Annotated in this window: 110 protein-coding genes and 1 pseudogene (2 of these 111 cut by a window edge); 53 read left to right on the forward strand and 58 right to left on the reverse strand. The window is 54.2% G+C overall.

All coding sequences use genetic code 11. The annotated features are described in order from the left end of the window. From SGBXF1_RS06510 to pbpG, 3 genes are all read left to right on the forward strand, one after another. Window positions 1–763: the 3' portion of a GlxA family transcriptional regulator gene (locus SGBXF1_RS06510; RefSeq protein ID WP_186428472.1), read on the forward strand. It extends 182 nt beyond the left edge of the window; the window shows 763 of its 945 coding nt (coding positions 183–945); the start codon falls outside the window, past its left edge; the stop codon is at window positions 761–763. 47 nt (window positions 764–810) lie between these two features. Next, on the forward strand, window positions 811–1914 hold the full coding sequence (locus SGBXF1_RS06515; RefSeq protein ID WP_037421503.1) for an adenosylhomocysteinase: 1104 nt from the start codon (window positions 811–813) through the stop codon (window positions 1912–1914). A gap of 162 nt (window positions 1915–2076) precedes the next feature. Then, window positions 2077–3006 (forward strand): D-alanyl-D-alanine endopeptidase, encoded by a 930-nt coding sequence (pbpG, locus tag SGBXF1_RS06520; RefSeq protein ID WP_037421505.1) that lies wholly within the window; start codon window positions 2077–2079, stop codon window positions 3004–3006. 36 nt (window positions 3007–3042) lie between these two features. Here pbpG and SGBXF1_RS06525 read toward each other — a convergent pair whose 3' ends face one another. After that, window positions 3043–3498, reverse strand: coding sequence for a GNAT family N-acetyltransferase (locus SGBXF1_RS06525; protein ID WP_186428007.1), 456 nt, complete (start codon window positions 3496–3498; stop codon window positions 3043–3045). A gap of 82 nt (window positions 3499–3580) precedes the next feature. Here SGBXF1_RS06525 and SGBXF1_RS06530 point away from each other — a divergent pair, with 82 nt between their 5' ends. Next, window positions 3581–3988, forward strand: a complete 408-nt coding sequence (locus SGBXF1_RS06530) for a VOC family protein (protein ID WP_061806940.1) — start codon at window positions 3581–3583, stop codon at window positions 3986–3988. A gap of 136 nt (window positions 3989–4124) precedes the next feature. Then, complete coding sequence (locus SGBXF1_RS06535; protein WP_037421515.1) at window positions 4125–5045, forward strand: DUF808 domain-containing protein; 921 nt, start codon at window positions 4125–4127, stop codon at window positions 5043–5045. Between the two features lie 31 nt (window positions 5046–5076). Here the strand turns inward: SGBXF1_RS06535 and SGBXF1_RS24060 are convergent, their stop codons facing one another. The 3 genes from SGBXF1_RS24060 to SGBXF1_RS06545 all read right to left on the reverse strand — a co-directional run bounded on the left by SGBXF1_RS24060 (window position 5077) and on the right by SGBXF1_RS06545 (window position 6834). Then, a complete protein-coding gene (locus tag SGBXF1_RS24060; protein ID WP_020825765.1) occupies window positions 5077–5160 on the reverse strand; it encodes a small membrane protein YohP in 84 nt (27 codons plus the stop codon). A gap of 102 nt (window positions 5161–5262) precedes the next feature. Then, window positions 5263–5802 carry a GNAT family N-acetyltransferase gene (locus SGBXF1_RS06540; protein WP_037421518.1) on the reverse strand — a complete coding sequence of 180 codons (540 nt, stop codon included), beginning with the start codon at window positions 5800–5802 and terminating at the stop codon, window positions 5263–5265. A 108-nt stretch (window positions 5803–5910) separates the two neighbouring features. Then, window positions 5911–6834: a DMT family transporter gene (locus SGBXF1_RS06545; RefSeq protein ID WP_238321008.1), complete on the reverse strand. Its 924-nt coding sequence runs from the start codon at window positions 6832–6834 to the stop codon at window positions 5911–5913. A 98-nt stretch (window positions 6835–6932) separates the two neighbouring features. Here SGBXF1_RS06545 and SGBXF1_RS06550 point away from each other — a divergent pair, with 98 nt between their 5' ends. After that, a complete protein-coding gene (locus tag SGBXF1_RS06550) occupies window positions 6933–7811 on the forward strand; it encodes a LysR family transcriptional regulator (protein WP_186428008.1) in 879 nt (292 codons plus the stop codon). 7 nt (window positions 7812–7818) lie between these two features. On the opposite strand, the gene SGBXF1_RS06555 is transcribed toward SGBXF1_RS06550, so the two are convergent. From SGBXF1_RS06555 to SGBXF1_RS06575, 5 genes are all read right to left on the reverse strand, one after another. Further along, window positions 7819–8844 carry a MerR family transcriptional regulator gene (locus SGBXF1_RS06555; RefSeq protein ID WP_186428009.1) on the reverse strand — a complete coding sequence of 342 codons (1026 nt, stop codon included), beginning with the start codon at window positions 8842–8844 and terminating at the stop codon, window positions 7819–7821. A 139-nt stretch (window positions 8845–8983) separates the two neighbouring features. Beyond that, window positions 8984–9796 (reverse strand): MetQ/NlpA family lipoprotein, encoded by an 813-nt coding sequence (locus SGBXF1_RS06560; RefSeq protein WP_037421527.1) that lies wholly within the window; start codon window positions 9794–9796, stop codon window positions 8984–8986. Between the two features lie 133 nt (window positions 9797–9929). Then, the gene (locus tag SGBXF1_RS06565; protein WP_061806945.1) at window positions 9930–10766 is read right to left on the reverse strand and encodes a DUF1460 domain-containing protein; all 837 of its coding nucleotides are present in this window, start codon (window positions 10764–10766) and stop codon (window positions 9930–9932) included. Between the two features lie 104 nt (window positions 10767–10870). Continuing rightward, window positions 10871–11413 carry a GNAT family N-acetyltransferase gene (locus SGBXF1_RS06570; RefSeq protein WP_186428010.1) on the reverse strand — a complete coding sequence of 181 codons (543 nt, stop codon included), beginning with the start codon at window positions 11411–11413 and terminating at the stop codon, window positions 10871–10873. Continuing rightward, complete coding sequence (locus tag SGBXF1_RS06575; protein ID WP_037421536.1) at window positions 11410–11880, reverse strand: acyltransferase; 471 nt, start codon at window positions 11878–11880, stop codon at window positions 11410–11412. Before SGBXF1_RS06575 ends, SGBXF1_RS06570 begins: the two co-directional genes overlap by 4 nt. Window positions 11881–12085: 205 nt before the next feature. Here SGBXF1_RS06575 and SGBXF1_RS06580 point away from each other — a divergent pair, with 205 nt between their 5' ends. Then, entirely contained in the window at window positions 12086–12676 is a 591-nt protein-coding gene (locus SGBXF1_RS06580) for a Yip1 family protein (RefSeq protein WP_061806948.1), read from the forward strand. 54 nt (window positions 12677–12730) lie between these two features. On the opposite strand, the gene SGBXF1_RS06585 is transcribed toward SGBXF1_RS06580, so the two are convergent. The 4 genes from SGBXF1_RS06585 to SGBXF1_RS06600 form a co-directional block, all read right to left on the reverse strand. Then, window positions 12731–13582 (reverse strand): DMT family transporter, encoded by an 852-nt coding sequence (locus SGBXF1_RS06585; RefSeq protein ID WP_037421542.1) that lies wholly within the window; start codon window positions 13580–13582, stop codon window positions 12731–12733. A 386-nt stretch (window positions 13583–13968) separates the two neighbouring features. Beyond that, window positions 13969–15687, reverse strand: a complete 1719-nt coding sequence (gene dld / locus SGBXF1_RS06590; RefSeq protein WP_130379657.1) for a D-lactate dehydrogenase — start codon at window positions 15685–15687, stop codon at window positions 13969–13971. A 118-nt stretch (window positions 15688–15805) separates the two neighbouring features. Then, complete coding sequence (gene map, locus SGBXF1_RS06595; RefSeq protein ID WP_037421545.1) at window positions 15806–16600, reverse strand: type I methionyl aminopeptidase; 795 nt, start codon at window positions 16598–16600, stop codon at window positions 15806–15808. Then, the gene (locus tag SGBXF1_RS06600) at window positions 16597–16800 is read right to left on the reverse strand and encodes a ParD-like family protein (protein WP_037421548.1); all 204 of its coding nucleotides are present in this window, start codon (window positions 16798–16800) and stop codon (window positions 16597–16599) included. The genes map and SGBXF1_RS06600 overlap by 4 nt, the downstream gene beginning before the upstream one ends. 169 nt (window positions 16801–16969) lie before the next feature. On the opposite strand from SGBXF1_RS06600, the gene ddlA reads away from it, so the two are divergent. Then, a complete protein-coding gene (gene ddlA / locus SGBXF1_RS06605) occupies window positions 16970–18073 on the forward strand; it encodes a D-alanine--D-alanine ligase (RefSeq protein WP_037421552.1) in 1104 nt (367 codons plus the stop codon). 167 nt (window positions 18074–18240) lie between these two features. Here the strand turns inward: ddlA and SGBXF1_RS06610 are convergent, their stop codons facing one another. Together SGBXF1_RS06610 and SGBXF1_RS06615 are read right to left on the reverse strand one after the other, a co-directional pair. Next, window positions 18241–19020: an ABC transporter substrate-binding protein gene (locus SGBXF1_RS06610; protein ID WP_037421555.1), complete on the reverse strand. Its 780-nt coding sequence runs from the start codon at window positions 19018–19020 to the stop codon at window positions 18241–18243. 42 nt (window positions 19021–19062) lie between these two features. Next, window positions 19063–20217, reverse strand: a complete 1155-nt coding sequence (locus tag SGBXF1_RS06615) for a pyridoxal phosphate-dependent aminotransferase (protein WP_037421558.1) — start codon at window positions 20215–20217, stop codon at window positions 19063–19065. A 222-nt stretch (window positions 20218–20439) separates the two neighbouring features. Between SGBXF1_RS06615 and SGBXF1_RS06620 the strand changes: the two genes are divergently transcribed. The 6 genes from SGBXF1_RS06620 to SGBXF1_RS06645 all read left to right on the forward strand — a co-directional run bounded on the left by SGBXF1_RS06620 (window position 20440) and on the right by SGBXF1_RS06645 (window position 27521). After that, window positions 20440–21369: a LysR substrate-binding domain-containing protein gene (locus SGBXF1_RS06620; protein ID WP_186428011.1), complete on the forward strand. Its 930-nt coding sequence runs from the start codon at window positions 20440–20442 to the stop codon at window positions 21367–21369. A 114-nt stretch (window positions 21370–21483) separates the two neighbouring features. Continuing rightward, complete coding sequence (gene bglX, locus SGBXF1_RS06625) at window positions 21484–23781, forward strand: beta-glucosidase BglX (RefSeq protein WP_186428012.1); 2298 nt, start codon at window positions 21484–21486, stop codon at window positions 23779–23781. A gap of 199 nt (window positions 23782–23980) precedes the next feature. After that, window positions 23981–25030: an ABC transporter substrate-binding protein gene (locus tag SGBXF1_RS06630; RefSeq protein ID WP_186428013.1), complete on the forward strand. Its 1050-nt coding sequence runs from the start codon at window positions 23981–23983 to the stop codon at window positions 25028–25030. Then, window positions 25027–26025, forward strand: a complete 999-nt coding sequence (locus tag SGBXF1_RS06635) for a FecCD family ABC transporter permease (protein ID WP_186428014.1) — start codon at window positions 25027–25029, stop codon at window positions 26023–26025. Before SGBXF1_RS06630 ends, SGBXF1_RS06635 begins: the two co-directional genes overlap by 4 nt. Further along, window positions 26018–26797, forward strand: coding sequence for an ABC transporter ATP-binding protein (locus SGBXF1_RS06640; protein WP_186428015.1), 780 nt, complete (start codon window positions 26018–26020; stop codon window positions 26795–26797). Before SGBXF1_RS06635 ends, SGBXF1_RS06640 begins: the two co-directional genes overlap by 8 nt. After that, complete coding sequence (locus SGBXF1_RS06645) at window positions 26790–27521, forward strand: substrate-binding domain-containing protein (RefSeq protein ID WP_186428016.1); 732 nt, start codon at window positions 26790–26792, stop codon at window positions 27519–27521. Before SGBXF1_RS06640 ends, SGBXF1_RS06645 begins: the two co-directional genes overlap by 8 nt. Window positions 27522–27552: 31 nt before the next feature. On the opposite strand, the gene SGBXF1_RS06650 is transcribed toward SGBXF1_RS06645, so the two are convergent. The 6 genes from SGBXF1_RS06650 to lsrK form a co-directional block, all read right to left on the reverse strand. Then, window positions 27553–27849 carry a hypothetical protein gene (locus SGBXF1_RS06650; RefSeq protein WP_037425109.1) on the reverse strand — a complete coding sequence of 99 codons (297 nt, stop codon included), beginning with the start codon at window positions 27847–27849 and terminating at the stop codon, window positions 27553–27555. After that, on the reverse strand, window positions 27846–28481 hold the full coding sequence (locus SGBXF1_RS06655; protein WP_037425112.1) for a division plane positioning ATPase MipZ: 636 nt from the start codon (window positions 28479–28481) through the stop codon (window positions 27846–27848). The genes SGBXF1_RS06650 and SGBXF1_RS06655 overlap by 4 nt, the downstream gene beginning before the upstream one ends. A 276-nt stretch (window positions 28482–28757) precedes the next feature. After that, a complete protein-coding gene (gene yajD, locus SGBXF1_RS06660; RefSeq protein WP_037425115.1) occupies window positions 28758–29099 on the reverse strand; it encodes an HNH nuclease YajD in 342 nt (113 codons plus the stop codon). A gap of 164 nt (window positions 29100–29263) precedes the next feature. After that, window positions 29264–30157, reverse strand: a complete 894-nt coding sequence (locus SGBXF1_RS06665) for a LysR family transcriptional regulator (protein WP_186428017.1) — start codon at window positions 30155–30157, stop codon at window positions 29264–29266. A gap of 60 nt (window positions 30158–30217) precedes the next feature. Next, window positions 30218–31402 (reverse strand): MFS transporter, encoded by a 1185-nt coding sequence (locus SGBXF1_RS06670; RefSeq protein WP_174353096.1) that lies wholly within the window; start codon window positions 31400–31402, stop codon window positions 30218–30220. A 235-nt stretch (window positions 31403–31637) separates the two neighbouring features. Next, window positions 31638–33203 (reverse strand): autoinducer-2 kinase, encoded by a 1566-nt coding sequence (gene lsrK / locus SGBXF1_RS06675; RefSeq protein WP_186428018.1) that lies wholly within the window; start codon window positions 33201–33203, stop codon window positions 31638–31640. Between the two features lie 187 nt (window positions 33204–33390). On the opposite strand from lsrK, the gene lsrG reads away from it, so the two are divergent. Both lsrG and SGBXF1_RS06685 read left to right on the forward strand, forming a co-directional pair. Beyond that, a complete protein-coding gene (gene lsrG / locus SGBXF1_RS06680) occupies window positions 33391–33684 on the forward strand; it encodes a (4S)-4-hydroxy-5-phosphonooxypentane-2,3-dione isomerase (protein ID WP_061806960.1) in 294 nt (97 codons plus the stop codon). 87 nt (window positions 33685–33771) lie between these two features. Next, window positions 33772–34365, forward strand: coding sequence for a LysE family translocator (locus tag SGBXF1_RS06685; RefSeq protein WP_130379675.1), 594 nt, complete (start codon window positions 33772–33774; stop codon window positions 34363–34365). On the opposite strand, the gene SGBXF1_RS06690 is transcribed toward SGBXF1_RS06685, so the two are convergent. Continuing rightward, window positions 34362–35174, reverse strand: a complete 813-nt coding sequence (locus SGBXF1_RS06690) for an AraC family transcriptional regulator (protein WP_186428019.1) — start codon at window positions 35172–35174, stop codon at window positions 34362–34364. The genes SGBXF1_RS06685 and SGBXF1_RS06690 overlap by 4 nt on opposite strands. 66 nt (window positions 35175–35240) lie before the next feature. Here SGBXF1_RS06690 and SGBXF1_RS06695 point away from each other — a divergent pair, with 66 nt between their 5' ends. Further along, entirely contained in the window at window positions 35241–35459 is a 219-nt protein-coding gene (locus SGBXF1_RS06695; RefSeq protein ID WP_037425135.1) for a DUF7661 family protein, read from the forward strand. A gap of 33 nt (window positions 35460–35492) precedes the next feature. Here the strand turns inward: SGBXF1_RS06695 and SGBXF1_RS06700 are convergent, their stop codons facing one another. The 5 genes from SGBXF1_RS06700 to SGBXF1_RS06720 all read right to left on the reverse strand — a co-directional run bounded on the left by SGBXF1_RS06700 (window position 35493) and on the right by SGBXF1_RS06720 (window position 39787). Beyond that, window positions 35493–36341, reverse strand: coding sequence for a PA4780 family RIO1-like protein kinase (locus tag SGBXF1_RS06700; RefSeq protein WP_037425137.1), 849 nt, complete (start codon window positions 36339–36341; stop codon window positions 35493–35495). Between the two features lie 123 nt (window positions 36342–36464). Further along, window positions 36465–37955 carry an alpha-amylase gene (amyA, locus tag SGBXF1_RS06705; protein WP_061806964.1) on the reverse strand — a complete coding sequence of 497 codons (1491 nt, stop codon included), beginning with the start codon at window positions 37953–37955 and terminating at the stop codon, window positions 36465–36467. A 129-nt stretch (window positions 37956–38084) separates the two neighbouring features. Then, a complete protein-coding gene (locus tag SGBXF1_RS06710) occupies window positions 38085–38744 on the reverse strand; it encodes a DUF799 domain-containing protein (protein WP_130379681.1) in 660 nt (219 codons plus the stop codon). Beyond that, window positions 38741–39097, reverse strand: a complete 357-nt coding sequence (locus SGBXF1_RS06715; protein ID WP_037425143.1) for a DUF4810 domain-containing protein — start codon at window positions 39095–39097, stop codon at window positions 38741–38743. Before SGBXF1_RS06715 ends, SGBXF1_RS06710 begins: the two co-directional genes overlap by 4 nt. Window positions 39098–39115: 18 nt before the next feature. Further along, complete coding sequence (locus SGBXF1_RS06720; protein WP_061806966.1) at window positions 39116–39787, reverse strand: CsgG/HfaB family protein; 672 nt, start codon at window positions 39785–39787, stop codon at window positions 39116–39118. A gap of 466 nt (window positions 39788–40253) precedes the next feature. Here SGBXF1_RS06720 and SGBXF1_RS06725 point away from each other — a divergent pair, with 466 nt between their 5' ends. Further along, on the forward strand, window positions 40254–41177 hold the full coding sequence (locus SGBXF1_RS06725; protein ID WP_037425149.1) for a bifunctional helix-turn-helix transcriptional regulator/GNAT family N-acetyltransferase: 924 nt from the start codon (window positions 40254–40256) through the stop codon (window positions 41175–41177). Between the two features lie 70 nt (window positions 41178–41247). On the opposite strand, the gene bhsA (SGBXF1_RS06730) is transcribed toward SGBXF1_RS06725, so the two are convergent. Both bhsA (SGBXF1_RS06730) and bhsA (SGBXF1_RS06735) read right to left on the reverse strand, forming a co-directional pair. Beyond that, window positions 41248–41505 carry a multiple stress resistance protein BhsA gene (bhsA, locus tag SGBXF1_RS06730; protein WP_037425152.1) on the reverse strand — a complete coding sequence of 86 codons (258 nt, stop codon included), beginning with the start codon at window positions 41503–41505 and terminating at the stop codon, window positions 41248–41250. Between the two features lie 204 nt (window positions 41506–41709). Further along, a complete protein-coding gene (bhsA, locus tag SGBXF1_RS06735) occupies window positions 41710–41967 on the reverse strand; it encodes a multiple stress resistance protein BhsA (protein WP_037425155.1) in 258 nt (85 codons plus the stop codon). 175 nt (window positions 41968–42142) lie between these two features. On the opposite strand from bhsA (SGBXF1_RS06735), the gene SGBXF1_RS06740 reads away from it, so the two are divergent. Then, complete coding sequence (locus SGBXF1_RS06740) at window positions 42143–42787, forward strand: TetR/AcrR family transcriptional regulator (RefSeq protein WP_037425157.1); 645 nt, start codon at window positions 42143–42145, stop codon at window positions 42785–42787. A 58-nt stretch (window positions 42788–42845) separates the two neighbouring features. On the opposite strand, the gene SGBXF1_RS06745 is transcribed toward SGBXF1_RS06740, so the two are convergent. From SGBXF1_RS06745 to SGBXF1_RS06765, 5 genes are all read right to left on the reverse strand, one after another. Beyond that, window positions 42846–43667 carry a MetQ/NlpA family ABC transporter substrate-binding protein gene (locus tag SGBXF1_RS06745; protein ID WP_390899942.1) on the reverse strand — a complete coding sequence of 274 codons (822 nt, stop codon included), beginning with the start codon at window positions 43665–43667 and terminating at the stop codon, window positions 42846–42848. A gap of 17 nt (window positions 43668–43684) precedes the next feature. After that, on the reverse strand, window positions 43685–44353 hold the full coding sequence (locus SGBXF1_RS06750; RefSeq protein ID WP_037425159.1) for a methionine ABC transporter permease: 669 nt from the start codon (window positions 44351–44353) through the stop codon (window positions 43685–43687). Beyond that, the gene (locus SGBXF1_RS06755) at window positions 44346–45371 is read right to left on the reverse strand and encodes a methionine ABC transporter ATP-binding protein (protein WP_186428020.1); all 1026 of its coding nucleotides are present in this window, start codon (window positions 45369–45371) and stop codon (window positions 44346–44348) included. The genes SGBXF1_RS06750 and SGBXF1_RS06755 overlap by 8 nt, the downstream gene beginning before the upstream one ends. A 251-nt stretch (window positions 45372–45622) precedes the next feature. Next, complete coding sequence (locus SGBXF1_RS06760) at window positions 45623–46066, reverse strand: acetyltransferase (RefSeq protein ID WP_037425165.1); 444 nt, start codon at window positions 46064–46066, stop codon at window positions 45623–45625. A gap of 29 nt (window positions 46067–46095) precedes the next feature. Next, the gene (locus SGBXF1_RS06765; RefSeq protein WP_061806971.1) at window positions 46096–46986 is read right to left on the reverse strand and encodes a LysR family transcriptional regulator; all 891 of its coding nucleotides are present in this window, start codon (window positions 46984–46986) and stop codon (window positions 46096–46098) included. 120 nt (window positions 46987–47106) lie between these two features. Between SGBXF1_RS06765 and SGBXF1_RS06770 the strand changes: the two genes are divergently transcribed. The 4 genes from SGBXF1_RS06770 (at window position 47107) to SGBXF1_RS06785 (ending at window position 50840) form a co-directional block, all read left to right on the forward strand. Continuing rightward, entirely contained in the window at window positions 47107–48087 is a 981-nt protein-coding gene (locus SGBXF1_RS06770) for a quinone oxidoreductase family protein (RefSeq protein WP_037425169.1), read from the forward strand. Window positions 48088–48144: 57 nt separating this feature from the next. Next, the gene (locus SGBXF1_RS06775) at window positions 48145–49017 is read left to right on the forward strand and encodes an oxygenase MpaB family protein (RefSeq protein WP_186428021.1); all 873 of its coding nucleotides are present in this window, start codon (window positions 48145–48147) and stop codon (window positions 49015–49017) included. A 164-nt stretch (window positions 49018–49181) separates the two neighbouring features. Further along, the gene (locus tag SGBXF1_RS06780; protein WP_037425173.1) at window positions 49182–50285 is read left to right on the forward strand and encodes a suppressor of fused domain protein; all 1104 of its coding nucleotides are present in this window, start codon (window positions 49182–49184) and stop codon (window positions 50283–50285) included. A gap of 27 nt (window positions 50286–50312) precedes the next feature. After that, complete coding sequence (locus SGBXF1_RS06785; protein WP_037425175.1) at window positions 50313–50840, forward strand: cysteine hydrolase family protein; 528 nt, start codon at window positions 50313–50315, stop codon at window positions 50838–50840. 47 nt (window positions 50841–50887) lie between these two features. On the opposite strand, the gene SGBXF1_RS06790 is transcribed toward SGBXF1_RS06785, so the two are convergent. After that, the gene (locus tag SGBXF1_RS06790) at window positions 50888–51763 is read right to left on the reverse strand and encodes an NAD(P)-dependent oxidoreductase (RefSeq protein ID WP_037425176.1); all 876 of its coding nucleotides are present in this window, start codon (window positions 51761–51763) and stop codon (window positions 50888–50890) included. An 80-nt stretch (window positions 51764–51843) separates the two neighbouring features. Then, complete coding sequence (locus SGBXF1_RS06795; protein ID WP_186428022.1) at window positions 51844–52590, reverse strand: SDR family NAD(P)-dependent oxidoreductase; 747 nt, start codon at window positions 52588–52590, stop codon at window positions 51844–51846. A gap of 127 nt (window positions 52591–52717) precedes the next feature. Here SGBXF1_RS06795 and SGBXF1_RS06800 point away from each other — a divergent pair, with 127 nt between their 5' ends. The 7 genes from SGBXF1_RS06800 (at window position 52718) to SGBXF1_RS06830 (ending at window position 59308) form a co-directional block, all read left to right on the forward strand. Then, on the forward strand, window positions 52718–53653 hold the full coding sequence (locus tag SGBXF1_RS06800) for a LysR family transcriptional regulator (RefSeq protein WP_186428023.1): 936 nt from the start codon (window positions 52718–52720) through the stop codon (window positions 53651–53653). A 157-nt stretch (window positions 53654–53810) separates the two neighbouring features. Further along, entirely contained in the window at window positions 53811–54818 is a 1008-nt protein-coding gene (trpS, locus tag SGBXF1_RS06805) for a tryptophan--tRNA ligase (RefSeq protein ID WP_037425185.1), read from the forward strand. Between the two features lie 148 nt (window positions 54819–54966). Then, entirely contained in the window at window positions 54967–55800 is an 834-nt protein-coding gene (gene phnC / locus SGBXF1_RS06810; protein ID WP_037425186.1) for a phosphonate ABC transporter ATP-binding protein, read from the forward strand. A 41-nt stretch (window positions 55801–55841) separates the two neighbouring features. Beyond that, a complete protein-coding gene (phnD, locus tag SGBXF1_RS06815; protein WP_037425188.1) occupies window positions 55842–56774 on the forward strand; it encodes a phosphonate ABC transporter substrate-binding protein in 933 nt (310 codons plus the stop codon). Window positions 56775–56850: 76 nt separating this feature from the next. Continuing rightward, window positions 56851–57714, forward strand: coding sequence for a phosphonate ABC transporter, permease protein PhnE (gene phnE / locus SGBXF1_RS06820; protein WP_186428024.1), 864 nt, complete (start codon window positions 56851–56853; stop codon window positions 57712–57714). After that, entirely contained in the window at window positions 57711–58610 is a 900-nt protein-coding gene (gene phnE / locus SGBXF1_RS06825; RefSeq protein WP_186428025.1) for a phosphonate ABC transporter, permease protein PhnE, read from the forward strand. Before phnE (SGBXF1_RS06820) ends, phnE (SGBXF1_RS06825) begins: the two co-directional genes overlap by 4 nt. A gap of 230 nt (window positions 58611–58840) precedes the next feature. Next, a complete protein-coding gene (locus SGBXF1_RS06830) occupies window positions 58841–59308 on the forward strand; it encodes a YehS family protein (RefSeq protein ID WP_061806979.1) in 468 nt (155 codons plus the stop codon). A 48-nt stretch (window positions 59309–59356) separates the two neighbouring features. On the opposite strand, the gene SGBXF1_RS06835 is transcribed toward SGBXF1_RS06830, so the two are convergent. Genes SGBXF1_RS06835 through ssuD form a run of 3 tightly spaced genes read right to left on the reverse strand, consistent with a single transcriptional unit; the run spans window position 59357 to window position 63009 of the window. Then, window positions 59357–60748: an FAD/NAD(P)-binding protein gene (locus SGBXF1_RS06835; RefSeq protein WP_186428026.1), complete on the reverse strand. Its 1392-nt coding sequence runs from the start codon at window positions 60746–60748 to the stop codon at window positions 59357–59359. Next, a complete protein-coding gene (sfnG, locus tag SGBXF1_RS06840) occupies window positions 60741–61832 on the reverse strand; it encodes a dimethylsulfone monooxygenase SfnG (protein WP_186428027.1) in 1092 nt (363 codons plus the stop codon). Before sfnG ends, SGBXF1_RS06835 begins: the two co-directional genes overlap by 8 nt. Before the next feature lie 16 nt (window positions 61833–61848). After that, window positions 61849–63009 carry an FMNH2-dependent alkanesulfonate monooxygenase gene (gene ssuD, locus SGBXF1_RS06845; protein ID WP_186428028.1) on the reverse strand — a complete coding sequence of 387 codons (1161 nt, stop codon included), beginning with the start codon at window positions 63007–63009 and terminating at the stop codon, window positions 61849–61851. 274 nt (window positions 63010–63283) lie between these two features. Here ssuD and SGBXF1_RS06850 point away from each other — a divergent pair, with 274 nt between their 5' ends. Beyond that, window positions 63284–65170 (forward strand): sigma-54-dependent Fis family transcriptional regulator, encoded by a 1887-nt coding sequence (locus SGBXF1_RS06850; protein ID WP_186428029.1) that lies wholly within the window; start codon window positions 63284–63286, stop codon window positions 65168–65170. A gap of 240 nt (window positions 65171–65410) precedes the next feature. After that, window positions 65411–67978: a putative mucin/carbohydrate-binding domain-containing protein gene (locus tag SGBXF1_RS06855; RefSeq protein WP_186428030.1), complete on the forward strand. Its 2568-nt coding sequence runs from the start codon at window positions 65411–65413 to the stop codon at window positions 67976–67978. A gap of 64 nt (window positions 67979–68042) precedes the next feature. Here the strand turns inward: SGBXF1_RS06855 and SGBXF1_RS06860 are convergent, their stop codons facing one another. From SGBXF1_RS06860 to SGBXF1_RS06870, 3 genes are read right to left on the reverse strand one after another with little or no spacing between them, the layout of a single operon-like run. Beyond that, window positions 68043–69542, reverse strand: coding sequence for a SulP family inorganic anion transporter (locus tag SGBXF1_RS06860; protein ID WP_186428031.1), 1500 nt, complete (start codon window positions 69540–69542; stop codon window positions 68043–68045). Next, window positions 69539–70159 (reverse strand): carbonic anhydrase, encoded by a 621-nt coding sequence (locus SGBXF1_RS06865; protein ID WP_186428032.1) that lies wholly within the window; start codon window positions 70157–70159, stop codon window positions 69539–69541. The genes SGBXF1_RS06860 and SGBXF1_RS06865 overlap by 4 nt, the downstream gene beginning before the upstream one ends. Window positions 70160–70184: 25 nt before the next feature. After that, window positions 70185–70460 carry a YdgH/BhsA/McbA family protein gene (locus SGBXF1_RS06870; RefSeq protein WP_051922599.1) on the reverse strand — a complete coding sequence of 92 codons (276 nt, stop codon included), beginning with the start codon at window positions 70458–70460 and terminating at the stop codon, window positions 70185–70187. 554 nt (window positions 70461–71014) lie between these two features. Between SGBXF1_RS06870 and atzF the strand changes: the two genes are divergently transcribed. The 10 genes from atzF (at window position 71015) to acpA (ending at window position 85667) form a co-directional block, all read left to right on the forward strand. After that, complete coding sequence (gene atzF, locus SGBXF1_RS06875; RefSeq protein ID WP_130379709.1) at window positions 71015–72844, forward strand: allophanate hydrolase; 1830 nt, start codon at window positions 71015–71017, stop codon at window positions 72842–72844. Window positions 72845–72846: 2 nt separating this feature from the next. Further along, a complete protein-coding gene (uca, locus tag SGBXF1_RS06880) occupies window positions 72847–76470 on the forward strand; it encodes an urea carboxylase (protein WP_186428033.1) in 3624 nt (1207 codons plus the stop codon). Window positions 76471–76558: 88 nt separating this feature from the next. Continuing rightward, window positions 76559–77254: a GntR family transcriptional regulator gene (locus SGBXF1_RS06885; RefSeq protein ID WP_037422722.1), complete on the forward strand. Its 696-nt coding sequence runs from the start codon at window positions 76559–76561 to the stop codon at window positions 77252–77254. Between the two features lie 178 nt (window positions 77255–77432). Further along, the gene (urtA, locus tag SGBXF1_RS06890) at window positions 77433–78701 is read left to right on the forward strand and encodes an urea ABC transporter substrate-binding protein (protein ID WP_037422719.1); all 1269 of its coding nucleotides are present in this window, start codon (window positions 77433–77435) and stop codon (window positions 78699–78701) included. 63 nt (window positions 78702–78764) lie between these two features. Next, the gene (urtB, locus tag SGBXF1_RS06895; protein WP_186428034.1) at window positions 78765–80345 is read left to right on the forward strand and encodes an urea ABC transporter permease subunit UrtB; all 1581 of its coding nucleotides are present in this window, start codon (window positions 78765–78767) and stop codon (window positions 80343–80345) included. Beyond that, window positions 80345–81421 (forward strand): urea ABC transporter permease subunit UrtC, encoded by a 1077-nt coding sequence (gene urtC / locus SGBXF1_RS06900; protein ID WP_186428035.1) that lies wholly within the window; start codon window positions 80345–80347, stop codon window positions 81419–81421. Before urtB ends, urtC begins: the two co-directional genes overlap by 1 nt. Then, window positions 81418–82224: an urea ABC transporter ATP-binding protein UrtD gene (gene urtD / locus SGBXF1_RS06905; RefSeq protein ID WP_037422712.1), complete on the forward strand. Its 807-nt coding sequence runs from the start codon at window positions 81418–81420 to the stop codon at window positions 82222–82224. Before urtC ends, urtD begins: the two co-directional genes overlap by 4 nt. A gap of 8 nt (window positions 82225–82232) precedes the next feature. After that, entirely contained in the window at window positions 82233–82931 is a 699-nt protein-coding gene (gene urtE, locus SGBXF1_RS06910; protein ID WP_037422709.1) for an urea ABC transporter ATP-binding subunit UrtE, read from the forward strand. A gap of 345 nt (window positions 82932–83276) precedes the next feature. Next, window positions 83277–83807 carry a DUF2165 family protein gene (locus SGBXF1_RS06915; RefSeq protein ID WP_186428036.1) on the forward strand — a complete coding sequence of 177 codons (531 nt, stop codon included), beginning with the start codon at window positions 83277–83279 and terminating at the stop codon, window positions 83805–83807. Between the two features lie 144 nt (window positions 83808–83951). Beyond that, window positions 83952–85667, forward strand: a complete 1716-nt coding sequence (acpA, locus tag SGBXF1_RS06920; RefSeq protein ID WP_186428037.1) for an acid phosphatase — start codon at window positions 83952–83954, stop codon at window positions 85665–85667. Window positions 85668–85670: 3 nt separating this feature from the next. Here acpA and SGBXF1_RS06925 read toward each other — a convergent pair whose 3' ends face one another. From SGBXF1_RS06925 to SGBXF1_RS24020, 3 genes and pseudogenes are all read right to left on the reverse strand, one after another. After that, window positions 85671–86183, reverse strand: a complete 513-nt coding sequence (locus SGBXF1_RS06925; RefSeq protein WP_130379719.1) for a GNAT family N-acetyltransferase — start codon at window positions 86181–86183, stop codon at window positions 85671–85673. 215 nt (window positions 86184–86398) lie between these two features. After that, the gene (locus SGBXF1_RS06930) at window positions 86399–87616 is read right to left on the reverse strand and encodes an FAD-dependent oxidoreductase (protein WP_186428038.1); all 1218 of its coding nucleotides are present in this window, start codon (window positions 87614–87616) and stop codon (window positions 86399–86401) included. Between the two features lie 120 nt (window positions 87617–87736). Continuing rightward, window positions 87737–87823: pseudogene (locus SGBXF1_RS24020) on the reverse strand (DUF4865 family protein); the annotation flags it as partial. Window positions 87824–87928: 105 nt separating this feature from the next. On the opposite strand from SGBXF1_RS24020, the gene SGBXF1_RS06940 reads away from it, so the two are divergent. After that, window positions 87929–88798: a LysR substrate-binding domain-containing protein gene (locus SGBXF1_RS06940; protein ID WP_061806993.1), complete on the forward strand. Its 870-nt coding sequence runs from the start codon at window positions 87929–87931 to the stop codon at window positions 88796–88798. On the opposite strand, the gene sseA is transcribed toward SGBXF1_RS06940, so the two are convergent. The 4 genes from sseA to SGBXF1_RS06960 form a co-directional block, all read right to left on the reverse strand. Further along, complete coding sequence (sseA, locus tag SGBXF1_RS06945; protein ID WP_061806994.1) at window positions 88795–89640, reverse strand: 3-mercaptopyruvate sulfurtransferase; 846 nt, start codon at window positions 89638–89640, stop codon at window positions 88795–88797. The two genes, SGBXF1_RS06940 and sseA, sit on opposite strands and share 4 nt — an antisense overlap. 204 nt (window positions 89641–89844) lie before the next feature. Next, window positions 89845–92067, reverse strand: a complete 2223-nt coding sequence (locus tag SGBXF1_RS06950; protein WP_186428039.1) for a virulence factor SrfC family protein — start codon at window positions 92065–92067, stop codon at window positions 89845–89847. Next, the gene (locus SGBXF1_RS06955) at window positions 92064–95009 is read right to left on the reverse strand and encodes a virulence factor SrfB (RefSeq protein ID WP_186428474.1); all 2946 of its coding nucleotides are present in this window, start codon (window positions 95007–95009) and stop codon (window positions 92064–92066) included. The genes SGBXF1_RS06950 and SGBXF1_RS06955 overlap by 4 nt, the downstream gene beginning before the upstream one ends. Further along, window positions 95009–96229 (reverse strand): SrfA family protein, encoded by a 1221-nt coding sequence (locus SGBXF1_RS06960; RefSeq protein ID WP_186428040.1) that lies wholly within the window; start codon window positions 96227–96229, stop codon window positions 95009–95011. The genes SGBXF1_RS06955 and SGBXF1_RS06960 overlap by 1 nt, the downstream gene beginning before the upstream one ends. 268 nt (window positions 96230–96497) lie before the next feature. Here SGBXF1_RS06960 and SGBXF1_RS06965 point away from each other — a divergent pair, with 268 nt between their 5' ends. Continuing rightward, entirely contained in the window at window positions 96498–96926 is a 429-nt protein-coding gene (locus tag SGBXF1_RS06965) for an NUDIX hydrolase (RefSeq protein ID WP_130379727.1), read from the forward strand. Here the strand turns inward: SGBXF1_RS06965 and SGBXF1_RS06970 are convergent. The 5 genes from SGBXF1_RS06970 to SGBXF1_RS06990 all read right to left on the reverse strand — a co-directional run bounded on the left by SGBXF1_RS06970 (window position 96923) and on the right by SGBXF1_RS06990 (window position 101624). Further along, the gene (locus SGBXF1_RS06970) at window positions 96923–97423 is read right to left on the reverse strand and encodes a 2-thiouracil desulfurase family protein (protein ID WP_061806999.1); all 501 of its coding nucleotides are present in this window, start codon (window positions 97421–97423) and stop codon (window positions 96923–96925) included. The genes SGBXF1_RS06965 and SGBXF1_RS06970 overlap by 4 nt on opposite strands. A 75-nt stretch (window positions 97424–97498) precedes the next feature. Further along, on the reverse strand, window positions 97499–98170 hold the full coding sequence (locus tag SGBXF1_RS06975; RefSeq protein WP_186428041.1) for a Rossmann-fold NAD(P)-binding domain-containing protein: 672 nt from the start codon (window positions 98168–98170) through the stop codon (window positions 97499–97501). Continuing rightward, window positions 98167–99192 carry an AraC family transcriptional regulator gene (locus SGBXF1_RS06980; RefSeq protein ID WP_186428042.1) on the reverse strand — a complete coding sequence of 342 codons (1026 nt, stop codon included), beginning with the start codon at window positions 99190–99192 and terminating at the stop codon, window positions 98167–98169. Before SGBXF1_RS06980 ends, SGBXF1_RS06975 begins: the two co-directional genes overlap by 4 nt. Before the next feature lie 9 nt (window positions 99193–99201). Beyond that, complete coding sequence (locus SGBXF1_RS06985) at window positions 99202–100086, reverse strand: oxidoreductase (protein ID WP_186428043.1); 885 nt, start codon at window positions 100084–100086, stop codon at window positions 99202–99204. 83 nt (window positions 100087–100169) lie between these two features. Further along, window positions 100170–101624, reverse strand: a complete 1455-nt coding sequence (locus SGBXF1_RS06990) for an aminotransferase-like domain-containing protein (protein ID WP_037422664.1) — start codon at window positions 101622–101624, stop codon at window positions 100170–100172. 198 nt (window positions 101625–101822) lie between these two features. Between SGBXF1_RS06990 and SGBXF1_RS06995 the strand changes: the two genes are divergently transcribed. From SGBXF1_RS06995 to SGBXF1_RS07005, 3 genes are all read left to right on the forward strand, one after another. Further along, window positions 101823–101987, forward strand: coding sequence for a DUF1127 domain-containing protein (locus tag SGBXF1_RS06995; protein ID WP_227021849.1), 165 nt, complete (start codon window positions 101823–101825; stop codon window positions 101985–101987). After that, window positions 101988–102611 (forward strand): glutathione S-transferase family protein, encoded by a 624-nt coding sequence (locus SGBXF1_RS07000; protein WP_037422658.1) that lies wholly within the window; start codon window positions 101988–101990, stop codon window positions 102609–102611. A gap of 224 nt (window positions 102612–102835) precedes the next feature. After that, window positions 102836–103966 (forward strand): Gfo/Idh/MocA family protein, encoded by a 1131-nt coding sequence (locus SGBXF1_RS07005; protein WP_186428044.1) that lies wholly within the window; start codon window positions 102836–102838, stop codon window positions 103964–103966. 104 nt (window positions 103967–104070) lie between these two features. Here SGBXF1_RS07005 and SGBXF1_RS07010 read toward each other — a convergent pair whose 3' ends face one another. The 3 genes from SGBXF1_RS07010 to SGBXF1_RS07020 are packed head-to-tail and all read right to left on the reverse strand — an operon-like array spanning window position 104071 to window position 107199. After that, window positions 104071–105942 (reverse strand): amidohydrolase, encoded by a 1872-nt coding sequence (locus SGBXF1_RS07010; protein WP_037422655.1) that lies wholly within the window; start codon window positions 105940–105942, stop codon window positions 104071–104073. A gap of 21 nt (window positions 105943–105963) precedes the next feature. After that, a complete protein-coding gene (locus SGBXF1_RS07015) occupies window positions 105964–106509 on the reverse strand; it encodes an antibiotic biosynthesis monooxygenase (protein WP_186428045.1) in 546 nt (181 codons plus the stop codon). 45 nt (window positions 106510–106554) lie between these two features. Beyond that, window positions 106555–107199: a hydrolase gene (locus SGBXF1_RS07020; protein ID WP_186428046.1), complete on the reverse strand. Its 645-nt coding sequence runs from the start codon at window positions 107197–107199 to the stop codon at window positions 106555–106557. A gap of 141 nt (window positions 107200–107340) precedes the next feature. On the opposite strand from SGBXF1_RS07020, the gene SGBXF1_RS07025 reads away from it, so the two are divergent. Next, window positions 107341–108249 carry a LysR family transcriptional regulator gene (locus SGBXF1_RS07025; RefSeq protein ID WP_037422646.1) on the forward strand — a complete coding sequence of 303 codons (909 nt, stop codon included), beginning with the start codon at window positions 107341–107343 and terminating at the stop codon, window positions 108247–108249. A gap of 38 nt (window positions 108250–108287) precedes the next feature. Beyond that, the gene (locus tag SGBXF1_RS07030) at window positions 108288–108668 is read left to right on the forward strand and encodes a cell envelope integrity TolA C-terminal domain-containing protein (protein ID WP_037422643.1); all 381 of its coding nucleotides are present in this window, start codon (window positions 108288–108290) and stop codon (window positions 108666–108668) included. Window positions 108669–108701: 33 nt separating this feature from the next. On the opposite strand, the gene nudI is transcribed toward SGBXF1_RS07030, so the two are convergent. Next, window positions 108702–109127 carry a nucleoside triphosphatase NudI gene (nudI, locus tag SGBXF1_RS07035; RefSeq protein WP_186428047.1) on the reverse strand — a complete coding sequence of 142 codons (426 nt, stop codon included), beginning with the start codon at window positions 109125–109127 and terminating at the stop codon, window positions 108702–108704. Window positions 109128–109337: 210 nt separating this feature from the next. On the opposite strand from nudI, the gene SGBXF1_RS07040 reads away from it, so the two are divergent. The 4 genes in view from SGBXF1_RS07040 to SGBXF1_RS07055 are tightly spaced (at most 47 nt apart) and all read left to right on the forward strand, a layout consistent with a single transcriptional unit that may run on beyond the window. After that, window positions 109338–110405, forward strand: a complete 1068-nt coding sequence (locus tag SGBXF1_RS07040; RefSeq protein ID WP_037422637.1) for a fatty acid desaturase — start codon at window positions 109338–109340, stop codon at window positions 110403–110405. 29 nt (window positions 110406–110434) lie between these two features. Further along, complete coding sequence (gene osmF / locus SGBXF1_RS07045) at window positions 110435–111367, forward strand: glycine betaine ABC transporter substrate-binding protein OsmF (protein ID WP_186428048.1); 933 nt, start codon at window positions 110435–110437, stop codon at window positions 111365–111367. Between the two features lie 47 nt (window positions 111368–111414). Beyond that, window positions 111415–112575 (forward strand): ABC transporter permease, encoded by a 1161-nt coding sequence (locus tag SGBXF1_RS07050; protein ID WP_037422632.1) that lies wholly within the window; start codon window positions 111415–111417, stop codon window positions 112573–112575. Beyond that, window positions 112572–112915 carry the beginning of an ABC transporter ATP-binding protein gene (locus tag SGBXF1_RS07055; protein ID WP_037422629.1) on the forward strand. 592 nt of this gene lie beyond the right edge of the window, so only the first 344 of its 936 coding nucleotides appear in the window; its start codon is at window positions 112572–112574; the stop codon falls past the right edge of the window. Before SGBXF1_RS07050 ends, SGBXF1_RS07055 begins: the two co-directional genes overlap by 4 nt.

Raw genomic sequence — 112915 nt, forward strand, 5'->3', positions numbered from 1 at the left:
CGATGAGGGGCACTTTGATACCTTGTTGATTGCGGGGGGCAGCGGTAATGTCGTCGCAACACAGTCTGCGACGTTGTTGGCGTTTTTGCATCGGCAAAGCCAACAGGTACGGCGGATGGCCAGTGTGTGCACGGGGGCATTTATTCTGGCCGCGGCAGGGTTGCTGGACGGTAAGCGAGCGACGACCCATTGGTACCATGCAGCACGTTTGCAGCAGAGTTATCCGCGCATTCGCGTTGACAGTAATCGCATTTATATCCGCGACGGGACGATATGGACTTCAGCAGGGATCACTGCTGGCATCGATCTGGCGTTGGCAATGGTTGAGGAAGATCTCGGCAGCGAACTGGCGGCCAACGTGGCGCGACAACTGGTGGTATACCACCGCCGTCCGGGAGGTCAGTCGCAGTATTCGCTGTTGCTGGAGTTGAACCCGTCTTCAGACCGTATTCGCAGCGCGCTTTCTTATGCTCGCGAGCATCTGCATCAACCCCTGACAGTGGCGGGGTTGGCTGATGCTGCCTGCCTGAGTGAGCGTCAATTTGGACGCCTGTTCCGTGCAGAAACCGGGCAGACGCCGGCCAAAGTGATTGAGCAATTACGGGTTGAGGCGGCCAGAATGCGGATTGAAGCGGGCAGTGAAGCGCTGGAGTCTATTGCCCGCTCTGTTGGTTTTAGCGATCCCGAGCGTATGCGGCGGGCCTTTATTCGCGTCTTTGGCCTATCGCCACAGGCGATTAAGCGCCTGAGCCGTTCCGGTTAAATCATCCTGCCACGCCCTGGTGGCGTGGCGCAGTAGAGGAGTGAAAGATGTATCAGAATTTTGAGAGCGAACTGGACTGGGCGATGCGCCATATGCCACGCACCCGGGCGGCGGTAGCTGCGCTGCCGGATTTAAGCGGCGTGCGGCTGGCGTGCAACATGCATCTGGATCTGAAAATGGCACCGCTGGTGGCGGGCCTGCTGGACAAAGGGGCGGCAATCTATTTGACCACCTGCAACCCGACCACGGTACAGGACGACGTGGTTGCCTGGCTGGAGCGTCGCGGTGCCGAGGCCCACGCCTGGCGGGACATGAGCGATGCCGACTGGTCCGAATCTTTCGACCGCGCATTGGCCTGGACGCCGACTCACCTGTGTGAAATGGGGGCGGATCTGACCACCCGCCTGCACCAGTCAACCGACGGACCGCAGATTATCGCGGGGCTGGAAGCGACGGGCTCTGGCATTAGCCGGTTGAACGGCATGGCACCGCGTTATCCCATTTTCAACTGGGATGACCTGCCAGTGAAAGAAGGGCTGCATAATCGCCATATGGTCGGTTTGACCGCGTGGCACACGTTCTTCCAGACGACTCATCTGACGCTGCATGAAAAATGCGTATTGGTGATTGGTTATGGTCTGGTTGGGCAGGGCGTAGCAGCGTCGGCGAAAGCCTATGGCGGGCAGGTCATTGTGGCGGAAATCGACCCGGCACGCGCACTGCAAGCACGTTACGATGGTTGGGCCGTGGTCGATTTGGCTAGCGCAGTCAGTCAAGCTGATGTCATTGCCACTGCCACAGGGGCTAAAAACGTCTTGTCGGCGCAACATCTGCGGCAGGTGAAGGATGGCGTATTTATTCTTAACGTCGGCCATGTGACCGCGGAAATTGACGTCGACTTCTTGCAGAACCTGCCACACAGTGAGCCTATGCCGTTTGTGAATGCCTACCAACTGGATGATAAAACAGTTTATTTGCTGGCTAATGGTTCGATGTTCAATCTGACGGCGGGCTACGGTGACAGCCTGAATGCCTTTGATGTGACGTTGGCGGTGATGGCCGCGGGCATTGGTCATATCGTTGGCGAAGGTGCTCGTCAGGCGCCCGGTTTGTACCTGTTACCACAGTCGGCTTGGCAATCGGCACTGTAACTTTTTCATCGCGGGCGCTCATCCCAGAGCGCTCGCGGTTTGCGCAATTTTCTGTCCGACAGAATTTGTCACAAATCGGCTCGCATAATCCCAGTGCCAACTTAAGATCCCTCACATATAATTCGGCAAAATAAGACCTTCATCTTCTTCAGTGACAGAGTAATGCATGTGAAAATACGTGTTTTGGTACTAACCCTGCTCGCTTTGCAGGCAGGAGCAGGCATCGCGCCGCGTGCGCTGGCCAGCGAAAATAATGCCGTCACCCGTGCTGCCGAACCTGAATTGGCTTCCGGTAGTGCGATGGTCGTGGATATGCAGACCCACAAGGTGATGTATGCGCGCAATCCTGATGAAGTGGTGCCGATCGCCTCCATCACGAAGCTGATGACCGCAATGGTGACCCTGGATGCTCATTTACCGATGGATGAAATGCTGTCGGTGGATATTCACCAGACACCGGAGATGAAAGGGGTTTATTCGCGCGTCCGCCTGAACAGTGAAATCAGCCGTAAAGATATGCTGTTGCTGGCGCTGATGTCGTCGGAGAACCGTGCGGCGGCCAGCCTGGCGCACCATTATCCTGGCGGTTATGGCGCTTTCATCAAAGCGATGAATGCCAAGGCTAAATCACTGGGCATGACCAATACACGCTATGTGGAGCCGACCGGATTGTCGATTCATAACGTGTCGACGGCACGTGACTTGACCAAGCTGTTAATTGCGACCAAGCAATATCCGCTGATTGGCCAGCTCAGTACCACCACTGAACGTATGGCGACGTTCAAGGACCCAAACTATACGCTGCCATTCCGAAACACCAACCATCTGGTGTATAACCCGAAATGGAACATTCAGCTGACCAAAACAGGATTCACGAATGAAGCAGGGCATTGCCTGGCGATGCGCACTGTGATTGGCAGCCGTTCGGTGTCGCTGGTGGTGTTAGACGCTTTCGGCAAATATACCCACTTTGCTGATGCTAACCGTCTGCGCAGTTGGATTGAAACCGGTAAAGTGACGCCGATCCCGGCCGCTGCCCGTGACTATCGCCGTCAGAAAGACGCCCGTCTGGCGAAAAACGAAACCGAGTAATCTGTTCTCCGGCCTGTGGAGCCCTTCTGCAGGCCATTATCGTCCCTCTGGGCGTCTGATCACAAAGCCACGCTCACGATCGCCATCAAACCCGGCACGCAGATACAGCTGATGTGCTCCAGTACGTTGCTGACCAGAGAGCAACATCACCTTGTAGCATCTTTTCCGCCAGGCCAATTGCAGCGTGTATTCGAGCATCGTTAATGCAATACCTTGCCCGCGATGCGATTGGGCCGTGACCACGTGCTCAATGATGCCGAAGGGTTGCGCTTGATGTACCAACCCCGGCACCATGGCTAGCATGCAGGTTGCTATGGGTTGTTCATCAACGGCACTCACGACCAGACGAATTGCCGGATTGTCCAGCAGACGTTGCAATGCACGTTGCGCATTGTCTGGGCGCAACGGTTGATCTTGTGGGCGCAATTCCTGATACAGTGCCAGCAGGCTGGCAAGATCGTTCAACTGGGCCAGACGGTGGGTGATGGTCATTTTTCCTCCTTTCAACCGTCGCGGCGGCTTATCCATCCGCTATCATCAATTAATACCATATCGCACGCAAAGGGAGCATCTAATGAGCAACGTTTCCACCTTTGTTATGTTTCAGGGTGACGCCCAACAGGCTATTGATCTTTATAGCGAACTGTTCCCCGGTTTCCGGGTTCAGCAGGTGCAGCATTATGATGAACACGATTCGGGGCCACGACGGGTCAAGTATGCGGCTATCGATTTTGAACGGCATAATCTGGTTTTTACCGACAGCCCTGTCAGCCACGATTTCAGCTTTACCCCTGCGGTGTCGTTGCACGTTAATCTTGCTACCGACGCGGAACTGGAGCGGATTTTTGCCCGTTTGGCAGAGGGTGGTGAGGTCCTGATGCCGATCGATGATTATGGTTTTAGTGCCCGTTTTGGCTGGCTGAATGACCGCTTTGGCTTGTCCTGGCAGTTGAATGTGCCGGCAGGTGATTTGGGCCGATAACCTTCAAGGTTAACCTGCTTTTGAACAAGCCACGCGTTAACAGGGGGTTTTCAGCCATCACCCCATACCCATTGATGGGCGTTTAACACTATGCTAAACGGATAATGACCAATGACGTTGAAAAGGATGGATCACTTTGGCCGGAAGTAGCTTACTGACTTTAATTGATGATATCGCCTCATTGTTGGACGATGTCTCGTTGATGACCAAAATGGCGGCGAAAAAAACTGCCGGGGTGCTGGGGGACGATCTGGCGTTGAATGCTCAACAGGTGTCTGGGGTAAAAGCCGACCGCGAGCTGCCGGTAGTGTGGAGTGTTGCCAAAGGGTCGTTTATCAATAAAGCGATCTTGGTGCCGCTGGCGTTATTGATCAGTGCATTCGCACCTTGGGCGATCACACCGCTGTTGATGGTGGGTGGTGCCTACTTATGCTACGAAGGTTTTGAGAAGGTGTTTCATAGCCTGACCCACAGCAAACAAGCGGGTGAAGAGAAAAAAGAAGCGCTGGACGCCAACGAGGACGTGGTGACCTATGAGAAACGGAAGGTAAAAGGCGCGATCCGCACCGATTTTGTGCTCTCTGCAGAGATTATCGCCATTACATTGGGCACCGTGGCTGGCGCGACTTTCAGCCAGCAGGTGATCGTACTCTGTGGTATTGCGATTGTAATGACGGTGGGGGTTTACGGCATCGTGGCGGGCATCGTTAAACTCGATGATCTGGGGCTATATCTGAGCCGAAAAAGCAGCGAACTGGTGCGTGCGATAGGCAATGGGATTGTCAGTGCTGCGCCTTATTTGATGAAGACCCTGTCCGTTGTCGGTACCATCGCCATGTTTATGGTCGGGGGCGGTATTTTGACCCACGGCTTGCCGCCTGTGCATCATTTGTTTGAAGACTGGGCATCTTACGCCACCGTGGTACCAACCTTCGGTCAGATCCTAAAGGGCGTTATTCCTGCCTTACTCAATGTGGTGTTTGGCCTGGTTGCTGGCGGTGTAGTGCTGTTGGTGGTTTCTGCGCTGGGTGCGATTCGGGGTCGTTTAAAGGCCTAAATAAATCCCGCGCCTCTGGGCGCGGGGGAATTTAAAAGATCAGTTTGAAAACGCCGGTGATGGTGAGTAGGCCAACGATAAAGATAATGGCGACAATCCACAGAATGATTTTCATTCGTCTCTCCCAATTGATTTGAATGATGGCGCAGGTTTCCGCTAACCTGATGAAATCATTATTTACTGTAGTTGATAATCCACAAATTGCCTGCCGCGTTGCCTATTTGGGGGGATTAGCGTCACCTGCACCCAACGTACGCTGCATGATATGGGTGTCGCGCCACTCGCCCAACTTAAAACCTACCGCCTTTAATGTGCCCACGCTGGTAAAGCCCAGTTTCTGATGCAAGGCCAGCGAGCCATGATTATCCTTGGCATTACCAACGGTCGCTAGCATTTGACGCCAGGGGCCAAGCTCGCAGCGGGCGATCAGTGCGGTTAACAATGCTTTGCCGATACCCTTCCCCTGCTGACCCTCGGCGATATAGACAGAGTTCTCCACAGTAAACCGGTAGGCTGGGCGTGGTCGATAAGGCGTGGCATAGCAATAACCGACCACGAGGTTTGCCTGCCTGGCGATCAGCCAGGGTAAGCCCGCTTCCTGCACCTTGCTGAGACGCAGCTTCATTTCTTCCAATGTCGGGGGGATTTCTTCAAATGACGCTGCGCCGTACAACACATGATGCGTGTAAATCTGTAACACTGCAGCCATGTCGTCTGGCGTAGCGTCGACGAGCGTCAGTGGAGGAACTGGCGGCATAGAGATACCTGTTTACCTTGAAAAATAAGAAGATAAACACATTATGCACTGTGCTCGCCGACAAGGTAAATTGGGCTTTCTTATATTGAAGATAAGAAAAACCTATGGCTAACCTATGGCCGAACGGCGTGGTATAAAACGCATGAATACGCCCGAAGCCAGTAGCACCCCGAGGATCACCCAGGCTGCACCGGTTAACTGCCAAACATTAGGGGCAGTACCTGTGATTGTTGCCACCAGCATGGTGAAAACAGGCGACAGATTAAAGAAAATCGCGGTGCGTACCGAACCTATTTTTTCCAGCCCATTGAACCAGAGCAAGTAGGCCAGCAGTGACCCACACAGTGCCAGATAAACCACGGCGGCATGTACGCTAAGGCTGGCTGAGGCCAGGTTTTGCAGTGGATTCTCGAAGATAAGTCCCAGTGGCAGCAGGACCAATGTGCCGAACAGCATTGAATAACTGGTGGTTTCGATGGCAGTGGCATTACGTACCATACGACGGGTACCAACCATATTCAGTGCCCAGGCCAGGCTACCGAGTAAAATAATGCCATCGCCGGGGCTAACCTCTAGCCGCAGCAGTGTTTGAATATGGCCTTTGGTGATAACCAACACCACACCGATAAAACCAGCCAGCAGACCGGCGATGCGTGATCCGTTCAGTTTTTCATTTTCCCAAATTACGCCAAAGACCAATGTCCACAACGGTGTCGTGGCGAGGATCAGTGCGCCATTGACCGGTGTGGTGGACTGCAGACCGAAAAAGGTGCACAGATTGAAGATCGTGAAGCCCAGTACGCCCAGTCCTAAATAAGCCAGCCAGTTGCTTTTCAGCGTACTGAGGCGCAGTTGCCCGCGCAGGCCGAAGAATACGAACAACGCGAGCGTTGCCAAACTGAAACGCTCGATAGAGGCGGTAATCGGTAACTGATGGGCGATGATATAGGCACCCGCATTAAAGTTGGTGCCCCAGAAAAAGGTGGCGACAATGACACCCAGATAGGCCAGCGGCAGTGAGGTTTTCATCATGGTTTCCTGTGGTGATAAAATAAACAGAAAACAGTTTGCGCTCTAACCCTTTGCGTTAATATTCCCTATATGTTCACTTTTGATGTGAGAAAATGCCCATGTTCAATTGGGAAGATTTGCACTATTTCATGGTGTTCGCGCAGGAAAAATCGCTGTCGGGTGCTGCTCGCAGTTTGAAAGTAGATCACGCCACCGTCGCCCGACGTATTGCCAGCCTGGAAACCTCGTTGGCGTTAAAATTGGTGGATCGTCGCCCGCGCAGCTACTTGCTGACTGTCGACGGGCAACGCATCGCCGCGCAGGGTGACAGCATGACCCTCAACGCTTTTGCGGTCAGCCGTGCCGCACTCAGTGGGCGACAGGGCATTGCGGGGGTTGTGACGCTAAGCGTACCACCCGTAATGGGACTGAAGCTGATCGCGCCGCGTATTGCTCAGTTACAGCAGCGTTATCCAGATTTACAGCTGATCTTGCTGGCGGACACGGCCAACGTCTCGCTGTTGCGTGGGGAAGCGGACATTGCCATTCGCCTCAGTCGCGCCAGTGAAAGTGATCTGGTTACCAGAAAGATTGGCACCGTTGAGTTTGGTCTGTATGCCAATGCGGGATATTTGCAGGCAACGCCGGAGGTGCAATGGGGGTTTATCGGTTATCACGACTCGCGGGCGGCGTCGGTCCAACAAAAATGGTTGCTGGAACAGGCTGGCGGGCGATCGCTGGTAATACGCAGTAACGACTTGATGATTCAGGCCGCAGCTGCGCAGGCGGGGGCGGGTATTGCACTGTTACCGCATTTTGTCGGACAGGAACTGGGGCTGGAACGTCTGGCGGGAACGCGTTCGCTTCAGCGCGAGATTTGGCAAACGGTGCATGACGATATCCGCCACGCACCGGGCATTGCCGCCGTGACGGCATTTTTATTGGACTGCTATGCGGACGTTACGGGTATTACTCGGCTGGTGGACACTGTCGGTTGAATGGTGACTAACCACGCATCAGTTGTGCTACTGCCTGCTGCAAATAACGTAACAGCGGTGGTGTCAGCCAGGTACCTTCAACCAAGGTAGGTTCCCGTTCCATTGCCTGGCGGATTTTCATTTGAGTGGCAGGGTTGGTCCCCGCATAGGATTGAAACAGTTCAAGCCATTGGGCCGCCAGGCTTTTCGCTTGTTCAGATTCCGGCGGTACACCCTTATTTAATGCTTGATGGAACTGGGCGATCAGCACCGGCCATTCCTGCAGACGGGTGAAATAATGCTGACGAACATAGGCGTATTCTTCTTCCGACAGGTATTTTTGGTAAATGGATAGTTTGGTTTCGGCAAATGCGCGAGTGACATAATCAGTCATTGTCGGCGTGATGCCCGTTTGTTCGCGTATTGATGGCTCATCGGCATGCATGGTATTTAACCGAGTGAGAAATGCCGGGTTGTTTGCGGTATCGCGTTCAAGCATCTGCATCCAACGTCGGGACAGATCCTGCGCCTGCTGTGCTTGTGGTTCGACGCCGTTTTCGATCAGCGTGCGAATGCCGCTGACCAGTTCACCCCATTCCCTGTTGCGTGTTGGGCTGGCCTGGTAGAAGGGCAGTTGTGCCAGCTCGTCTGCGGTAAAATATTTATCGTACATGGTCATTAACTCCAACGTAGTCAGCCAGTCGTTCAACTCAGGTTCATCCCCGATGCAGAGCTGCGCATGCATCTGCTGTAAACGATCGCGCAGTGCGGCGGTCTGCACCAGTTGCCGATTCAGCATGGTGATTTGCTGCTCAATCACGGTGGTGAGGGCCATCCCTGAACGTGCCAGAATTGCCCCGATTTCATCCAGTGTCACCCCCATTCGGCGCAATGCCTGAATATGGTGCAGGCGAGTGATGTCGGCCCGGTTATATAAGCGATACCCGGCGTCGGAACGCGCAGAAGGAACCAGCAAACCAATGCTGTCGTAGTAATGTAGCGTTCTGACGGTGATCCCGGAACGGCGGGCCAGTTTGCCAACTTTCAGTAACATGAAGTGTGCTCCTCCCTTGTGCGTGCAGAAATACTAAAGCCTGACGTAGCGTGAGGGTCAAGGGGGAGGATGGGGATATTTTCGAGGGAAAGATTGCGGATTCTGCGCAGAGAACCCGCAATTGAAATTAACGGCTGGATTACCAGCCTTTTACCGCACCGCCGTTAAAGATTTTTTCGGCGGCCTTGGCCACTTCATCCGACTCGTAGGCTTTGATGAAGTTTTGCACGTTAGGCGCATCTTTATTGTCTTCACGCGTCACTATGATGTTGGTGTACGGTGAATTCTTGTCTTCGATAAAGATGCCATCCTTGGTGGGGGTCAGACCGGTCTGGTTGATGTAAGTGGTGCTGATGACAGCCACGGTGACTTTGGGATCGTCCAGCACCTGAGGCAATTGCGCCCCTTCCAGTTCCATAATCTTATAGTTGTGCGGGTTGGCGCTGATATCCAACGACGTTGGCAGTAGCCCTTTGCCCGGTTTCAGCGTAATTAAGCCGGTTTTCTCCAGCAGGAGCAGTGCTCGCCCGAGGTTGGTGGGATCCAGAGGGATGGCAATGATCGCCCCGTCCTGCAACTCTTTCAGTGATTTGATTTTCTTTGAATAACCGGCCATGGGAAACACGAAGGTATTTCCAACCGCGACCAGTTTATACCCGTGATCTTTATTCTGTTGTTCGAGGAATGGACGGTGTTGGAATACGTTAGCATCCAGCTCACCCTTATCGGTCGCGTCGTTGGGCAGCAGTGAACCGCTGAACCCCACCAGCTCAACGTCCAGCCCATATTTGTCTTTGGCTACCTGTTTGGCAACCTCCGCTACGTCCTGCTCTGCGCCGTTGATTACCCCGACCTTGATATGATTCTGATCGGTTTTTTGCTCACAGCCCTGAAGCGCCAGTACGGCGGCGAACGCTGCCAGCAGAGGGGTATAACGCCACGTCTTGGTCATCAAATTCTCCCTGAAAAGAACAATAAAATCAGTTGGTTTTGTACTGCTAGCTAAGCCTGAACCTGCGGGGAAGTCAAACGCTTGCTCAGCACAAAGATTTATAGCTAATAACAGGAAGTTTTATTGTGCGCCATTATTTGGCGCGCAAAACCACAATGCCTGGCGTGGCCAGCACGTAATCCATGAAGGGCGAGTCCACCACCTGCATATTTTCTTTGCGTGAAGAAGCATTACGTAGCACGGGGCCATTTTCGGTCATAATATAGATGCCGGTATGGGTAACGTCGAGACCGGCCAGATTGGTGTAAATACCGATGTAATCACCGGTGTGTAACTGAGCCAACACCTGATCGTCAATAAAATCGCTGGGCAGGTAAGTGATGCTGCGCTGCACGTTAGCCAGCCCCGGTAGATAACTGCTGCCGTCTGACTTTTCGTTCAGATTTTTCACCAGTGTTACCGTGTGCGGGCTGAGTGTGGCGGTAATATCCGTCACGTTGGTTTTAGCTTGATGCGACCAGTCGGTGAAGAAGTGTTTACGTTGCAGAAAGTTAATATCGCCGTTGGCATAGCGGATGTGGATCAGCCGTTGGACAAAGTCTGCCTGGCTGTTTGCCTGGCTCAGCGCATCGACATAATCGATATAGGTGAAGCAATCCAGACCGCGGAAGTCGATCACCAGCTTTTCCGGCGTATCCTGCGAACCAATCAGCATATTGGCAACGTAGGGTGTACCGAGGAATGGCTGGGATAGCAGGCTGATCATACGCCCGTTATCCTTTTGCACCTCTGCTGGCACGGCAGCGCGAAGGGCGAGAAGCTGATTGAGTTTGTCTAACGTAAGATTGTCCATGCTGGCCTTGAAATCTGCAGGTGGGCTGGTGGTGGGTTCGGATGTTTGTCCAACAGGAATTTTATCTGCACAGCCGCTAAGCGCAATAGCCAATATCAATGTGACAACCTTGTACATTTTACCCTCCAATGGTTTCGGCCCGTTATCATGGAAATGATAACAGTTCTCACCACGGTCAGGATGGTTAATAGTTAAACATAGCCTCAACGTTCGGCTATCACTTAATAACCGATTTCACTGTTAAATGGCAGATACCAGAACAGGGCAATTTCGTGATCGGCGATATCTGGCTGAGCGCGATACAGCAGATGATCAATACCGCCGAGGATAAAACCAAAACGTTGATAGCAGCGGCAGGCGGGCAGGTTAGTATTTTGCGTTTCCAGCATCAGGCCGGAGGTTTCATGGCGTTGCGCCCAGAGTTTTGCCGTCTCAAGCAGTGCAGTAGCAATCCCCAGGCGGCGGACATGGGCGCTAACGACGATTTCCTCGATCAGCGCATACCCATTCCAGTTATTGCTTAGCGTGATGTGTCCGACTGCCTCGCCACGATGACGGGCCAGAAAGGTTTCGCTTTCATCATTGACGAACGGGGCCAGCGGGTAGTTTTTGCGGAATGGCGTGACCGGTAGCAGTGGCCAACTGTCGATCGGCGTGTCGAAAAACGGTTGGGCGTAGAGTGCAATCTGAAAGCTAAAGTCGCAGCTGGTCAGATACCCGTCGGGTAAGCGGGTAACGGGAGTAATTTGGATCGCGGGGCTCATGGGGCAAGATCCCTCAGCAAACGCGCCGGATTGCCGGCATAGATCCCTTTACGGGTGATGTTTTTCGTGACGACTGACCCGGCACCGATCACCGCACCGTTGCAAATTTCCACTGCCAGCACCGTGGCGCCGGAGCCAATAGAAACATGATCACCAATCATTGTGCGGCCCCAACTGCTGGCATCGGCATTGGGCGCGCCATCTTTAAACAGATCATTGGCGAAGGTGACGTTGTGGCCGATAAAGCAGTCCGCGCCAATAGTGACATATTCACAGATAAAGCTGTGTGACTGGATTTTGCTGCGTGCGCCGATGCTGACGTTTTTTTGGATTTCGACAAAGGGCCCGACGAATACTTCATCGCCGAGCCGGCAACCATACAGGTTGCACGGCTGAACGACGGTGACATTTTGTCCGGCGTCGACATCGACAATGCCGGCTTGGCGAACGGTAAGGGCAGATGACATGACGTTTCTCACGGCAGTGGCGCAGTGGGCGAATTATAAAACAAACTGCGGTCACGTCTGTGCTTTCTGAACGTTTTTTCAGCGAAAGACTATAATTAGTACAGGGGAGAGAGCCCCGTGGCCGCAATCCTCGTACGGTTAGCAATCCGTCAGAGGGGTAAATTCGTTCGCCGATCGCGACCTACGGCGATGGAGGAGGTGTCTCATGGTTAATCATGTTTGGGGACTTCTGGCGCATCCAAGCACCGAGTTCGAACACATTAAAAGCGAGAACGAAAGCGTCTCGCACCTTTACACCCATCATGTACTGTTATTGGCGCTTATCCCGGTGATTTGCGCGTTTATCGGTACGACCCAACTGGGCTGGCTCTCCGGCGAAGGACATGCGATCCGGCTCAATACGTTCACCGCATCTTATACCGCAGTCGCTTTTTATCTGCTGATGTTGGCAGGCGTGGCAATCATGGGGAAAGTGATCCATTGGATGGCACGGCGTTATGAAGTACGTCCGAGCTTGCACCGTTGTATGGTGTTCGCCGGTTATGTCGCCACCCCGATGTTCCTTAGCGGCATTGTGGCATTGTATCCCGTCGTGTGGTTGTGCCTGTTTGTCGGCGTGATTGGCCTGTGTTACTCGGGTTATCTGCTTAATCTGGGCATACCGCACTTCCTGAATATTGATAGTAAAGAAGGGTTTATCTTCTCCAGCTCGACCTTTGCCATCGGCATCTTGTTGCTTGAGTTGCTGCTCGGGGTAACGGTACTGCTGTGGGGGTATGGTTCCTGGTTATTCTAAAATCTGTTTTGATATTGCCCCACATGCCGGTCTGGCATGTGGGGCTTTTGCTATTTAGGGTTGCCGAAATACCAGCATGACGCCAGCCAGAATCGCCGCCATGCCCAACATACTGATGGCGGCCAACGCGTGCCCAAGCAGCAGATAGTCCAGTAGCGCGGTCACCGCCGGGATCAGGTAAAACAAGCTGGTAACCTGCACCAGATTGCCGCGTTGGATCAGCCGATACAGCAAAAAGGTGGCCAACACCGAAATCACCACGGCCATCCACAGCAGAGGCACGACAAATGCCATGCTCCAGTCGACGCGTAGTGGTTCAAACGGCAGCACCAATGTGCACATCAATAATCCGACGGCGTACTGTAATGGCAAGACTGCCAGGGGCGGTTGTGCCAGACCTTTTTGCAGCAGTGTGCCGACGGTCATGCAACCCAGCGCGATAAAGGCGCACAGCATGCCAGGCAGCGAAAAGTGGGCAATCATCAGGCTTTGATACACCACCAGTGTTAACCCGGCCATGGCCAACAATAGGCCAAGGCCACGCAGCCCCGAACATCGACGTTCAGTAATGAACTGAGTGAGTATCGGCTGCACGCCAAGCAGCGTCGCCAGCACACCAGGGGTAATGCCTTGTTCCAGTGCCAGCAGATAGCAAATCTGATAGCTGCCAATCATTAACAGTCCGATCAGCGCGACACGGCGACGGGTGCCTGGGGTGGGCAGGCATTGGCGTTGCCACAGGCCGATCGCCAGCAGCAACGCCAGTGCGATCGCACAACGGAAGAACAAAAAGGCAAAGGCGGAAGCATGTTCCAGCCCCCAGCGTGAGAAAATTGCGCCGCTGCTCCAGAGCAGGACGAATAAGGTGGCCAGGCCCGCGTTGGCCCATTGAGAAATAAATCGCATTGAGTTTTCACCTGTCGTGAAAATAATAAGCTCCAGCAGACACGGCGTTCTACGCCGGGACGCAAATCAAGCAAAGCTGGAGAAGAGAATTCGGTTTGGCTTAGCGCACAACCACTGAGCGTGGTGGATAAGCGGCAACCGCAGATACGACAGAGAAAACGGCAGGTGGGGCGGAGGATGCGCACAGCAGAACAACGGCCGGAAGGGTCGTGTTCGCAGGGTCTTTCATGTGCGCAAACTGAGTCATGGATATTCCTGAATGCAGGGCGTGATTAACAAAACCAAGATAGTGAACTTTGGTTGACTGTGCAACATAAAATTAACATGCGTTTTTGCCACCCGATTCGGCCCCCGAATCTCGGGGGCGCAATCTGAGAGATGGTTTATTACGCTTTGTTATCGGCCCAGTGTTTCCGCTTGCTGGTTTTGCCAAGGCCCGGGTTAAAGCTGTTGGTTGGGTCGGCGGATTGATAGAACGCTTGCAGGTCGGGTTTGGCAGGGTAGAGGTGGCCGACGTTATGTTCCGCAGGGTATTCCGCACCGCGCTGATCAAGGATCTCGAGCATTTTTTCTTTCAGTGCGTGGCTGTCGACGCCTTTTTTCACCACATAATCCTGATGGAATACGTGGCACATAAAGTGGCCGTAATACAGCTTGTGCACCAACTGGCTGTCGATTTCCGGCGGCAGGGTTTCGAACCAGTCAGTGTCGTTGCGGCGCAACGCGATATCCAGCGCCAGAATATCTTCTACTTTGTCGGCATGCACCGCATGATAACGCACGGCGGCACCGGCGGCGGCAAAGCGGTGCAGGAAGGCTTTCTTGCCTTCTTCTGGGGTACAGACGAAGAAGGCTCCATTGGCCTGGGCAAAATATTGGCTCAGGTACTGTTGCGCCTCTTCAACACCCGGACCAGCCATTTTCAGTAGCAGGTGATGTTCAAAACGCTCACGGTACTCTTTCATCCGTTTTGGTAGATGGCTGGGGGCCAGGTGACTCAGGCCCTGCATCAACCGATCGGTCAGGTTATGCGGCAGCAATGGTAGCTTATTGAGGCTGGCGTCCATGCGGCCTTTTAAGGTAAAGAAACTCGGCATTTGGTCGGTCCCGAGCTTGTCGATCATCATGAACGTGTCTTTGCCATACACTTCGGCGATATCAAAAATATCTCGGTGCATGTATTCGCCAGCTACCGGCAGATTGTCAAAAGTGCTGAGCATGTGGCGGCGTAGCTCAGTCAATACGGCGGTGTCGTTGGTGCCGATGTAAAACACCTGCTCTTTGCCTTCTTTTTCAAAAGTATCCAGTCGTACTGCAAATACGGCTAACTTGCCGGCGCAGCCGGAGGCCTCGTACAAGCGACGCTTGTCGGCATTAAAGCGGGAAGGGGTGTCGGCATCAACGTCTCGTACCCGGCTGGCGTATTCGTTGTCGGAAGCTCGCAGTTCACCATGTTCAACATCTTCTGGCCGGTAGTCGCCTTTTTCCAGCCGCGTGAGGATCTCCTCCGGCGTATCGCCGAGCTTAATCCCCAAATGATTGACTAACCGCAGTTGCCCGTCCTCACCCAATTGAGCGTATAAGGCCATCTCGGTATAGGCCGGGCCGCGCTTGACCAGTGAACCACCAGAATTGTTGCACACGCCGCCGATTACCGAAGCTCCGATGCAGGAGGAACCGATCACCGAATGGGGTTCGCGGCCATAAGGCTTGAGTAATTTTTCCAATTGATTAAGCGTGCTGCCAGGGAAACCCACCACCTGTTTGCCGTTGTCCAACACTTGTACGTGATTGAGTCGCAGGGTGCTGATAATGACGACATCGCGATCATAGTCATTGCCGCTGGGCGTCGAACCTTCGGTCAGGCCGGTATTCGCCGCCTGCATGATGACAATTTTGTCGGCTGCGACGCAGGCTTCTAACAGCTGCCATAGCTGCAACAAGCGCGTCGGGAACACCACCGCCAGTGCCTGGCCAACGCCGGAGCGGAAGCCTTTGCGATAACGTTCGGTGCTGCGTTCGCCGGTCAGCAACTGCGGGCCGCCAACGATGCTTTTAAGCTGATTGAGAAACGCCTGGTTGGTCGCGCTGGTAAACTGCGTCATGCCGATCTCCCTGTCGTACCCCATGTCTTTCTCCTACCGTGTTGACAGCGGTATCTGAAAGCCACAGGGTAATTAATTTAATGGCTTATTAGCTTATTAAGTTGATAGCTTGTATAGCTTAGTAACGCTCTACGTAGCCAGCCCGACGCTCTTCGTCTCGCAGCGTCAGGATCTCCACGCCGTCAGCGGTCACTGCGACAGTATGCTCCCATTGGGCAGAGAGCTTCTTGTCGCGGGTTACAACCGTCCAACCGTCTTTTTTCTGCTTAATCCGATGATCGCCTTGGTTGATCATTGGCTCGATGGTAAACACCATGCCTTCCTGCAATACCATACCGGTGCCTGGCATGCCAAAGTGCAACACCGCCGGTTCTTCGTGCATATCGCGACCAATGCCGTGGCCGCAGTATTCGCGCACGATGCTGTAGCCGGCTTTTTCGGCGTGCTGCTGAATAGCATGGCCGATATCACCCAGTGTGGCTCCTGGTTTCACCACACGGATGCCTTGCCACAGCGATTCATACACTGTGTTTACCAGCCGTTTGGCCAAGGGTGTGGTCTGCCCGATGCAATACATTTTACTGGAATCAGCGATGTAGCCATCATTTTCGAGCGTAATGTCTACATTAACGATCATGCCGGAACGCAAAATTTTACTGGCAGAAGGAATACCGTGGCAGATCACGTCGTCGATCGATGTGTTAAGCACATAAGGAAAATCGTACTGGCCTTTGCTGGCTGGGCGCGATTTTAACTCATTGACGATAAAGGCTTCGGCACGGTCGTTGATCTCCATAGTGGAGATGCCTTCGACAATCACCTCATCGAGCATAGCAAACACCTGTGCAAGCAGGGCGCCAGAGTGACGCATTTTGGCAATTTCTTCCGGCGTTTTGATCACAATCTCTTTCACCCGACAATCTCCTTCAACGTCAGCGCGTTATCTTTCATCATTTTTTTTACCAGTTGGGGGTAGGTCAGTTCCGGATGGAACTCCGCCAACATCCCGATCTTGATCCAGTATTCCGCCTGCGCGTTGATTGAACGCGTCATCGACATACTGGCGAGGCGAAGATCGTCATGCAGTGCGTCGGAAATTTTCACAATGCCCATAATCTGCTCCATAAGCGATTTATATACGTAGTGTATATGTTTTGGGTGGTGAAAATTTTGCTTTCTGTGGCATGGGAATATTCTTGTTCACAGTGATTGTCGCCACCCGACAATGCGTTTATTGTGATAAACAACTTTTTTGCACTGATTTTTCAGAAGGATTTAGGGCGTGAGCAAATTACGTGTTGGTGTGATCTTTGGCGGTAAATCGGCGGAGCATGAGGTTTCGCTACAGTCGGCAAAGAACATTGTGGATGCAATCGACAAAGACAAGTTTGACGTCACGCTGCTGGGGATCGACAAGCAGGGGCAGTGGCACATTAACGATGCGTCCAATTATCTGCTGAATGCAGAAAACCCGGCGCTAATAGCACTGAACCGTTCAAATAAAAATGTGGCTTTGATTCCCGGTAAGGAAAAACAGCAACTGATCGAATCAGGCAGCGCCGGTACCTTGGGCCAGCTCGATGTCGTTTTCCCAATCGTACATGGCACTTTGGGGGAGGATGGATCGCTACAGGGGCTGTTGCGGATGGCCAATCTGCCATTCGTCGGCGCGGGTGTGCTGGGGTCGGCGGTCAGCATGGATAAAGACGTCACTAAACGTTTGTTGCGTGATGCCGGGCTGGCTGTGGCGCCATTTGTGACGCTGACGCGCAGCAATCGCGCTAAATTCAGCTTTGAACAACTCAGCGAACGCCTGGGTTTGCCGCTGTTTGTTAAGCCGGCTAACCAAGGGTCTTCGGTGGGGGTCAGCAAGGTTCAGGATCGTGCCGGTTTTGATGCTGCCGTGACACTGGCGTTTAGCTTCGATCATAAAGTGTTGGTGGAATCGGCGATTGTAGGCCGCGAGATTGAGTGCGCCGTATTGGGCAATGATGAACCGCAGGCCAGTCTGTGTGGCGAAATTGTGTTGAGCGATGCCTTCTACTCCTACGACACAAAATACATCAACGAGCAGGGTGCTCAAGTGATCGTGCCTGCGGTGATTGCGCCGGAGGTGAGCGACAAAATACGTGACGTAGCGCTGAAAGCGTTTCGTGCGTTGGAGTGTTTCGGTCTGGCTCGTGTGGACGTGTTCCTTACGCCGGACAACAACGTGGTGATCAACGAAATCAACACGCTGCCGGGCTTCACCAACATCAGTATGTATCCCAAATTATGGGCTGCCAGCGGCGTCAGCTACAGCGAACTGATTACCCGCCTGATTGAACTGGCGCTAGAGCGCCATCAACAGGATCGCGCGTTGAACAGTTCGGTGTTTGATCGGTAAGCGGGCATAAAAAAGAACCAGGTTGGTGGCCTGGTTCTTCTGACAAACTCGCGTAAAGGCTAGACCGGTAAGGGGCGAACATGTTCTAACCCATTGATGATGTTATTGGGTGCAGCATGCAGCGCCCCTGCCATGAAACAATTGAGTTCTTTTTTGAAGCGGGTTTCTTACTTCACCGTCACATCAATATCGCCAAAATATTTCTTCGCCAACTTGCCCACCGTGCCTTGTTGCTTCACTTTGACAATGGCTTCATTGAGTTTTTTCTTCAGCGCGTCATCCCCTTTACGCAGACCGAAGGCAATGCCTTCACCGAGGATCTTGTCATCACTGACCGCATCGCCAACAAAGGCGAAGCCCTTGCCGTCAGGGTGCGACAGGAAACCGCTTTGTCCTGAAGGTGCCATGACCAGCGTAGCGTCGAGGCGTCCGGCGGTCAGATCAAGATAAGCCTGGTTCTGATCCTGATAGGACACAACGTCCACGCCTTGTGGTGCCCAGTGTACCTTGGCGTAGGTTTCCTGGATTGAACCTTGCAGCACGCCGACATGCTTGCCTGCCAACGAGGTGGCATTCGGCAACAGACCGCTGTCTGCTTTGGCAATCAGTCGGTTAGGCACCTGATAGATAGAGTCAGTGAAATCTATCGCCTGGCGACGTTGGTCAGTAACGTTCATTGCCGAGTTAATGGCATCAAATTTGCGTGCTTTTAACGCTGGGATCAGGCTGTCGAACGAGGTTTCGACCCAACTGCATTTCAACTGCGCGGCGGCGCAAACGGCGTTACCCAGATCGATATCAAAACCTTCAAGCTGACCGCTGGCGGATTTGGATTCGAACGGTGGGTACAGTGCTTCCAGGCCAAAGCGCAGGGTATTTTCTGCCGCCAGCGTGGAGCCGGCGGCCAACAGGCAACCTGCGGCGATCAACGTTTTCAGTGATTTCATATTCAGAGCCCTTTTCCCATGGTCAAAGCAAAAATGAATGCATTACACCTGACACAGACGGCGTGCGCCTTCCAGCAGGGTCTCGTTATCTTTTGAAAAACTCAGCCTGATAATGCCAGTGTCGGTACCGTCGCTGTAAAATGCCGACAGCGGGATAGTCGCCACTTTGGCTTCGCGGATCAGGCGTACTGCAAAATCGTTGTCGCTTTCCTGACTGAAACCGCTAAAGCGGGCCAGCATAAAGAAACTGCCGCGGCTGGGCAGTAATTCAAAGCGTGAATCTTGCAGGGCATTGGCCAGTAAATCACGTTTCTGCTGATAGAAGGCCGCCAGTCCCAGATAGCTTTGCGGGTTTCCCAACGCTTCAGCAAAGGCATATTGCATCGGCGTATCGGCGGAGAACACCATAAACTGATGAACTTTACGGATTTCATCCATCAACGCTGCAGGTGCCATACAGTAACCGACGCGCCAGCCCGTCACGTGATAGGTTTTGCCAAATGACGAGACAATCACACTGCGTTCGGCTAACTGTGGATGGCGCGCCATGCTGTGATGAAGACCACCGTCGAAGACGACATGCTCATAGACTTCATCGGACAAAATGACGATGTCGGTGTTGCGCGTGAGGGCAGTCAGCCGCTCAATGTCATGTTCGCCAAACACACTGCCGGTTGGGTTATGCGGGCTGTTAACGATGATCATCCGCGTTTTACTATTGATGGCGGCGGCGACTTCGTCCCAGTCAATATGCAGATCTTGTAGCGACAGTTTAATGGCGACCGGTGTTGCGCCCTGCAAGCGGACGATCGGCGCATAGCTGTCGAACGCCGGTTCGAAATAAATAACTTCATCGCCTGGGTGCACCAGTGCGCTGATGGCGGAATACAAACCTTCGCTGGCGCTGGCAATGACCGTAATTTCTTCATTGGCGTCGTAGCGCGCGCCATACAATTGTTCGACTTTATCAGCCAGAGCGGATCGTAACGCCGCTACGCCGCTCATCGGGGCGTATTGGTTATGACCTGCGCGCATGGCTTGCGCTACCGCGTCAACCAACTGCGGCTCACAGGCGAAGTTGGGGGCGCCCTGCGAGAGGTTCAAAGCCTGATGTTCAGCACTGAGCTGGCCAATAACGGTAAAAATAGTGGTGCCGACGTCCGGCAACTTAGAGCGGTGTGAGCAGGCGCTCTGCATGAGTGGCTCCAGGGAGAAAGAGGGGAAGTATCGTTTGATTAAGCATCAATGACGGTAGGCCAACAAGGGAAAGTTTGTCATACTTGCCATGCATTCAGATCATGGCTTATATCTTCCACTCGCCATCATGGGCGCAGCATGCAGTACCTCTACCACAGGGGTTAACCCTAAGGGACGTATCTATTCGTCCCGACAATTTTCTGGGATATAAAGGAGCTCGCTGTGTCGTCATCCTTACCTTCGCTCGATGTCTTGAAAACCTTTGTGGTGGTGGCCCAACGGCTTAATTTCACTCATGCCGCCCAAAGTTTGCATTTGACGCAGGGCGCGGTCAGCCGGCAGATCCTCGGGCTGGAGCAGCATTTAGGCTACCCATTATTTAGCCGTGGGGCACGTGGCCTGGCACTGACGCCACAGGGGGCGATGCTGTTGGCGCCGGTGCAGCAGGCTCTGGGGCAGTTGGATGAGGCACTATCGCGGGCTGGGGCACAGACGGGGACTCTGCGGATAAAGTGCCCGACCTGTGCCATGCGCTGGGTGTTACCGCGCATCATCCGGCTACAAAATGAACGACCGGAAATGCATATTGAATTGACCGCGTCGGTATCGCACGGGCTGGATTTCGGCGCAGAACACTTTGATGCTGCCGTGGTGTTCGGCCGGCCGCAGGGCAAGAAGCTGACTGTGCATCATCTGTTTGATGAAATTCTTACGCCAGTCTGCACACCATCTTATCTGCCCGATTTGCCTCATCCACCAACCCTGACCGATCTGTCTGAGAAAACCCTGTTGCACCCTACACGCGATCGCCGCGACTGGTTGTTGTGGTTGAAGGCGGCGGGAAAAGAGGCACTACCTTCACGCAAGGCGCAGCATTTCGATACGCTCGATCTGGCGATGAGTGCCGCGCTACAAGGGTTTGGTATCGCCATCGGCGATTTGTGCTTGTTAGAAGAGGATATCCAGGCGCAGCGCGTCGTCACACCTTTCCCACTCAGTGTTGTCAGCGGTGCGGCGTACTATTTGGTTTATCCGGAACGGGCTGTGGTGCCCACAGCATTAACAGAACTGGTCAATTTTCTCGACGATGAGGCGGCACTAAGCCGCGCGCGGCTGAAAAATTACCGACTGGCGTCTGCTAACAGCTTGTAACTTTTAACATTACAAATTATTTCTGCGGTGAAAAGGAGTATGGCACACTGCTTTTCACATTGATTGATCATCCCCGCCGCGGCCTGCGATGGGAACATGCCTGAGATAAAAAATATGAAATGGCTTTGTGTGGTGAGTATGTTGTCCGGTCTGGCCATCAGCCCGGTTTTTGCGCAGGAAAGTACTGTCATGCAGGGTGTGAACGCGCAGCAGCGTGACGCCTTTGTCTCCAACCTAATGAAACAGATGACACTGGAAGAAAAAATCGGCCAGTTGCGGTTAATCAGCGTTGGGCCGGATAACCCGAAAGAGGCGATCCGTGACGGCATCAGTAAGGGCCAGATTGGCGCCATCTTCAATACGGTTACCCGACCGGATATCCGCGCCATGCAGGATCAGGCCATGCAACTCAGTCGCCTGAAAATCCCGTTGTTCTTTGCCTACGACGTAGTGCACGGCCAACGCACCGTGTTCCCGATCAGCCTCGGGCTGGCGGCCAGTTTTGATCTCGAAGCCATCGCCCTCAGTGGCCGCGTATCGGCTCAGGAAGCCAGCGATGACGGTTTGAACATGACGTTCTCGCCGATGGTCGATATCACCCGCGATCCGCGCTGGGGACGGGTATCGGAAGGTTTCGGTGAAGATACCTGGTTGGTGTCTAAAATAGCCAAAGTGATGGTGGATGCGTACCAAAATGGCGATCCTTCCCAACCCGGTGCCATCATGGCCAGCGTGAAGCACTTTGCGCTGTACGGCGCTACCGAAGGTGGTCGTGATTATAACACCGTCGATATGAGCCCACTGCGGATGTACCAGGACTATCTGCCGCCTTATAAGGCTGCGGTTGACGCAGGCAGCGGTGGCGTTATGGTGTCGCTCAACTCGGTGAACGGTATTCCGGCCACCGCCAACCCGTGGCTGTTGAAAGATTTGCTACGCGATCAGTGGGGCTTTAAGGGCATCACCATCAGTGACCACGGCGCGATTAAAGAGCTGATTAAACACGGTGTGGCGGAAGATGCCCGCGATGCCGTACGGTTGGCGATCACCTCCGGTGTCGACATGAGCATGAGCGACGAATATTACGACCAATACCTGCCGGGGCTGGTGAAGGACGGGCTGGTATCGGAAAGCGATATTGACCGGGCCTGTCGCGACGTACTGAATACCAAATATGACATGGGCCTGTTCAAAGACCCGTATACCCATCTTGGCCCGGTGGGGTCTGATCCTCAGGACACTAATGCCGAAAGCCGGTTGCATCGTGCTGAGGCACGCGTGATCGCACGTAAGACCATGGTCCTGTTGAAGAATGACAAGCAAACGCTGCCATTAAGCAAGCAGGCAACCATTGCGCTGGTCGGGCCGATGGCCGACAGCCAACGTGACGTGATGGGCAGCTGGTCAGCCGCTGGGGTGATTAAACAATCGGTCACCCTGCGTGAAGGGCTGGAGCGTGCCGTGGGCGACAAGGCGAAAATCCTCTACGCCAAGGGTGCCAACGTCACTCAGGACAAGAGCATTATCGACTACCTGAACGAGTATGAACCGGCGGTGGTGTTTGATACTCGTCCGCCACAGCAGATGATTGACGAAGCGGTGCAGGCAGCGAAGAAAGCCGATGTGGTGGTCGCGGTGGTGGGGGAATCGCAGGGCATGGCGCACGAAGCTTCAAGCCGTGCCGACATCACTATTCCACAAAGCCAGCGTGACCTGATCGCCGCGCTGAAGGCCACTGGCAAGCCGCTGGTGCTGGTGTTGATGAATGGCCGACCACTGGCACTGAGCTGGGAAAGCCAACAGGCGGATGCGATGCTGGAAACCTGGTACAGCGGCACCGAAGGTGGCAATGCGGTGGCTGATGTCCTGTTTGGCGACTACAACCCGTCGGGCAAGCTGCCGATGACCTTCCCGCGTTCGGTCGGGCAGATCCCGATGTACTACAACCATCTGAATACCGGCCGTCCGTTCGGCAAGGAAAATCCGGGCAAGTACACCTCACGTTACTTTGACTCACCAAATGGTCCGCTGTACCCGTTTGGCTACGGCTTGAGCTACACCAGCTTTAGCCTGTCGGACCTGAAGCTCTCCAGCCCGACGATGGCGCGAAACGGCAAAATCACGGCCAGCGTCACACTCAAGAACACCGGTAAATATGATGGTGCCACCGTGGTGCAGCTGTATCTGCAAGACGTGACCGCTTCGGTCAGCCGCCCAGTGAAAGAACTGCGTAATTTTAAAAAGGTGATGTTGAAAGCGGGGCAGTCGCAGAAGGTGGAGTTGCCTGTTACCGAAGAGGATCTCAAGTTCTATAACGCCAGCCTGAAATGGGGCGCGGAACCGGGCAAGTTTAATGTCTTTGTCGGCCTGGATTCTGACAACGTGCAAGCACAGAGTTTTACACTGAAGTAAGTATACCGGCACATCTGTTGCCACCCCAGCCACTTTCCCGAGTGGCTGGGGACTTCAAAACGTTTTAATTCTTTAGCCTGTCACAGGCAACAAACTCGTTCGTTTGCGTATAAATCCATCTGTTTTGATCCCGCTGATTGTTTCGCCATGGGCATCGCTATATCATTTTGTACATAACGATAACCAACCGGAATTTCCCATGTTCAAACGCTTCCCACGAATACTGCTGTTTTTTATCCTTTTTTCATCCGCCGCGCAGGCAGAGCGCCAGGTAACCGATCAACTCAACAGACAGGTCACGTTGCCCGATACCATCACCCGCGCGGTGGTGTTGCAACACCAGACGCTGAACCTATTGGTGCAACTTGATGCTCTGCCTCAAGTGGTTGGCGTGCTCAGCAGTTGGAAGAAGCAATTGGGGCCAAATTATCTGCGCCTGGCACCTGAACTGGCGAACATGCCGATGCCGGGTGACCTCACGTCAGTGAACATTGAAAGCCTGCTCAAATTGCATCCGCAGGTGGTGTTTGTTGCCAACTACGCACCGCCGGAAATGATTGCTCAGATAGAGCGTGTAGGTATCCCGGTGGTCGCGATTTCGCTGCGCCGTGAGGCAGCGGATCAAGCCGGGAAAATGAACCCGGTGCTGAACGATGAAGACCAGGCTTACAATCTTGGCCTGCAAGACGGCATTCGCCTGATTGGTGCGGTCATGGGCCATCAACCTCAGGCCGAGGCATTGATTCAAGACGTATTCCAACAGCGGACGCTGGTGGCCGATCGGCTGCGCGACTTGCCGGAAGACCAACGCGTACGGGTCTATATGGCTAACCCGGATTTAACCACTTACGGCTCAGGTAAATACACAGGGCTGATGATGCAGCATGCGGGTGCGTTGAACGTCGCGGCAAAAGATATTCAGGGTTTTAAGCAGGTGTCGATTGAAGACGTACTGAAGTGGAACCCGGCGGTGATTTTTGTGCAAGAACGCTATCCTGAGGTGGTGCAGCAAATCCTCAGCGCACCGCAGTGGCAAGGGATTGATGCGGTGAAAAATAAACGTGTGTACCTGATGCCGGAATACGCCAAGGCCTGGGGATACCCGATGCCGGAGGCGCTGGCATTGGGTGAACTCTGGATGGCGAAAAAGCTTTATCCGCAGCGTTTCGACGACGTTAATGTGCAACAGCGGGTGGATGCCTACTATCGACAGTATTACCGCAGCAGTTGCTGCCAGAGCGGGCAATGAGGCTTGGCTGGCTGATCCTACTGACATTGCTGTGTGCGTTGGTGTCATTGGGCATTGGCCGCTATCCGGTATCGCCAATTCACAGTCTGATGATCCTGCTCGAGCCGCTTACCGGCCCACAAGGCGGGATTGATGCGGTTCAGCGTCAGGTGATCCTCGGGGTACGTGTACCCCGGGTATTGCTGGCGATGGGTGCGGGTGCGGCGCTGGCCTTATGTGGTGCAGCGTTGCAAGGGGTGTTTCGTAACCCGTTGGTTGATCCGCATATTATCGGTGTCTCTTCCGGTGCCGCGTTTGGCGGTACGTTGGCTATTTTGCTCAGTTTGCCGATGATGGCGCTGTTGCTGTCAGCGTTTGTGTTCGGCATGGCGGCGTTGCTGCTGATTTTCGCCATTACCAGTGCCATTGCCCGACGCAATATCTTGTCGCTGGTACTGGCCGGGGTGATCCTCAGTGGGTTTTTCTCTGCCTGTGTCAGCCTGCTGCAATATCTTGCCGATACCGAAGAGAAACTGCCGAGTATCGTATTTTGGCTGTTAGGCAGTTTCGCCACCGCCGACGATAACAAACTGTTGATGTTGTTCCTGCCGCTGCTCTTGGCTGGCGGGCTGCTGCTGGCATTGCGTTGGCGTATCAATTTGTTGTCGATGGGGGACGAAGATGCTGCTGCGCTAGGGATTAACGTTGAACGCACTCGCTGGCTAATTTTGACGTTGTGCGCGGCGATCGTTGCTGCGCAGGTGGCGGTCAGTGGCAGTATCGGTTGGGTAGGACTGGTGATCCCGCACATCGCCCGGTTGTTGGTCGGCCCCGATCATCGCCGCCTGCTGCCGGCTTCTATGTGCCTGGGGGCATTGTATATGGTACTGATCGACGATCTGGCACGTACGTTGAGCAGCAGTGAAATTCCTTTAGGCATCTTGACGGCATTGATCGGTGCGCCGCTGTTTGCATTGCTGTTGCGCCGTGCGCAGCTGAGAGGTTGGCATGGGTGAGACGTTATTGGCGGTCAACGATTTAAGTTTTGGCTGGCCAGGCCAGGCAGCTTTATTTAACCAACTGAATATGCAGTTGCGGCGCGGTGAGGTACTGGCGGTGTTAGGCCCTAATGGGCGCGGTAAAAGCACTCTGATGCAACTGCTGCTGGGTACTTTGCCGCTGCAAAAGGGCGCTGTTGAATGTGGTAACGGTATTGGCTTTGTGCCGCAGCATTTCGCGGCTCCTTTTGCCTACCGCGTGTTAGATATTGTGTTAATGGGGCGTGCACGCTATGTGGGCCTGTTCCGTTCACCTTCGGTGCAGGACCACCGATTGGCGAAAGAGGCCTTGCAGTCGCTGAATATGTTGGACTTTGCTGACCGCGAATTCGGCAGCCTGTCTGGCGGGCAACGGCAATTGGTACTGATTGCACGTGCACTGGCAATGCACTGTGAGGTGTTGATGCTGGATGAACCGACCTCTGCACTGGACTTGCACCATCAGGATCGGGTGCTGAGCCTGATGTCACATTTGGCGCGGGAAAGACGGATGGCAGTGATGTTCTCCACCCATCAACCTAATCATGCGCATGCGGTGGCTGATAGGGCTCTGCTGCTGGGTGCAGCAGGGCAACATCAAATCGGGCCGTGCGCTGGGGTACTGACGGCCGAGAACTTGTCACCGTTGTTTGATTTGGCCATTGAGCGGGTAGCTTTAGAGATTGATGGACGGCAGTTTGAAACGCTGGTGCCATTGTATCGTAGCCAACGGGAGCGTGAACGTGAGTAATATTTTGTTGTTCGCTGCCGGTAGCCTGCGTGGGGCATTTGGTCCCTTGCTGACGGCGTTTCAGGCACAAACCGGTGAAAGGGTAGAAACTGTGTTTGGTCCAGCAGGCCTGTTGCGCCAGCGAATCGAAGCAGGGGAGCATCCGCATATTTTTGCTTCGGCCAATCTGGCGCATCCACAGCGCTTGGTTGATTTGCAGTTATCACCGCAGGTGCACCGTTTTGCTCAGAATCGGCTGTGTGCCACCGTGCGTAATATTACCGAGTTAACAGAACCGCCATTGCTGGAGGCGTTACTGGATTCACGCTGGAGAGTAGCGACGTCCACACCTGGCGCAGATCCTTCAGGTGACTATGCACAGCAATTGTTTGATCGAATAGAACAGATCATGCCGGGGCAGGGGACTGCTTTGCGACAACGAGCATTAGCATTGGTGGGTGGGCCTGACTCAAAGCCGGTGCCTGTGGGTCGGCCAGCAGCAGAGTATCTGCTTAACAGTGGGCAGGCAGACATTTTCCTCGGTTATGCCAGCTATGGTGCTGTGTTAGCTGAGTTTCCCGAACTGGCTGTGAGGCATTTACCGCTGTCACTGGCGATTAAAGCCGATTACGGCCTGTGCTTACTGGCTGCACGAGCGCAGCATTTAGCTGAGTTTATTCTGGGGGCGCAGGGGCAGGAGATGTTGCGGGAGCAAGGTTTTTTACCTGCCAACGTGATGAGCTAATAGCTTACTAAGTTGGCAGGCTATGGGGCAATTACAGTTTTTTCAGCAGTTGCAGCAGGTGTTCTTCACTTTTCTCTGCCAGCCTGTCAATCGCCAGCTTAATAATGTCAGAGCGGGTAATGCGCACGACACCGTTACGCGCGGCCTGCATAATAATTTCATCGATAGCATCGACATGGTTATCTGTCAGGCTAACAGAAATGGCTTTATAAGTGCGTTTGCGGCCCTGTGGTTTGGCTTCGGGGGCAGGCACTAACAAGGTATGTGAGGTGGCGCTGTTAATAAATTCGTCTTCTGACATGCGGTGGGTTGGGGTGCGCTTTTTCACAGAATCACCTCTTTTACCAGGCTTTCGATTTCTGCCTGCGCTTTTGCGTTATGTGCCTCGTGCACGGTAATCGCTTCACCCCAGGCATCACGGTAGATCTTGCGATCACACAGACGGTTGCTAACTAACGTCAATTCTGGGTATTCACTCAATACCTGCGCCGCTTCGTTAGCTTCATTAATAAAGATGTTGGTTGGGCACATGTTCAGCACAATGTAGCCTTTCACCTTCTCGTTATATTCCTGTGCGGTGGCAAACATTTCCGACAGATACCCGACGGTGTCGAGATCCATCTGTGATGGGCGCAACGGAGAGAGGAACAGATCGGCCGCCAGCAAACCAGAACGCAGTTCTGCGCTATCGCGGCCTGCGGTATCGACAATGACATAGTCGTAATGGCGATCCAGTTCCAGCAGGGTCTCTTTGATTTTGCCCGAGGCCGCGACTACAGGGATATGTGGCAGGCCTTCCACGTTCTGGCGGTCGTTATACCAGGTCATGATTGATTTCTGATCGTCAGCATCAACGATGATGGCCGTTTTTCCCTGCTTAAGGATCAGATATCCGGCGATATTGACCGCCTTGGTCGATTTTCCTACGCCACCTTTTTGCGAGCCAATCAAAACAATCATGCTGCCATCTCTTAATTTATTAAGCTGTTAACTTATTAAGTTAATATGCTTATTAGGTTGATAATTAAATAGGTTAACAACAATAACGCCTGAACAATATGCACCAACTACGGCGGCTTGCCAAGCCGTATGCGGTTAACTTTACAGCCTATTTTGCTGGTAATTGAGCCAGTGGGTAAGTAGGAATGTTCTGGGAAGGAGAGAAATAGAGGGGGATTTTTTAATTTGGTAGCTTAATAAGTTATTAAGCTACCAATGATAGCCACGCCGTGAGCGCTACTTTTTCAACATTGACTTCAGGTTGGCAAACGGATTGTGAGTCGCGAGTCCAATGTCTTTTTGCGCATCTTCACCGGCAATCACCGTGGAGCCATATTGGTCGGCTTCGGTATATTTGGAGTGCTCATGATCGTGGCAATACAGGCACAGCATTTCCCAGTTACTGCCATCTTCCGGGTTGTTGCTATGGTCGTGATCGATATGGTGGACCGTCAGTTCACGCAGGTTGGAGTAAACAAACTCGCGCGAGCACCGCCCGCAGACCCAGGGGAAGATTTTCAGCGCTTTTTCGCGGTAGCCGGTCTCCAGCCTCGCGTAGTTTTTTGGGATATATGCCATGGTATGTGCCTGCCGGGTGATAACAATAATGCGTCTAATAATATCACAAAGCGCCGGGTTACAGCGTGCGGCACATCACCGTCACTTCTTCGCCACAAACCTCCAGCAACTCAACTGGTTGCCAGCCCAGTTTTTGATACGGCAACTGTAGTGGGAGTTTTCGCTTATGTGAAGGTCTCGACGGCCCAATCGATAAACACGCGCAATTTGGCGCTTAGATGACGGTTGGAGGGATAGACCACGTACATCTGTTCCGAGGGCGGTTGCCAGTCTTGCAGCAGGCTGACCAGTTCGCCGTTGTCCAGATGCGGCTGGGCCATAAAGCGGAAGGTCTGGATAATGCCCAGCCCGGCCAATGCCGCGGCAAGTAGGGCATTGCCCTCGTTGACGCTGACGTGATAGCGGTGCTGGATATCAATCTCCTTGCCCCGATCGACAAAGTGCAGCGGCTGGATGCGATCGTTCAGCGCATGGCGGTAGTGCGCCAGCGGAAAACCCAGCTCCAGATCGCACGGGTGTTGCGGCGTGCCGTGGCGCGCCAGATAGGCTGGGGTGGTGCAGGTGACCCATTCAAGTTCGAACAGCCGGCGGGCAATCAGAGTGGAATCGGCCAGCGGACCGCTGCGGATCACGCAGTCGGCGCTGTCGTTAATCAAATCAATCAGGCGGTCACCGACCCCCAGGTCGATCTGTATCTGCGGGTAGCGCGCGATAAAGTCCGGCAGCGCCGGTACCAGCAACTGCCGCGCCGTTGAGCCACCGGCGTCGATGCGCAGCACGCCCTGTGGCGCAGTCTGCGACTCGGTCATGCTGCCTTCCATCTGTTCCAGTTCCGCCAGCCACTTGACCGTACGCTGGTAATAGCATTCACCCTCGGGGGTGACCGACACGCTGCGGGTGGTGCGCTGGAACAGCTTGGTTTGCAGGTGATCTTCCAGGTTCTGAATCAGCTTGGTGACGGTGGCCTTGGGCATCCGCAACGAGTCTGCGGCGCGGGTGAAACCGCCGGTTTCCACTACGCGATTAAACACCCGGATAGCGAGTAAATGATGATCCATAGCGCTCTCAGTGCAAAACCCCGGCAGAGGCCGGGGTGTGTTTCTGCGGATGAACAATGATTATGACTGTTTAGCGCCAATCATGCCGGAACGCAAGGTCAGGCCGAAAACCAGCGCGGCGGACAGGGTGAGCGCGCCGCCAAACAGCATGGCGCTGCTGACGCCCTGCCAGTCGACCACTTCACCGCCCAGTAGAGCACCGGAGGCCAGTGCAATCTGGATCACGCAGACCAGCAGGGCCTGACCGGCTTCCGGAGCCTGGGGTACGGCGGCGAACATCCAGTTGGTGGCGCAGACCGGCACGGCGCCAAACGCCAGCCCCCACACCATGACCATCAGTGTGGCACCGGCGATACCGCTAAGGAACGGCGAAACAATCAGGATAGCGGCCAACATGGCGGTGATCAGGATAAAGGTGGCGCGCAGGCTGCGTTCGGCCAGTCGTTCACCGAGGAAGGTGCCCAGCAGACCAATGGCGCCGTAGGCCAGCAGTTGCAGCGAAATTGCCGACGGACTGAGGACAAACACCTGTTGCAGCAGCGGCTTCAGGTAGGTATAGGCGGCAAAGTGGCCGATAAACAACAGCACGATGGCAATCAGCCCGGTACGGGCCATCGGCAGGCGCAACGGTAACAGCAGATCGCTTACGGTGACCGGGCGAGTGGGGGGGACGGAAGTCAAAAGGCGCAGCTGCGCTAGCAGCACCCCAATCGCCAGCACCGCACTGCCAAAGAAGGCGGCGCGCCAGCCGAACAGGTCACCAATCAAGGCCCCTGCGGGGACGCCGCATACGGCTCCGACCGAAATACCGCTGAGGATCAGCGCGGTGGCGCGCCCCTGGCTGGCTTCCGGCACCAGATGGCGGCCATAGTTGGCGGCGAAGGCCCAAAAGCCGCCGACGCAGATGCCCAGTAACACGCGGCCCAGCAGCATCATGGGGAAGTTAACCGCCAGTGCGGAGACCAGATTGGAGATGGCCAGCAGTACGCTCAGCGCCAGCATCAGCAGGCGACGATCGAGCCGACCGGCTGCCAGGCTCAGTGCCGGTGCGGCGATCGCCGCGATAATGCCGGGCACGGTCACCATCAGGCCGGCTCTGCCGGTGCTGACATCCAGCGACGGCGCGATGTTGGTGAGCAGGCCGATCGGCAGAAACTCGGTGGTGACCATCACAAAACAGGCGACGGTGAGCGAAAAAATCGCCAGCCAGGCTGATGGTGCAGGTTTATCATTATTATTCAGCATAGTACCGCTCGTCCCAGGTGAATGCGTAAACCGCGCGGTGGGCACGGAGTGACAGAGATCACAATTTACGCAGGCATTGGCGGCGGATAAATCCGTTTGCGGTAGTTACACTGTTTCCGTGGGGGAACAATCTCGGGAGGCAAGCAGGGCGGTGATTGGCGCTAAAGTGTCAGGCTAAAGACGTAATCGGCATAAGATTATGCAAAGGGCGCAGCAAGCTGCGCCCGAGTAAAGATCACAACCCCGGGGCTTTCCACATCGAGGTGGTCAGGCCGTGGTCCACCAGCGTGAGCTGATCGGCATAGACCTGTTGCCAGGTCTCTTTTTGCCGCTGATACAGTGCATGATTGGCCATATCCGGCTGGTATTCTCGCTCCCAGCGCACCAGTTGCTCGCCGGTTTGCGCCAGAGATTCATACAGCCCGGCACCCACCCCGGCAGCAATGGCGCAGCCTAACGCAGTTGCTTCTTTCACGACGGGGACGCGTACTGTCAGGCCAGTGACGTCGCTGAGGATTTGGCTCCATAACTTGCCCTTTGAACCGCCGCCGGCGAACACCAGTGAATGCGCCTGCACGCCGGAAAAACGGGCGATCTGCTCCAGGTTGCAAGCCGATACAATAGCGGCGTTTTCTTCCAGTGCCCGGAACAGGGTCTGCTTATTACAGCGTTCCGGGTCGAGTGACAGGTTGATAAACGATGGTGCGGCGTGATACCAGGTTTTGAAATGCATGGCATCGGAAAATATCGGCATGACGCCGTAGGCACCAGGCGGCACTCGCGCCGCCATCTCTTCCAACAAACTGTATGCGTCTACGCCTAATCGTTCCGCCATCAGCTTTTCTTCGGCACAGAAGGCGTCGCGGAACCAGCGCATGGTCAACCCGGTGAAGAAGCTGATCGATTCTGCCTGCGCCATACCGGGAATAACATGTGGGTTGATGCGGATATTCATTTCTGGGTCAGTTGCCGGTTCCGGCAGATTGACGATCTGTTGCCAGAAAGTGCCGCCCAGTACTGCAGTTTGTCCGGCGTGTACGACCCCCAACCCCAGACTGCCCAGTTGCACATCTCCCCCCCCCATAACGACCGGAGTGCCACGCAGCAGGCCGCTTTGTTGTGCTGCCAGCTCAGTAATGTGTCCCAGCACACAGCCCGTCTCTTTCACTGGGGACAGCATGTCGGCACGCAGGCCGGCCATATCAAGCAGCGCAGGGCGCCAGTCGCGACTGACTAAATCCAGCATGCCGGTGGTCCCGGCATTAGAGGGATCTACCGCCAGTTCACCGCTCAGCATATTCGCCAGCCAGTCGCTGATCATGGTCAGCGTCGCCGCTTGTCGATAAATATCCGGTCGGTGATGCGCCAGCCACAACAGGCGCGGCATGGCACTCAATGCCAACGTTTGGCCTGAATACTGGTAAACCTCACGTTCGAAATTATGGTTATGCAGCTCTTTCAGTTCGCTGACTTCCTGACTGGCACGTGCGTCAACGTTGGCGCAGGCCCAGATAGGCGTACCGTTACGATCATAGAGCACGATGCCTTCGCGCATGGAACAGCAAGCTACGGAACGAATTGCCTGGCCAGTCAGGCCGGCATTTTGCAGTGCCTGACGGATGCACTGGCAGGTCAATTGCCAGTTGTGGGTGAGATCAAACTCCATTGAGCCGGGTACGTCAGGTACCGCCAAATGCCGCCATTCGGCCTGACCTTGGGCTATCTGGTTGCCTGCCAAGTCGAATATTACCGCGCGAATGCTACCGGTACCGGCGTCCAGCGCCATCAAATAGTTATCCATAGCTCACACTCTCTGGGGTTTGGATCTTAACTATAGATGTCGCGCACTTCACTCTTGTGGAGGAAGCGGAGAGGGGCGCGTGATTTGTGAACTGCACTGCAAAATTGCCGTTGCAGGGGGTAAATCGGCGGGAATAAATCTATGGTTGGAAAGCACATTGGCCTTCAAGGTGAAACAAGGAGCAGTCATGCACGTCACTCTGGTAGAAATTAACGTTAAACAGGACAAAATCGACGAGTTTATTGAAGTCTTCCGCGCCAATCACTTGGGGGCGATTGAGGAGCCGGGTAACCTGCGTTTTGACGTGCTGCAGGATGAAACTGTCCCGACGCGTTTTTATATCTATGAGGCTTACCGGGACGAGCAGGCCGTCGCCGCCCACAAAAAAACGCCACACTATCTGCAATGCGTGGAAAAGCTGGAAGCGCTCATGAGCGGCCCACGTAAGAAAACGACCTTTATCGGCTTAATGCCGGGTTAGGACGTAACGGTAGGGTAATTCTGTTCAATACAGTGAGTGCCTAAATCGTCAGTCTGGCATCTGTGAACTCTTTCTCAGGTGCCTGTAATGAATATCTATATTTCGATGGCCGCTTTTGCGCTGGCCTCCTCCATTACCCCCGGTCCGGTCAATATTGTTGCGCTGAGCGCCGGGGCGCAATTCGGTTTTAACGCCACCTTGCGTCATGTCTTTGGCGCCACACTGGGATTCACACTGTTGTTAATCCTGATAGGTCTCGGGCTGCACACGTTGTTGCTGTTGTGGCCGGTGCTGACGCAGGTGATCCAGTGGGCTGGCATCGCATTCTTGCTGTTTATGGCCTATCAATTGGGGTTTGATGACGGGCGGCTGGGTAACGGCAGTCAAGTGCACGCGCCGTCTTTTTGGTATGGGGCCCTTTTGCAGTGGCTAAATCCCAAGGCGTGGCTGGCTTCGGTAGCCAGTTTGGGGGCCTTTGTCGCCGACGGCGATCGGCTGTTGTTGTGGCAGTTCGCTGTGATTTACTTTGTGATTTGTTATGCGTCGGTGGCTTGCTGGGCCTATGTGGGTGCAATGCTCACAGGTCTGCTGCAACAGGCTCGTAATGTGCGGCGTTTTAATCGCTTGATGGCTTTGTTGCTGGCGGCCAGCGCCTGCTATTTGCTGGCCGACGGTGTTTAGCGTGGGTTTTGGTACTGACCGGGGGTTGCGGCCAACAGCAGCTTGAAGGTGCGTTGAAAGTGAGCCTGATCGGCAAAACCGCTTTCGCTGGCGGCTGCGGCAATCGGATATCCACGTTTCAGTAGCCGGTGGCCGAACTGAATGCGTTGATTAACCAGATAGGCGTGCGGTGTCATGCCATAACGTTGCTTAAAGGCGCGGATCAGGTAAGACGGTGAAAGTGACGCGGCCTGGCAGATGGCATACAACGTCAGCGGTTGGGTGCAGTGCGTGCTGATAAACGCCGCTGCTGTTTCCAGCCTGGGGTGCCCGGTTGTTGGCGGGCGAGCGTTACCCTGATGGATCTGCAGTTCAGAGAAATACTCTATCAGGGCAATGTGTTTTTCCAGATGGCAGCGTTGTGGGTCAATCAATAGCGCATAAAGCAGGTTCAGACCGTTGAACAGCGTAGGGGCACGACTGAGCACTGGGTTGAACGGGATAAAACCCCCTTCGCCACCGGTGATTTCTTGCTGTAATTTACCCAGCCATGCGGCATCAATATAAAACATGATGTATGACCAGCGCTGGTCACCGATTGGGTTACAGGCGTGGGCTTGCTGTGGGTTAATCATCACCACATCCCCGGTACTGACCTGCAACCGTTGGCTGCCGTTAATATAAATGCTGGTGCCATCAGTGATGGCGCCGATGGAAAAGATCTCATGGCTGTGCAGGGCGTAGCAGACCTTACGACCATCTTCAATGGCTCTGGCTTCCACAAAGGGGAGCTGTGGGTCACGCCAGAACTGCGGTATATGTGCGGTCATTGGCTTTCCTTTCTGGCGCGAGGGACTCGCTTGTTATAGCGTAAAATATGCGCTGGAGGGAATGTGATGATAATTTTTAATGTGTTCGGCCGCCTGCTGGGCGTTAAACGTGTGGGGACGCAATGGCAGTTATTTCGTGTGACACTGCCGGAACACAAGTATGCGCGCAGCTACGACATTGTGCTGCCAGATGAATTGACCGAGGATGAAATTGCCGGTTATCTGGGGGACATTTACCATGAGGCGGCGACTGAACGCCATCCTGACGTCTTCAGGATTGAATAGCCCCCGGTCACGGGTACATGACCGGGGCGGTGTTCAATCTTCTTCGTTACGGGCCATCAGCTGGCGTTGGTGCTCTTCACTTGCCGCCTGAATTTCTTCCAGAACTGAACCGACATCAGCGCGTTTATTGCTTTCGATAAACTTGCCTGTCAGCACGCTTGCCGGCGTCAGATTACCTTCTTGATACAGCGCCCAAATCTCTTTGGCGTACTTGCTGCCAAGCAGTTCAGGCGCATACTGGCCGTAATAATGCGACATGTTATTGATGTCGCGTTCGAACATGCTTTTGGCGTGGTTATTGGCGGCAGCGTCCACGACCTGCGGCAGATCGATAATCACCGGCCCATTTTTGTCCATGAGCACGTTGAATTCCGACAAATCGCCATGTACCAGCCCAGCGCACAGCATGCGCACCGCGTAGTTCATCATCAGTGCGTGATCGGCCCGTGCCTGTTCCGGCGTCAGGGTCACATCGCTCAAACGGGGCGCTACCAGGCCTTCTTCATCGGTAATGAGTTCCATCAGCAACACGCCATCCAGACAAATGTCGGGTTGTGGCACGCGCACGCCAGCTTTGGCGAGCAGATACAGCGCATCGACCTCGGTGTTCTGCCAGGCTTCTTCCTGCTGCTGGCGACCGAACTTAGAACCTTTGCTCATGGCACGTGCATCGCGGCTGTTACGTACTTTACGGCCTTCCTGGTAGTTCACGGCCTGTTTGAAGTTACGCTTGTCTGCTTCTTTGTAAACTTTGGCGCAGCGGATCTCTTCGCCGCAGCGCACGATAAAGACGTCGGCTTCTTTGCCACTTTTCAAACGGCGGATGACGTCGTCGATTAAACCATCATCTACCAATGGCTGGAGTCGTTTTGGAATTTTCATGCAGCCTTGTACCCTATTTAGGCTCCGGTGTGAATGGTTTGCTAAGGTGTTACCCTAATTTAGACCCGAAAGGCAAAATTTAGTTTGTTGCCGCCGCGACACATTGCCGCCGCGGCGCATTATCTACAGGGTTTCTGCCAGAACCCAAACGCTGACGCTGCCGCCGTTAACCGGAAAAGTAGCATTCCCGTGTTCGTCGGTGGTGACATCATCTTGCCGATGACCAAGCAGGTCACGCCAGTTTTTATGTGCCAGTTCAGCGCCCAACGAAACCGTTTTGCTGCTTTCAGCGCCATTGGTGAGCACCACGACGCAACCAGGGGCGTCAGCGGTACCGCTGCGACTGAAAGCCACGCAGTTTTTATCATCAAAATAATCGGTTTGCACGCCGTTGGCAAAGCGTTGTCGTGCTTGAATCAACTTTTCCAGTTCAGGGATAACCGGCATATCAATTTGGTATTCCTGGCCGTCGCTCCCTTTATCTTTATAACTGGCGCCGTACAGATCGGGATAGAACACACAGGGCACGCCTTGTTCGCGCAACAGGATCAAGGCGTAGGCCAGAGGCTTGAACCAAGGTTCGACCGGTGCTTCCAGTGATTGCAGCGGTTGCGTGTCGTGGTTGGCGACCAGCGTGACCGAATGTGCGGGATCGGCGGCGGTAAGGGTATCGGTGAAAATGTGCGCCATGTCGAACCCGTCCCCCTGCTTCGATGCCTGGTGAAACTTTAGGTGCAAGGCTACGTCGAACAGCATCACTTTGCCCTCGACCAGGTCAATATACTGCTGTAGCGCGGCCAAATCGTGTGACCAGTATTCGGCAACGATAAACAGATCACGTTGCGCGCTGTCGCGTACGTGGTCAGCCCATTCTTTAAAGAACCAGGCCGGAATGTGTTTAGCGGCATCCAGACGGAAGCCATCGCACGGCAAGGTTTCCATCAGCCACCGCGCCCAGTATTTCAGTTCTTCCACGACCGCTGGATTGCGAAACTCGACGTCGGCACCCATCAGGTAATCGTAATTGCCTTTTTCGTCGCCGACCTGATCGTTCCAGCCGTCGTCGCCATAGTCATTGGCGATTTTAAATACGCCTTTTTGATCGGGTTGTTCAACATAATCAACGCCACCAAAGCAGGTGTAATCCCAAATGAACTTAGAGTAGGTGCCTTGTCGGCCGGGGAAGGTGAAGCGGGTATAGGCCAGCGCATCGAAGCCCTGATCGTTAATATCATTGCGATTGTTGGCGTCCGCTTTATACACGTGCACCTGTTCTTTCTCGTCGGCACCGAGTTTATGATTGAATACCACGTCATAAATCACTCGCACGCCATTGTCGTGTAACGTTGTGGCAGCATGGGCCAGCGCCTCTTTGTCACCGTATTTGGTGGCGCGGCTGCCTTTTTGATCGAACTCGCCTAAATCGAATAAATCGTAGCTGTCGTAACCGACCGAGTAGCCACCGGAGGCGCCCTTATAAGCAGGGGGGAGCCACAGATCGGTAATGCCCAACTCGGCAATATGTGCAGCGCGTTCGGCGGCTTCCTGCCATAACTTACCGCCGTCGGGGTAGTACCAATGGAAAAACTGCAGCAACGTGGTTTTTTTCGTCATGAGCCAGCGTCCCTATTTGCCAAAAGAAGGTGCAAGATGAGCCGCAACCCATCCCATCCTGTTACAGCATGGGCTACTTTTGGCAAAAGGGAAACTCGGTTCGGGCGGCCGGATGTGCCGCCCTGAAGGTTAACGCTGGCTGGCGTAATGCGGTGAGCGCGGGCCATACAAAATGGCACCGTTTTTACCGTTTGCCGACAGTAGGCGCGTATTGGCAATAGCGCCGATATCGAAGCCTTTGTCGCTGATGGTATCGGCGATTTGCGCGATGGCCGCGCTGATCACCATAGCCAGCAGACCGCCACCGGAGTTGTTGTTATTTTCGTTGCTGGAGGCAGTGGCGCTGCCAGCCCAAAGCTGTTTACCGTTACGCAGATCGACCAACCTGGCGTTTACGGTGACGCGTGTTTCACTGCTAATCACTACATAGCTGGTGCCATATTGAATGACGTCCAGATACAGCACCGCGTCGGCACCGAAGATCTGATGCAACTTTTGAATGCTGACTGCGCGGATATCGTTGGCGTTAGTCAGGCCATTTTGCTGGAACGTTTCCTCGACCACGGCGACGGGCAGGACATAGTAACCGGCTTCCGCGAGCGGTAGCGTAGTGCTGGCAAGCACGCTGTGGCTGGCTTTGACATCCGGCGACTGATTGACCGGTGGCAGTATCAGGATTGATTTCGGCTTGCTCTCGTGGAACGCAGCATAATCGTAAGGAGCCTGTTTGGCGCAACCGCTCAGCAGCAGGGTGACAGCGATACCGAAGAAACCTAATGCACGTTTCATTTAAAGCTCCCCTTATCCTTGGCCATCAGGAAATTCATAAACGGCGCCGATTCCGGGAACAGTGATTTTTCCGTATTGAATTCGGTCATGGCGTGCTCGGTATTACCGGTTTTGCTGTACAGCAGGCCCAATTGCGCATGCAGGCCTGGCGGTACGGCTTTATTCTTGGCGCGAGATTTTTCAACGATTTCTTTTAGCGTCAAAATCTGTTGCTCAGGGCTGAGGCCATCCTGCTGGTAATATTGATAAATCGAGGTTTGGTAGCCATCCCAGTTGTAGAGCGTTTTTGGCGCGGCACAGCCGGCCAGCAGGGTTGCTGCGACCAGCACCCCACCCATTTTTTTAGTTATCATGTTTCTGCTTCTATTCCGTTAGTTAGCAGGGCGCCATGCGCCACTTTCGATACCGGCAACCAGGTTATTGACTGCTTCACGTACTGCCAGATCCAGAACTTTACCGTTGAGAGTGGAATCGTAGCTGGCGGTGCCGCCGAAGCCGATGATTTCACGGTTGGACAGCTGGTACTCACCGGCACCTTGCGTGGAGTAAACCACTTCTGAGGTTTGCACGTTGACCACATTCAAATTGACCTTGGCATAGGCCACCTGTGTTTTGCCGCGTCCCAGAATGCCCCACAGTTGGTGATCGCCCACTTCTTTACGGCCGAACTCGGTAACATCACCTGTGATCACGTAGTTTGCGCCTTTCAGCGTCTGGGTTTTGCCTTGAATGCCGGCTTCAGTTTTCAGCTCATCCATATTGGCGCGATCCAGGACGTTAAAACGACCGGTCTGCTGCAGATGGGTGATCAGAATGGTTTTGGACTGGTTACCCAAACGATCGACGCCATCGGAGAAAATACCGTTCATATAGCTGGAACGATTATCGAATTTGCCGACGGAAATAGGGCTGCGTTGACCTTGATAGCTGGTGTTGTAGGACGCCACTTTAGGTACGTCCAGTGAACGCGAGGATTCTGTGGCACACCCGGCCAGCAGGCTGACAGAAAGGGCGACTGAACAGATAACGAGTGATTTATTCATTGAAGTGCAATCTCTCCATGATGATAAAACAGCATAAGACATACCGCCTTACGCCCACCGTTTAAACAGATGGGGGGAATAACTGTGACTATTTAAACGCCGTAATCCTGCCATGGATGTGTAACAAAATACAACTTAATATCGACATAATGGTTGTTATTAGAGGTTTAATAACTCATTTAAATACAATGGATTGAGCAAGTGTATTATTCATATTTTATCTGCTTTGCTTTATTGTCTACTTTTTGACTGATTAATTATTTATTTAATTTAAGTTAATTGGTTTTTTATTTTTTCAATTTAGCTAAATGAAGAAGGTAATTCTGTTAGCCCTGTCGTAGGAGCGTCGATGTTATGTCGGATCAATATTTATCCCTTATCAAATATCCGTTATGGTAGTGAAAATTAGGTAACACTATCAACTAACTGATGGGGTTCACTGCCCACAGAGACAGGATGATTGACTATGGACATCAGAGATTTCAGGGCGTTGTCACGCAATCTGGTTAGAGAGCTGGGCATGTTGAATAAACAGAGCAATGGGTCGCGTTTTTCACCGTTGCAGATCCACATTCTGATTGAGGTCAGCACGTTGCCACTGGGCGTTACCGATCTGGCAACCCGTTTGTGCATTGATAAAGCCAGCGCCAGCCGGGCTGTGCGTAGTCTGGTTGCCGCCGGCATGATTGAGGCTGTGGATTATCCCCATGATAAACGACACAACCTGAATCAGCTCACTAAGCTGGGGCGTAAAACGCTGGCGTCGATTGATGCTAATGCCGACGGTTTTATGCAGGATGCGTTGGCGCAGCTGGACGACGATGAATTGGCTGATACGACTGCGGCGATGAAAAAGATGGCTGCGGCATTACGCAGTGCTCGCAAACAACGTGAGGCTGCCTTGCAGGTTCGTCCAATAACCGAGGCGGATGACGCAGCGATGGCGGGTATTATTTGTGCGGTATTCCGCGAGTACGGCATGGACAAAATGGACGGTGTTAGCCTGCACGATCCCGACCTGGATCGACTGACGGGCGTTTATCACGATCAGGGCGGCAAGTATTGGGTGCTGGAACAAGAAGGAAAGGTGGTGGGCGGGGTTGGCATCGCACCCTTGGTGGGTGGGGATGCTGGTTACTGTGAGTTACAAAAACTGTTTTTCAAACCCAGCGTTCGTGGGCTGGGTATGGCGCGCTATATGGTTGTACAGGCACTGAAAACGGCGCGTGCAGCAGGGTTTCGCTATTGCTATCTGGAAACAACTGAACAATTGAAGGAAGCACTGGGATTATATCGTGCGCTGGGCTTCACTTTGTTGACGGAGAAGCGTGGTAATACCGGCCATCACGGTTGCAATATCTACATGCTGAAGGATCTGCAAAGCGACTGAATACTGCCGCAGATTACATAAAACAAAAGGCGGCCAAGGCCGCCTCTTTGCACAATTGCTGAATCAGCAATTAATTGTAGATGATCGCAGTACCGTGCAGTTTGTTGTCGCCGGTTGTTGAGATGATCTGGAATGATTTAGCGCCCGCTTCATCTGCTTTGGCCGCCAGCTTGTTTTCCAGGCTGGTCAGGTCGGAAGCACCACTGACGGTAACCACGCCGACTTTTTGCAAATCTGTCGGTTGAGCGTTAACCAAGTCTGCGGCGAAGCTGCCGAAAGAGGCAGAAGCAAGTGCGATAGCAGCGATGGTGATTTTCAGGTTTTTCATGATCTTATTTCCTATCTCAATATTCTGTACGATGTTTTTTTGTTGGGTCGTTAAATTAATTAACGATCGATAATTTAATGTTAGACGCCTGTTCGGCGGTTTGCAACTATTTTTTTAGTGTTCGTTAATTAATTCTTTTTTTGCCTTCTTTCGACGAGACGTCAGTCACGATCATCTAGGCAACGAATGAAGTCTAACTGATTGTTATTGATAAATTACTGCGGTTCCGTGAAGTTGGTTATTACCCCCGGCTCCAATGATGCGGAATGATTTTGCACCGGCTGCATCAGCTTTGGCCGCCAAACTGGCTTCCAGAGAGCTGAGATCGGAAGCGCCACTGACGGTGATCACACCTGATTCCTGCTGATTTGCTGGTTGGTTATGGACCTGGTCAGCTGCGAAGCTGCCGAAAGAAACCGAGGCCAGAGCGAGAGCTGCAAGAGTCATTTTTAAGTTTTTCATGATGTTAATTCCTATGCTAGAAGCGTAAACTGAGTGAATCAATGTGTGTCGTTATTATTACTTAACGATCGATAATTAAATGTTAATCGCTTCTCGACGGGAGCGCAATATTTTTTTATAATGATCGTTAATTTAATTCGTGAGCCCTGCTGCGGGGCAGGATAAGAGAGGGTCTATGAGTATCAATGAAGACGTCTGCGCCAAAAAAACGCGTGGCAGACCGAAACAGTTTGATCGTGACCGTGCGCTGGATAGTGCACTCGATCTGTTCTGGCGGCATGGTTATGAATCTACGTCGCTGTCCGATCTGGTCGAGGTGACTGGGGCCAAAGCGCCGACGCTGTATGCGGAGTTCGGCAACAAAGAAGGGTTATTCCGCGCTGCAGTGGAACGTTATCTGCAAAAATACACCACCTGCACTAATCAACTGTTGGAGCGGGATCTGCCGGTCGCTGAAATCGTGGAAGCCTATGTGCGCTCTTCGGCGGAGGTGTTTACCGATCCGGATACGCCTTCTGGTTGCTTTATGGTGTGTGCGTCTGCGGCACTGTCATCATCATCTGATGACGTCGCCGAGATGCTGCGCAAGAAACATCATTCGAATGAAGCCAGCCTGCGCGCCTGCTTTGACCGTAAGGTGCAGCAGGGGGAGCTATTGGCGAAAACCGATACCGCACTGTTGGCCAAATATATCGTTTGTACCATCGAAGGGATGTCAGTTCAGGCGCGTGAAGGGGCAAGCCGTGAGGATTTATTCCGTTTGCTGGATGCATTGATGCTGGTATGGCCGCGCCTGAGTCAGGTGGGTAATAAAGTCTAGGGAAGGGCGATACGGTTGAATAAGGCTAAAGGCCGCATTGCTGCGGCCTTGCTTTGTATTACTGGTTTACGGGGATCACTGCGCCTTGGTATTTTTGGCGGATGAAGTCCTGAATCGCTTTGGAGTGCAGCACTTTTACCAGTGCCACAATTTCGGGTTTATTCACGTCGGCTTTATGCACGGTGATGATGTTGGCATAAGGATTGTTTTCACCGCTTTCGACCGCGATCGGGTCTTTGGTCGGATTCAGCCCTGCATCGATGGCGTAGTTGGCATTAATCACCACGGCATCCCCTTCATCATTGTTGTACATCTGCGGCAACAGTGCGCCTTCCACGTTTGCCAGGAACTTCAGATGTTTCGGGTTTTCCACCACGTCGGAGATGCGCGCATCGACCTTGTTTACGCCGGGTTTCAGCTTAATTACGCCTTCCTTCTCAAAGATTGACAGAATACGCCCTTCTTCTGCCACGGCATCACGCATGATGATTTTGCCGTTGTCTGGCAGATCCTTCAGGCTTTTATACTTCTTGGAGTAAATGCCGATCGGCTCGATATGGATGGCGCCAGCGCTGACGAAGTCGTAGCTCTTATCACCAGCATGATCCTTCAGCACCGAATTTAGATATGGCACATGCTGGAAATAGTTGGCATCAATGTCGTGGCTGGCCAGCGCGGTGTTTGGCAGGATGTAATCCTGGAAAGGCTTAATCACCAGATCAATGCCTTCTTTTGCCAAAATCGGTTTCGCTTGTTCGAGGATTTCTGCGTGCGGCACATTGGACGCGCCGACCACCAGCTTGGTTTCTGCCGCTGCACTAAAAGAGGCCAGTGCAGTCAGAGAGGCGAAAGCCAGCATCATCATTTGCTTTTTCATCATCATTATTCCCTGGTTATTTATCGTTTATCGAGCATTGTTGTAATGGTGTCGCCGATGAATTGGATAACGAAAACGATCAACAGGATCGTCAACGTTGCCACCAGCGTTACGTCACCGTGATTGCGTTGAAAACCTTCCAGATAGGCCAAATTACCCAGACCACCCGCGCCGATTACACCAGCCATCGCGGTGTAGCTCACCAGGGCTATCAGCGTGACAGTCATACCGGAAACCAATGCCGGGGAGGATTCTGGCAGTAGCACGCGGAAGATAATGGTGCTGGTTTTAGCGCCCATGGAACGGGCTGCTTCAATAACCCCTTTGTCTACCTCACGCAGACCAATCTCAACCAGTCGCGCGTAGAATGGCGCTGCGCCAACAATCAGCGCTGGCAGCGCAGCATCGGCCCCTAAAATGGTACCGATCAGCGTCTTGGTAAATGGAATTAGCAACACAATTAAAATGATGAATGGAATGGAGCGGAACACGTTGACCAGCACTGAGATTAGCGAGTAGACGACGCGGTTTTGCAGTAACTGCCCACGTGAGGTCAGGAACAAAAGCACGCCCAATACAATACCAAGCACCAGCGTTGCCAACCCGGCAATGCCCGTCATATACAGGGTTTCCCAGGTGGCGTTCAGCAGTTGGTCAATACGCAGATGAGGGAACAGTGATTCAATCATGTTTAATGACCTCAACGGCGATCTCTTGTGCTTTCAGTAAGTTCAACATGCTGTCGATTTGCAGATCGTTGCCCTCGGCGTGGATATACAGCTCACCAAAGGACCCATTCAGGGTTTGGCTTATTTTGCCGTGCAGGATGTTAATGCTCACCTTGTAGCGCAGGATCACATCTGAAATCACGGCCTGATGGGTTTGTACACCGACAAACGTCAACTTGAAGATTGCACCTGGCAGATGTTGCGCGAGCAGCGGATTGAAACTTTCCTCTGTTTCTTGGTAATGCGAGACCTGCCTGACGAACTGTTGGGTAATCAGCTGCTGTGGCCGGGTGAAAACAGTGATCACCGGGCCTTCTTCGACGATACGGCCGTTTTCCATGACGGCCACGCGGTGGCAGATTTTTCGCACCACGTGCATTTCATGGGTAATCAGCACAATGGTCAGGTTCAGTTTGCGATTGATATCCAACAGCAACTCAAGAATCGAATCGGTAGTCTGAGGATCGAGCGCCGAGGTGGCTTCATCACACAGCAGAACCCCTGGGTTATTGGCTAATGCGCGGGCGATGCCGACACGCTGTTTTTGCCCGCCGCTGAGCTGTGACGGGTAAGCATCTTCGCGGCCTTGCAGACCAACCAGTGCGATCAGTTCTGCCACTCGCGGTTTAATCTGTGCCTTGGGTACGCCGGCAATTTGCATTGAGAACGCGATGTTCTGGCTGACGGTACGTGACCACAACAGATTGAAGTGCTGAAACACCATGCTGATTTTCAGCCGTGCCTCGCGCAACGCGTTACCTTTGGCGCCGCCGATATCGAAACCATCGACCTGAATGCTACCGCTGGTGGGGGACTCCAACCCGTTAAGCAAACGGATCAGGGTACTTTTACCGGCACCGCTGTAGCCGATAATGCCGTAGATCTGCCCGGCTTCTACCGCAAGGCTCACATCATCCACCGCGACAACGCGGCCCTGTGTGCTGTCAAAAGTTTTGCAAACGTTCGAAAGAACGATCATAGAGAAGCGAATCCTTATTAATACATCGCAGCATTCCGCCTGGAACGCGTAACACCGGACAGGGTTCGGTTTCTGGGAATAAGAGGCAGGCGGGACGTCTGTTGCTGGTGAATACAGGGCAATCCTACCGGGGGTTGATAGTGACAGGAAGAATGTAAATTCTATTAGTTATTCTGATTTGATATATAAAATGATGAGCAGAAGTGATGGGAAAATAGCGGTCAGCGTGCACGCTGACCGCTTGGAGTTATTTAACGTTTGTTCAGTTTCATGTGCAGTAACGGGAAGGGATTACCCTGACCGTCGAGCGCAGAGCGCCCCGTAATTTCAAAACCGTAGTGGCGGTAAAAACCGCTGGCCTGCGGGTTTTGCTCATTGACGTCCAACTGCAATTCGTTATGTAACGACTCGGCGTGTGTCAGTAGTGCTTTGCCAACGCCTTTGCCACGTTGCTCAGCATCGATAAACAACATCTCTACCTTATTGCCATCCAACCCGATAAAACCGCAAGGATGCCCGGGCCGATCCTCCGCAACCCAGACGTTGACCGACGGCAGATAGTCGTTGAGTACCAGCGGGTAAAGCTGGGCGATGTTTTCTTCAGTGAGAAAATGGTGGGTGGCGCGTACCGAACGCTGCCAAATCTCCGCCAGTTGCGCATTATCTTCCGCTGCGCGTGCTCTGATAGTGATCATAGAAATCCCCATGATTGAACCCATTAATTTTAAACGCGCCCCCACAGTTTGGCGACGGTCAGGGCGATAAAAGCTTCCAGTTTGGGTGACTGTCGTCGTTCAGGCAGATAGACCAAATGCATCGATCGCGGTTGTGGTGAATAGTCGGGTAACACCTGTATTAATCGGCCGGCGGCGATATCGTCATCCAGCAACATGCTGGCATGTAACACAACGCCAAAACCGGCGAGCGCTGCCCGACGCACCCCTTCGCCAGAGTCCATCCGCAGACGTGGCCTTACCGGCACGCTGATTTCCCCTTGTGGCCCCTGCAACCGCCAAACGTGGTTGCCATCCCACTGGCTGAAACCAAAACAGCTGTGCGTGCTGAGTTGTTCCGGTCGCTTTGGTGCTCCATGCTTTGCTAAATAGTCCGGCGAGGCAGCCAATGTCATGCGGTAATCGGGCAAGGCACGTGCGACCAAGCCATCATCCGCCACTGGCCCAATGCGAAACGCGGCTTCGTAGCGTTCCTCAATCAAGTCCACCTTACGATCCGACAGCACCACTTCGGCTTCTACTTCCGGGTGGTGCTGGAGGAATTCGGTCAGGATCGGCGTTAAAACGCGGTTGCCAAACGTAACGGGCGCACTGATGCGCAGTAGACCACTGGGGGAACTCAACAGGGCCCGTGCACTTGCTTCAGCGGCATCGGCATCGGCCAGCAGGCGGCGGCAGCGTTCATAGAACACCCGACCGGCCTCGGTCAGCCCTTGCCTGCGGGTGGTTCGGTTCAGCAGTGGTGCATTCAGCCGGTGCTCCAGGTGGCGGATATGTTTGCCAACCATGGTTGGGGAGATAGCCATCTCCTCGGCCGCGGCGACAAAACTGCCTTTTTCCACGACTCGTACAAACACCGCCATGCTGGTTAATCGATCCATTATAAACCCCTGGTGTTTTCTGAACGCTCTGTGGGCCACTTTGCTTGATTATAGCGCTTTGCGATAATCATTCTATCGACCGTCAGTGCGTTATTGGCGGAAATTTCCCGGAGCAGCAACATGCATGCATTAGCGTTTGAACAATTTGGCGGGCCAGACGTGCTCGAATACCTTGAACTGCCGACGCCTGCGGTAGCGGCGGGCGCGGTGCAGGTGCGAATGGGGGCTGCCGGGTTGAATTTTGCCGATATTTACCGTCGCAAGGGCAATTACGTACTGCATGGCAATCCGCCACATATTGGCGGTTACGAAGGTGTGGGCACCATTATTGCTGTGGGTGCCGGTGTCAAAGGTTGGCAGGTAGGGGAGCGAATTGGTTTTGCTGATGTGCCTTTCTGCCATGCTACGCGCATCAATGTGCCGATAGAACATGCGTTACGGCTGCCGCAGGCGCTAAGTGACGTAGAAGCCGCGTCTATTTTGTTGCAGGGGCTGACGGCACAATATCTGATTAATGACAGCGTGCAGGTAAAAGCGGGCGATCGTACATTGGTGCATGCAGCGGCTGGCGGTGTTGGGCAAATCCTTACTCGCATGCTGGTTGCACGGGGTGCGCAGGTTTACGCTGTGGTGTCTTCGGCACATAAACAACAGATTGCTATGAATAACGGCGCAGCAGCGGCCTTCACCTATCAGCAAGACTGGGTTGCGCAAATTGCCGCGTTGACCGACGGCGGCGTGGAGTATGGTTTTGACTCGGTGGGTATCACATTGCAACAGAGCATTGACGCACTGCGCCCCGGTGGTCGTGTGGTGACTTTTGGGATGGCGGGCGGTGAGGCCCCGGCAATTTCTGCATATAGCTTGATGATGGACTCCAAAGGCGTAGTCGGTGGCGACCTCTGGACGTATCTCAACAGTGGCGAAGCGCGACGTGATCGCGCCGAACGCTTGTTCAGCAGCTGGCAGAACGGCGAATTTGCTGTGCCGCATATCGAAACCTTCCCACTTAGCGACGGGGCGGCGGCCCATCGTCGACTGGAAGACCGTAGTTTTGCCGGCAAAATTGTCTTGCTCAACGATCGCGACCCGCAGAGTTAAAAGCGCCGCTTGCCGACATGCTACACTGACCGCCGAAAGGTAAGCGGGGTCAGCAGGATGGAAGTCATACGCGCAGCAATAGAAAAACAGGTGATCAGTCTGACCGGGCTGGCTCTCGGCGGTATCGATTTTGAAAATCCGCCGGGTGATCCGGGCCTGTTTGGTCCACAGTCGGTCATCTGGCGAGTACACAGTGACTTTACCTCTATGTTGTGCGGCGGTGTCAGCGCCTTGTTATTGCAGATGCTGCACCCCTTGGCGCTGGCCGGGGTGTGGGATCATTCCAACTTCCGTGACGATATGCTTGGCCGTTTGCGACGTACCAGCCAGTTTGTGTCTGTCACCACCTTTGGCCCTACCGCAGAGGCCGAACGGTTGATCGCCAAAGTGAAAGCGATTCATCTGAAGGTCAACGGGATCAGTAGCGACGGCAGGCCCTATGCCGCCAGCGATCCTGACTTACTCACTTGGGTACACGTGGTGGAAAGCAGCTGTTTTTTGGCCAGCCATTTGCGCTATCGCAACCCCCATCTCTCCCGAGACCAGCAAGACCGCTATTACGGTGAATCGGCGCGTGTAGCTGCCGCCTTGGGTGCGCGCGATATTCCTACCTCCTGTACCGCGGTGGAGGATTACCTGCAAAGGATGCGGCCTCAGTTGGTGTGCGATCAACGCACGCGGGAAGTGGCGCGCATTCTGCTGGCAGCCCCGGCACCGAGCACGCTGGCGCGGCCCTTTGGTGCCCTGGTGATGCAGGCGGGTATCGATTTGTTGCCGGATTGGGCGCAACAGCAGTTTGGTTTTTATCCCAGTGCATTGCGGCAGCGGCTGGTGCGAGTCGGTGCCGGTGGCGTCGGTAAAGTGCTGCGTTCTTCGATGCGTAACGGTTCCTATCAGCGAGCCTTACGCCGAATTGGCCGGTCTGCCTGAGTCATCACACACTATAATTGTCATCAATAACCCAATGTTTAGGACCACTTTTGAGACTTTTACGGGTGATCCTGTCGCTAATGCGCTTTACACTGGGCACAAGCCAAATTCCATTTTATTTAGCGTGCAGCATTATTCTGCGCCTTGACCCTATTTGAGGTTATATGAACGAGTCACACGTACTTGCTGAAGTCAGTAATGAGAACCAGACGCTGGTGGCGGTGGTTCAGCAAGATAGTCGGGCTGCCTATTTTTATATTTATCCTTCAGAAGAAAATAGCGAACGTTTTCAGGTGCGTGCCTGCTGGTTGCGCAACCTGGCGGCTGCGCCACTGCAAGAAGACAGTGCAGCACTGGCGCTGGGCCAGCCACCGATGCTGGCGGCTGAATTTTGCCGCAATCTGGAAGGCGAAGCGCCATTGAATCCGGAAGGATTGATGGTGGTCTGGACAGAGAGTGATGACGGTGCGGCGCTGTGGTATTACGGTCAATTGTTGGCGGTGATCCCTGGCTGGAGTCTGTATATCGACCATTCGGTATGCTATTCCGCCAGCTGTATCAAAGAGAGCCCGTTGGCTTATCCACTCGGATCCGCGTCGACCAATACCCAGTATGCGCTGGCGGAAAACACCCGTCAGTTCTGGCGCAGTTGGCAGCGGGAAGAGGGTAACCCATGGCCAAAAATGCAGAACGACTATCAGGCGATTTACGATCAGCATTTTGGCCCTTCGGTTAAATACTATGCGATCGATCAGGGTAAATGGCCACCGATGGCGATTACTCAGCATGAGCGTGATGGTATCTACTATTTTCTCACCATGGGTGTCAGCATCCGACCGATGCCGTGGGTGGAGATTTTGTTTAATGACGACGCGTCCCGCTATCGCCGTATGGAAATGGGCATCGCCATCGATGGCCAGTACATGAACGAAGAGAATGCTGTGCAGATGGCCAGCGCACTGGCCGGGTTCGCCCATGCGCCATGGGCTAAAATTACCTGGTTTGGCGAAGGTCATACTCTGGAATCGGAGGTGGCACCTCAGGGTTATGAGGGCTACGTGCTGTCCTCCTCGTTTTACCCCTATAGTGAACATCTGAACCTGCCGAAACAATATGGCGACCCGGTGAATATTTTTTGGGCCAGTCCGGTATTTGAAGCCGAGCGCCTGCTGGCGCACGCGACGCCGAATGGCGGTCACGATCTGGTGAATAAGCTGCGTGAACAGGGGGTTGACCATATCTTCCGCCCACGCCAACCGGTATGCTAATTTCCGATTCTATTCACGGGGGTTATCATGAAGTCAGCGCTGTTGATTATTGATGTGCAGAAAGGATTATTTACGCCGCCGCCAGCAGATGCCGAGGCGACGATTGATCGCATTAACAGCTTGAGCACCGCTGCCCGTCGGGCCGGAGTACCTGTAATTTTTATCCAGCATCAGACCCCGGACGACGAGCTGGCGCACGGCAGCGATGCCTGGCAGATTGACCGCCGTTTGCAAGTGAAAGACGGCGATCATCGGGTGGAGAAAACCACGCCGGACTCCTTCCTGCGGACCGGGCTGGGGCCGTTGCTGGTGGCTAATGGTGTTTCGCACCTGGTGGTCTGCGGCTACTCCAGCGAGTTTTGCGTCGACACCACCACCCGTCGTGCCGCTGGGTTAGGCTACCCGGTGACGCTGGCCGCCGATGCACATACCAGTCACGACAAAGCGCACGCGACCGGTCAGCAGATTCGTGATCATCACAATGCCACGTTATCTAGCATCGAAAGTTTCGGCGTACTGATCAACGCACTGCCGACGGCGGAAATTCACTTCTGAGCGCCGGATAAAAAGCGGGCCCGATATATGCGTTGGGCCCGCTAACGTTATTTCAATCCCGCCCTGCGTGCTGCCACTTTGGCCAGCGCTGACCAGTCCAAATCTGCATCGCCCTGCGCCACCGCATCAAGGAAGTTGTCCTTCAACACGCTGGCGAACGGCATGGGGGTGTGGCTGTTGGCACCGGCCTCCAATGCCAGGCTCACGTCTTTCATACCCAGGCTTAATTTGAAGCCGGCCGGTTCGAACTTCTCTTCGGCAATCAGGGAACCATAACCCTTGTAGGCCGGGGAAGCGAACAGGGTGCTGCTGAGCATTTGCAGATAATCCGCGCCGGAAACCCCATAGTTGCGCACCAGCGCACTGCCTTCGGCCATCGCTTCAATCGCACTGGCCAGCGTGAAGTTGGCGGCGATTTTGACGATATTGGCCTGTTCGGGCTGTTCGCCAAAATGCCAGGTCTGCTGGCCGAGTACCTCAAACAGCGGCTGCACTTTGGCGATCAGTTGCGCATCGCCTGCCGCCAGAATGTTCAGCTTACCGGCTGCGGCAACGTCTACCCGCCCCAGTACCGGTGCGGCGATATAGCCAATATTGTGCTGCGCGTGCAACGCAGCCAGTCGCTTGGCCAGTGCGACCGAGACCGTCGCCATGTTGATGTGGATGGTTCCCGGTTGCAGTCGTTGCAGCAACCCGCTTTCCACCACCACCTGTTCGGTCGCGGCGTCATTTGCCAGCATGGTGATCAGCACATTCACGTCGGCCAGTTCATCAGCCCGCTGTACCTGCTGGGCTCCGGCGGCGGCCAACGGTTGTGCTGCCTGAGGGGAGCGATTCCATACTTTCAGCGTATAGCCCGCTTGTAACAGATTGGCAGCCATCGCGCTGCCCATACCGCCAAGTCCGGCAAATCCTATCTTCATACTGCGTTCCTTTTTCAGGTTGGATCCCTTCACCCTAACGCGATGGGCCAGGAACGCAAATGGCGCAATGTAACGCTTTCTTAACCGACCCGCGCGCCGCCGTTAATCGAGGTGATGGTGCCGGTAACGAACGAGGCTTCTTTTGACGCTAACCACAGTGCGGCGCTGGCGATGTCTTCTACCCGGCCGGTGCGGCCCATCGGCGTTTCAGCGGCGATGGCGTCAATGCGATCCTGCGGTAGCCCGGTGCCGAAGAAGCGAGTATCGGCGATAAAGCCCGGCGCAATGGCGTTGACAGTAATCCCCAACTCGCCAAGTTCACGCGCCAAACTGAGGGTAAAACCCTGCACGCCGGCTTTGGCGGCGGAATAACCTAATGCACCCGCGCTGTCGCTGCCGCATTGGGCGGCAATCGAGCTCAGATTAATGATGCGGCCGCCCGGTTTGCTCAGGTGTGGCAACATCGCCAGGGTAAACAGGAAGGTACTTTTCAGATTCCCTTCGATCACCGCATCCCATTCTTGTTCGGCCTGCGCCAATGGCGTATCGGCGGCAATGACCCGGGTAAATCCGGCGTTGTTGATCAGGACATCTACCGTACCGAGATCGGCTGCCAGCTGAGCGACGACGTCCTCCACTGGTCCGCGGCGGCTCAAGTCCGCCGAATAGTAGCGGGTAGCGGGGCCAATTTCCTGCGCTGCCTGCTGCAGGCGTTGCGGATCGCGCGCCACGATGGCGATACGGTAATCCTGTTGCGCCAGTTGTTGAGCGATGGCCAGCCCAATGCCGCTGGAACCGCCGGTAACAATTGCTGTACGTTGCGTCATTATTGTTCTCCTTTCTCGCCGAGCGCACCGGAATGGCGCAGCACTGTGCGGTAGGGAAAGTATTGGCTTTTGCAATTGATACATCCAATACTCTATTTATGACTTCAAAATACGAAAAAGGTATTGCGTGATTGAACTACGTCAACTGCGGCAATTTGTCGCCGTCGCGGAAGAAATGAGCTTTCATCGCGCCGCCGAGCGCTTGCATATGGCACAACCCCCACTGACTGCCGCTATCCGAAAGATTGAGCAGGAACTGGGCGTGATCCTGCTGGAACGCGGCAACCGCGTCACCAGGATCACCGAAGCGGGGCAAGTGTTTCTGATTGAGGCGCGGCGTACGCTGGCACAGTTTGAACGTACCCTCGGCAATACCCGACGTGCGGCACTTGGTCTGACGGAATCGCTGCGTCTGACCTTCGTCGACAGCACGGTAAACGCTCTGTTGCCGGGCATCCTGCGGCAGTTTCGCCTGGCGCATCCGCATGCGGAGTTTCACCTGCAGGAGGCGACAACCGCCGAGCAACTGATCGCCCTGCGCGATGACCGTGCCGACCTTGGCATGGTGGTGCTACCGATAACGCCGCAAGAGGGCTTGCAGATCCTGCCTTTCCTGTACGATCGCATGGTGCTGGCATTGCCGGAGAACCACCCGCTGGCGGCGCAGCAGCAAGTGACGTTGAGCAGCTTGGCCGAGCAACCCTGGGTGCTGTTTCCGGCGCATTACGGCCCCGGTATGCACACGGCGATCCTGCAGGCCTGTGCGGTAGCGGGATTCAGTCCGCGTATCGTGCAGGAGGCGCGACAGATGCAGACCATCGGCGGGCTGGTGGCGGGCGGTGTGGGGATTGCGTTGATGCCGGCCCTGTTTGCACGGTTGCAATCCCCCGGCGTGGTGTTCCGCGAACTGAGCGGCACAGGCAGCCCGGTATCCTATACGTTGGCGCTGGCGTGGCGCACGGCTTCGCCGCTGACCGAAGCTTTTTGTCGTATTGCCGCTGAACAGGCGCTGAATTGGCAACCTGCGGTGATTGACAACCCGCATACCGGGGGGATACCTTAAAAGCATGAATATACCGATGCAATCCACACTCAATCAGTCTTGGTGGCGCCTCTTCTAAAGGCGGCACGGGTATTCACACCTCTTTTTTAATGCCGCCGGTTCTGGCGGCATTTTTATTGCGTTGTTCCGGCGGTTTTTGACTTTTAGGAGCAATGCAATGAGCTATACCATTCTGACCGGCGATCGTCCCACCGGATCCCTGCATTTAGGTCACTACGTCGGGTCACTGCGCCAGCGCGTTGAGCTGCAACAGCAGCATCAGCAAACGGTATTGGTGGCCGATTTACAGGGGCTGACCGATAACGGCAGCAATCCGCAAAAAATCAGCACCAATGTGCTTAATCTGGTGGCTGACTATCTGGCGGTGGGTATCGACCCGCACAAAACCACAATTTGCCTGCAATCTGCACTGCCTGCGTTGGCGGAACTGACGATGTATTACCTTAATCTGGTCAGTGTGGCGCGGCTGGAACGCAATCCGACGGTGAAAAGTGAAATCCTCGAAAAGGATTTTTCTCGCAGCCTGCCGGCCGGTTTTCTGGTCTACCCGGTTAGCCAGGCGGCGGACATTACCGCCTTTGGTGCCACTCACGTGCCGGTCGGCGACGACCAACTGCCGATGCTGGAGCAAACCAACGAGATCGTCCGGCGTTTCAATCGCATTGCCGGCCAAGCGGTATTGACGGAATGCCAGCCTTTGCTGAGTAACGTGAGCCGTCTGCCGGGGTTGGACGGGCAGGGCAAGATGTCGAAGTCGCGTGGCAATACCATCACCTTGGGTGCCGATGCCGACCAGGTGCATAAGGCGGTAATGAGCATGTTTACCGATCCGGGTCATCTGAACGTCAACGATCCTGGCCGGGTTGAAGGCAATATGGTGTTCACCTATTTGGATGCTTTCTGTGAGGATGCTGCGTTGGTGGCAGAGCTGAAGGCACATTACCGCCGTGGTGGGTTAGGAGATATGAAAATCAAACGTCTGTTGGAAGATTGTCTGCAAAGCTTGCTGGAGCCGATCCGCACCCGACGAGCGGAATACATGGCCGACAAGGGCGAATTGCTACGCATTCTGCAACAGGGCACTCAACGTGCCGACCAGATCAGTCGACAAACGCTGGGGCAGGTGAAGGCCGCTCTGGGGCTGGATTTCTTTACTCTGAATTGATCAAGCTCATCACCGGGATGCTTCCGTCATCCCGGTGATGAGCTTGATCACGCGTCATTTCCCAGCCATAAAACCATCATCCCGTTGTCACAAAGTTATTCGTTAATAGGTGCCCATAATGATTAGCCACTGAAACCAGAGAAATCATATGGCTCAGGCACTGTTAAAACTTGCACCGACTGACTTTCCAGGGCAACAAGCGATTCCATCTCGTAAGGTGTTATCGGTAAAAGGCTTAGGTAAAGCATATAAATCTCAGCAACGGGTATTGGACGATATCAATTTCGATCTGCACGTTGGTGAGTTTGTTGCGGTGATCGGGCGTTCCGGCGCCGGTAAATCCACGCTGCTCCATACCTTAAACGGGACGATTCCTTCGAGCTGTGGCGAGATGCTGCATTTTGAGGACGATGGCGTAGCGCAGGATATCGCCCAGCTTTCCGCCCGTCAGATGCGTCAGTGGCGTGCCCGTTGCGGCATGATCTTCCAGGACTTCTGCCTGGTACCACGGCTGGATGTGATGACCAACGTGCTGTTGGGCCGTCTGAGCCACACCTCTACCCTTAAATCCTTCTTCAAAATGTTTGATGACGCCGACCGTGCTCGTGCTATCGAACTGTTGCAATGGCTCAATATGCTGCCGCATGCCCTACAGCGTGCCGAGAACCTGTCAGGTGGCCAGATGCAGCGTGTGGCGATCTGCCGTGCGCTGATGCAAAACCCCAAAATCCTGCTGGCCGATGAGCCGGTAGCGTCACTCGATCCGAAAAACACCCGTCGCATTATGGATGCGCTGCAAAAAGTCAGTGAAAACGACATTGCGGTCATGGTGAACCTGCATTCGGTCGAGCTGGTGAAAGAATATTGCACCCGGGTGATCGGCATTGCCCAGGGCAAGATCGTGTTTGACGGGCACCCTTCGCAATTGAACGAACGGATATTGCACCAGCTGTATGGCGAGGACGCCAATCAGATCCATTGAGTATTTCTTCACTTTTACCTTTACACACACAAGGCATCGTAATGAAAAAAGTATTGAGTCTGACCACCCTGATGGCTGGCGCGATGATGGTCTTTAATGCAACGGCAGCGGATGCACCTAAAGTACTGAATCTGGGTATTCTCGGCGGGCAAAACGCCACCCAGCAGATCGGTGATAACCAGTGCGTGAAGCAGTTCCTGGATAAAGAACTGAACGTGGACACCAAACTGCGTAACTCTTCTGACTATTCCGGCGTGATTCAGGGCCTGCTGGGCGGCAAGATTGATCTGGTGCTGAGCATGTCACCGTCGTCATTTGCGTCGGTGTACATCAAGGATCCGAAAGCCGTAGACATTGTGGGTATCGCGGTTGATGACGTTGACCAGTCACGTGGTTATCACTCGGTTGTGATCGTTAAAGCCGGCAGCCCGTATAAAAAGCTGGAAGACCTGAAAGGCAAAGCTGTTGGTTTCGCCGATCCGGATTCCACTTCCGGCTTCCTGATCCCGAATCAGGAATTCAAGAAACTGTTCGGCGGTACCGTCGACAACAAATACAACAACACTTTCTCTAGCGTCACCTTCTCTGGCGGCCATGAGCAAGATGTCCTCGGTGTGTTGAATGGTCAGTTCGAAGGTGCCGTAACCTGGGCGTCGATGATCGGCGACTACAACACCGGTTACACCAGCGGCGCGTTCACCCGCATGATCCGTATGGATCATCCAGACCTGATGAAACAGATCCGCATTATCTGGCAGTCGCCATTGATCCCGAATGGCCCGATCCTGGTAAGCAACGCGCTGCCAGCGGAGTTCAAAGCCAAAGTTGTCACCGCGATCAAGAAGCTGGATAAGGACGACCACCAGTGCTTTATCAAAGCGATGGGCGGCAAACAGCACATCGGTGAAACGACGCTGGCAGAGTACCAGAACATCATTGATATGAAGCGTGAGCTGACCAAAGGCGACCGTTAATCATCGGATTACGTCCTGACCGATCCAAAGGGGTTCAGCGTGCTGAGCCCCTTGTTTCATAAGATGGAAACCTATTTTGAATAAAGATTTTGCGCACTATTACCAGCAAGTCCGCAGTAAGCAAAAACGCGAGACATTGATCTGGTCGCTTGGCCTGGTGGTGCTCTATCTGGGTGCCGGCAACATCGCCGAGTTCAACTTGCACACCGTATGGGTGTCGATCCCTCACTTCTTTGATTATTTGGCAGAAACTATCCCGACATTGCATTGGTCGTTGCTGTTTGCCGACAGCCATACCGAAGGGTCATTTGCCTACTGGGGCTATCGACTGAACATCCAATTGCCGCTGATTTGGGAAACGCTGCAATTGGCGCTGGCGGCGACCATCCTTTCAGTACTGGTGGCGGGCGTCCTGGCGTTTTTGGCGGCCAATAACACCCATAGCCCGGCAACACTGCGCATGGCGATCCGCACGCTAGTGGCATTTTTGCGCACCATGCCAGAATTGGCCTGGGCGGTCATGTTTGTGATGGCCTTCGGCATTGGTGCTATTCCCGGCTTTTTGGCACTGGCGCTGCACACCATCGGCAGCCTGACAAAACTGTTTTATGAGTCAATTGAAACGGCGTCCAACAAACCGGTACGGGGGCTGGCCGCCTGCGGCGCAACGCCGTTGCAACGCATGCGCTTCGGCATGTGGCCACAGGTGAAACCGATATTCCTGTCATACAGTTTTATGCGACTGGAAGTTAACTTCCGCCAGTCGACCATTCTTGGACTCGTGGGTGCAGGTGGCATCGGGCAGGAACTGATGACCAATATCAAGCTCGATCGCTATGATCAGGTCAGTATGACGCTGTTGCTTATTATCGTGGTGGTTTCGTTGCTGGATTACGCCTCAGGTGAACTACGCAAACGGGTCGTGGAGGGGAAAAAATGATGTCAGCACCAATCATCTCGGCTGAAAAGCTACAGACTCTTAAACAAGAGCACCCAGAGATTTTTTCACAGCAGCGCCGTTACCTGCGTACTGTCGGGATTATCGCCGCGGCTATCGTTTTATATTATCTATTTTTCTTCCAGTTCTTTGGGATCTCCTGGCCGCAGTTTATTAACGGCTGCCAACAGCTCGGCCGCTACTTTATGCGCATGTTCGTTTGGCATGATTTTGTTAACTGGCCGTTTATGTACTACTTCCAGCAAATCTTTATCACTATCGGCATTGTGTTCGCCGGTACGATTACCGCGTCATTGATTGCATTGCCGCTGTCATTCTTTGCTGCGCGCAACGTGATGTCGACACCATTACTACGGCCGCTCTCCGTGGTCGTACGCCGCTTGCTGGATATTCTGCGCGGTATCGACATGGCTATTTGGGGTCTGATTTTTGTACGCGCCGTCGGTATGGGGCCCTTGGCCGGTGTGCTGGCGATCGTGATGCAGGACGTTGGGCTGCTCGGCAAGTTGTATGCTGAAGGCCATGAAGCTGTGGAGAAATCCCCAAGCCGTGGTCTGACGGCAGTCGGTGCCAACGGTCTGCAGAAGCACCGTTACGGTATCTTTACCCAGTCGTTCCCCACTTTTCTGGCACTTAGCCTGTACCAGATTGAATCCAATACCCGCTCTGCAGCGGTGCTGGGCTTCGTTGGGGCAGGGGGGATTGGTCTGGTGTATGCGGAGAACATGCGGCTGTGGAACTGGGATGTCGTGATGTTTATCACCCTGATACTGGTGGTGGTGGTGATGATTATGGATAAGGTGTCGTCGATTCTGCGTAATAAATACATCATTGGCGAAGACATCCCGCTGTATCAGCAAAAAAGCCAAATCGATTGAGAAACCCCGCTCTGATCCCTATACTGCCGCACATATTCAAGCTGTGCGGCCGTACCCGTCATACTTGAAGCTGCCTCTTTGTTGGCTGCATTTGTGCGCCTCGGTCACATAGGTAACCGGGGCGCACAAACTTGCCGCCGCAATGCAGCGCTATATATTTTGGGTACAGGGTGTATTTTTCATTTCACAATGCGCACAGCTCTTCCGGTTTACAAGCTAAAGGCAATTCTATGATCAACAATGACGTGCTGCGCAGCGTGCGCTACATGCTGGGCATCAACGACGCGAAAATGGTTGAGATTATCAAGCTGGATAATTTCGACGTAGCGGTCTCGGCAATGGGTGCTTACGTCATCAAGGAAGGTGAGCCCGGTTTCGAAAAATGCCCGGACGAAGTCATGGCACATTTCCTGAACGGTCTGGTGTACTTCAAGCGCGGTAAAGATGACAAGTTCCCTGCGCCGGAAGTGGAACTGCCGATCACCAACAATTTGGTGTTGAAAAAGCTGCGTGTGGCGTTTGAGTTGAAAGATACCGACATGCACGAAATCTTTACCGCCGTTGACTTCCGCATTTCCAAGCCGGAACTGAGCGCGCTGTTCCGCAAAGAAGGCACCAAAAACTTCCGCCCGTGCGGTGATCAGATGCTGCGTTATTTCCTCAAAGGTTTGGCGCAGCGTATTCGCGGCGTAAAATAAATAACCGCAGGATGTTGATGAAGGCGTAATCGCAAGATTACGCCTTTTTTATTGGTTTTCAGACCTAAGGGGACTCAGCAACTGCTGCGCCAGCGATTCTGCGTGTTGCGCTACCTGCGGTAATCCCATCAGCTCGCCAAAACGGCCACGGGCGGCGGGGCCGACGACGAACAGGTGCTCATTGCTCTGATTCTGGCGGTTCATTGCCCGGGAACAGGCGTCGACCCAAATTCCTAATGCCAGCGGATCGGGCTGGATTATCCCTTCACTGGTGAGCTGTTTCAGCAAAGCATCACTCTGCAACAACGCGCCGTGTGCCGGGCCGGTCGTGACAATCAGTTTATCCACCAACCGTGTTTCTGTTGTCGTACGACCACGTGCTTTTAGCGTCAGGGCGAGGACCGTGTTATCCACGGACACCTGTTTTAGGCTAGCGGCCAGCACTTCAAGTTGCCCATTTTGCTGCATGTCGGTCAGAACATCGCTGACCTGCGGCGCGATGCGATAACGATGTACGTCCCACCATGGGCGCAGATGACGCAGAAAACGCCGTTGCTCTTGCAGTGACCACTGCTGCCAAATCTGCTGGCCGTTAAGACGAATGTCATCCAGTACCCGTTGCCAGGGCTGATGTTCTGCATTCGCCAGTGCCACCTCCTGCCGGATCCGCCGCAGCCAGCCACGGGCGGTTGCTGCCTGCGGTCGTTGGTAATCAAGCTGGCGAACGGCATAGTCTCCGCTCAGGTTTGGACGGGGGAGTTGACCGCGGCGTGAGAAAGCCAGGATCGGCCCGCGATGCCCTTGGCGATGCAGCGACGCAACCACATCCGACATGGTTAAACCGGTGCCGATGATCGCGACCCGATCATCGTTACCCACCTCTGATAGAGCTTCGGTCAACCACGGGTTGGCAATCAGCCCTGGATGGTCTTTCAGTGTCTGCTGAAGCTGTTTCGGTACGGCAGGCGGCGGGTGACTGATGGCCAGCACCACGTCATCGGCAGGGTATGTATGCCCGGAGGCCGTCAGCACAACCCCGTGGCGTAACGCCACCGCATAGTCCTGAACGTGGATGACCTGTACCGCCGAGGTGGTTAGCGCGGTAGCCAGTTTTTCGGCAATATAGCGGCCAAACTGCCCCCGTTGTGGATAGAGGCTGCCATCGGGTCTGAGAGCCTTTACATCCTGCTTGAAGGCTACCGAAGCACGGAACCAGCGGTCGAAATCGCCTTCTTCCTCGTCGGAAAGCTGCATTCGGGCGGCGGGTACATTGATGCGGTGTGCCGGATCGAGGGTACCGTAAGCGACGCCCTGCGCCAGCTGGGCACGAGGCTCAATAATCACCACCTTCAGCCCAGTCGTTCCTCTGCGCGCCAGATGAATTGCCAGGGCTGTACCACTAAAACCGCCGCCAATGATGACTATCTGCCGCTCAGCCATGGCTTGGCACCGGCTGATGCTGGCGCTCCAGCTCACGCACCAGTGGGATCACTTCACGGCCAAAGAATTCCACCTCTTCCTGGAAGTGCAGAAAGCCCAGTAGCATCAGATCTACGCCCGACTGTTTTAGCACGATAATCCGCTCTGCGATTTGCTGCGGCGTACCAATCAGGTTGGTTTTGAATCCATCGTTATATTGCACCAGATCCTCCAGCGTTGATTTAGCCCAGTTACCTTCTCCCTCTGGTGAGGCGCTACCGGCATTTTTAACCTCAGATTGAAAGCCTTTCACCGCATCGGGATTGGCATGATCAAGGATGTCACGCAGTACGCTTTGTGCTTCCTGTTCAGTTTGGCGGGCAATAACAAACCCATTGACGCCGATTCTCACCTTGTGTTGATTTTCCGCGGCTTTGTGTTGGATATCATCAACCTGCTGACGGATAGCTTCTGGGGTGTTGCCGTTAGTGAAATACCAGTCGGAGACCCGTGCTGCCATATCGCGCGCGGCTCTTGAGCTACCACCCTGGAAAATTTCCGGCTGCGGGTCAAGCGGTTTCGGCTTCAATGAATAGTCGCGGAAGCGGTAAAAATCGCCGGCAAAGGTGAAGCTATCCTGCTGCCAGATACCCTGTAGGCAGCGGATAAACTCTTCAGAGCGCAGATAGCGCTCTTCATGATCCAACCAGGGTTCACCAATGGCTTTGAATTCCCCGCGGAACCAACCACTGACGACATTTATCGCAATACGCGCGTTGGACAGGTGGCTGATGGTCGCTATCTGTTTGGCCGCCAGCGTTGGATTCCACGGGCCTGGCAACAGAGCGGCAATGACCTTGAGTTTTTCTGTTGCGGCCAGCAAGTCTTGTGAAAACGTCACCGACTCATGTTGGTTATCGGCACCATAGCCGGCGGTAAAGCGGATCTGCGTCAGGGCATAGTCAAATCCGGCGTGCTCGGCAATTTGTGCCAGCTTGCGGTTATAGGCGGCATCCCAATGGGTACGCTGAGGGATCTGGCTGATCACCAGGCCGCCTGACACGTTAGGTACCCAGTAGGCGAACTTAATTGGCTCATTACTCATGGTTTGCTCCTCAGTTTCACTTTTGCACCGGACGACGATCGCCACCGATGGTTTCTCCGAATGGGCCGGTGTTGACCGTGCGCTGACGTTTCACATCGTTCATCGCCAACGGCAATAGCGGCATGACCAGTTCGGCAAATCGGTGTGCTTCTTCCAGATGCGGGTAGCCCGAAAAAATAAAATTAGTGATCCCCAACGCCTGATATTCACGGATGCGCTCTGCCACCTGTCGCGGATTACCGACCAGAGCGGTTCCTGCACCACCCCGTACCAGTCCTACCCCTGCCCACAAATTGGGCGCGATACGCAAACTGTCCTTCGAACCGCCATGCAGGGCGCTCATCCGGGCCTGCCCGGTTGAATCCATGCGCGAAAATATTTTCTGTGCGGCTGCGATGGTGACTTCATCCAGATGGGCAATCAGTTTGTCGGCAGCTGCCCAGGCTTCCTCTTCGGTTTCCCGTACAATGACATGCAGGCGAATGCCATAGTCCAGCGTGCGACCACGCGCTTGTGCACGTTGACGGACTACAGCAATTTTTTCCGCCACTTGCTCAACCGGCTCTCCCCAGGTGAGATAGGTGTCGATCTGGTTCGCCGCGACGTCCAGAGCGTCTTCAGAAGAACCGCCAAAAAATAGCGGTGGCCCGTTTTCCTGCGCCGGCGGGAACAGGACCTCAGCGCCTTCTACCCGCAGATGCTCACCCTGGAAATCGACCTTTTCACCCTTCAACAGGCGAGAGTAAACCTCAAGAAACTCACGGGTGACCTGATAACGTTCGGCGTGGCTCAGGAATATCCCATCGCCTTTGTTCTCTACCGGGTCGCCGCCGGTGACCACATTGATCAACAGACGGCCTTCTGAAAGACGATCCAGCGTGGCAGCCATTCGTGCGGCAAGGCTAGGGGGTTGCAACCCAGGACGCACGGCGACCAGATAGCGTAGGCGTTTCGTTAGGGGGGCGAGTGCGGCAGCGACTAGCCAGGAATCCTCGCAGCTCTTGCCGGTGGGGATCAGCACGCCGTAATAACCCAGGTTGTCTGCAGCTAGCGCGACTTGCTGTAAATAGGGTAAATCTACCGCTCTTCCGCCCTCGGTGGTGCCCAGATAGCGGCCGTCACCGTGGGTGGGTAAAAACCAGAATACGTTGATGTTGCCCGTCAACTCTTCGTTCATTATCCGTTTCCTATATAACGATATCTTAATTTATTTCATAGAATGTCAAACCTTGGTTATAAACAGGTAAGCAGGAAGTATGCCAAAAATGGATTTCTTATTTTCTGTTAATTATTAGTTGGTTAGTGTGATTTATTGGGACGGGGTTGTGCTGCAAATGCAGCAGTGACTGGCGCCATGCTGCTGCATTTGCAGCAAGGCGGGTATTTCACCTCTCGTTATCCCTGGCGTCTGACGGTATGGTTTCCATTCAACTTCCTTACAGGTCACGACAATGCACGCTTCCGGCCCAGGGTTAATTGATCCCGCCTCTATAGCTTTCCAACGTATTTTGGATCGTTTGGCTCCGACAGATGCGACAGTGCTTATCGTTGGCGAAACCGGCACGGGTAAAGAGGTGGTGGCCCGTTATCTTCATCATCAGAGTCCACGGCGTGAGGGGCCCTTTCTGGCGGTGAACTGCGGAGCTCTGACCGAGAACCTGGCCGAATCGGAACTGTTTGGCCATGAGAAAGGGGCTTTTACGGGGGCAGTGGATCGCCATCAGGGATGGTTTGAGGCGGCGGAAGGTGGCACGCTGCTGCTAGATGAAATAGGTGAATTGAGTCTGCCGTTGCAGGTAAAACTGCTGCGTGTTTTGCAGGAACGGGAAGTGACCCGGGTTGGTTCTCATCGGCCGTTAAAAGTGAATGTCCGGGTCGTGGCTGCCACGCATGTGGATTTGGCGAACGCCATCCGCGAACGCCGCTTTCGTGAGGATCTCTATTATCGGCTGAATGTGGCTGCCGTTTCTCTGCCGCCTTTACGCCAGCGGCGAGAGGATATCCCATTGTTGGCTGAGCATTTCCTGACGCTGTATGCACGGCGGCTGGGGCGACTTCAGTTGCGACTCAGTGAAGAAGCGCTGGCAACCTTGATGAACTATTCATGGCCGGGGAATATCCGCGAGCTGGAAAACACCCTGCACAATGCGGTGCTGCTAAGCAAAGAGCCGTTGATTACGCCACAGCAGCTCAGGTTGAGTGCTGAAAATGTCGGTTCACAGATTTATAGCGATGATTCACTGGATGTGTTTCTTCGCCAGCAGCTTGAGGGTAATGACAGCCCTCTTTATCAGCGGGTGCTGGATTCTCTGGTGCGTAATGCTTTTGAACTGAGCCAGGGCAATCAGTTGCAAGCCGCGACACTGTTGGGGATAAGTCGTAATACATTACGTACCCATTTGGGGCATCTTGGTCTGATTAAGGCCAGACGAAGTGCAAAGGGGGGGAGACTAAACACCGCTCCGCGTGCCGTCAGTAATGAACGTGAGCTGCGCATTGGCTATCAGAAGTTTGGAAATCTGGGGATCCTCAAAGCACGTCAGTCATTGGAGGCTCACTTTGCCGACAGTGGCGTGAGTGTGTTGTGGAGCGAATTTCCTGCCGGCCCTCAGTTGCTGCATGCCTTGGCTAACCGTGAAATCGACTTTGGCACTACCGGTGAGGTTCCACCGTTATTTGCTCAGGCTGGCAACAGCCCGTTGTTGTATGTTGCCTGGGAACCCGCAGCGCCACAAAGTGTGGCATTGCTGGTAGCTCACGACAGCCCGATCCTCACTCTGGCCGACCTGCGTGGCAAACGGATTGCGGTCAACAAAGGCTCCAACGTTCATTATCTTTTGCTGCAACTGCTTGATGAAGCAGGGCTAACGCTGGAAGATGTGCGAGTGGTCTATGCACCGCCTAAATACCCACTAACCCCCAGCGATCATCACGCTGTGGATGCCTGGATGATGTGGGATCCCCTGCTGAGTGATGCTGAGCAACATGGTCAACTTAGGGTTATCGCCAATGGTGTTGGACGGGTAAAGAACCATCAGTTTTATCTCGCACATCGTGATTTTGTCAGGCACTCTCCCGATTTATTGCTCGGGCTGATGGCTGCATTGGAACAAACCGGTCACTACATTGACGCCCACCGTGATGAGGCGGCGGCACTGTTATCGGCTGAATTGGGATTGGTGCCGTCTTCGCTCACCCATGCCTTGGCCCGCCGTAGCCATCAAACCCGCCGGATGGATGTGAATATTATTCGCCAGCAGCAGGCAATAGCTGACCGCTTTTATGCTTTAGGGTTGTTGCCACGTGCAATTAAAGTGCGTGAGGCAGTATGGCAATGATATATAGTCGTACTCATCAAGATAAATGCTCAAAATGTCTTTTAGTTTTGCACTGTCTCTCTGCTTCTTTCATTAAGGATAATGTGATTATGCAATGATGACGTGCACGCAAAGAATATAATGCAGGTGACTACTTCTGTTGTGTGGTCGCTCAGCCACTCCTCACTGTTAGTACCCAAGATAATTCCCGGTTAATTTCTCATGGTCACTGATATGAAAAAGTAACTTTGAGGAATAAAAATGCCAACTATCACTAAATCTAAATCACTTTATACGTTGCCAAGACCGGAATGGTTAGATGCAGCGGGAATGAGTAAAGGTATTGGTCACGATCGTCAGCATCTGGGGATTATCCTCCCTGCGGGGCAAGTGCTGCGAGTGCGCCAAACTAATACAGCGTTTTCCACCAAACTGAAGCTGCGTTTGTTAAATGATGATAATAAAACGGAGGCTGAATTCAACGTTGGTAGCGATTGGGTTGAGGCACGTGTGAGCGCAGTCTCTGTACCGTTTATTGACACGCCTTATGTAGCAGGCGCGCCTGCCGTAGAGTTTGAATACCCGGATACGGTCAAGGCGTTACCCGTCTACCGTAAAGGTGAAAGCGAAACGGCATTTTTTGCGCGCTGGGATGCGCAGGATGCTGAGTTCTCGCTCGTAGATTCTGAATATGCTGTGCTCCTGGTACCTAAAGTCAGTAAAAATGATCTGAAGTCGCTGGAGGAAGCAAAAAATATTGATGGTCTGATCGCCTATTACGAACGCATCTTCACATTTTATAATGCGCTGGCAGGCATTTCTTTTGAGGCTGAAGATAATTCCAGTCGTAATATAAAAAACCGATATTTTATCAAGGCCGATAAAAATGGCGCAGGTGCGGCTTATTATGGGGGCAATTGGACGGCGGAAAGTACCCCGTCAGTCAGCAGCTTCTGGTTGACGGCGAAAGATAATAACTGGGGGAGCCTGCATGAAATTGCACACGGTTACCAGGGGCACTTTATGGGCGATAAGTATTTTTCCACCGGTGAAGTGTGGAACAATATTTATGCCGCCTGCTATCAAAGTGTGATGTTGGGTGATCGTAAATACAAAGAAGGTTGGCTGTATAATTACGGCAATATCCTCTCTGTTGAAAAGCAAATTACCGACTATGTTATTCAGGCGAAACCGCTCAATCAGTGGGATCTACGCTCTAAACTGTACTTTATCGTATTGATGGTTGAGAAGGCTGGCCGTAACGCGTTTACGTATTTTAATCAACAGTATCGCAAGGATTGCAATACGGCGGGCTTTGTCCCTAGCGAACATGCTTTGTTGGATATGCTGTCGGAAAGCTTTGCCGTGGCCGGCAACAAAGTGGATGTTACGCCATTTATCCAATGGGTCGGTGGCTATGTGACCCAGACGCAGTGTAATCGAAACGCTTTTAGCCACGCCAAAGCCGTTTATCCGCTGTGCCAATTGGTCGGTGCACAAGATCTTGAAGCCGTGAAATTGCAGTTGAAATTGGATTCCACGTTGCAGTTGGTTGACTCAACCCAGTTGAAAGCCAGTGGCCTGAAAGGCAATGCGACACTGCATTTCAATATTGACGATTTTGCACAGATTTATGGCGAAGACCTGATCCTGATGGAAGGGGCACGTTACGCCTATAAGACGCGGATCAACAGTCCAACCATGGTATTGAGCGAGTTACCCATTGGTGTTTACACTCTGCGTCTGCCAACCGGAAAAAACCATAAGTATCAGCCGACGCTCGGCTATCTGGTGCTGAAGCAGGGGGATAATGCGGTAGACATTCACTTTGTTAAAAAGGTCTCCTCACCCATTGTTTCTCAAGACATTAACCTGCTGGGGCTGAGTGATGCTGTTTTCGCCACCGTGGTTGCCGATCACGGTAAAGGTAAGGTGGTGATTGACGTTACCAGCACCACGCCACACGCTTATTTTCCTGATATGACCTATGCCAAAATTATCGTGCGTAACCAGCAAAATGCGGTGGTTTTCAGTAAGGACATTCCTGGCACCAAGGCGACGTTGAGTCATGATGAATTGCCGTTCACCGTAGGTGACAAAATTGAAATTTATCATGAGGAACCGGGGCGGGTACGGGTGAGTCCGGCGTATCCAGACATTATTGATAGCAAAAACAAAACCAACGTTTTGCTCATTACCAAAAGCGGAATGAAAAATGAAGCGTTGATGGGCGACCCGGATCTCGCGTTATTGTCGCGCCTTGAGAGTGCAGCGCAGCGTTTACGCAGTGACCGTCAGGCTTATTATGCGCCGTTCTCGGTGTTTAAAGACGATATCTATTTGGCGATCAATACGTTTACCAGCCCTCAACGTGAACAGTTATTAGAAACCTATAAAGACTGTGTTCCTGCCAGTAATACCCGCCCAGAGGGCAATGTGGGTAATCTCTTTACCGTCGCTTGTAAGGGGATTAGCGATTGGCAGTTTCTGACCGGCACGGTTGATCTGGTGAAAAAAACCTTAACGGTGAACATTGAAGGCGGCATTGCGCACCACTACTTCCCAGAGATTTATGCCGCGATCAGTTATGACGACGCAGACGGTAATACTCTGTACCACCACGAAGTGATTGGCAGTGAAGCACGGCAAGCCAGTTCGGTAGTCCTGCCGATCTCAGGTTATGGCGGTGAGGTGATTCACCTGCATCATGAAGAGCCGGACAGCCGGTTAGTGATCACCAATGAGATGCAACATGTACGGTTGAGTGGCGTGGGCAAGCAACAGACTTATTGCATTACCCCGGTAGGTCTGGAGCGGATTACTGATTAACGTCCCCAGGGGGTCGGACCCCAATGCGAGAGGCGCCGGGAGATTTCCCCGGCGCTGTTTTAAGCTAGGATGCGTCACGTGCCAGAATATGGGTTGGCGGGTGCACACTGATACTGATCCGTTTTTCCCCTGCCGTTTGTCGGTATTCGTTAAGCATTGCGAGGATATCGTCGTCCAGATAATTAATCCCTTCGCAATCAATGATCACCGTGCTGTTAGGCTCAATCTGTCCCAATAGATGCTTTAACCGCATCTTGTTGAGAAAAGTCAGGTTTTGCTGGCACTGGAGCAAATAATGGTCGTTGTAGCGAGTCAGACGCAAGGCGTGACGATTGCTTTGATACAGGCTCCACAGCAGTTGCGCGACCAGACCGAGTGCAATACCCGCTAACATGCCGAATGCCAGAATGCCACCGAGCGTGATGATAAAAGGGACAAATTGCTGCAGGCCCTGACGCCACAGAGTGATAAAAATACGCGGATGTGCCAGTTTAAAACCGGTGTAAATCAAGATAGCCGCCAGACTGGCGAGTGGAATGTTGTTGAGCAGCTCAGTGAACAGCAGGGCGCTGAATAACAGCAGCACGCCGTGGAGTAAAATCGACACCCGGCTACGTGCGCCAGCCTGTACATTGGCGGAGCTGCGCACAATCACTGCGGTAATGGGCAAGCCGCCCAATAACCCGCTGATCAGGTTGCCCACGCCTTGGGCGCGCAGTTCTTTATCGGCAGAAGGTTCCGGCATCATTGGCGCCATTTTTTTCAGCGCTTCCTGACTCAGCAACGTTTCCAGACTGGCAACAATAGCCAACGTGATAGCGACCAGGTATACCGCCGGGTTGCGCCAAGCCTGCCAGTTTGGCAGAGAAAATTGCGTTTGCAGTGCTTCAATACTGGTCAGTGCCAGTAATTCTATTCGTGGCAACGTGCCTGTGGCGGGCCAAACCTTCTGGCCTAACCAGACAAACAAACACCCCCACAGTACGGCAATCAGCGGTCCGGGTAATGCCGTCAAACGCAGACGTTGTTTGAGCGACGATTTCCCCCAAAACGCAATCAGCAGTAGCGCACCCAGCGTCAGCATGACAGCCGCTGGAGCGATATCGTTTTGCAGTTGTGCGACTGACGGTTTCTCACTCAGGCCATGCCCAAGGGGATAGCCCATAGCCAGTGGCAACTGTTGAATGATCAGCAAAATGCCGATAGCTGCCAGCATGCCGTGGATCACCGCTCCGGGGATAAGTGCTGCCAGCTTGCCACCCCGCAGCAGGCCGAACGCCAGTTGCAAGATACCGGCCAGTAATAGCGCCAACAAAAACGATGGAAAATCACCTAACGTCACCATAGCGCCGGTCACTATGGTCACTAACCCGGCAGCAGGGCCGCTGACTGAAAAGGGCGAAGGGCTGAGCAGGGTGACGACAATGCCGCCGATCACCCCAGTGAGCAGCCCAACGAAGGGCGGCACGCCGCTGGCTTGCGCAATACCCAGGCTCAATGGTAGGGCGACTAGAAACACCACTAGCCCGGCGGGCAGGTCAAAACGCAGGTCTGCGCGATTCATGTCACCCTCCCGCCAGCGTTTCGCTGTTCCAGGACATTCAGAAAACCGGTGTGGAGATCGTAAATGCAACCGAACAGTGTTAATGCCGTATTGCGTTGCCAGGCTCGTTGAATCAATTGGGTTTCACTGAGGGTATTGAGCTGAAGCTGTACGTTAGTGCTTACTGCATTCTTCAGATGGGCTGTGTCGTCTGAACGGGAATCGGTGTTTGCCGGCAGATGCGGTTCCAGATTTGCGCGCAGTGTGTTGAGACGGCGGGTGAGTGAGTCCTCACTGGGGCTACTCTGGTTGCTCAGGGCAGATTGAATTCCACCGCACCCATAATGCCCACAAACCACAATAGCGCCGACGCCCAGATGCTCGACGGCGTATTGCACCACGCTCATCAAATTATCATCCTGCTCTTCAATCACGTTGGCAATATTACGGTGTACGAACAGTTCACCGGGTTGAGCTCGCACGATAGTTTCGGCGGGGACCCGACTGTCGGAACAGCCAATCCACAGAATTTGCGGTTTCTGCGCTTGTGCCAATTGCGGGAAGAAGTTTGGATCACGCCATTGCTGCTGGGTTGCCCAACTGCGATTTTTGACCAGTAAATGATTAATCGATGTCATGGGGGGCTCCTTGGGTGGGGGATATTTAGCAGCGATACAGATCGGCACTGACACGCAGGCCGCCGCCGTTGCCACCACCGGACACCAATGAATTAATACGGTAGTGGCTGGCACCGCGCTGTTTGGCAAGGGCATCCAGTTGGCTTTTGGCATCATCAGGTGACACGACGTTGCGTGACAATGAAACCGAGCCTATTTTTTGGCAATTATCAGCGGCCGCATTCAGTTCGACGGCGCTGTAGCTGAAGGTTGAAAACAGCACCAGCAGGGGAATGGCGAGAAAGACTTTACGTATAATCATCAGTAACTCCTGTAAATGGGTAGCCTAATTGCTGTACCGATAATAAGCAGGGGTTGTGTAAAGCTTTCAGCGGCGGGGGTAAATCTGGTTGAAAATGATGTAATTAAGCTTGTCAGGTAATAGAGTAACATCACGTCAATTTTTAGGTTTTTATTCCATTTGTTTTTAATTTTATAGTTTTAAATTTTATAAAATTCAGGGTTTAATGTTTTATCGTGCTATTGGTAATTTTATCTTAATGATTAACCAACCATGTTGCTGTGTAACTAATTAATTCAATCGAATAGCTTTCTGCTTATTTATGATTAATCGAAACGTGGTATTCCGCTGAATACACAGATTTTGTGGTTAATACCTCGCGCTCAATTTTTGGGGGACAATAAAATAGAAGCGCTCCTGCACCTTTTTTGTTCGCCAATTGCGCGTCGTTGGTGCAGGTTTTTTAATCTTTAGTCATAAGTTTTAATTATAATTTATTGGAATCAGCCAATTAAAAATTGGCACGCCGGTTGCTCTGGTGAATCCCATCTTGTGTACTAGATGGAATTCAGCGAATGACCCAGTCTGTTAATCTGCGCGGTTTCACCCTCAGTGAATGGCAGCATTATTATCACACCCACTCGGCTGGCGAGCGGGTGGCTTGTGTGCGTGCAACGTTAGCCGCATTGGTCGCGGCTCTGCCGGCAGATGACAATGCCTGGCTGTATCTTGCCGATGCGGCACAACGCGAAGCGCAGTGCCAGCGGTTGGCGCACCAGCTTGAAGCCGTTGCTGGAGATATCAGCCGCCTACCACTGTTTGGCGTGCCGTTTGCAGTCAAAGACAATATCGACGTTGGTGGCTGGCCGACGACCGCGGCCTGTCCAGAGTTCGCTTATCAAGCGGCAGTTGACGCCACTGTCGTCGCCAACCTGTGCGCCGCTGGCGCTATTGTCATCGGTAAAACCAATCTTGATCAGTTTGCCACTGGCCTGGTAGGCACCCGCTCGCCGCACGGCGCGGTGGTTAACAGTTTCGATAGCCGCTATGTCAGCGGTGGCTCCAGTTCCGGGTCGGCCTCTGTGGTGGCCCGTGGTTTGACGCCGTTCTCACTGGGTACCGACACGGCTGGCTCGGGGCGTGTCCCGGCGGGGTTCAACAACATTGTTGGCCTGAAACCCACCAAGGGATGGTTGTCGAACCGTGGCGTGGTCCCCGCTTGTCGGTTGAATGACACCGTATCGGTATTTGCCCTGACAGTGGCGGACGCCGCGCTGGTGGCCGAACTGGCAGGCGGTTATGACGCTGCCGATGCCTACTCCCGCATTAATCCCCATACTGCCCCGGCGGATCTCCCCGCAGCCCCTCGCTTTGCCGTGCCTGCCCAACTTGAGTTTTTCGGCGATGTAAAGGCCGAGCAGGCATTTCAACGGGCATTGGGGCAGCTGCAACGCTGCGGTGTGACGCTGGAAACGCTCGATTTTACCCCGTTTCGTGTACTGGCTGAGCAGCTGTATTACGGCCCTTGGGTTGCGGAGCGTACCCTGGCGGTCGAAGCCATGCTGAGCGCTAACCCGCAGGCCATCAACCCGGTGGTGCGCGGTATCGTCAATAACGGACTGAAGTACAGCGCCTGTGATGCTTACAAAGCAGAATATCTCCGTGCCGAACTGGCGCGGCAGATCGGGCAACGGCTTGCCGCTTTCGATGCATTGGTGGTACCGACCTCACCGACTATTCGTACCTTAGCGGAAATGGAACAAGAACCGGTGTTGTTCAATTCGCAGTTTGGGACTTACACCAATTTCACCAACCTGGCCGATCTGAGCGCATTGGCACTGCCAGCAACGATGCGTGATGACGGCTTGCCTGCGGGCATCACACTGGTTGCACCTGCCTGGCACGATCGAGCATTGGCGGCATTTGGGCTGCGCTGGCAGCAGGCCCAGGATCTACCGCTTGGCGCGACCGGTCGCTCGCGACCACCGTTGCAGTCGTTGATGCCGTCTCCCCAGTACGTACGGGTGGCGGTCGTCGGCGCTCACCTCAGTGACATGCCACTGAATTTCCAGCTCACACAGCGTTCGGCGACCCGGGTAGAGCAAACCACGACCGCGCCTTGCTATCGCCTCTACGCGCTGGCCAATACTCAGCCGCCAAAACCGGGGCTGGTTAAAGCTGAGCGGGGGGCCGCTATCCACGTTGAACTGTGGGATATCCCGCTGGCGCGTTTCGGTGAGTTTGTCACTGAGATTCCTGCCCCGCTGGGTATTGGCACGGTGTTACTGGCAGATGGCCGCCGGGTGAAAGGCTTTATTTGTGAATCTTGGGCGTTACCGGAGGCCACGGATATCACCGAATTTGGCGGTTGGCGCAACTACATCGCCAGCCAGAAGGGGGCTTGATCATGTTTACTACCGTACTTATTGCTAATCGCGGCGAAATCGCCTGTCGCACCATTCGTACCCTGAAACGTCTGGGAGTGACCAGCGTAGCGGTCTATTCAGACCCTGATCGTAATGCACCGCACGTGACCGAAGCCGACATGGCGGTTGCGCTCGGTGGCGAAAAGGCGAGTGACAGTTACTTGTGTATTGACAAGATCCTGGCTGCGGCGAGAGAAAGCGGCGCACAGGCGATCTACCCCGGTTATGGCTTCCTCTCTGAGAGCGCCGAATTTGCCGAAGCCTGCGAAGCAGCGGGCATCACTTTTATCGGCCCTACGGCGGCGCAAATTCGTGAGTTTGGCCTGAAACACCGGGCGCGTGAGCTGGCGGCGGTGGCGCAGGTGCCGATGACGCCAGGTACCGGCTTACTGGACAGCATTGAAGAGGCGGTTAACGCCGCCCGAGAGATTGGCTATCCAGTGATGCTGAAAAGTACCGCGGGAGGTGGCGGTATCGGCTTGACGCGCTGCGACGACGAAGCTGCATTGCGTGAGGCCTTCGACAGTGTGAAACGGTTGGGCGAGCAGTTCTTCCGTGATTCTGGGGCGTTTATCGAACGCTTTGTCGATCAGGCTCGCCATGTCGAAGTGCAGATCTTTGGTGATGGCCAGGGACGGGTGGTGGCGCTCGGCGAGCGCGACTGTTCATTGCAACGTCGTAACCAGAAAGTCGTGGAGGAAACCCCTGCACCGAACCTACCGGCGGCTACCCGCCAGGCGTTACATCAGGCGGCGGTGGCACTGGGGGCCTCAGTCAATTACCGCAGCGCGGGTACCGTAGAGTTTATCTACGACGGCGCTCGCGACGAGTTTTATTTCCTTGAAGTGAATACGCGTCTGCAGGTGGAGCATCCGGTCACAGAGAGGGTGACCGGGTTGGATCTGATTGAATGCATGTTGCAGGTGGCGGCGGGTGATGCGCTGGATTGGGCAGCGCTGCAACGACCGCCACAGGGAGCATCGATTGAGGTGCGTATTTATGCTGAAGATCCGCTGAAGAACTTCCAGCCCAGCCCGGGCGTCTTGACCGATGTGTACTTCCCGGAGTCCGTACGGGTTGACGGCTGGGTTGCTACCGGCAGTGACGTGTCTGCATTTTACGACCCGATGATCGCCAAGTTGATTGTTCACGGGGATGATCGCCAACAGGCGCTGGAGAAAATGCGGGTAGCGCTGGATGCCACCCGGTTGCACGGCATTGCCACCAATTTGGATTACCTGCGGCAGGTGATTGCGACGGCCGAATTTCAAACCGGGAGCGTGTGGACCCGTATGCTGGACAGTTTCCGCTACCAGTCCAATAGTATTGAAGTGTTGCAGCCGGGCACATACAGCAGCGTACAGGATTACCCAGGACGTCTCGGTTATTGGGATATTGGAGTGCCGCCATCGGGCCCCATGGACGACTTCGCCTTCCGGTTGGCTAACCGCATCGTTGGCAACCACCCCAGTGCTGCCGGGTTAGAGTTTACCCTACAGGGGCCAACCTTACGCTTCCATTGTGATGCCACCATTGCCTTGACGGGGGCGAACTGCCCGGCTGATCTGGACGGTGAGGCTTTGGACTATTGGAAGCCGATAACCGTTAGGGCCGGGCAGGTGCTGCGGCTTGGTCGTGCTCAGCATGGATGTCGCAGTTATTTGGCGGTACGTAACGGTTTCGACGTCCCGGTATACTTAGGGAGTCGTTCGACTTTTGTGCTGGGGCAGTTTGGTGGTCACGCTGGGCGCACCTTGCGCGTAGCGGACATGCTGGCGGTATCTCAGCCGGCGCTGGCGGCCTCTACCACCCCAGCGCCGGTCGCCGCACCGCAGGCGATGGACGACAGCCTGATCCCGCAGTATGGCAACCTGTGGAACATTGGTGTGTTGTATGGCCCTCACGGTGCACCGGACTTCTTCACGCCAGAATCTATCGACAACTTCTTTGCTGCCGAATGGCAGGTGCATTACAACTCCAACCGACTGGGCGTGCGCCTGTCTGGACCCAAACCCGATTGGGCACGGCAGGACGGCGGTGAAGCAGGGTTACATCCGTCTAACGTACACGACTGCGAATACGCTATTGGTGCGATTAACTTCACCGGCGATTTTCCGGTGATCCTTACCCGTGATGGGCCGAGCCTCGGTGGTTTTGTCTGTCCGGTGACTATCGCCAAGGCTGAGCTGTGGAAGGTCGGTCAGGTGAAACCGGGCGATCGCATCCGTTTTCATCCCATCGGCTTTAAACAGGCGCAATCACTGGAGCAGGCACAGCTCGGCAGCATCGAAGCGTTAGCCGCAGTGAAGGCTATTACCCTGGCACCGCCGGACCTGACGCCGGGTATCACCGCTTCCGCTACCATTCTGGCGGCATTACCTTCCAACAACAGTCGCCCGGCGGTGGTCTATCGTCAAGCCGGGGATGGCTACATTTTGCTGGAGTACGGTGACAACGTACTCGATCTGGCACTGCGGCTGCGCATCCATCTGCTGATGCAGTCGCTCAAGCAGGACATGATCCCCGGCGTTGAGGAGTTGTCGCCCGGCGTACGATCGCTGCAAATCCGTTACGACAGCCGCACGCTTGGTCAGGCCGATTTATTGGCGCGCTTGCTGCTGCGTGAAGAGACGCTAGGCGATGTCAGCCAGTTGAAGGTGCCGACGCGCACGGTTTATCTGCCGATGGCGTTTGAAGACTCTGCCACCTTGGGGGCGGTGGAGCGCTATCAGCAAACGGTGCGTTCATCCGCCCCATGGTTGCCAAACAATGTTGATTTCATCCAGCGCATCAATGGGCTAAGCACCCGTGAACAGGTGCGCGACATCATTTTTGATGCCAGCTACCTGATCCTCGGATTGGGCGACGTATACCTAGGCGCGCCGTGTGCGGTACCGATCGACCCGCGCCACCGATTACTCAGTTCCAAATATAACCCGGCGCGAACCCATACAGCAGAAGGCACGGTTGGCATCGGCGGCATGTACATGTGCATCTATGGCATGGATTCACCGGGCGGCTACCAACTGGTCGGACGCACGCTACCGATCTGGAACAAATTCCTCAAAAACCCTCAGTTCAGCGCCGGTGAACCTTGGTTGCTGCATTTCTTTGATCAGGTGCGCTTTTACTCGGTCAGCGAGCAGGAACTCGATGAACAACGCGAGGCTTTCCGTGAAGGTCGCGCTCAGATCCGCATCGAAGACAGCGAGTTTGATTTTGCCGAGTATCGCCGTTTCTTGACGAATAACGCTGAGGAAATCAGCGCATTCCAGCAGCGCCAGCAGCAGGCATTTAACCACGAAGTGACGCGGTGGCAGGCTGAGGAAGGCGAAGCTGAGGCCCAATTGCTGCCGCCGCAGGACGATGAAGAAGAGATCGATGGTTATCTGGTGAGCGCCGATCTGAACGGCAATGTGTGGAAAATTCTGGTGGAGCCCGGGCAAACCGTGGAAGCCGGCCAGCCGCTGATCGTGGTCGAGGCGATGAAAATGGAGCTGGCGGTTACTGCGCCACGCGCCGGGATCATTAAGCGTATCAGTTGCCGACAGGGGCGACCGGTGGGGCCAGGGGATGCACTGTTGTGGCTAGAGCATGCCAGCTAGCGGTGGTACTGGCCATATTGAGATTGGGCAGGTACGGCCAGCGCGTTGGTTTTGATCAGGAAATTCACGAGCGACATCGAGGAATGCGATGCAAATCATTAATAGCCGCAGTAAAGCGCGACCTGAAGGGTTGGCGGAACGTATCTATCTCCAGCTCAAGGACGATATTTTCGATTTCCACCTGCTGCCGGGTGATCGCTTTAGCGAAAACGAAGTTGCACAACGGATGGACGTCAGCCGTACACCGGTACGACAGGCCTTGTTTTGGCTAGAACGTGAGGGCTATGTCGAGGTGCATTTTCGCAGTGGTTGGCAGGTGCGTCCGTTCGATTTTGCCTACTTCGAAGAGCTGTATGACCTGCGCATCGTGCTGGAGTGTGAAGCTGTCAAACGGTTGTGCGCTCGGCCTGTGGGGGCATTGCCGCTGCAATTGGAGATGCTCAACAGTTTCTGGATCGACGAGCCGCGATTGGAAGACGGCAAGACGGTATCGCTGCACGACGAGCAGTTCCATATGGCGCTGGTGGAAGCGGCGGGCAATGGAGAAATGGCGCGTATTCATCGTGACCTTACCGAGAAGATTCGCATTATCCGTCGGCTGGATTTCACCCAGATAAGTCGGGTTGAAGCGACCTACAACGAACATGCCGCCATTTTACGGGCGATCCTGCAACACCAGGCCGAGGAGGCGCAAACGCTGCTCAGTAATCATATTGCCGTGAGTAAGGCTGAGGTACGAAAAATAACGCTGCACATGCTGCATCAGGCAAGGCTTCAGCAGTAACCCGTCGTTTTTCAAGCTGCGGCGTTGTTAGCGGTGGGCGCTCACCCCGGTCACTGACTGGAGTCAGCTCCTGGGGACTCTCGCCCTTACCGCCTGGCTGCAACTCGAAATTCATAGGGTTAATTCTTCTTCAAGAAAGGTTGGTTTCCTAACACAACACACATCAGGAGTTTGAATTATGAAACGTCGTCATTTTATAAAAGCGTTTGCGCTGTCTGCCACCATGGTCGGGATGGGAATGGCATGGAGTGTGCAGGCTGCCGACACCATTAAGGTGGGTATCCTGAGTTCGCTGTCCGGCACCATGGCCATTTCTGAAACGCCACTAAAGGACGTGGCACTGATGACCATTGATGACATCAATGCTAAGGGAGGCGTATTGGGTAAAAAACTGGAGGCGGTGGTGGTTGACCCGGCGTCCAATTGGCCGTTATTCGCCGAAAAGGCACGTCAGTTGCTGAGTCAGGATAAGGTGGCGGCGGTGTTTGGTTGTTGGACTTCAGTGTCGCGCAAGTCTGTACTGCCGGTATTTGAAGAGCTGAATGGGCTCCTGTTCTACCCGGTGCAGTACGAAGGGGAAGAGATGTCGCCCAACGTGTTCTACACCGGTGCAGCCCCTAACCAGCAGGCGATTCCGGCAGTGGAATATCTGTTGAGCGAAGACGGTGGCTCGGCCAAACGCTTCTTCTTACTGGGTACCGACTACGTGTATCCGCGCACCACCAACAAGATCCTGCGGGCCTTCCTGCATTCGAAAGGTATTCAAGATAAAGATATCGAAGAGGTTTATACGCCATTCGGTTACAGCGACTACCAAACCATTGTCGCCAACATCAAGAAATTCTCTGCCGGTGGCAAAACGGCGGTGATCTCCACCATCAATGGGGACTCCAACGTCCCGTTCTACAAAGAGTTGGCTAATCAGGGCATCAAGGCCACCGATGTGCCGGTGATTGCATTCTCGGTCGGGGAAGAAGAACTGCGTGGCATCGACACCAAGCCGCTGGTCGGCAACCTGGCAGCCTGGAACTACTTCGAATCGGTGGATAACCCGACCAACAAGCAGTTTGTCAGTGAGTGGCGTGCGTATGCCAAGGCGCACAACCTGCCGAACTACGCCACCGCAGTGACCAACGACCCGATGGAGGCCACCTATGTCGGCATCCATATGTGGGCACAGGCGGTTGAGAAGGCGGGCACGACTGACGTTGACAAGGTGCGTGCCGCCATGGCCGGGCAGACTTTCGCCGCGCCGTCGGGCTTTACCCTGACCATGGATGCCACCAACCACCATCTGCACAAACCGGTGATGATTGGTGAGATCGAAGGCAACGGCCAGTTCAACGTGGTGTGGCAGACCGATGCTCCGGTGCGTGCCCAGCCGTGGAGCCCGTACATTGCCGGGAACGACAAAAAGTCGGAAAGCCCGGTAAAAGGCGGTAAGTAAAATCGCAATCCCGTGCTAACGCCATGGGCCGGGCATACCCGGCCCCTATAGAAGAGGCTGCCGATGCAACTCCCATTTTTCGTTCATTCCCGACGGTGGCTTTGGCTGCTCTGTTGCCTGCCCATGTTCGCGCAGGCGGGGCCAGCTGATGATTTTGCTGTGGCCAACCGCACGCAGCAGGCCAAATTATTGCAGGCGTGGGCGAGTGCGCCAGACGCTTCACGCTTGCCGTTACTGCAGGCGCTAAAGCAAGAAAACGTGGTGATCGACGAGGCTAAACATGCCTTTATTCAACAGGGCGACCGTTATCAACCACTGGACGGTGCCGCAACCCCAGTCGGCACACCAAAGAAACTGTGGTTGAACAACCGGCTGCGTATTCTGATCGCCAACGCCTTGTCGGCGCAGCGGTTAGTCAGTGAGGATCCGGCGCTGCGTTTACAGGCGGCGCAGGCCTTGCAGCGTGAAGCACAAAGTGAACAGTTGCCGCTGTTGAGCCAACGGCTGGCGCAGGAGAAAAACAGCCGGGTACACGCAGCATTAAGTATTGCGTTGGCCAATCTGCAACTCAATGACGCCGATGCTGGGGTGCGTCTTAATGCGGTAAGGCTCCTCGGCAGTTCGGGCGAACCGGAAACCCAGACGCGGTTACAGACATTGACTGATGCCACGCATGAACCGGATGCTGCCGTGCGTGCTGAAGCGCTGAAAAGCCTGTCCAGTGTGAAACATCGGTTGATGATCGGGGATCTGATCGGCCAGGCGTTTACCGGACTGTCACTCGGCTCGATCCTGCTGCTGGCAGCGCTCGGATTGGCGATCACCTATGGCCTGCTGGGGGTGATCAACATGGCGCACGGTGAAATGCTGATGCTCGGCGCTTACTCGGCTTATCTGGTGCAGGGGCTGTTTCAACAGTTTGCTCCGCAGTGGCTGGCGTTATATCCACTGATAGCGTTACCGGTGGCGTTCATTATTACCGCCTGCATCGGTATGGCACTGGAACGGACGGTGATTCGCCATCTGTATGGTCGTCCATTGGAAACCTTGCTGGCAACCTGGGGGATCAGTCTGGTGTTGATCCAAGGGGTGCGGGTGTTGTTCGGCGCGCAAAACGTAGAGGTCGCCAATCCGGCCTGGCTGTCGGGCGGCATTCAGCTGTTGCCGAATCTGGTGCTACCGTGGAATCGCATTGCCGTGATCCTGTTCGTGGTGCTGGTGTTGGTGCTCACCTGGTTATTACTGAATAAAACTCGCCTTGGCATGAATGTGCGTGCCGTGACACAGAACCGCGCGATGGCGGCTTGTTGCGGCGTACCCACCGGCCGTGTCGATATGCTGGCATTCGGCTTGGGTTCCGGTATTGCCGGGTTGGGGGGCGTTGCGCTGTCGCAACTGGGCAATGTCGGACCGGAACTGGGCCAGGGTTACATCATCGACTCATTCCTGGTGGTGGTGCTCGGTGGCGTCGGCCAACTGGCCGGTACCGTAGTGGCGGCCTTTGGCCTTGGCATCGTCAACAAAATTCTTGAGCCAGAGATTGGCGCTGTACTGGGTAAGATCCTGATCCTGGTGCTGATTATTCTGTTTATTCAAAAACGTCCTCAGGGGCTATTCGCCTTCAAAGGCAGGGTGATCGACTGATGAGCCAACCATTGACTGTAACCGGCGTGCAAAAAGCACCCCGGCTGGCGCTGGGCATCGGCGGGCTGGTGTTACTGGCACTGTTAATCATGCCGTTTCTTGCGCTGCTGCCGGCGGATAATCCGCTGGCAATCTCCACCTATACCCTGACGTTGGTGGGAAAAATTCTGTGTTATGCCGTGGTGGCGGTGGCGCTTGACCTGGTGTGGGGTTATGCCGGGCTGCTGTCGCTGGGACACGGATTGTTCTTTGCCCTCGGTGGTTATGCCATGGGCATGTACCTGATGCGTCAGGCATCGGGTGATGGCCTGCCCGGATTTATGGCGTTCTTGTCGTGGAATGAGCTGCCATGGTTTTGGAGTGGTACGCAGTATTTCGCTTGGGCACTGTGCCTGATTGTGTTGGTGCCTGGGGTACTTGCTTTCGTGTTTGGTTACTTCGCTTTTCGTTCAAAAATCAAAGGTGTGTATTTCTCCATCATGACTCAGGCGCTGACCTACGCGGGTATGCTGCTGTTCTTCCGTAACGAAACCGGCTTTGGCGGGAACAACGGCTTTACCGGGTTTACTACGCTGCTGGGCTTCTCGATCACCTCGACCGGCACGCGAGTGGCGCTGTTTCTGGCAACGGTAGTGCTGTTGGTGGTCAGTCTGGCGATCGGCTTTGCTTTGGCGCGCAGTAAGTTTGGTCGGGTATTGACCGCAGTACGTGATGCGGAAAACCGCCTGATGTTTTGTGGTTACGATCCTAAGGGCTTCAAGCTGTTTGTTTGGACGCTGTCGGCGGTGCTGTGTGGGCTGGCCGGTGCGCTGTACGTACCGCAAGTGGGGATTATCAACCCGGGCGAAATGTCACCGACCAATTCAATTGAAGCCGCCATTTGGGTGGCGCTTGGCGGACGCGGCACGCTGGTGGGACCGTTGCTGGGTGCCGGTATTGTCAACGGTGCCAAGAGTTGGTTCACCATGGCAATTCCAGAGTACTGGCAGTTCTTCCTTGGCCTGATGTTTATCGTCGTTACATTGTTCCTGCCAAAAGGGGTTATCGGGTTACTGCGCAGAGGTAAGCCACAATGAATTCACTGCAAATGACTGACGAGCTGTTTACCCAAGCACTACCGGCAGATAAATACCGCCAGCAAACCGATCCGGTACTGCTGCTCGATAAGATCAACGTCAGCTTTGAGGGTTTTCGCGCACTGAGCGATCTGTCGTTACAGATCGGCGTGGGTGAATTGCGCTGTGTGATCGGACCCAACGGTGCGGGTAAAACCACGCTGATGGACGTGATCACCGGCAAGACACGTCCGGACAGCGGCAAGGTGTTTTACGATCAAACTGTCGATTTGACTGCGCTGGATCCGATGCAGATCGCCCAGGCTGGCATTGGTCGCAAGTTCCAGAAACCCACGGTGTTTGAGGCACTCACGGTGTTTGAAAATCTGGAGATCGCACAGAAAACCCACAAGTCGGTATGGGCTTGCCTGCGTGCCAGACTGAACAGCGAACAGCGCGATCGTATCGACGAAATGCTGAAAACTCTGCGGCTGGGCCATGAGCGAAACCGTCTCGCCGGGCTATTGTCCCACGGGCAAAAACAGTTTCTCGAGATTGGTATGCTGTTGGTGCAGGAGCCGCATCTGCTGTTACTCGATGAACCGGCAGCGGGCATGACTGATGCGGAAACCGAGTATACCGCCGAACTGTTCCGCGCGTTGGCGGGTAAGCATTCGCTGATGGTGGTAGAGCACGATATGGGGTTTGTCGAAACCATTGCGGATCACGTCACCGTACTGCATCAGGGCAGGGTGTTGGCTGAAGGTTCATTGGCGCAGGTTCAGGCCGACGAGCAGGTGATCGACGTGTATTTAGGGCGCTAGGAGCAGCTATGTTGCAAGTGAACGAACTGAATCAATATTACGGGGGCAGCCACATTTTACGTGGCCTGTCGTTTGAAGCTCATATCGGTGAGGTTACTTGCCTGCTGGGGCGCAATGGCGTGGGTAAAACCACGCTGTTGAAGTGCCTGATGGGATTGATTCCGGCCAAGAACGGTAGCATTCGCTGGCAGGGCGAGAACCTCAACGGCAAAAAGCCGCATCAACGCGTGCAGGCAGGGATCGCCTATGTGCCACAGGGGCGGGAGATATTTGGCCGTCTGACGGTGGAGGAAAATCTGTTGATGGGGTTGGCGCGTTTTTCTGGTGCTGAGGCGCGTAAGGTGCCGGATCATATCTATGAACTGTTTCCGGTGCTGTTGCAGATGAAGGATCGGCGCGGCGGCGATCTCTCTGGCGGGCAGCAGCAACAGTTGGCTATTGGTCGTGCATTAGCCTGCCGACCACAACTGTTGATCCTTGACGAGCCAACAGAGGGGATCCAGCCTTCCGTGATCAAAGAGATCGGTGCTGTGATCAAACAGTTAGCCGCACGTGGTGATATGGCGATCCTGCTGGTAGAACAGTTTTATGATTTTGCCGCTGAACTGGCGGACCGCTATTTGGTAATGTCGCGCGGTAGCATTTTACAACGTGGGGTCGGCAGCGCGATGGATCAAGACGGTGTGCGTAGGCTGGTGGCAATTTAAACTCAATAGAACTGAGCAGTGAAAGGAGCAATGATTATGTCCTGTCGCCTTTCACTGTTTTCATAAACACATCACGCTTCCATTTCACCGCGCCCCCTCCGTTATTCTCTCGATCCTTGTAAGATGCCTTCTTACAAACGTGTACGTTACACCTGAAGGCTGTAACCACGTTAACGTACAGAAATACAAGGAACTCTGAGTTTTATACTCATGATGCTTGAGGCTGTCTCAGTGCTGGCGGTGTCCGCTCATCGCGTTATTTATGCTGCCGGAGACTCACGGGGTTGCCGCCTTGATGCAATTCCCCTTATCTGGGGTATATATCACTAAAAATTAAGGATAATGATGAACGAAATCACTATGTCACGCCTGAGCTGTATCCTGCTGTCACTCTTTCCGGCTCTTTGGGGCATTTTCAGCTTGCTGAACAATACCGCCGATTTTGCAGGGACCGCCCAACATGCCGTGGCGCCGCTGCTTACTATGCAGGATACCTATCAGGTTCCTGGGCTAATGTGGCGCGCCGTCACTGCTGAATGGGCCGGGCAGCTTGGATTAGCGATTATCACGACGCTGGAATCTCTGGCCGGTATCGCAGCAACGGTAGGTGTTGTACTGATGTTGAAACATCTGGGCCATTCCTACACGGCCTTTGCCAAGGGCAAAGCCTGGGCCATGCTGGGCGCACTTTGTGCGATTGCCGTGTGGGGACTGGGCTTTATGGTGGTCGCTGGCGACTGGTTTATGGCCTGGCAGGCCAAGGAAAACCCGTTGGCGGTGCAATTGGGTGCGTTGCTGTATATGGTGCCCAATGCACTGACGTTGATGTTTCTGATGTTGCAACGCGATGCTCGTGAAACGGTGAGATGTGACTAAAACTGCGGCGATATTCGCGAAAGTGTTGCCAAATGCTAACCTGCCGAGTTGTGTCACATTTCGTTCATAGTTGTGCCATAGCATAAAGGTTATTCAATAAATTTATAACAAATCAATAAGTTAAAAATTTGCGAGGGAACACATATGAACGATAAACCGCATAAGGATCTGCCACCGTCGGCAGCAGAAGAGCAGGAGCAGCAACCGAGTAATCCGGCGCGTCGGCGTTTCCTCGCAGGTGCAACGGCGTTAGGGGTGGGGGCTTCCATTGCGCCGTTGGCCAGAGCTGCGGCTGACGGCAACAAAAAAGTGCTGTTAAACACGCTCCCCGCCAATGCGCAAAACGCGCTGCTGCGACGCCATGTGAAAAATGTGGTGGTGATCTATGCCGAAAACCGCAGCTTCAACAATCTGTTTGCCAATTTTCCTGGGGTAGAAAAACCGTTGTCGGCACTCAAGCCTGAAGAATACCAGCAGCGTGATCGTGATGATCGCCTGTTGGATTCGTTGCCGCCAATCTGGAAGGGATTAGTGCCAAAAGCGCAAGAAGTCGGGCATGTTAACTACAAAGTCGACGAAAATGCGGTATTCACGACACAATTGCCGAATCAGCCTTTTGTGTTGATCGGGCCACAGGGCGAAAACCTGCCGCACGGTGTGGTAACGCGCGATCTGTGGCATGTGTTTTATCAAAACCAGATGCAAATCAACGGAGGTAAAAACGACAAGTTTGTCGCTTGGGCCGATTCCGGCGCCTTAACCATGGGCTATTACGGGGACGGTGCTTACAATCTGCGACTGTGGACCTTGGCTCAGGAATTTACCCTGTGTGATAACTTTTTCCAGGGCGCGTTTGGTGGCTCTTTCCTCAATCATCAGTATCTGATCTGCGCTCGCCCACCGTTTTACCCCGACGTACAAAACTCGATAGCCAAAGAGGGTATTGCCCAGCTCGAAAGTGATGACGTGACGGACTCACGCCTGAAACCACTGAGTGACTCGCCGGTCAGCGCCTCGTTTGGTATCCCCCTGTTTGGCAAGAGCTTGCTGACACCGGACGGTTATGCGGTCAATACCATGGCACCACCGTACTGGCCATCGTGGACTCAGGATGAGAAAGACCCGACACTGGCAGATGCCACTATGCCGAACGTCATGCCACCGCAGAAACACCCCCACATTGGCGACTTACTGAGCCAAAAAGGGATCGACTGGGCGTGGTATGCCGGCGGCTGGCAGTACGCGTTGGATAATCGCAAAGATCAGGGCGATTTCCCCGGCGCACCGGATTTTCAATATCACCATCAACCGTTCAACTATTTTGAAAACCTGGGGCCGGCTAACCCGCAGGCCCGCGAAGCGCATTTGCGTGACGGGGGTATTGGCGATTCAGTTGCCAGCAATAAATTTTTGGCCGCCGTGGAAGCAGGTACGTTACCGCCAGTGGCGTTCTACAAGCCGCAGGGCAACCTTAATATGCATGCCGGTTATTCCGATGTGGAAGCTGGTGATCGCCATATTGCCCATATCATTAACAGCCTGCGTAATGGGCCGCAGTGGGACAACAGTGTGGTGGTGATTACCTTTGATGAGAACGGTGGCTGGTGGGATCACGTGGCACCACCGCAGGGCGATCGCTGGGGACCTGGCTCACGTATCCCGGCATTGGTTGTCTCACCGTTTTCCCGCAAAGGCTATGTTGATCATGAAATCTATGACACCGGCTCGATCTTGCGTTTAATCAGCCGGGTATTTGATCTGCCGCCGTTAGATGGGCTGGCAGAACGCGATAAGGCGATGGCGGCGCGCAGTCAAAAAACGTTGGGGGATCTGACCGGCGCGTTGGCGTTTCCGGGCTAGTGGTTACAGCGCTTTAGACATATACCAGATGCCGATGGAGCCTTGGGCGCTGGTGTAACAGGTCTCACCGCAAATACTCAGCCCCTGGCGTTGGTAAAAACGCTGGGCGCTGGTATTGCGCTTTAACACTTCCAACCAGAAAGTGTCTTGCTTACGCTCTAGCGCCCGTTGCTGCACCTGTTCAAAAAAACGCTGGCCATAACCCCGGCCGGCATATTCCGGCAGGAAATAGATTTTCTGCAGCTCTGCGCCAAGGTTTTGGGTAGGGGCCAGCAGACTGTCAAAATTCAGCCGCGCATAACCCACCAGATTCTCGCCTTCATACCCGAGTAGCCAGCACACATCCGGGTCCTGTAGCGTTTTCTCCAGTGCTTCAACTGCAAAATCTTGCGCCAGAAAAGCGTCCAACTCCGCTTTATGGTGCCAAAGTTCGCCAAAATGGGCCTGATAGGTGCTGATACCCACGTCGCGAACCTGCGCTAAATCACCGCTCAAAGCCTGGCGGATGCTGAACATGTAGACCTCTTTGGGGAAAATGAGTAACGGTTGCTGCCCTGAAGGGAACGGACTGCTGCTGATAAAGATTAGCCAACGCAAAGCATGCGCGATATTTTTATCCCGCAGGGAGTATGACGTGAAAGGACGCGCCCATCAAAAATTCTTCAAGGTATAGGGGGCGCTGTGAACGTCAGAAGCTATGTCCAACCGTGGCATGCAGGATGGGGGGACAATTATTCAGCAAGATGTTTTGGTGTTTCCCGTCTGAACCCCAGCCCAATAATCCGCCCAAATAAACGGGGTAACCAGCGGCTGTTGCCGACTCGCATCATCAGGTTTTTTCCACCCTGTTCGCGGCGTTTTTTTGGCCTGCGCTGACCCATTTTAATTTGCAGGAACTGTGTGGCCTTCGTGGGGAAATTACGGCGACGTTGCACACGCAACAGGTGTTTTAACTGCAAGCTCTGGTTGCGTAGCGGAGGAATAATGGCATTGGCGGTCGCGACGGCATCCTGAATCGCCAAATTAACCCCGACACCGCCAATGGGTGACATGGCGTGCGCGGCGTCACCAATACACAGCACACCTGGTTTGGCCCACTGATCGAGCCGATCAATACGAATGCTTAGAAGTTTCACCTGATCCCAACTAAGGATCTCCTGCAAGCGATGGTCCTGGAAAGGGGCAACTTTGGCGATATGCAGCAAAAATTTTTCCAGCCCGTCCTGTTGGATCGCTTCAAAACTGCCTTTGTCGATCGAATAACCGCACTGCCAGTATTCACCCCGGTCGATCATGATAAAGTTTTGCTTTGGTCCGGTGTGACCCATCGACCAGGCGGGGTCACCGGGTTTTTTAGCGAGCTTCATCCACAACACGTCGCGCGGAGAGCCAAAAGAGCGACTGCTGAGAGCCGCCTGTTCACGCACCACCGAATTGCGCCCGTCGGTGCCGATCACTAATTGGCAGCGGACGCGGATCGGTCCCTCCGGTGTATCCGCCAGCACGCCACAGACCTCGCCACGGTCGTACAGCAGTTGATGTACCTGAGCCGATTTGATCAGCGTGAATGCTGGAAATGCAGCCGCTTTTTCTGCCAGAAAGTTGAGAAACTCCCATTGCGGCATAAAAGCGATAAATTTGCAGCGTGTGGGTAGGTGCGTGAAGTCCGCAAGCCGAACATCATGCCCGGCTATTTCGGCGTGCAGTGTTTCTGCACGTTGGTGGGGCAGTGCCAGTAATTCTTCCAGCAGGCCAAGCTGGTGCATGATTTCTAACGTTGAGGGGTGAATGGTATCACCGCGAAAATCACGCAAGAAATCGGAGTGCTTTTCCAACACCATCACGTTTATCCCCGCACGCGCCAGCAGATAGCCAAGCATCAGCCCTGCGGGGCCGCCGCCAACGATGCAGCAGCGGGTGACATAAGGTGTAATCAGTGATGGTGACATAGTGGCTGACCTCAAGGGGCCGCATCCGGCAGACCCTAATTGAAAACTTATTATTGATAATGATTATCAATATCAGCCATGGCTGTCAACCCGTGGCACAGTGTGGTCAAAGGGTATAGAAAGGTCGCCGATACGGGCGATTTGATCGTGGATAATGTTCATATCGTAATCTGCGGGCAGGGTGAAACTGTATTGCATGGCAAGCATGATGATTCTCCTGAAAGCGGTTGACCGGGTGAGCATCGCACGCCATCTTTATCAGTAAAATCGGCATTATTTTGATTCATGGTTCTGAAAAACGGGATGGTCATTATGGGGCGAGTCACTTTCGATCTCGACGATCTACGCAGTTACGTAACCGGCATTGAGTTGGGCAGCTTCGCTAAGGCGGCAGAACGACTGGGGCGTTCAACCTCAGCAGTCAGCGCACATCTTAAAAAGTTGGAGCAGCAGGTGGGGACGCCGATCCTGGCGAAGGCCGGACGCGGTATGGTAATGACGGAAGCCGGTGAAACATTACTGGGCTACGCCCGCCGATTGCTGGAGCTCAATGATGAAGCTGCTGCTGCGGTACGCGGGCTGGATCTGCAAGGGACTGTACGCCTGGGGCTACAGGAAGATTTCGGTGAAACCTTTTTGCCTCAGGTTTTGGGCAGTTTTGCCCGGGCACATCCACGGGTACGCATTGAAGCGCGTATTGCCCGCAATGCCGAACTGATCGACTGGGTGCTGAAAGGGCAGTTAGATTTGTCACTGGCGTGGGACGGAGGTATTAGCACGCCGTTTCATCAGATGCTGGGACAGCGGCAGATGCATTGGATAACGTCACCCCATTTTGAACGGGCGTCTTGGCGTCAGGGAGACGAACCATTGCCGCTGGTGATGTTTGATGCCCCTTGCCTGATGCGCAGCGCGGCGACACTGGCGTTGGATCGCGCCGGTATCCCATGGCGTATTGCCTTTACCAGTCGTAGCCTGAACGGTGTCTGGGCAGCAGTCAGTGCAGGATTGGGGGTGACGGTACGTACCGATGCCGGGCTGCCGTCGGGATTATCCCGTTTGCCGCCCGGTACGTTACCGTCATTAAACGCGCTAGGTGTCGTACTGCACCGCGCGGAAGATCATCCGTCTGGTGCAATCCAGCGCTTAGCGCAGATCGTGGCCGATCGGATCCAGAATTAGTCCTGTTCGATCGGCTGTTTGCCGCTCAGTGCGCCCCATTCACTCCAGGCGCCGTCATAGAGTTTCACCTGCGGTGCATTAAGGGATAACAAGCCGAAGGCCAGCACAGCTGCGGTTACGCCTGAACCGCAGCTGGTGATGATTGGGCCATTGATATTCACCCCTTTATCGGTGAAGGTCTTGTTGAGCGCTTCCAGCGATTTGAAACGGCCATTTTCCAGCAGTTCGCCGTAAGGAATGTTGATGCTGCCGGGAATATGGCCGCGGTGTAGGCCTGGGCGGGGTTCCGGCGCTTCGGCGTAAAAACGGGGAGCGGCACGTGCATCAAGAATTTGCACTTCAGTGTTCAGCGCCTGCTCCACTTGCTGCATATTGACTACCGCATCCGCATTAAAACGGGCCTTGAAAGTTTGCGGCGTACGCTGTGCAGTACCGGTTGCCAATGCCTGGCCTTGTGCTATCCAGCCGTTTAAACCTTCATCCAGCACATAAACCTGCTGCGCGCCAAAGTTGCGGAAAGTCCACCAGCCGCGCGGGGCAGAGAATTGGTTGCCCTCGTCATAAAATACAATGGTCTGTTGTTCGTTGATGCCCAACTTGCCCACCGCTGCGCTGAATTCATCTGCGGTCGGCAGCATATGCGGCAAATCGGTATTCTTGTCTGCGACGTTATCAATATCAAAGTACACCGCGCCCGGTATATGGCCGCGTTCAAACTCGGCGAGCATGTCTTTTTTCGGCACCAGACCGACAGGAGACATTCTGACATCAACGACGACCAGATTTTCATCGTTGATGTGCTGCGCAAGCCATTGTGGAGTAACCAGAAACGGAGAGTTCATCGTTATTGTTCGCCTGTGGTGAAACGGTTTTTTACTATACCCTAAATCTTTGGCGTTGCATCACGGCAACAGGTTTGTACGCCCTCAGAAACAGAGATAACGATGTAACTGGGGGCGTATAAACGTAGCCAACAAAGATGCGACTTCCACTATGACGAGATGGACACCTGTCGTTCTGGCGATGTGATCCATCAGTAAAAATTATCAGGCTGCCTCAGCGCGTAACGTGGCAACAATGGCGGCCAGGGCCGCATGTGAGGTCTCTTCGAGTGGGCTGTTCGCCTCGGCCACTTCATTCTCAGATATCAGTGTCTGAAGGCCGATCAGCCAATCGTAGATATAAAATGCCGTATTTCTTGCCGGCGTCGGTGCCAGTTTGGCTAACCGCTGTTGGCTACCCCAGTTAACAGCGGGTTGCGGCGGCGGGGAAAAGATCGGTTGGCCGTGATTAATCCGGCTGGCAGGACGTAAAGCCGCCTCGCGTTGCTGGAAACCTAACCAGGTGACGAAATCCCCCAATATTGCTAGCGCTTGGCTCACCTGCCGATCTTCGCCTTGTTCCGGCAAGGACCCGGCAGACAACGCACGTGTTAGCGATTCAGCCATCTCCAACCGACAAGCGGCCGTGATCAATGCATCAACCAGTATCTCCAGATGCTGTTTTCCGACGCCCAGCAATATCCGCAATTGAGGATTGTCGGGCAGGGTGCGCAGGTGATTCACCCAATCGGCAAACACCCGTTGAGCAAAGGGGGAACCGCTAGGTTCTGTTGGTGTGTCGGAGGTCATATTCCCGTCGCCAAACAGATCGATCTCCTCATCGAACGGCGAGGCTGATGTTACGGGGGCGGGCAAGCTGTGCTGTTGTTGCACATATAACTGACGCAGCGTATTGGACCGCGGCAGCAGCCATTCGAGCAGTTCGCCGTGAACGCCCGCTTGCGACTGGAGCGCACGCAGTAAGTGTTGGGCACGTTGGTGCGTTAACTGCGGGTCTGTTGTGCGCAGCCAATTGCCCAGTAAACTCTCCGTGAGTTCGCGTCGCAGCTCCTGCTGCTGCGCCAAAACGCAGTCACGCTTCAAGGACGGGCGTGCTTGTGCGGCCAGATACGCCACCATACGATGGCAATCACTCTCATCGACTGCCAGCAGTGTGGCCCAACTTTCGCCCGGTTCACCGACATAGCGTTGAACGGCATCGTCTGGTCGCAATTTCCCCTCTTGGCGTGAGTCGAATGCCGTGATAGTCCAGATTAAGCCCGGCTTTCTGCGGTTGCGTACCCCTGTGTTTTCACCTTGGGTTTGTCTGACCCAGTAGGCCAGCGCGTTGCCTGCCCGACTAGCGTCTTGCGGCGTGTTGGCTGCATTGGTAACCAGTAGCAGGTTAGCGTGCAGGCTATCGGCAGCGAGAATCAGCAGGTTGGCACGCTTCGCCTGCTGCATGCGCTCTATCAGCTCAGCACTTGGGCATCGGCTGCTGGTCGGCAGGTCAAGCAATTCCACGTCGTCTGGCAACCCGGCGCCTTTTCTCTGCGGCAATGTGGTTGTCACTTCTGCTGCCAACCAAGCCAGATCGGTGAGTGCAATGCCCGCCATGTCACCTTTTTCCGTCAGTACGCTAAGTTTGACTTCGGTAGGGGGCGTCATCATACCGGCATGCAGTATGCCGCTCTCTGGGTGCAATACCTGACGTGGCGCCTGTACTCGTTCACAGTGACCCAAATCGTGCAGCGCATGTGCCAACTGCCGATAGCTGGTTGTCAGAACAGGATCCTCGCCCCAGAGCGGCGCAAACAGTCTGGCACGGTCATCCACGCTCAGATACGGCGCCAGTAAGATGGCCTGGGGCCAGAAGTGTTTTTCCAGTGTCTGTTGCCATTTGCCACTCTGGTGACGAAGGCTGTCCCACAGCGCAACAACCGCGTTACTGTCCAGGCCGTTGATAACCATAGGCTGGCGGTGGCGCTCCAATGCAGCAAGATGCGCGGCCACTGCGCGCGTGTCCCAGTCAGGATGAAAACCGCCCATAACCGCGGTGCTGATCATCATGGCAATCACCTGCGCTTCATTAAGCAAGGAAATGGCAACAGGGTAAGAAGCGGGGGACTGAGGGCCGGAAGCGCTATAACGCACTGTCAGTGTGACATCTTCGGTCAAGGGTGTGGCACCGGGAGCCAGTGCGGCCAATAAATGGGCTTTGGCTGCGGCGTTATGGCCATAGAGGCCTATGCCAACGCGGTGATGCATCGCGTTGTCCAACTGTCTGGCACGGTTGTGACAGCGGCGCAGGCGAATCGTCAGATTATCTGCTTCTCTGTTCAGGCGCGTGGATTGCTGCCGCGTGCTGGCTACCCAGTCAATCGCCTGTATGATGCTGTTACCGAGGCTGTTTATCGGCTCTGGCCCGCCGGAGTTGATAGGTTTCATCGTTGATAAATGCTCCCGCTGTCGATCCAATAATGGGTTGCGCCAGAGGCGCTAGCAGCCAAGGTATTGAGTTTTAATTGCAGATGATGTGCGGGAATAGGTGTTCCGTCGGCTAAATGAGCCTGGGCGATGTTGACCCCTTCGGCACCCTGTTCATCGTTGCCGGTAATCGCTAATCGCAGGTTGATGACTGCATCGCCAGCCAGTTTACGTGCCAGCTGCGGGTCGGTAATAGTGAGTGTATACAGTGGCGATGCCGGCCAGCGTTCGTTATCTAATTGGCGGAATCCCAGGCGCAGGGGGCCACGCAGCTGAAAGTATTTGTCAGGATCCAGCGAAAAGTCTGCGCAATCCAGATCGATATCGCGGTAGTAGACATTATCGTCCGCCAGCATGTTATTGCTATCCAACATGCCCAGATGGCGAATGGTGGAATAGGGCTGGAAGTCCCCGACGTTAAAATAAAAACTTTCCAGGCGCAGATCGATCGCCAGCAGGCACAGCATGGCGCCCACGGCGGCGGTTGATTTGGGGTTATCGATACGCCCACGCTTATTAAAGGGGTACCAACTGCGTGTATGATATCCCTCTAACGGCAAGATTCGGCTGGCAGGAAGCGGTTGCAGGTGACGCAATAACGTCTGAACCCCCGGGAAACGCGCCGGGCGGCCGGTCAGTAGCAACACATCGCAGGCGTACAACGCCACAACTTCGGAAAGCAGGCGCAGACAGTGGTTTATGCCGATCCTGTCGGACAGAAAGGCTGCGTGTAAGGCCCCCAGGCGAATGACCAGCGGGGTTTGTAGAATATCGAAGGCAGTGACCGAGGACTCGCGCTGAACTTCACCGTTGATAAACGCCAGTACCTGTGAGGTTGGGGCCTGTGGCAGCAACTCACCCAAACTGGTGGCGATTTCCGCGTGGGCGTCCAGCGGATCGTAATCCTCATAAGCGCTCAGTAATGCACGCCCGGCAGGCATGAAAATTTGCAGCGTGGCCTGCTGACGCAGCGTTGAAAACCCGTCTATACGGCCTTCATTGCCAAACAACTTGTCCATTATCGCCGGGGTTGCGGTGACCCCGGCATTTTCGAACGCGTGCTGTACGGCAGGCAAGATAAACTGTTGAATGATATCCAGCAAAATATCGTCACCGGCGACTTTAAATCCTTCGCGGAATAACAAACGTGGATTGATTTTAATGTTGTTGCCAACACCATCATCCAGTGCGTATTGGGTGATGGCCAAATCGGTCGTGCCGCCACCGATATCAATGGAGGCGATACGCAGCATTTTTCCCGGTTGCGTTCCAGGTTCTGTTGGCCGGTCCGGCCTGGCCATTGCGGCAAAAAAGGCGTCAGTACGGCCGGCAAAATTCACCTGAGTTTCGTTATACAGATAAACCATCTGGCCACAGGTCGCTTCGTCCCATTCCATATGTACTTGAGGTACGGGCACGCGTGTGTTGTCGCCGTTGAATGGCGCATCCAGCGGGTGCCAACCCATGGCTTTCCATACCAGACCAATGGCTTCCTGCATGCGGCGGCGGAAAATTTCACGCTCTGGTTTGGGCATCGCTGAAGGCAGTGTCAGGATGATGGTGCGCAACCGACGCGGTGCGGAGGTGTTCGGCATTTTAAGCCGCTGAGCGATGCTGTTGATTTGCATCAGCACCTGCGTCAGCAGTTCGGTCAGCATCAAGGTCATGACCGCACTGCGGCTATAATGGGCAGCAAAAACTGGCAGTCGTGCCTCTACGGGTAACCCGGACAGCGGCAAACCTTCGTCGTTGAGCAGTGAGGTCAATGGTGCTGCGGCGGCCATAGGTTCTTGTTTACAGTTAAAGCGCCAGCCGGGCGCATAGCGTTCTTCATCCCACAGGTAACGGCGCGGGCTGGAAATGCCGGTGGTGCCTTCGGTTCCTTCCCGTTGCTGAGCCAGTTGCATGGCTTCGTGGCCGACACGGGTAATTGAAGGCCAGGTAAAGGCATCATCGCGTCCGCTTTGGAAAGAGAGGTGTTGTTTGCCAAATGAGGCTTGGGCAAACTCGACACGACTCTCAAACAACGCGCTGTAAACGCAATGTGGCATGGACAATGAGCGTAACTGCAATTCATTGGTTTGCTTCAAACCGTTATTTTCTTGCGGATGATCTTCGACCAACACCCCGCAGGTGTGGGAATTACCGACATCCAAAATCACGTCCACGTTGACTGCGGGCTGCTGTGGTGTCTCCCCGATGATTTTTATTCGGGGAACGGTTAGCTGATTACCCAACATATTCAATACGTTGAGGTAATGCGCCTGGTATTCGAAGGTTTTCAGTCCGGCGTATATGTCTGTTTCGGTGCGCGCCTCCAGACTGGACGCGCATTGAGTAAATACTTCACGCAACCAACTGTCTATCCAGGTCAGATCGAGAAACTCGCCTAACTCATGGTTACGGTGGGCCAGTGAGAAGCTGAGCCCAGTATTGAGATCGCTTTCGCTTGGGCCCAGGGCCGCCTGTCCCGCCGGAACGAGTTGGGTATCAAAGGCAAAGACGACCCGCAGCAGGTTGCCGTCCTGATCGGGCGCATCCAGCAAGACGATCTGCATTCGAGCCCAATTATCAGGCCCGGATAAAAATGCACCAGATGACGTGCAACGAAAGAAAGGCAGAGGCAGCCAGATTTTATTCAGCAGTTGCAGTGATTGCTGTAGGGGAAAACTGAACTCTGGACGCACCACCTCAGGAGCTTGTCCTGGCTGGGCGGGTAACAGGTACTTGCCTGTATCGGCATCCCATTGTAGACGCAGAAGCGGGCCGCTTGCCGTCTGACGGACGAATTTGCCGGGAAAATCGGCATCCAATATCGGCGTCAGGGCAAAGTCCATAAATTGGATGCCACTGTCCTGAATCAGCGTAATGGCTTGTTTGTAATCCACCAGGGGTGCCAGCATCATTTACTCTCGCGCTTTAACGTCATGGGATAGACCGTGTCCGCATCGTAGCGACCGGTGCACTCTGCAGGCCCGGTTTCGTTTTGCTTGCAGACGATTTCCGGTATTTGGTAGCGGCTGCCGTCGCTGCAGCGCGCTTTGGTACGGCTATTGATCACCAGATTGCCAGACTGCATCAGCCCGGCCTCCACTGGCGTTCGGCAGGTGATGGCATCACCGTAGGTAATTCTTGCCGTCCCTTTGCCGCCGTTCAGGCGATATTGCAGGCTAGGGCGTTTGCCTGTGAGGGGATCTTTCAGTGCCACGGTCGCGCGCCACTGGCCGTTGAGAAAACGCGTTGATCCGGCTTTGACCGAGTCGGCGGGCAACACTAACGAATTTTTGTCTGCTGGCGGTAGGGGCACGGGGGCAGGCGGTGGCGGCATCAGCGTCGCATGGGCTAATGGGAGTTGCAGTTTGAACGCGGGCACGGCGATACGAACAGTGGGTGCCGGTTGCTGCGCCACGGGGACGGGGGCAGGCAGGGCGCTCGGGGAGGTCATCCAATGGGCCAGCAGGGCAATTACCATCAGCGCAGGCAAAATCCACGCATAGCGACGCCACCGGCGGCGTGGCTGTACAGGCGTGACGGCGACCGATGGCGCGACCTCTGGTGCAGGCTCCGGCACAGGTATGGCTGTGGGTATCACTGTGGGACGCGGTGTGGCGGCAATTGGCGTCGGTTTTTCTTCTGCAACGTCAACCGGGCGTAAGCACGCCAAGGGGTCATCCTGGCACTGTGCGTGTGGCTTGATAAATCCCCAAAAGGTCAGGACCGGTTTGCCATCGACCAGATAGACATGCTGTGAGTCGGGAATTTGCATGGCTTTGGTCAACAATGCGCCAAACAAACGGTGGCTGGGGTGCTCGGTAGCCTGTGTCTGGGCGATCAATGAACGGAATGCTTCCAGGCTTTGTTCCAGTAGATGCACGGCCTGCGTACGTTGGTCATCAGTTGCTGCCAGCCAAGACGTTACTTTCCCCGGAAAAGGAGAATACCAGTCAATGCGGGTGCCCGTTTCGTTCGGCTGCGGGATTGCCAGGCAATCGGCTGCTTGCTGCTGTTGGCGAATGCGTAATGTTTCTCGCAACTGCAATGCGCAGGCATAAACCGGTTGCCCATTCTCGCCCAATGCAAGCACATCATCTAAACTGCCACTGCGTAAAAAGGGTTTCACCACGGCAAAAAACCTTGTCCTGTTCTGCTAAAACGTGCAAACAGCCATGGTAACCCGCGGCGTGAGCGGTCAAACGGATGAAGACAGGCGTAAAACTACGTTTCTTTTTCCTCTATCACATGAGTTTGCCGTTATTGACAAGGTTGACCCCGGTTCTCGGTGCGGCAGCCACGGTTAATTTGACTTCATTAATCGTTGTTTTGCCTTTGATTCACCACGGACCCAGGGGCGTAAGATCGTGCTGAGGCTTATCCAGACAGAAGGGAAAATAATGTCGCAGACTACGGAACATCAACATTTTGGCGGAGCCAAAATCGCGCTGCTATGCGGTGATAAATTGCTGACTTACCAACGTGATGACAACGCGAATATTCCCTGGCCTGGATGCTGGGATTTGCCCGGTGGCGGACGCGAAGGCGATGAAACGCCATTGCAATGTGTGCAACGGGAAACTCAGGAGGAATTTGGCTTACAGATTGATGCGCAGCAGGTGAGCTGTCAGCAGTATTACGACGGAATTTTGGCCGGCTATCCGCCGACCTGGTTTATGTTGGGCGAAATCACACCAGAAGAGATTGCCGCCATTCGCTTTGGCGATGAAGGGCAACGTTGGCAGATGATGTGTATCGACACCTTCATTCATCACCCGCAAGGCATTTCGCACTTGCAGCAACGATTAGCCTGGCATCTTCGGCGTTAAGCGTGTTCCACTGCCTCAACGCGGGCGATCAATGCGTCGAGCTGCCGATCGGAAAACACTTCAATGCCATTTTGGCGTAGAAGCTCGGCGGTGACGCCGCTACCGGGTTTGGTCTGACCGCTGAAAGAACCGTCGTAAATAAACTGGCTGCCGCAGGATGGGCTGCCGTCGGTGAGTAGGGCAAAACGACAGCCGTGTCGCCGCGCCGTTTCCAACGCCAGATGCGCACCAAGCAGATAGCTGTGGGTGACGTCGTCGCCACTGACCTCGATGACCCGAGCCTGCTGAGCCAACACCGTGGCACCTTCGGCTGCCACCGTAATTTCTGCCGAGGGGCGTGGCGTCGAAAAGCCGGCGGCCAGCTCTGGGCAGCAAACTACCAAACGTCCTTCGTGTTGCCAGCGCTGCAACGTGGCGTTGAGTAACGGTTTATCTGAACCGTTGTAGCGAACTTTAAAACCGGCCAGGCAGGCGCTGAATAAAATCTTTGACGGCATGAGATCAGTCTCTGTCACAGGGGCGAAAGCGTGGCACTGGTGGCCTACGCGCGCGGCTTTAACATAACAGAATCATCACTCCGATGGCAGGGCCAGACGGTTAATCTCTGCGGGTTCAACGACGCGTAACGTCTTTTCACCACGTGCCACTGCCAGCATGGCCAGCCCGACGCGTTCAGTGGTAGTGACCTGATTGGGGAACAACCGAAGGGCGACAAACCACAATGGTTTAAATACCCGATATAACAGATCATAAGCACGGGTTCTTGAGCGGATGCCGTGCAGCGGTACGATAGCGCCAGGGCGAAACATCACCGCGTGAAATGGCAATGCCAATAAGGCATTCTCGGTTGCGCCTTTGACCCTGGCCCACATACTGCGCCCTTGTTCACTGCTGTCGGTACCCACACCAGAGACATAGATAAAGGTCATCGTCGGGTTCAACTGCGCTAACGGACGCGCTGTAGCCAGTGTCAGATCGTAGGTCAAGGTGCGATAGCGCGCTTCGCTCATGCCGGTTGAGGATACGCCAAGGCAGAAAAAGCAGGCGTCATACCCCACAAGCTGCGCCTCGATGGTGGATAAATCGCTCAGTTCAGGCAGCGTTAGTTGTCTTAATTTTGCATGCTGTTGTGCCAATGCGCTGCGGCCGATACTGAGTACCTCACTCACCTGCGGATCGCGCAGACATTCACGTAACGCGCCCTGGCCGACCATGCCACTGGCGCCGAATATTATCACTCTCATTGTCTGTTCTCTTTGGCGCCGGCAACCCGTTGGGTGCGCCAGCGGTTGGGTGTTTGTTCTTCCCACTGCATAAAGGCACGGCTGAATGAATTTAATTCTTCAAACCCCAGCACAAAGGCGATTTCCCCGGGTTCCAAATCGGTCTCCGCCAGCAGTTGGCAGGCAGTACGATGGCGGGTTTTGTCCAGCAGCTGTTGGTAGCTGTAACCCTGCTGCTGTAAGCGGCGTTGCAGCGTGCGCGGGCTGACATACAGCTCCGCCGCGACACTGTTGACGCTGGGGCGCTGGCCACGCATGCTGCGGCCGAGTATCGCCATCACTTGGGTCGGCAAATCGTGCGCTTGCAGTGCCTGGCTCAATTCTGCCTCTAGTCCAGGCAGCAATGTCGCCAGCATGTCCTGGTTATACGTGATGAACGGCTGCTGCATCAGTGCACGATCGAACACCAATACATCCAACGGGGCGTCGAAGTGGATTGGGCAGCTGAAGTAACGCGGCAGCGGCGAAGCTGGGTTGTGTCGCCGTGTCAGCTCAATGGAGCGCGGGCGTATCAGCAGGCCGGTACCACGGCGGCATAGGGTGATGATTGAGGCAAAGATGGCGTCAATTAACAGCTCCGGCGCATGGCCTTCGGCCATGATCCAACGGGTGTGCATGCGTACACTGTCGCCATCCTCCGTCAACGTCAGTTCTTCCGGGCACAGCAGCCGCTTGTAACGGGCGATCTTTTGTAATGCTTCTCCCAGTGTGGCGGAGTGCAGTGCGGCGGCCGAAGCAATATCATAATGCTCCGGGGCCACATCACCGCCAAGGCGCAGGCCGAATGTGTCGTCATCAGCCAACTGAGCGAGGGCGCGCCAAATGTCAAAGAACTGTCGGGTGGACAGCTTAACCTTGTCACGCCGCTCGTTGAGCAGCCCCACTGGCAGGCGAGCCAGTTGGCAGACCCTTTCAATATCGACGCCAAGAACCGCCAGACGGGCGGATAGCACGCTGGAAAGGGGGATCTGATCGCTGCTCATTATTACTCCTTATGCTTTACCCGCCACCAGAGCCGTAAGGGCGTCGTGGTTCGGCAGGGTATCGTCCCGATCGGTGCTCAGGCTGAGTGAACGGAAGGCGGCGTCCTCCTCCATTCGTGCCGTGACTACCTGTTGGGCCAAATAGACCGCGTCACTGCCCAGTAGCAGGCGCAGCGGCGGTTCCTTCATCGACGCCAGTTGCAAAATGACTTGCGCGGCCTTGGCTGGATCGCCGGGTTGATGACCATTATGTTGCTGCAGGTACTCCAGCATTGGGGTAAAGAGCGGTTGGTAAGCGGTACCGATTGGCGCGATGCTCATCGACGAACCAGCCCAATCGGTGCGAAAACCACCGGGTTCCACCATCGTTACCTTTACACCAAATGGCGCAATCTCTTTGGCCAGGGATTCGGAAAAGCCTTCAACAGCCCACTTGGCGGTATGGTAGGCGCTGAGTCCCGGCATACCGAGGCGTGCACCGATGGTGGAAATCTGAATGATATGACCGCTACCTTGCTGGCGCAGTACCGGTAGGGCAGCACGGGTAACGTTGAATACACCGTAGAAATTGGTGTCGACCTGAGCGCGAAAATCGGCGTCGTCAGCTTCCTCAACGGGGGCAATATTGCCATAACCTGCATTGTTGACCAGCACATCGAGCCGCCCGAAACGTTCCACAGCGATGTGTACTGCACGTTTTGCCGCTGCTGCATCGGTCACGTCCAGAGCGACAGTAACCACCTGTTCGCCGTAGCGATCCACCAGTGGTTGCAGTTGCTGCGGCTGGCGTGCAGTGGCGATCAGACGATGTCCTGCGGCCAGTACCGCTTGGGCCAGTTGCTGCCCCAGACCGCGTGAACTGCCGGTAATGAGCCATACCTGAGACTGAGACATAACAACCTTCCTTACCTGCTTGTGGGGTGAGGTTTCACTTTAGAAGGTTAAATAACGCGACGATAATCCGATGGCGACATAGTTTAATCCGATCGCGCCAATGTGCTTTCAAGCACTGGAGAAGTTGCCAGCATCAGTTTTTGGATGGTGGCACCTACCCGTTGTACGGCGTGTTCAATCTCTGCCGTCAGTTTGGGCGCGTAATTGATACGCAGACAGTTGCGGTATTTGCCAGAGGCAGAAAAAATACTGCCGACGGCGATCTGCACGCCCTGCTGCTCCAGATAACGGTTCAGACGCAGGGTATCAAAGTCTTCATCCAGTTCGATCCACAACATAAAGCCACCGCGCGGCTGGCTGACGCGGGTTCCGGGTGGGAAATACGTCATAATCCAAGCGGTCATGACGTCGCGGTTTTGCTGATAACGTACGCGCATACGCCGCATGTGCTGCAAGTAGTGTCCATGACGGATAAAGTCGGCAATCGCCAATTGGGGCTGAGTGGCGGTGGAGCCGGTGCCAATGTATTTCAGGTGCAGTACGCGCTCCAGATAACGTCCGGGAGCAATCCAACCGATGCGCAGACCCGGTGCCAGGGTTTTTGAGAACGAGCTGCACAGCAGCACCCGATCGTCTTCATCGAAGGACTTTAGGCTGGGAGGGCGTGGGTACTGATAGGCGAGGTCGCCGTACACGTCATCTTCAATAATCGTCACATCATAACGCTGCGCCAGCGACAGTAAACGCTGCTTACGTGCCTCCGGCATGATGTAACCCAACGGGTTATTGCAGTTCGGTGTTAATAGAATGGCTTTGACTGGCCACTGTTCCAACGCTAGTTCCAACGCCTCCAGACTGATGCCCGTCAGTGGATCGGTGGGGATTTCCAGCGCCTTCATGCCCAACCCTTTCAGCGTTTGCATGGTGCCATGGAAGCAGGGGGAATCAACTGCCACAATCTCCCCTGGCTGGCACACGGCGCGTAAACCGGTGGAGAGAGCTTCGTGGCAACCGGTGGTTATTACCAACTGATCGGGGCTGATCTGACAGCCGGAATCCAGCAGCAGACGGGCAATTTGTTCGCGTAATCCCAGCACACCCTGAATACTGTCGTAGAGTAGGCTGCGCAGATCACCGTGACGGCCCATGTGCCCCAGGGCTTTTATCAAGGGTTTCAGCGTCGGTTCACTGATATCCGGCATGCCGCGTCCGAGTTGTATGAGATCTTCACGTGGCTTATGACGGATCAGTTCCAGCACCTGTTCCCATTGCGAAATATCCACGGGACGCTGCACCGGACGAGTGACGGCGGGCAGTTCGGCTAATGTGCGACGCCCGCGTACAAAATAACCCGACTTCGGCCGCGCCTCCACCAGTTGACTCTCTTCCAACAGGCGATAGGCCTGTTGCACTGTACTGATGCTGACGCCGTGTTCCTGGCTCAGTGTGCGGACCGAGGGCAAGCGATCTCCCGTCGGATAAAGGCCCTGTTCAATGCGTTGGCTGAGGATCGCGGCCAGTGTGGCGTAGCGTGTCATACAGATGCCTAAAATGAGAGTGGATGAGAAAAAACCGGTACAGATGAAGTTAAATTAGACCATTCAGACAGACAGAGACAGCTTTTGTATGGAAAAAATACCGCGGGCTTGAATCTGTATTGTTTTCTCCACGCCCAGCATCATGACTCCAGAGCAAACACGAAGGAGAATATGATGACGAGCTTGTCTGTCGACACTATGCCAACCCACTCCCAACCACCTTTTTCCCGCTGGCGTCTGTATCTGCAACGCTATCGTACACGCCAGGCGTTATTGCTGTTGGACGACGTACAGTTAGCGGATATCGGCCTGACTCGTGCCGCAGCATGGCGAGAAGGCTGTAAGCCTTTTTGGCGGCGTTAGGTGCTGAAACTGCTAGGCAAGGCCTCATCGATTAACGTTCGTAAGGTGCTATGGACCTGTCATGAACTGGCGTTACCTTTAATCCGGGAAGAGTGGGGAAGTGGGTTCCGTTCTACTCAGGAACCTGAGTTTCTTGCACTGAACCCTAATGGGTTGGTGCCCGTGCTGGTCGACGGTGAGCAGGTGCTGTGGGAATCCAACACGGTTTGCCGTTACCTGGTGGGGCGAGAAGGGCGTCAGGATTTGCTGCCAGCGGCACCTGGCGCACGTGCGGCAGTAGAAATGTGGATGGATTGGCAGGCTACGGATCTCAACAATGCGTGGCGTTATGTGTTTATGTCGCGGGTGCGCCAAGATCCTGCGTATCAGGATGTCGGTCACCTTGCCGCTGCCGAGCGAGAGTGGAACCGGCTAATGGGTCTGCTGGAGCAACACCTGTCGCACGGTCGCCTTTATGCAGCCGGAGACGTTTTCACCTTGGCGGACATTGTGTTGGGGCTGTCTTTGAACCGTTGGTTGATGACGCCGTTTTCACGGCCGAGCTACCCCGCGTTGAACCACTATTTTCAACGTTTACAGCAGCGGCCTGGTTTTTTGCTGCACGGCGCCAACGGATTGCCCTAATATGGAATGAAAAGTTCATTTTGATAAGCCGGGTTAGTTTGTGCTTGCCCGGTTTTTCGTTGTTTCATTCAAGCCTACAGTGTTTTATGAACGACATCACGATTATCATTTTTATTTTACCTCTCGCTTGTTATTGAAATTTATATTCCATATAAACACGTATCAGATGGTGTATTTCATTGTGTGCGCCGTCATGTTATGGCTATGGATCATGGGAGAGGGTGATGAAACAGGTACGCGTTGGGTTAATTGGCACCGGCTATATTGGGCGCTGCCACGCTATTGCTTATGCGCAGGCGGCGACGGTATTTCCACTGAAAGGCGAACTGGTGCTGGAAATGCTGGCTGAGGTCACACCAGAATTGGCACAGCAGCGCGCTGCGGAATTTGGTTTCTCACGCTCGACCGGCGACTGGCGACAGCTGGTGGCGGATCCGTCGATTGATGTGGTGGATATTTGCGCCCCTAACTTCCTGCACAAAGAGATGGCGCTGGAGGCTATCCGCCATGGCAAGCACGTCTATTCTGAAAAACCATTGGCACTGGATGCCGCTGATGCCGCCGAAATGGTGCAAGCTGCCCGTGCCAAAGGCGTAAAAACGTTGGTGGGCTTTAACTACATGAAGAACCCGACCAGCCAATTGGCACGAGAAATTATTGCCAGCGGTGAAATCGGCGACGTGGTGCATTTTTATGGCACCCATAACGAAGATTATCTGGCCGATCCACGTACGCCGATCGACTGGCACTGCCGCAAGGCCACTGCCGGGTTGGGTGCGCTGGGGGATTTGGCGGCGCACATCGTTAATATGGCGCATTATCTGGTGGGCGACATCGTGGCAGTTTCCGGTGATATGCAGACTATTATCAAGCAGCGTCCTGATGCGAAAAACCCTGCGCTAATGCACCCAGTGGAAAACGAGGATCAGGCCAGTGCATTGGTGCGTTTTGCCAGCGGTGCGATGGGCACGATCGAAACCTCGCGCATAGCCTGCGGACGTAAGATGGGGCTAACCTATGTGGTTACCGGTACCAAAGGGACACTGAGTTACACTCAGGAACGAATGGCTGAATTGAAGCTATATCGTCACGATGAACCTGCGGAGCGCCAGGGGTTTAAAACATTACTGGTGGGGCCTAAGCACCCGGATTATGCCGCCTTCTGCATTAGCGCCGGACACGGCATCGGCTTTAACGATCAAAAAACGGTCGAGATCCGTGATTTGGTGAATGGTATTGCCGCGGGCGATCCTATGTGGCCAGACTTTGAAGAGGGGTGGAAAGTCTCCTGCGTGTTAGATGCGATAGCCGCTTCCGCTGAACAGCGTCGCTGGCTGGACATCAACCGCGACTGATTGCTGGGCTCTGACGCTCTCAAGTTAAGAGCGTCAGAGTTTATGAGGTTACTTTGTTAATTAGCTAGCAACTTAATAAGCTATTAAGTTGCTAGCTTGCTGACTTAAAAAGCAAAGCACGAGCAACCCAGCGCACCCCAGAAGGCATTTTCGTCTGAAATGGGAATGCTGGAACGGCGAGCCACGTCATGCTGATGCGAGTGCACGCCGCATGGGCCACAGCATTGATGCGTCTGGTTCAACACGCCGACTCGGGTTGTCGCGGACGGTGGCGCAGAACGATAATGCCCTGGTACCTGAGTCACCGGTGACCAGTCCGGTAACACGGGTATTGCCGGCGGTGCTAACGGGGAGAAGCTCCCGGCGGCATAAACCACTTTGCCGTCTACCACGGTCATTACCGACTCAATCCCTTTGATGAGTTCTTCCGGCACGCTGAAGTAGTCTTGTGACAGCACGGCCAAGTCCGCCAATTGCCCAACCTTAATCTGGCCTTTTTTACCCTGTTCGGTAGAGAACCAGGCGCTGCCTTGGGTCCACAGCATGAGTGCCGTTTCACGATCCAGTCGTGCGTTATCGTCGTACATCGCCATACCGCCGACAGTGCGGCCAGATACCAGCCAGTACAGTGCGGTCCAAGGGTTATAGCTGGCTACGCGGGTGGCGTCGGTGCCCAGCCCAACCGGTAGCTCGGCCGCCAGCATTTTCGCCACTGGCGGCGTCTGTTTGGTCGCCTCTTTGCCGTAGCGTTCGGCAAAATACTCCCCCTGGAATGCCATACGATGCTGCACCGCGATACCACCACCCAGCGCTTTTACCCGCTCAATGTTGCGATCAGAAATGGTTTCCGCATGATCGAAGAACCAGTGCAGGCCGTTGAATGGAATATCGCGGTTCACTTTTTCGAACACATCCAGCATGCGGCTAATGGATTCGTCATACGTGGCATGCAGGCGGAACGGCCAGCGGTGTTCAGCCAGGTGTCGCACTACACGTTCCAGCTCATCCTCGGTGCCAGCTGGCAGATCAGGGCGTGGCTGCAAGAAGTCCTCGAAGTCGGCAGCGGAGAATACCAGCATCTCGCCGGCACCGTTATGGCGGTAAAAGTCAGTGCCCTGGCCCGGTTTCAGCATGTCGGTCCACAGCTCAAAGTCTTCCAACTCCTGCTTTGGTCGTTGGGTGAACAGGTTATAAGCAATACGGATGGTTAACTGTTTCTTCTCATGCAGTTCGGCGATCACCTGATAGTCATCAGGGTAGTTCTGGAAGCCACCGCCAGCGTCAATGGCGCTGGTCAAGCCAAGCCGATTCAGTTCGCGCATAAACTGGCGGGTTGAGTTGACCTGTTGCTCCAACGGCAGTTTCGGCCCTTTCGCCAAGGTTGCGTACAGAATCATCGCATTGGGCTTGGCAATCAGCATGCCGGTTGGGTTGCCGTTACTGTCGCGCTGAATCTCGCCGCCCGGCGGATTCGGGGTGTCCTTGGTGTAGCCAACCACTTTCAAGGCGGCACGGTTAAGCAGGGCACGGTCATACAGGTGCAAGATAAATACTGGCGTGTCCGGCGCAGCCTGATTGATCTCGTCCAGTGTTGGCATGCGGCGCTCAGCGAACTGGAACTCAGTCCAACCACCGACCACACGTACCCACTGTGGGCTGGGGGTACGCAGCGCTTGTTCTTTCAGCATGCGCAGTGCATCAGCCAGCGAAGGCACGCCTTCCCAACGCAGCTCCAGATTATAGTTAAGGCCGCCGCGAATCAGGTGCAAGTGTGAGTCGTTGAGGCCGGGCACCGCCGTATGGCCGTGCAGGTCAATCACTTGTGTCTCTGGCCCTGCATGCTGCATGACCTCATTTTCACTGCCGACGGCGAGGAATTTACCGTCGCGGATAGCCACCGCGTGGGCGGTAGGCGCCTCACGGTCGACAGTGTGGAATTTACCGTTGGTGATAATCAGGGAAGCACTGTTATTCATAACGTTCTCCGGGCAAGCCGCCTAACGACGGGTGAGCCATTGATGAAATACGCGAGTTACGATCGGCATCCAGAGGAAAACAACCAGGGCGACTACCGTGGCGTCATTGAGAAAGTGGCCGGTCAGCGTGCCATTCAACTGGGGCAGCAGTTTGCCCCAAAACCAAGGCACCAGATTGGTGGACGGGAAGATCACCAGCAGAGTGATTAAAAATTGCTTCCATTTGGCCGGTTGGCGTGTGTTAGCGCTCGGCGGTGTAAACCAAAATTCTGCCCCTGGCCGAATTTCGATGTGGTCGTTCTCCAACAGCAGCGGCGAAACTTCCTCGATATAGCGTTTGCGCAGCGGTGAGTTAATCCACAGCGATAAATTGTCGAGGTTGTCAAAACGGACCAAGACGGTATAGGCCTGTTCGCTACCGGTGGGGCGGATCACATTGACACCAAGATGGCCGGTGAAGGCGGCGGCCTCCGGCATAATGCGTTTCAGCCATGCCTCGTAGGCCTGTTCTTGCCCTGGCGCCAGACGATGAGTGATGACTAACGTGACATGCTGCGGGTGAGCCATAACAACCAACTCCAGAAAATCCCGGCGCACGGCCGGGATGAGGGTTTATTTCGCCACGCGCGCCGGAGCGTGATGCACCATGGTGTAAGCGTAGTCGACGCCCATGCCGTAGGCGCCGCTGTGTTCGCGTACCAGTGCCATTACAGCGTCGTAAGTCTCTTTGCGCGCCCAGTCACGTTGATACTCCAACAGCACTTGCTGCCAGGTTACCGGGATAGCACCGGCCTGTACCATGCGATCAATCGAACGCTCATGCGCATCAACGGATGTCCCGCCCGACGTGTCGGTGACGACATACACCTCATAACCGGCTTCGAGTGCCATCAGCGCCGGGAAAGTCAGGCATACCTCGGTCCAGAGCGCAGAAATAACCAGCTTTTTACGGCCGGTGGCCTCTACGGTTTTCACGAAAGCTGCATCTTCCCAAGAGTTCATGGAGGTACGTTCGATCGGGGTGATTTCAGGATGTACCGCTAAAAGCTCAGGCCAGATGTAGCCACTGAAACTTTCGGTTTCAACAGAGGTAAAAAGGGTGGGAACATTAAAAATCTTGCCGGCTTTGGCTAAACCAACCACGTTGTTTTTCAGTTGCTGACGATCAATATTAGCCACGCCAAAAGCCATTTGTGGCTGATGGTCAATGAAAATTAGAGCGGAATTGTCTTTATCAAGTAGTTGAAATTTAGACATGATTTACCTTCCCAGTGATACTGCGGTTTAACAGAGGATGAATACAACGCCGATGAACCGCATGGTAGGCAGGGGCTGATTTCAAAGATAGCGCAGAATTTTTGCCGTCTTGTTGAGTTTTTTTATACACGGAGGGAAGCGGTGCGATTAAACCTGGAAGCGTTACTGATTTTGGATGCACTTGACCGGCATGGTTCCTTTGCGGCAGCGGCCGCAGTGCTGTTCAAAACGCCGTCGGCATTGAGCTATATGGTACAGAAACTGGAGAATGATCTTGATATCACCCTGCTTGATCGTTCTGGCCATCGGGCAAAGTTTACTGATACCGGCAAACTGATGCTGGAAAAGGGACGGGTGTTGTTGCGCGCGGCACAAGATTTGGAGCAACAGGCACGTTATGTGGAAAATGGCTGGGAAAGTGAAATTACGCTCGGTATCGATGCTTCTTTTCCATTTGAGCGCTTGTTGCCGCTGATTGAGGAGTTTTATCAGCAGCATCACCATACGCGCCTGCGCTTTAGTCAGGAAGTGCTGGCGGGGTCCTGGGAGTCGTTGGTTTATGGGTGCGCAGATATTATTGTTGGCGCGATTTGTGAACCCCCGTCACGTGTAGGCTATGCTTTTAGTCAGTGGGGACGGTTGGACTACGTTTTTGCGGTGGCGCCACAGCACCCATTAGCGTTGTTGCCGGAGCCTTTACCGAAGGCTGAAATCCGTCAGCACAGAGCCGTTGTGGTGCGTGATACCTCGCGCGTGAATACGCCGCAGAATTTGAACATTCTTGAGGAGCAAGATCAGCTGACGGTCTTTGGTTTCGATGCCAAATTGCGGGCGCAGCTTAGCGGCCTGGGCTGCGGTTATCTACCGCGTTATCTGGCGGAACCCTACCTGAAAAGCGGTGAGTTGGTGGCGAAAAGCGTCGAATCTGAACACTGCAGCGATGTTGCCTATTTTGGTTGGCGAGAGAGCGCAACCGGTCTGGCGGTAAAATGGTGGCGTGAACGGTTACAGCAGTATGCCGACGCTGGGAGCATATACCCGGAAAACTGATTATTCACCTTTGGGTGATCGGACAAGGATGCAGACAGATGAAAACAAGGATGTGGCTATTGGCGGTGTTGCTGACGGGCTGTGGCGCAGATCAGGGCACCCGCACTGCGGGGGCCGGGCTGGCAACGCAGACGGTTGAAACTTCATCGGCATCCTCGCCGCGCAGCAGTTATCCGGAAAGAATGCGTGTTGCCGTCACACAGGAAATGCAGTTACCCGGCAAATATAAATCCCAGACCTGTTCGATCAGTCTCCATCTGTTGCCGGATGGCTCACTGAAAGATTTTAAGGTATTGAGGGGCGACGAAGCGCTTTGCGCGGCGGCAAGTCAGGCTGTGCAACGCGCCAAATTGCCGAAAATGGCCAATGAGACCGAGTATGCACTTTTCAACCGCGTGGTACTGGATTTCATGCCCTGATACGGCAAGCAAAGTACGCGCTGCCAAGGCGGGTTATAGAATGCCTTTCTGTGCAAACGTGATACGCGTGGCTTCATTGAGGTCGAGCGCAGGTATCTTCTCCGGGCTGACCCAGGCGATTTCCTGAAACTCTTCATTAAAGCTAATCTGCCGGTTGGCACTCACACAGTCGAAAATCAGATACAGCATGTAGATTTCCTCTGTCGTGCCATCAGAGTAGGTCTTGGTACGGACGTCATCCCTGAAAGTCCAGGGGGTAATCTGGGTGATATGCAGTGCTTCTCCCAGTTCTTCTCTGATCTCTCGACGGAGGGCATCCTCAATTGTCTCTCCTGGCTCCATACCGCCACCGGACAGTGCCCACTGACCGGGGAAAACGCCACGATCGTTGGCCATTTTACACAGTAAATACTCACCATTGTTTTCAATAATTGGGCAGACAATGATCCGCTGACGCATGTAACCTCCTGATGTCACAATTTTTTATTAACTTATCAGATAGCGGCTTTCGTTGAGCCATGATTCTCTCAGCAATGCCTGTGGGATCATGAAATTGTATTGAATGCGGCATTATGCGCTGATTTTTCACTTTGCTTTGCCGCTTTCGTTATTTTGAGCGTCCAGGCGGCTCGCTGATACTGAGCAAAACCTCATACAGCGAGCCCATGCATGTCTTCAGATAAACGTCATAGCCACTATCTGCATCCCGCCCAGCGCGATTGGATCCAACAGCTTAATCAGCGCTGGTCTTGGCGGTTGGAGCTGCCAACCTGGGGCATTATGGCGGTGGTTTACGGTGGTTGGTTTGGCGTAGTGCAATACTGGCAGACATTGGGACCATGGCTTGGCACGCCGTTACTGATTTTGCTAACGACCTGGTATATGTCGTTACAGCATGAACTTATTCACGGCCATCCGACGCGCTGGCCGCGGTTCAATCAACTCTTCGGTTTGTTGCCACTGGCGGTATGGTATCCCTACGGTCTCTATCGTGATTCGCATATTCAGCATCACCGCAATGAACACCTCACCGATCCGCATGAAGATCCTGAAAGCTATTACTTTAGCCAAGCGCAATGGCAGCATTATCCACGGTTTTTTCCGCTGTTGGCTAAGGTACGTAATACGTTGCTTGGGCGCATTGCGCTTGGCCCTGCACTGGACATTGCTGCAACCGGAATCACTGCGTTAAAAACGATCGCTGCCGGTGAAATGCGCACATTGGTGATGTGGCTGGTGCATCTATTATTGCTGGTGGCGGTATTGGGTTGGCTGCAACAGCATGGCATTGGTACGGTATTTTATCTGTTGGCAATCAGCTACCCGGCTCTGGCGCTGACCAAGGTGAGATCATTTTTTGAACACCGCGCCGTGGACGCACCGCAGGCACGTTCTATTATTAATGAGGCGGCTTGGCCGTGGCGGCTGCTGTTTCTCAATCTGAACTATCATTTAGTTCATCATGATCTCCCTGGCTTACCGTGGTACGGTTTAAGGCAGGTGTATTTGGCGGAGCGCAGTGCATACCAGCAGCGTAGCCAAGGATTTGTGGTTCAGGGGTATGGTCAGTGGGTGAATGAATACGCGTTTACCCCGATCGACGTTGAAGTGCATCCGTTTTGCGTTGGCGAACTGCCAAGGGAAACCCAGGGCGAAAACCCTGTCTGGTCGACGGAGACATTTATTGTGCGATGGACGCGCGCTTCTCAAGATTTTCCAATCGATCTGGCCAAATAGCCGGACACTACACAACAAGAGGAAAAAGTATGGCAATCACCCCATCACGTGGTCGTGTCTTTGCGTTGGCGCTGAGTTTACTCGCCGCGAGCGTCGGTGTGGCGCAAGCCGCCGATACGGTACGCGTTGGCTCTAAAATTGATACCGAAGGCTCATTGCTCGGGAACATTATCGTACAGGTGCTGGAATCTAACGGCATCAAAACCACCAATAAATTACAGCTTGGCACCACCAAAGTACTGCGTGGGGCGATCACCTCCGGCGAAATTGACGTTTACCCGGAATACACCGGCAACGGCGCATTTTTCTTTTCTGATGAAAGAGACCCTGCATGGAAAAATGCTCAGGCCGGTTTTGAGAAAGTGAAAAAGCTGGATTATGACAAGAACAAAATTGTCTGGTTGGATGCCGCACCGGCAAATAATACCTGGACCATTGCGATCCGTCGGGACGTGGCGGACGCCAATCATCTGAAAACGCTGGCCGATCTGGGCAAGTGGATCAACGGTGGTGGCAAATTCAAACTGGCGGCGTCGGCGGAGTTTATTGAACGTCCAGATGCTTTGCCGGCATTCCAGGGCGCCTACGGCTTTAAGCTGAATCAGGATCAGTTGCTATCGTTGGCTGGAGGTGACACGGCGGTGACCATCAAGGCCGCAGCGGAACAGACTTCCGGTGTGAACGCGGCGATGGCCTACGGGACCGATGGCCCGGTGGCAGCGCTGGGATTACAAACGTTGGAAGATCCAAAAGGTGTGCAGCCAATTTACGCGCCAGCACCGATTATTCGCGAAGCCACGCTAAAACAGCATCCCAACATCGCTGAATTACTGAAACCGGTATTCGCTTCACTGGATGGCCCGACACTGCAAAAACTCAATGCACAGATTGCGGTAGAAGGTCAGGACGCCAAACAGGTTGCGGCGGCTTACCTGAAAGAGAAAGGGTTAGTGAAGGGGTAACACCACTGGCCCCCTGCTGGGGGCCAACATGGAGCCGGAGAGTTTCTTTGATTATTGCCGTAAAAAACCGCGTATTACTGACATTGCTTATTCTGTTGCTGCTGGCTGCATTTGGCCTGCCGTTTCTCAGTTATGCCCCTAATCGCCTGTTATCAGGCAAGAGCATTTCCCTGATTTCCCTGCTACATGGCCCCGCGTTGTGGTTGTTGGCGCCCATGCTGGTGTTGGCCATACTCAGTCTGTTAGCCCCTCGGAGGCGTAATGCGCTTCTGACTGCATTGTCGGCATCGGCGCTGCTGGCGCTCACCTTTTGGCTAAGCGGCCATGCAGCGCAGCAACTGGCGTTGGAAGGTTCCCGGCTAGCCCGTACCTCTTGGGGGAGCGGTTGCTGGCTGATACTGGCGCTGAGTCTGCTGATAGCCGCCGACGCAGTGACCCGCATTACCGCTTCGCACGTGTGGCGCATGTTCGGCAATCTGATGGTGATGTTACCGACGCTGTTGCTGTTGTTTAACCACCAGTTGGATCAGCTTTCACTGTTGAAAGAGTACTACAACCGGCAGGACGTGTTTGACGCAGCGCTGTTGCAGCACCTGACGATCCTGTTGGCGACGCTGGTGCCGACGCTGTTGATTGGCCTACCGCTCGGGGTGCTGTGTTTTCGTTCCGCACGTTGGCAGACACCGATATTCTCCACGCTGAATATTATTCAGACTGTACCCTCGATTGCCTTGTTTGGCTTGTTGATCGCGCCTTTGGCCGGTTTAGCGAAGGCGTTGCCCTGGTTGGCAGAACATGGTGTCAGTGGCATTGGCATGGCTCCGGCCATTGTTGCGTTGGTGCTGTATGCCCTGTTGCCGTTGGTACGCAGTGTCGTGGCGGGGTTGCAAAGTGTACCGGCCAGCGTCATTGAATCCGCCAGTGGCATGGGGATGACACGTGGTCAGGTTTTCTTCCGCGTACAGTTACCGCTGGCGTTGCCGTTGTTCCTGACCGGTGTGCGCATTCTTGCAGTACAGACCGTCGGCATGGCAGTTGTGGCGGCACTGATTGGCGCAGGAGGGTTTGGCGCCATTGTCTTCCAGGGCCTGCTCAGCAGCGCACTGGATTTGGTGTTGTTGGGGGTCATTCCGGTGATCGTGATGGCGGTTATCGTCGACTCACTGTTTAAGTTTATGGTTTCAATTTTGGAAGTGTCACGCCGATGATTCAGTTTAATCAGGTCAGCAAGATTTTTCAGGGCAAGCCAGCGGTGGACGATCTGACATTACAGATTGCCAAGGGTGAATTTACCGTATTGATCGGCACCTCTGGCTCAGGCAAGTCCACAACGTTAAAAATGATCAACCGGCTGATCGAACACGATCAGGGAAAAATTTACTTTGCCGGTGAAGAGATCCAGAAATTTAAACCCCAGGATCTGCGCCGCCGGATGGGGTATGCGATCCAGTCGATCGGCCTGTTTCCGCATTGGACGGTGGAGGAGAATATCGCCACTGTGCCACAGCTGCTGAAATGGCCACGGGCACGTATTCGCGACCGGGTGAC

The organism is Serratia grimesii, from assembly GCF_900186025.1.
GTDB lineage: Bacteria > Pseudomonadota > Gammaproteobacteria > Enterobacterales > Enterobacteriaceae > Serratia > Serratia grimesii.

What these genes read in the sequence shown, in the direction of transcription:
- SGBXF1_RS06515 (WP_037421503.1), top strand. Translation starts at nt 811, where the DNA reads ATGTATCAGAATTTTGAGAGCGAACTGGACTGGGCGATGCGCCATATG.
- pbpG (WP_037421505.1), top strand. Translation starts at nt 2,077, where the DNA reads ATGCATGTGAAAATACGTGTTTTGGTACTAACCCTGCTCGCTTTGCAG.
- SGBXF1_RS06525 (WP_186428007.1), bottom strand. Translation starts at nt 3,498, where the DNA reads ATGACCATCACCCACCGTCTGGCCCAGTTGAACGATCTTGCCAGCCTG.
- SGBXF1_RS06530 (WP_061806940.1), top strand. Translation starts at nt 3,581, where the DNA reads ATGAGCAACGTTTCCACCTTTGTTATGTTTCAGGGTGACGCCCAACAG.
- SGBXF1_RS24060 (WP_020825765.1), bottom strand. Translation starts at nt 5,160, where the DNA reads ATGAAAATCATTCTGTGGATTGTCGCCATTATCTTTATCGTTGGCCTA.
- SGBXF1_RS06540 (WP_037421518.1), bottom strand. Translation starts at nt 5,802, where the DNA reads ATGCCGCCAGTTCCTCCACTGACGCTCGTCGACGCTACGCCAGACGAC.
- SGBXF1_RS06545 (WP_238321008.1), bottom strand. Translation starts at nt 6,834, where the DNA reads ATGATGAAAACCTCACTGCCGCTGGCCTATCTGGGTGTCATTGTCGCC.
- SGBXF1_RS06550 (WP_186428008.1), top strand. Translation starts at nt 6,933, where the DNA reads ATGTTCAATTGGGAAGATTTGCACTATTTCATGGTGTTCGCGCAGGAA.
- SGBXF1_RS06555 (WP_186428009.1), bottom strand. Translation starts at nt 8,844, where the DNA reads ATGTTACTGAAAGTTGGCAAACTGGCCCGCCGTTCCGGGATCACCGTC.
- SGBXF1_RS06560 (WP_037421527.1), bottom strand. Translation starts at nt 9,796, where the DNA reads ATGACCAAGACGTGGCGTTATACCCCTCTGCTGGCAGCGTTCGCCGCC.
- SGBXF1_RS06565 (WP_061806945.1), bottom strand. Translation starts at nt 10,766, where the DNA reads ATGTACAAGGTTGTCACATTGATATTGGCTATTGCGCTTAGCGGCTGT.
- SGBXF1_RS06570 (WP_186428010.1), bottom strand. Translation starts at nt 11,413, where the DNA reads ATGAGCCCCGCGATCCAAATTACTCCCGTTACCCGCTTACCCGACGGG.
- SGBXF1_RS06575 (WP_037421536.1), bottom strand. Translation starts at nt 11,880, where the DNA reads ATGTCATCTGCCCTTACCGTTCGCCAAGCCGGCATTGTCGATGTCGAC.
- SGBXF1_RS06580 (WP_061806948.1), top strand. Translation starts at nt 12,086, where the DNA reads ATGGTTAATCATGTTTGGGGACTTCTGGCGCATCCAAGCACCGAGTTC.
- SGBXF1_RS06585 (WP_037421542.1), bottom strand. Translation starts at nt 13,582, where the DNA reads ATGCGATTTATTTCTCAATGGGCCAACGCGGGCCTGGCCACCTTATTC.
- dld (WP_130379657.1), bottom strand. Translation starts at nt 15,687, where the DNA reads ATGACGCAGTTTACCAGCGCGACCAACCAGGCGTTTCTCAATCAGCTT.
- SGBXF1_RS06600 (WP_037421548.1), bottom strand. Translation starts at nt 16,800, where the DNA reads ATGGGCATTGTGAAAATTTCCGACGCACTGCATGACGATCTTCGCCTC.
- SGBXF1_RS06610 (WP_037421555.1), bottom strand. Translation starts at nt 19,020, where the DNA reads ATGAAATCACTGAAAACGTTGATCGCCGCAGGTTGCCTGTTGGCCGCC.
- SGBXF1_RS06615 (WP_037421558.1), bottom strand. Translation starts at nt 20,217, where the DNA reads ATGCAGAGCGCCTGCTCACACCGCTCTAAGTTGCCGGACGTCGGCACC.
- bglX (WP_186428012.1), top strand. Translation starts at nt 21,484, where the DNA reads ATGAAATGGCTTTGTGTGGTGAGTATGTTGTCCGGTCTGGCCATCAGC.
- SGBXF1_RS06630 (WP_186428013.1), top strand. Translation starts at nt 23,981, where the DNA reads ATGTTCAAACGCTTCCCACGAATACTGCTGTTTTTTATCCTTTTTTCA.
- SGBXF1_RS06635 (WP_186428014.1), top strand. Translation starts at nt 25,027, where the DNA reads ATGAGGCTTGGCTGGCTGATCCTACTGACATTGCTGTGTGCGTTGGTG.
- SGBXF1_RS06640 (WP_186428015.1), top strand. Translation starts at nt 26,018, where the DNA reads ATGGGTGAGACGTTATTGGCGGTCAACGATTTAAGTTTTGGCTGGCCA.
- SGBXF1_RS06655 (WP_037425112.1), bottom strand. Translation starts at nt 28,481, where the DNA reads ATGATTGTTTTGATTGGCTCGCAAAAAGGTGGCGTAGGAAAATCGACC.
- yajD (WP_037425115.1), bottom strand. Translation starts at nt 29,099, where the DNA reads ATGGCATATATCCCAAAAAACTACGCGAGGCTGGAGACCGGCTACCGC.
- SGBXF1_RS06665 (WP_186428017.1), bottom strand. Translation starts at nt 30,157, where the DNA reads ATGGATCATCATTTACTCGCTATCCGGGTGTTTAATCGCGTAGTGGAA.
- SGBXF1_RS06670 (WP_174353096.1), bottom strand. Translation starts at nt 31,402, where the DNA reads ATGCTGAATAATAATGATAAACCTGCACCATCAGCCTGGCTGGCGATT.
- lsrK (WP_186428018.1), bottom strand. Translation starts at nt 33,203, where the DNA reads ATGGATAACTATTTGATGGCGCTGGACGCCGGTACCGGTAGCATTCGC.
- lsrG (WP_061806960.1), top strand. Translation starts at nt 33,391, where the DNA reads ATGCACGTCACTCTGGTAGAAATTAACGTTAAACAGGACAAAATCGAC.
- SGBXF1_RS06685 (WP_130379675.1), top strand. Translation starts at nt 33,772, where the DNA reads ATGAATATCTATATTTCGATGGCCGCTTTTGCGCTGGCCTCCTCCATT.
- SGBXF1_RS06690 (WP_186428019.1), bottom strand. Translation starts at nt 35,174, where the DNA reads ATGACCGCACATATACCGCAGTTCTGGCGTGACCCACAGCTCCCCTTT.
- SGBXF1_RS06695 (WP_037425135.1), top strand. Translation starts at nt 35,241, where the DNA reads ATGATAATTTTTAATGTGTTCGGCCGCCTGCTGGGCGTTAAACGTGTG.
- SGBXF1_RS06700 (WP_037425137.1), bottom strand. Translation starts at nt 36,341, where the DNA reads ATGAAAATTCCAAAACGACTCCAGCCATTGGTAGATGATGGTTTAATC.
- amyA (WP_061806964.1), bottom strand. Translation starts at nt 37,955, where the DNA reads ATGACGAAAAAAACCACGTTGCTGCAGTTTTTCCATTGGTACTACCCC.
- SGBXF1_RS06710 (WP_130379681.1), bottom strand. Translation starts at nt 38,744, where the DNA reads ATGAAACGTGCATTAGGTTTCTTCGGTATCGCTGTCACCCTGCTGCTG.
- SGBXF1_RS06715 (WP_037425143.1), bottom strand. Translation starts at nt 39,097, where the DNA reads ATGATAACTAAAAAAATGGGTGGGGTGCTGGTCGCAGCAACCCTGCTG.
- SGBXF1_RS06720 (WP_061806966.1), bottom strand. Translation starts at nt 39,787, where the DNA reads ATGAATAAATCACTCGTTATCTGTTCAGTCGCCCTTTCTGTCAGCCTG.
- SGBXF1_RS06725 (WP_037425149.1), top strand. Translation starts at nt 40,254, where the DNA reads ATGGACATCAGAGATTTCAGGGCGTTGTCACGCAATCTGGTTAGAGAG.
- bhsA (WP_037425152.1), bottom strand. Translation starts at nt 41,505, where the DNA reads ATGAAAAACCTGAAAATCACCATCGCTGCTATCGCACTTGCTTCTGCC.
- bhsA (WP_037425155.1), bottom strand. Translation starts at nt 41,967, where the DNA reads ATGAAAAACTTAAAAATGACTCTTGCAGCTCTCGCTCTGGCCTCGGTT.
- SGBXF1_RS06740 (WP_037425157.1), top strand. Translation starts at nt 42,143, where the DNA reads ATGAGTATCAATGAAGACGTCTGCGCCAAAAAAACGCGTGGCAGACCG.
- SGBXF1_RS06745 (WP_390899942.1), bottom strand. Translation starts at nt 43,667, where the DNA reads ATGATGAAAAAGCAAATGATGATGCTGGCTTTCGCCTCTCTGACTGCA.
- SGBXF1_RS06750 (WP_037425159.1), bottom strand. Translation starts at nt 44,353, where the DNA reads ATGATTGAATCACTGTTCCCTCATCTGCGTATTGACCAACTGCTGAAC.
- SGBXF1_RS06755 (WP_186428020.1), bottom strand. Translation starts at nt 45,371, where the DNA reads ATGATCGTTCTTTCGAACGTTTGCAAAACTTTTGACAGCACACAGGGC.
- SGBXF1_RS06760 (WP_037425165.1), bottom strand. Translation starts at nt 46,066, where the DNA reads ATGATCACTATCAGAGCACGCGCAGCGGAAGATAATGCGCAACTGGCG.
- SGBXF1_RS06765 (WP_061806971.1), bottom strand. Translation starts at nt 46,986, where the DNA reads ATGGATCGATTAACCAGCATGGCGGTGTTTGTACGAGTCGTGGAAAAA.
- SGBXF1_RS06770 (WP_037425169.1), top strand. Translation starts at nt 47,107, where the DNA reads ATGCATGCATTAGCGTTTGAACAATTTGGCGGGCCAGACGTGCTCGAA.
- SGBXF1_RS06775 (WP_186428021.1), top strand. Translation starts at nt 48,145, where the DNA reads ATGGAAGTCATACGCGCAGCAATAGAAAAACAGGTGATCAGTCTGACC.
- SGBXF1_RS06780 (WP_037425173.1), top strand. Translation starts at nt 49,182, where the DNA reads ATGAACGAGTCACACGTACTTGCTGAAGTCAGTAATGAGAACCAGACG.
- SGBXF1_RS06785 (WP_037425175.1), top strand. Translation starts at nt 50,313, where the DNA reads ATGAAGTCAGCGCTGTTGATTATTGATGTGCAGAAAGGATTATTTACG.
- SGBXF1_RS06790 (WP_037425176.1), bottom strand. Translation starts at nt 51,763, where the DNA reads ATGAAGATAGGATTTGCCGGACTTGGCGGTATGGGCAGCGCGATGGCT.
- SGBXF1_RS06795 (WP_186428022.1), bottom strand. Translation starts at nt 52,590, where the DNA reads ATGACGCAACGTACAGCAATTGTTACCGGCGGTTCCAGCGGCATTGGG.
- trpS (WP_037425185.1), top strand. Translation starts at nt 53,811, where the DNA reads ATGAGCTATACCATTCTGACCGGCGATCGTCCCACCGGATCCCTGCAT.
- phnC (WP_037425186.1), top strand. Translation starts at nt 54,967, where the DNA reads ATGGCTCAGGCACTGTTAAAACTTGCACCGACTGACTTTCCAGGGCAA.
- phnD (WP_037425188.1), top strand. Translation starts at nt 55,842, where the DNA reads ATGAAAAAAGTATTGAGTCTGACCACCCTGATGGCTGGCGCGATGATG.
- phnE (WP_186428025.1), top strand. Translation starts at nt 57,711, where the DNA reads ATGATGTCAGCACCAATCATCTCGGCTGAAAAGCTACAGACTCTTAAA.
- SGBXF1_RS06830 (WP_061806979.1), top strand. Translation starts at nt 58,841, where the DNA reads ATGATCAACAATGACGTGCTGCGCAGCGTGCGCTACATGCTGGGCATC.
- SGBXF1_RS06835 (WP_186428026.1), bottom strand. Translation starts at nt 60,748, where the DNA reads ATGGCTGAGCGGCAGATAGTCATCATTGGCGGCGGTTTTAGTGGTACA.
- sfnG (WP_186428027.1), bottom strand. Translation starts at nt 61,832, where the DNA reads ATGAGTAATGAGCCAATTAAGTTCGCCTACTGGGTACCTAACGTGTCA.
- ssuD (WP_186428028.1), bottom strand. Translation starts at nt 63,009, where the DNA reads ATGAACGAAGAGTTGACGGGCAACATCAACGTATTCTGGTTTTTACCC.
- SGBXF1_RS06850 (WP_186428029.1), top strand. Translation starts at nt 63,284, where the DNA reads ATGCACGCTTCCGGCCCAGGGTTAATTGATCCCGCCTCTATAGCTTTC.
- SGBXF1_RS06855 (WP_186428030.1), top strand. Translation starts at nt 65,411, where the DNA reads ATGCCAACTATCACTAAATCTAAATCACTTTATACGTTGCCAAGACCG.
- SGBXF1_RS06860 (WP_186428031.1), bottom strand. Translation starts at nt 69,542, where the DNA reads ATGAATCGCGCAGACCTGCGTTTTGACCTGCCCGCCGGGCTAGTGGTG.
- SGBXF1_RS06865 (WP_186428032.1), bottom strand. Translation starts at nt 70,159, where the DNA reads ATGACATCGATTAATCATTTACTGGTCAAAAATCGCAGTTGGGCAACC.
- SGBXF1_RS06870 (WP_051922599.1), bottom strand. Translation starts at nt 70,460, where the DNA reads ATGATTATACGTAAAGTCTTTCTCGCCATTCCCCTGCTGGTGCTGTTT.
- atzF (WP_130379709.1), top strand. Translation starts at nt 71,015, where the DNA reads ATGACCCAGTCTGTTAATCTGCGCGGTTTCACCCTCAGTGAATGGCAG.
- uca (WP_186428033.1), top strand. Translation starts at nt 72,847, where the DNA reads ATGTTTACTACCGTACTTATTGCTAATCGCGGCGAAATCGCCTGTCGC.
- SGBXF1_RS06885 (WP_037422722.1), top strand. Translation starts at nt 76,559, where the DNA reads ATGCAAATCATTAATAGCCGCAGTAAAGCGCGACCTGAAGGGTTGGCG.
- urtA (WP_037422719.1), top strand. Translation starts at nt 77,433, where the DNA reads ATGAAACGTCGTCATTTTATAAAAGCGTTTGCGCTGTCTGCCACCATG.
- urtB (WP_186428034.1), top strand. Translation starts at nt 78,765, where the DNA reads ATGCAACTCCCATTTTTCGTTCATTCCCGACGGTGGCTTTGGCTGCTC.
- urtC (WP_186428035.1), top strand. Translation starts at nt 80,345, where the DNA reads ATGAGCCAACCATTGACTGTAACCGGCGTGCAAAAAGCACCCCGGCTG.
- urtD (WP_037422712.1), top strand. Translation starts at nt 81,418, where the DNA reads ATGAATTCACTGCAAATGACTGACGAGCTGTTTACCCAAGCACTACCG.
- urtE (WP_037422709.1), top strand. Translation starts at nt 82,233, where the DNA reads ATGTTGCAAGTGAACGAACTGAATCAATATTACGGGGGCAGCCACATT.
- SGBXF1_RS06915 (WP_186428036.1), top strand. Translation starts at nt 83,277, where the DNA reads ATGAACGAAATCACTATGTCACGCCTGAGCTGTATCCTGCTGTCACTC.
- acpA (WP_186428037.1), top strand. Translation starts at nt 83,952, where the DNA reads ATGAACGATAAACCGCATAAGGATCTGCCACCGTCGGCAGCAGAAGAG.
- SGBXF1_RS06925 (WP_130379719.1), bottom strand. Translation starts at nt 86,183, where the DNA reads ATGTTCAGCATCCGCCAGGCTTTGAGCGGTGATTTAGCGCAGGTTCGC.
- SGBXF1_RS06930 (WP_186428038.1), bottom strand. Translation starts at nt 87,616, where the DNA reads ATGTCACCATCACTGATTACACCTTATGTCACCCGCTGCTGCATCGTT.
- SGBXF1_RS06940 (WP_061806993.1), top strand. Translation starts at nt 87,929, where the DNA reads ATGGGGCGAGTCACTTTCGATCTCGACGATCTACGCAGTTACGTAACC.
- sseA (WP_061806994.1), bottom strand. Translation starts at nt 89,640, where the DNA reads ATGAACTCTCCGTTTCTGGTTACTCCACAATGGCTTGCGCAGCACATC.
- SGBXF1_RS06950 (WP_186428039.1), bottom strand. Translation starts at nt 92,067, where the DNA reads ATGAAACCTATCAACTCCGGCGGGCCAGAGCCGATAAACAGCCTCGGT.
- SGBXF1_RS06955 (WP_186428474.1), bottom strand. Translation starts at nt 95,009, where the DNA reads ATGCTGGCACCCCTGGTGGATTACAAACAAGCCATTACGCTGATTCAG.
- SGBXF1_RS06965 (WP_130379727.1), top strand. Translation starts at nt 96,498, where the DNA reads ATGTCGCAGACTACGGAACATCAACATTTTGGCGGAGCCAAAATCGCG.
- SGBXF1_RS06970 (WP_061806999.1), bottom strand. Translation starts at nt 97,423, where the DNA reads ATGCCGTCAAAGATTTTATTCAGCGCCTGCCTGGCCGGTTTTAAAGTT.
- SGBXF1_RS06975 (WP_186428041.1), bottom strand. Translation starts at nt 98,170, where the DNA reads ATGAGAGTGATAATATTCGGCGCCAGTGGCATGGTCGGCCAGGGCGCG.
- SGBXF1_RS06980 (WP_186428042.1), bottom strand. Translation starts at nt 99,192, where the DNA reads ATGAGCAGCGATCAGATCCCCCTTTCCAGCGTGCTATCCGCCCGTCTG.
- SGBXF1_RS06985 (WP_186428043.1), bottom strand. Translation starts at nt 100,086, where the DNA reads ATGTCTCAGTCTCAGGTATGGCTCATTACCGGCAGTTCACGCGGTCTG.
- SGBXF1_RS06990 (WP_037422664.1), bottom strand. Translation starts at nt 101,624, where the DNA reads ATGACACGCTACGCCACACTGGCCGCGATCCTCAGCCAACGCATTGAA.
- SGBXF1_RS06995 (WP_227021849.1), top strand. Translation starts at nt 101,823, where the DNA reads ATGCCAACCCACTCCCAACCACCTTTTTCCCGCTGGCGTCTGTATCTG.
- SGBXF1_RS07005 (WP_186428044.1), top strand. Translation starts at nt 102,836, where the DNA reads ATGAAACAGGTACGCGTTGGGTTAATTGGCACCGGCTATATTGGGCGC.
- SGBXF1_RS07010 (WP_037422655.1), bottom strand. Translation starts at nt 105,942, where the DNA reads ATGAATAACAGTGCTTCCCTGATTATCACCAACGGTAAATTCCACACT.
- SGBXF1_RS07015 (WP_186428045.1), bottom strand. Translation starts at nt 106,509, where the DNA reads ATGGCTCACCCGCAGCATGTCACGTTAGTCATCACTCATCGTCTGGCG.
- SGBXF1_RS07020 (WP_186428046.1), bottom strand. Translation starts at nt 107,199, where the DNA reads ATGTCTAAATTTCAACTACTTGATAAAGACAATTCCGCTCTAATTTTC.
- SGBXF1_RS07030 (WP_037422643.1), top strand. Translation starts at nt 108,288, where the DNA reads ATGAAAACAAGGATGTGGCTATTGGCGGTGTTGCTGACGGGCTGTGGC.
- nudI (WP_186428047.1), bottom strand. Translation starts at nt 109,127, where the DNA reads ATGCGTCAGCGGATCATTGTCTGCCCAATTATTGAAAACAATGGTGAG.
- SGBXF1_RS07040 (WP_037422637.1), top strand. Translation starts at nt 109,338, where the DNA reads ATGTCTTCAGATAAACGTCATAGCCACTATCTGCATCCCGCCCAGCGC.
- osmF (WP_186428048.1), top strand. Translation starts at nt 110,435, where the DNA reads ATGGCAATCACCCCATCACGTGGTCGTGTCTTTGCGTTGGCGCTGAGT.